This window comes from Streptomyces sp. NPDC048604, from assembly GCF_043199435.1.
Lineage (GTDB): Bacteria > Actinomycetota > Actinomycetes > Streptomycetales > Streptomycetaceae > Streptomyces.
Genome location: NZ_JBICVX010000008.1, coordinates 224,857 through 334,748, shown reverse-complemented (window position 1 = coordinate 334,748; position 109,892 = coordinate 224,857). Strand labels below are relative to the sequence as shown.

110 protein-coding genes, 1 tRNA gene and 7 pseudogenes (2 of these 118 only partly in view) are annotated in these 109,892 nt (G+C 70.8%); 69 read left to right on the top strand and 49 right to left on the bottom strand.

Translation table 11 applies throughout. The annotated features are described in order from the left end of the window. On the top strand, positions 1-579 hold the 3' portion of the coding sequence (locus ACGFMM_RS19360; RefSeq protein ID WP_393647569.1) for a nuclease. It extends 291 nt beyond the left edge of the window; the window shows 579 of its 870 coding nt (coding positions 292-870); its start codon lies off the left edge, out of view; the stop codon is at positions 577-579. Between the two features lie 69 nt (positions 580-648). On the opposite strand, the gene ACGFMM_RS19355 is transcribed toward ACGFMM_RS19360, so the two are convergent. Beyond that, entirely contained in the window at positions 649-1,128 is a 480-nt protein-coding gene (locus ACGFMM_RS19355) for an HIT family protein (protein ID WP_393647568.1), read from the bottom strand. 94 nt (positions 1,129-1,222) lie between these two features. On the opposite strand from ACGFMM_RS19355, the gene ACGFMM_RS19350 reads away from it, so the two are divergent. Both ACGFMM_RS19350 and ACGFMM_RS19345 read left to right on the top strand, forming a co-directional pair. Beyond that, positions 1,223-1,888 (top strand): class I SAM-dependent methyltransferase, encoded by a 666-nt coding sequence (locus ACGFMM_RS19350; protein WP_393647567.1) that lies wholly within the window; start codon positions 1,223-1,225, stop codon positions 1,886-1,888. A 93-nt stretch (positions 1,889-1,981) separates the two neighbouring features. Then, complete coding sequence (locus ACGFMM_RS19345; protein ID WP_393647566.1) at positions 1,982-2,446, top strand: MarR family transcriptional regulator; 465 nt, start codon at positions 1,982-1,984, stop codon at positions 2,444-2,446. Positions 2,447-2,564: 118 nt separating this feature from the next. Here the strand turns inward: ACGFMM_RS19345 and ACGFMM_RS19340 are convergent. Both ACGFMM_RS19340 and ACGFMM_RS19335 read right to left on the bottom strand, forming a co-directional pair. Next, positions 2,565-2,683, bottom strand: a tRNA-Val gene (locus tag ACGFMM_RS19340). A 106-nt stretch (positions 2,684-2,789) separates the two neighbouring features. Then, complete coding sequence (locus tag ACGFMM_RS19335; protein WP_393647565.1) at positions 2,790-3,671, bottom strand: crotonase/enoyl-CoA hydratase family protein; 882 nt, start codon at positions 3,669-3,671, stop codon at positions 2,790-2,792. A 605-nt stretch (positions 3,672-4,276) separates the two neighbouring features. On the opposite strand from ACGFMM_RS19335, the gene ACGFMM_RS19330 reads away from it, so the two are divergent. The 7 genes from ACGFMM_RS19330 to ACGFMM_RS19300 all read left to right on the top strand — a co-directional run bounded on the left by ACGFMM_RS19330 (position 4,277) and on the right by ACGFMM_RS19300 (position 12,296). Then, positions 4,277-5,839 (top strand): SDR family oxidoreductase, encoded by a 1,563-nt coding sequence (locus ACGFMM_RS19330; RefSeq protein WP_393647564.1) that lies wholly within the window; start codon positions 4,277-4,279, stop codon positions 5,837-5,839. 111 nt (positions 5,840-5,950) lie between these two features. Next, positions 5,951-7,324 carry a cryptochrome/photolyase family protein gene (locus ACGFMM_RS19325; RefSeq protein ID WP_393647563.1) on the top strand — a complete coding sequence of 458 codons (1,374 nt, stop codon included), beginning with the start codon at positions 5,951-5,953 and terminating at the stop codon, positions 7,322-7,324. A 164-nt stretch (positions 7,325-7,488) separates the two neighbouring features. Further along, positions 7,489-8,169, top strand: a complete 681-nt coding sequence (locus ACGFMM_RS19320) for a sigma-70 family RNA polymerase sigma factor (protein ID WP_393647562.1) — start codon at positions 7,489-7,491, stop codon at positions 8,167-8,169. Next, positions 8,166-9,422 carry an NAD(P)/FAD-dependent oxidoreductase gene (locus ACGFMM_RS19315; RefSeq protein ID WP_393647561.1) on the top strand — a complete coding sequence of 419 codons (1,257 nt, stop codon included), beginning with the start codon at positions 8,166-8,168 and terminating at the stop codon, positions 9,420-9,422. Before ACGFMM_RS19320 ends, ACGFMM_RS19315 begins: the two co-directional genes overlap by 4 nt. Next, positions 9,419-10,168: a DUF1365 domain-containing protein gene (locus ACGFMM_RS19310; RefSeq protein ID WP_393647560.1), complete on the top strand. Its 750-nt coding sequence runs from the start codon at positions 9,419-9,421 to the stop codon at positions 10,166-10,168. The genes ACGFMM_RS19315 and ACGFMM_RS19310 overlap by 4 nt, the downstream gene beginning before the upstream one ends. Beyond that, positions 10,165-11,484, top strand: coding sequence for a class I SAM-dependent methyltransferase (locus ACGFMM_RS19305; protein WP_393647559.1), 1,320 nt, complete (start codon positions 10,165-10,167; stop codon positions 11,482-11,484). Before ACGFMM_RS19310 ends, ACGFMM_RS19305 begins: the two co-directional genes overlap by 4 nt. Then, positions 11,481-12,296, top strand: a complete 816-nt coding sequence (locus ACGFMM_RS19300) for a DUF1295 domain-containing protein (protein WP_393647558.1) — start codon at positions 11,481-11,483, stop codon at positions 12,294-12,296. The genes ACGFMM_RS19305 and ACGFMM_RS19300 overlap by 4 nt, the downstream gene beginning before the upstream one ends. A gap of 14 nt (positions 12,297-12,310) precedes the next feature. On the opposite strand, the gene ACGFMM_RS19295 is transcribed toward ACGFMM_RS19300, so the two are convergent. Beyond that, a complete protein-coding gene (locus tag ACGFMM_RS19295; protein WP_393647557.1) occupies positions 12,311-13,321 on the bottom strand; it encodes a MerR family transcriptional regulator in 1,011 nt (336 codons plus the stop codon). 433 nt (positions 13,322-13,754) lie between these two features. On the opposite strand from ACGFMM_RS19295, the gene ACGFMM_RS19290 reads away from it, so the two are divergent. Beyond that, positions 13,755-13,958: a cold-shock protein gene (locus ACGFMM_RS19290; protein WP_132915253.1), complete on the top strand. Its 204-nt coding sequence runs from the start codon at positions 13,755-13,757 to the stop codon at positions 13,956-13,958. Positions 13,959-14,099: 141 nt separating this feature from the next. On the opposite strand, the gene ACGFMM_RS19285 is transcribed toward ACGFMM_RS19290, so the two are convergent. Both ACGFMM_RS19285 and ACGFMM_RS19280 read right to left on the bottom strand, forming a co-directional pair. Beyond that, positions 14,100-15,335 carry a PP2C family protein-serine/threonine phosphatase gene (locus tag ACGFMM_RS19285; RefSeq protein WP_393647582.1) on the bottom strand — a complete coding sequence of 412 codons (1,236 nt, stop codon included), beginning with the start codon at positions 15,333-15,335 and terminating at the stop codon, positions 14,100-14,102. Positions 15,336-16,190: 855 nt separating this feature from the next. Next, positions 16,191-16,532 (bottom strand): DUF5713 family protein, encoded by a 342-nt coding sequence (locus ACGFMM_RS19280; RefSeq protein WP_393647556.1) that lies wholly within the window; start codon positions 16,530-16,532, stop codon positions 16,191-16,193. 426 nt (positions 16,533-16,958) lie between these two features. Here ACGFMM_RS19280 and ACGFMM_RS19275 point away from each other — a divergent pair, with 426 nt between their 5' ends. Both ACGFMM_RS19275 and ACGFMM_RS19270 read left to right on the top strand, forming a co-directional pair. After that, positions 16,959-17,504 (top strand): flavodoxin family protein, encoded by a 546-nt coding sequence (locus ACGFMM_RS19275; RefSeq protein WP_393647555.1) that lies wholly within the window; start codon positions 16,959-16,961, stop codon positions 17,502-17,504. Between the two features lie 224 nt (positions 17,505-17,728). Next, positions 17,729-18,415: a response regulator gene (locus tag ACGFMM_RS19270; protein WP_393647554.1), complete on the top strand. Its 687-nt coding sequence runs from the start codon at positions 17,729-17,731 to the stop codon at positions 18,413-18,415. Positions 18,416-18,443: 28 nt separating this feature from the next. Here ACGFMM_RS19270 and ACGFMM_RS19265 read toward each other — a convergent pair whose 3' ends face one another. The 3 genes from ACGFMM_RS19265 to ACGFMM_RS19255 form a co-directional block, all read right to left on the bottom strand. Next, positions 18,444-20,177, bottom strand: coding sequence for a GAF domain-containing protein (locus ACGFMM_RS19265; RefSeq protein ID WP_393647553.1), 1,734 nt, complete (start codon positions 20,175-20,177; stop codon positions 18,444-18,446). A gap of 226 nt (positions 20,178-20,403) precedes the next feature. Further along, positions 20,404-21,264, bottom strand: coding sequence for a universal stress protein (locus ACGFMM_RS19260; RefSeq protein WP_393647552.1), 861 nt, complete (start codon positions 21,262-21,264; stop codon positions 20,404-20,406). Further along, complete coding sequence (locus tag ACGFMM_RS19255; protein ID WP_393647551.1) at positions 21,261-22,163, bottom strand: universal stress protein; 903 nt, start codon at positions 22,161-22,163, stop codon at positions 21,261-21,263. Before ACGFMM_RS19255 ends, ACGFMM_RS19260 begins: the two co-directional genes overlap by 4 nt. A 248-nt stretch (positions 22,164-22,411) precedes the next feature. Here ACGFMM_RS19255 and ACGFMM_RS19250 point away from each other — a divergent pair, with 248 nt between their 5' ends. Beyond that, positions 22,412-23,035: a CBS domain-containing protein gene (locus ACGFMM_RS19250; protein WP_393647550.1), complete on the top strand. Its 624-nt coding sequence runs from the start codon at positions 22,412-22,414 to the stop codon at positions 23,033-23,035. An 18-nt stretch (positions 23,036-23,053) separates the two neighbouring features. Here the strand turns inward: ACGFMM_RS19250 and ACGFMM_RS19245 are convergent, their stop codons facing one another. The 3 genes from ACGFMM_RS19245 to ACGFMM_RS19235 are packed head-to-tail and all read right to left on the bottom strand — an operon-like array spanning position 23,054 to position 27,293. Continuing rightward, on the bottom strand, positions 23,054-25,444 hold the full coding sequence (locus ACGFMM_RS19245; RefSeq protein ID WP_393647549.1) for a glycoside hydrolase family 65 protein: 2,391 nt from the start codon (positions 25,442-25,444) through the stop codon (positions 23,054-23,056). Then, the gene (locus ACGFMM_RS19240) at positions 25,441-26,214 is read right to left on the bottom strand and encodes an HAD family hydrolase (RefSeq protein ID WP_393647548.1); all 774 of its coding nucleotides are present in this window, start codon (positions 26,212-26,214) and stop codon (positions 25,441-25,443) included. The genes ACGFMM_RS19245 and ACGFMM_RS19240 overlap by 4 nt, the downstream gene beginning before the upstream one ends. Then, positions 26,214-27,293, bottom strand: a complete 1,080-nt coding sequence (locus ACGFMM_RS19235; protein WP_393647547.1) for a zinc-dependent alcohol dehydrogenase family protein — start codon at positions 27,291-27,293, stop codon at positions 26,214-26,216. The genes ACGFMM_RS19240 and ACGFMM_RS19235 overlap by 1 nt, the downstream gene beginning before the upstream one ends. A gap of 567 nt (positions 27,294-27,860) precedes the next feature. Between ACGFMM_RS19235 and ACGFMM_RS19230 the strand changes: the two genes are divergently transcribed. Further along, a complete protein-coding gene (locus ACGFMM_RS19230) occupies positions 27,861-28,667 on the top strand; it encodes a potassium channel family protein (protein WP_393647546.1) in 807 nt (268 codons plus the stop codon). A 191-nt stretch (positions 28,668-28,858) separates the two neighbouring features. On the opposite strand, the gene ACGFMM_RS19225 is transcribed toward ACGFMM_RS19230, so the two are convergent. The 3 genes from ACGFMM_RS19225 to ACGFMM_RS19215 all read right to left on the bottom strand — a co-directional run bounded on the left by ACGFMM_RS19225 (position 28,859) and on the right by ACGFMM_RS19215 (position 32,379). Next, the gene (locus ACGFMM_RS19225; protein ID WP_393647545.1) at positions 28,859-29,314 is read right to left on the bottom strand and encodes an Hsp20/alpha crystallin family protein; all 456 of its coding nucleotides are present in this window, start codon (positions 29,312-29,314) and stop codon (positions 28,859-28,861) included. 286 nt (positions 29,315-29,600) lie between these two features. Continuing rightward, entirely contained in the window at positions 29,601-30,497 is an 897-nt protein-coding gene (locus tag ACGFMM_RS19220) for a universal stress protein (protein ID WP_393647544.1), read from the bottom strand. Between the two features lie 898 nt (positions 30,498-31,395). Next, complete coding sequence (locus ACGFMM_RS19215; protein ID WP_393647543.1) at positions 31,396-32,379, bottom strand: GlxA family transcriptional regulator; 984 nt, start codon at positions 32,377-32,379, stop codon at positions 31,396-31,398. Positions 32,380-32,492: 113 nt separating this feature from the next. On the opposite strand from ACGFMM_RS19215, the gene ACGFMM_RS19210 reads away from it, so the two are divergent. Next, positions 32,493-33,086: an MBL fold metallo-hydrolase gene (locus tag ACGFMM_RS19210; RefSeq protein ID WP_393647542.1), complete on the top strand. Its 594-nt coding sequence runs from the start codon at positions 32,493-32,495 to the stop codon at positions 33,084-33,086. Between the two features lie 321 nt (positions 33,087-33,407). Here ACGFMM_RS19210 and ACGFMM_RS19205 read toward each other — a convergent pair whose 3' ends face one another. Then, the gene (locus ACGFMM_RS19205; RefSeq protein WP_393647541.1) at positions 33,408-33,605 is read right to left on the bottom strand and encodes a hypothetical protein; all 198 of its coding nucleotides are present in this window, start codon (positions 33,603-33,605) and stop codon (positions 33,408-33,410) included. A gap of 569 nt (positions 33,606-34,174) precedes the next feature. On the opposite strand from ACGFMM_RS19205, the gene ACGFMM_RS19200 reads away from it, so the two are divergent. The 7 genes from ACGFMM_RS19200 (at position 34,175) to ACGFMM_RS19170 (ending at position 38,912) form a co-directional block, all read left to right on the top strand. After that, a complete protein-coding gene (locus tag ACGFMM_RS19200; RefSeq protein ID WP_393647540.1) occupies positions 34,175-34,501 on the top strand; it encodes a PadR family transcriptional regulator in 327 nt (108 codons plus the stop codon). Beyond that, on the top strand, positions 34,498-34,854 hold the full coding sequence (locus ACGFMM_RS19195; protein WP_393647539.1) for a DUF1048 domain-containing protein: 357 nt from the start codon (positions 34,498-34,500) through the stop codon (positions 34,852-34,854). The genes ACGFMM_RS19200 and ACGFMM_RS19195 overlap by 4 nt, the downstream gene beginning before the upstream one ends. Before the next feature lies 1 nt (position 34,855). Next, the gene (locus ACGFMM_RS19190) at positions 34,856-35,182 is read left to right on the top strand and encodes a DUF1048 domain-containing protein (protein ID WP_393647538.1); all 327 of its coding nucleotides are present in this window, start codon (positions 34,856-34,858) and stop codon (positions 35,180-35,182) included. 254 nt (positions 35,183-35,436) lie between these two features. After that, positions 35,437-36,432, top strand: a complete 996-nt coding sequence (locus ACGFMM_RS19185; RefSeq protein ID WP_393647537.1) for an ATP-binding cassette domain-containing protein — start codon at positions 35,437-35,439, stop codon at positions 36,430-36,432. Then, positions 36,429-37,217: an ABC transporter permease gene (locus ACGFMM_RS19180; protein WP_393647536.1), complete on the top strand. Its 789-nt coding sequence runs from the start codon at positions 36,429-36,431 to the stop codon at positions 37,215-37,217. The genes ACGFMM_RS19185 and ACGFMM_RS19180 overlap by 4 nt, the downstream gene beginning before the upstream one ends. 277 nt (positions 37,218-37,494) lie before the next feature. Continuing rightward, positions 37,495-38,694 (top strand): cytochrome P450, encoded by a 1,200-nt coding sequence (locus tag ACGFMM_RS19175; RefSeq protein WP_393647535.1) that lies wholly within the window; start codon positions 37,495-37,497, stop codon positions 38,692-38,694. Further along, positions 38,691-38,912, top strand: a complete 222-nt coding sequence (locus ACGFMM_RS19170) for a ferredoxin (RefSeq protein WP_393647581.1) — start codon at positions 38,691-38,693, stop codon at positions 38,910-38,912. The genes ACGFMM_RS19175 and ACGFMM_RS19170 overlap by 4 nt, the downstream gene beginning before the upstream one ends. Before the next feature lie 117 nt (positions 38,913-39,029). Here the strand turns inward: ACGFMM_RS19170 and ACGFMM_RS19165 are convergent. Next, positions 39,030-39,944 (bottom strand): annotated as a pseudogene (locus ACGFMM_RS19165) (AraC family transcriptional regulator); the annotation flags it as partial. Between the two features lie 89 nt (positions 39,945-40,033). Here ACGFMM_RS19165 and ACGFMM_RS19160 point away from each other — a divergent pair. Continuing rightward, entirely contained in the window at positions 40,034-40,966 is a 933-nt protein-coding gene (locus tag ACGFMM_RS19160; protein ID WP_393647534.1) for an NADP-dependent oxidoreductase, read from the top strand. Between the two features lie 158 nt (positions 40,967-41,124). Here ACGFMM_RS19160 and ACGFMM_RS19155 read toward each other — a convergent pair whose 3' ends face one another. Further along, a complete protein-coding gene (locus tag ACGFMM_RS19155; RefSeq protein WP_393647533.1) occupies positions 41,125-41,685 on the bottom strand; it encodes a DUF3291 domain-containing protein in 561 nt (186 codons plus the stop codon). Between the two features lie 275 nt (positions 41,686-41,960). After that, positions 41,961-42,335: pseudogene (locus ACGFMM_RS19150) on the bottom strand (methyltransferase); the annotation flags it as partial. Between ACGFMM_RS19150 and ACGFMM_RS19145 the strand changes: the two are divergent. Further along, complete coding sequence (locus ACGFMM_RS19145) at positions 42,308-42,826, top strand: proline dehydrogenase (RefSeq protein ID WP_393647532.1); 519 nt, start codon at positions 42,308-42,310, stop codon at positions 42,824-42,826. The pseudogene ACGFMM_RS19150 and the gene ACGFMM_RS19145 sit on opposite strands and share 28 nt — an antisense overlap. Before the next feature lie 17 nt (positions 42,827-42,843). Here ACGFMM_RS19145 and ACGFMM_RS19140 read toward each other — a convergent pair whose 3' ends face one another. From ACGFMM_RS19140 to ACGFMM_RS19125, 4 genes are all read right to left on the bottom strand, one after another. After that, complete coding sequence (locus ACGFMM_RS19140) at positions 42,844-43,569, bottom strand: dienelactone hydrolase family protein (RefSeq protein ID WP_393647531.1); 726 nt, start codon at positions 43,567-43,569, stop codon at positions 42,844-42,846. Positions 43,570-43,829: 260 nt separating this feature from the next. Continuing rightward, a complete protein-coding gene (locus ACGFMM_RS19135; RefSeq protein WP_393647530.1) occupies positions 43,830-44,333 on the bottom strand; it encodes a universal stress protein in 504 nt (167 codons plus the stop codon). Positions 44,334-44,382: 49 nt separating this feature from the next. Continuing rightward, positions 44,383-44,571, bottom strand: coding sequence for a hypothetical protein (locus ACGFMM_RS19130; protein WP_393647529.1), 189 nt, complete (start codon positions 44,569-44,571; stop codon positions 44,383-44,385). 299 nt (positions 44,572-44,870) lie between these two features. After that, positions 44,871-45,500, bottom strand: a complete 630-nt coding sequence (locus ACGFMM_RS19125; RefSeq protein ID WP_393647528.1) for a GNAT family N-acetyltransferase — start codon at positions 45,498-45,500, stop codon at positions 44,871-44,873. 614 nt (positions 45,501-46,114) lie between these two features. Here ACGFMM_RS19125 and ACGFMM_RS19120 point away from each other — a divergent pair. From ACGFMM_RS19120 to ACGFMM_RS19110, 3 genes are all read left to right on the top strand, one after another. Then, entirely contained in the window at positions 46,115-46,984 is an 870-nt protein-coding gene (locus tag ACGFMM_RS19120) for an ATP-binding cassette domain-containing protein (protein ID WP_393647527.1), read from the top strand. Next, positions 46,981-47,640 carry a hypothetical protein gene (locus ACGFMM_RS19115; protein ID WP_393647526.1) on the top strand — a complete coding sequence of 220 codons (660 nt, stop codon included), beginning with the start codon at positions 46,981-46,983 and terminating at the stop codon, positions 47,638-47,640. The genes ACGFMM_RS19120 and ACGFMM_RS19115 overlap by 4 nt, the downstream gene beginning before the upstream one ends. Positions 47,641-47,869: 229 nt before the next feature. Beyond that, positions 47,870-48,223, top strand: a complete 354-nt coding sequence (locus ACGFMM_RS19110; RefSeq protein ID WP_393647525.1) for a hypothetical protein — start codon at positions 47,870-47,872, stop codon at positions 48,221-48,223. A 149-nt stretch (positions 48,224-48,372) separates the two neighbouring features. On the opposite strand, the gene ACGFMM_RS19105 is transcribed toward ACGFMM_RS19110, so the two are convergent. Beyond that, positions 48,373-48,630 (bottom strand): hypothetical protein, encoded by a 258-nt coding sequence (locus ACGFMM_RS19105; RefSeq protein ID WP_393647524.1) that lies wholly within the window; start codon positions 48,628-48,630, stop codon positions 48,373-48,375. A gap of 38 nt (positions 48,631-48,668) precedes the next feature. Next, a complete protein-coding gene (locus ACGFMM_RS19100) occupies positions 48,669-49,622 on the bottom strand; it encodes an aldo/keto reductase family oxidoreductase (RefSeq protein WP_393647523.1) in 954 nt (317 codons plus the stop codon). Positions 49,623-49,665: 43 nt separating this feature from the next. Between ACGFMM_RS19100 and ACGFMM_RS19095 the strand changes: the two are divergent. Beyond that, a pseudogene (locus ACGFMM_RS19095) lies at positions 49,666-49,844 on the top strand (IS5/IS1182 family transposase); the annotation flags it as partial. Positions 49,845-49,871: 27 nt separating this feature from the next. Here the strand turns inward: ACGFMM_RS19095 and ACGFMM_RS19090 are convergent. Further along, the gene (locus tag ACGFMM_RS19090; RefSeq protein ID WP_393647522.1) at positions 49,872-50,555 is read right to left on the bottom strand and encodes an alpha/beta fold hydrolase; all 684 of its coding nucleotides are present in this window, start codon (positions 50,553-50,555) and stop codon (positions 49,872-49,874) included. Between the two features lie 314 nt (positions 50,556-50,869). Here ACGFMM_RS19090 and ACGFMM_RS19085 point away from each other — a divergent pair, with 314 nt between their 5' ends. The 5 genes from ACGFMM_RS19085 (at position 50,870) to ACGFMM_RS19065 (ending at position 53,861) form a co-directional block, all read left to right on the top strand. After that, on the top strand, positions 50,870-51,151 hold the full coding sequence (locus tag ACGFMM_RS19085) for a YciI family protein (RefSeq protein ID WP_393647521.1): 282 nt from the start codon (positions 50,870-50,872) through the stop codon (positions 51,149-51,151). Positions 51,152-51,475: 324 nt separating this feature from the next. Continuing rightward, positions 51,476-51,889, top strand: coding sequence for a hypothetical protein (locus ACGFMM_RS19080; RefSeq protein ID WP_393647520.1), 414 nt, complete (start codon positions 51,476-51,478; stop codon positions 51,887-51,889). 128 nt (positions 51,890-52,017) lie between these two features. After that, positions 52,018-52,206 (top strand): hypothetical protein, encoded by a 189-nt coding sequence (locus ACGFMM_RS19075; RefSeq protein ID WP_393647519.1) that lies wholly within the window; start codon positions 52,018-52,020, stop codon positions 52,204-52,206. Between the two features lie 24 nt (positions 52,207-52,230). Further along, positions 52,231-53,280, top strand: coding sequence for a threonine/serine dehydratase (locus ACGFMM_RS19070; protein ID WP_393647518.1), 1,050 nt, complete (start codon positions 52,231-52,233; stop codon positions 53,278-53,280). A gap of 233 nt (positions 53,281-53,513) precedes the next feature. Beyond that, on the top strand, positions 53,514-53,861 hold the full coding sequence (locus tag ACGFMM_RS19065) for a hypothetical protein (protein WP_393647517.1): 348 nt from the start codon (positions 53,514-53,516) through the stop codon (positions 53,859-53,861). A gap of 58 nt (positions 53,862-53,919) precedes the next feature. On the opposite strand, the pseudogene ACGFMM_RS19060 reads toward ACGFMM_RS19065, so the two are convergent. Then, a pseudogene (locus tag ACGFMM_RS19060) lies at positions 53,920-54,188 on the bottom strand (VOC family protein); the annotation flags it as partial. Continuing rightward, entirely contained in the window at positions 54,172-55,884 is a 1,713-nt protein-coding gene (locus ACGFMM_RS19055; RefSeq protein WP_393647516.1) for a sel1 repeat family protein, read from the bottom strand. The gene ACGFMM_RS19055 and the pseudogene ACGFMM_RS19060, both read right to left, overlap by 17 nt. A 301-nt stretch (positions 55,885-56,185) precedes the next feature. Here ACGFMM_RS19055 and ACGFMM_RS19050 point away from each other — a divergent pair, with 301 nt between their 5' ends. The 5 genes from ACGFMM_RS19050 to ACGFMM_RS19030 all read left to right on the top strand — a co-directional run bounded on the left by ACGFMM_RS19050 (position 56,186) and on the right by ACGFMM_RS19030 (position 61,717). Further along, positions 56,186-58,180, top strand: a complete 1,995-nt coding sequence (locus ACGFMM_RS19050; RefSeq protein ID WP_393647515.1) for an ABC transporter ATP-binding protein — start codon at positions 56,186-56,188, stop codon at positions 58,178-58,180. Between the two features lie 90 nt (positions 58,181-58,270). After that, positions 58,271-59,740, top strand: a complete 1,470-nt coding sequence (locus tag ACGFMM_RS19045) for an NUDIX domain-containing protein (RefSeq protein ID WP_393647514.1) — start codon at positions 58,271-58,273, stop codon at positions 59,738-59,740. Positions 59,741-59,842: 102 nt separating this feature from the next. Further along, positions 59,843-60,658 carry an MFS transporter gene (locus ACGFMM_RS19040; RefSeq protein WP_393647513.1) on the top strand — a complete coding sequence of 272 codons (816 nt, stop codon included), beginning with the start codon at positions 59,843-59,845 and terminating at the stop codon, positions 60,656-60,658. Beyond that, positions 60,591-61,028: a GFA family protein gene (locus ACGFMM_RS19035; protein WP_393647512.1), complete on the top strand. Its 438-nt coding sequence runs from the start codon at positions 60,591-60,593 to the stop codon at positions 61,026-61,028. Before ACGFMM_RS19040 ends, ACGFMM_RS19035 begins: the two co-directional genes overlap by 68 nt. A gap of 17 nt (positions 61,029-61,045) precedes the next feature. Then, positions 61,046-61,717: a M15 family metallopeptidase gene (locus ACGFMM_RS19030; RefSeq protein WP_393647511.1), complete on the top strand. Its 672-nt coding sequence runs from the start codon at positions 61,046-61,048 to the stop codon at positions 61,715-61,717. Between the two features lie 1,804 nt (positions 61,718-63,521). Here ACGFMM_RS19030 and ACGFMM_RS19025 read toward each other — a convergent pair. Further along, a complete protein-coding gene (locus ACGFMM_RS19025; RefSeq protein ID WP_393647510.1) occupies positions 63,522-63,917 on the bottom strand; it encodes a hypothetical protein in 396 nt (131 codons plus the stop codon). A gap of 397 nt (positions 63,918-64,314) precedes the next feature. Between ACGFMM_RS19025 and ACGFMM_RS19020 the strand changes: the two genes are divergently transcribed. Together ACGFMM_RS19020 and ACGFMM_RS19015 are read left to right on the top strand one after the other, a co-directional pair. Further along, positions 64,315-64,839 carry a DUF1877 domain-containing protein gene (locus tag ACGFMM_RS19020; protein ID WP_393647509.1) on the top strand — a complete coding sequence of 175 codons (525 nt, stop codon included), beginning with the start codon at positions 64,315-64,317 and terminating at the stop codon, positions 64,837-64,839. Positions 64,840-64,980: 141 nt separating this feature from the next. Beyond that, positions 64,981-65,571 (top strand): DUF2716 domain-containing protein, encoded by a 591-nt coding sequence (locus ACGFMM_RS19015; RefSeq protein ID WP_393647508.1) that lies wholly within the window; start codon positions 64,981-64,983, stop codon positions 65,569-65,571. On the opposite strand, the pseudogene ACGFMM_RS19010 reads toward ACGFMM_RS19015, so the two are convergent. Both ACGFMM_RS19010 and ACGFMM_RS19005 read right to left on the bottom strand, forming a co-directional pair. Further along, positions 65,501-65,865, bottom strand: a pseudogene (locus ACGFMM_RS19010) (DUF6420 family protein). The gene ACGFMM_RS19015 and the pseudogene ACGFMM_RS19010 overlap by 71 nt on opposite strands. Before the next feature lie 198 nt (positions 65,866-66,063). Continuing rightward, entirely contained in the window at positions 66,064-67,029 is a 966-nt protein-coding gene (locus tag ACGFMM_RS19005; RefSeq protein WP_393647507.1) for a LysR family transcriptional regulator, read from the bottom strand. A gap of 71 nt (positions 67,030-67,100) precedes the next feature. Between ACGFMM_RS19005 and dapA the strand changes: the two genes are divergently transcribed. The 5 genes from dapA (at position 67,101) to ACGFMM_RS18980 (ending at position 70,164) form a co-directional block, all read left to right on the top strand. Continuing rightward, positions 67,101-68,033 carry a 4-hydroxy-tetrahydrodipicolinate synthase gene (gene dapA, locus ACGFMM_RS19000; RefSeq protein ID WP_393647506.1) on the top strand — a complete coding sequence of 311 codons (933 nt, stop codon included), beginning with the start codon at positions 67,101-67,103 and terminating at the stop codon, positions 68,031-68,033. Between the two features lie 182 nt (positions 68,034-68,215). Continuing rightward, positions 68,216-68,857: a maleylpyruvate isomerase N-terminal domain-containing protein gene (locus ACGFMM_RS18995; protein WP_393647505.1), complete on the top strand. Its 642-nt coding sequence runs from the start codon at positions 68,216-68,218 to the stop codon at positions 68,855-68,857. A gap of 388 nt (positions 68,858-69,245) precedes the next feature. Then, positions 69,246-69,737 carry a DUF2975 domain-containing protein gene (locus ACGFMM_RS18990; protein ID WP_393647504.1) on the top strand — a complete coding sequence of 164 codons (492 nt, stop codon included), beginning with the start codon at positions 69,246-69,248 and terminating at the stop codon, positions 69,735-69,737. Beyond that, a complete protein-coding gene (locus ACGFMM_RS18985; RefSeq protein ID WP_393647503.1) occupies positions 69,737-69,958 on the top strand; it encodes a helix-turn-helix domain-containing protein in 222 nt (73 codons plus the stop codon). The genes ACGFMM_RS18990 and ACGFMM_RS18985 overlap by 1 nt, the downstream gene beginning before the upstream one ends. Further along, positions 69,955-70,164, top strand: coding sequence for a hypothetical protein (locus tag ACGFMM_RS18980; RefSeq protein WP_393647502.1), 210 nt, complete (start codon positions 69,955-69,957; stop codon positions 70,162-70,164). Before ACGFMM_RS18985 ends, ACGFMM_RS18980 begins: the two co-directional genes overlap by 4 nt. A gap of 371 nt (positions 70,165-70,535) precedes the next feature. On the opposite strand, the gene ACGFMM_RS18975 is transcribed toward ACGFMM_RS18980, so the two are convergent. Both ACGFMM_RS18975 and ACGFMM_RS18970 read right to left on the bottom strand, forming a co-directional pair. Then, positions 70,536-70,721, bottom strand: coding sequence for a hypothetical protein (locus tag ACGFMM_RS18975; protein ID WP_393647501.1), 186 nt, complete (start codon positions 70,719-70,721; stop codon positions 70,536-70,538). Between the two features lie 195 nt (positions 70,722-70,916). Continuing rightward, positions 70,917-71,429 (bottom strand): hypothetical protein, encoded by a 513-nt coding sequence (locus tag ACGFMM_RS18970; RefSeq protein ID WP_393647500.1) that lies wholly within the window; start codon positions 71,427-71,429, stop codon positions 70,917-70,919. 657 nt (positions 71,430-72,086) lie between these two features. Between ACGFMM_RS18970 and ACGFMM_RS18965 the strand changes: the two genes are divergently transcribed. From ACGFMM_RS18965 to ACGFMM_RS18955, 3 genes are all read left to right on the top strand, one after another. Further along, positions 72,087-72,914: a sigma-70 family RNA polymerase sigma factor gene (locus ACGFMM_RS18965; protein WP_393647499.1), complete on the top strand. Its 828-nt coding sequence runs from the start codon at positions 72,087-72,089 to the stop codon at positions 72,912-72,914. Positions 72,915-73,571: 657 nt separating this feature from the next. Then, the gene (locus ACGFMM_RS18960) at positions 73,572-74,042 is read left to right on the top strand and encodes a hypothetical protein (protein WP_393647498.1); all 471 of its coding nucleotides are present in this window, start codon (positions 73,572-73,574) and stop codon (positions 74,040-74,042) included. Positions 74,043-74,651: 609 nt separating this feature from the next. After that, positions 74,652-75,269 (top strand): hypothetical protein, encoded by a 618-nt coding sequence (locus ACGFMM_RS18955; protein WP_393647497.1) that lies wholly within the window; start codon positions 74,652-74,654, stop codon positions 75,267-75,269. A 170-nt stretch (positions 75,270-75,439) separates the two neighbouring features. Here ACGFMM_RS18955 and ACGFMM_RS18950 read toward each other — a convergent pair whose 3' ends face one another. The 5 genes and pseudogenes from ACGFMM_RS18950 to ACGFMM_RS18930 all read right to left on the bottom strand — a co-directional run bounded on the left by ACGFMM_RS18950 (position 75,440) and on the right by ACGFMM_RS18930 (position 78,963). Then, positions 75,440-75,751 carry a hypothetical protein gene (locus tag ACGFMM_RS18950; protein WP_393647496.1) on the bottom strand — a complete coding sequence of 104 codons (312 nt, stop codon included), beginning with the start codon at positions 75,749-75,751 and terminating at the stop codon, positions 75,440-75,442. A 92-nt stretch (positions 75,752-75,843) separates the two neighbouring features. Further along, positions 75,844-75,999, bottom strand: a pseudogene (locus ACGFMM_RS18945) (ATP-binding protein); the annotation flags it as partial. Between the two features lie 13 nt (positions 76,000-76,012). Beyond that, the gene (locus ACGFMM_RS18940; protein WP_393647495.1) at positions 76,013-77,020 is read right to left on the bottom strand and encodes a hypothetical protein; all 1,008 of its coding nucleotides are present in this window, start codon (positions 77,018-77,020) and stop codon (positions 76,013-76,015) included. Positions 77,021-77,588: 568 nt separating this feature from the next. Then, positions 77,589-78,338, bottom strand: a complete 750-nt coding sequence (locus ACGFMM_RS18935) for a class I SAM-dependent methyltransferase (RefSeq protein WP_393647494.1) — start codon at positions 78,336-78,338, stop codon at positions 77,589-77,591. Positions 78,339-78,492: 154 nt separating this feature from the next. Further along, positions 78,493-78,963 (bottom strand): flavodoxin family protein, encoded by a 471-nt coding sequence (locus tag ACGFMM_RS18930; protein WP_393647580.1) that lies wholly within the window; start codon positions 78,961-78,963, stop codon positions 78,493-78,495. A 155-nt stretch (positions 78,964-79,118) separates the two neighbouring features. Here ACGFMM_RS18930 and ACGFMM_RS18925 point away from each other — a divergent pair. Both ACGFMM_RS18925 and ACGFMM_RS18920 read left to right on the top strand, forming a co-directional pair. Continuing rightward, positions 79,119-79,312, top strand: a pseudogene (locus ACGFMM_RS18925) (IS701 family transposase); the annotation flags it as partial. 226 nt (positions 79,313-79,538) lie between these two features. Continuing rightward, positions 79,539-79,766, top strand: a complete 228-nt coding sequence (locus ACGFMM_RS18920; RefSeq protein ID WP_393647583.1) for a hypothetical protein — start codon at positions 79,539-79,541, stop codon at positions 79,764-79,766. Between the two features lie 187 nt (positions 79,767-79,953). Here ACGFMM_RS18920 and ACGFMM_RS18915 read toward each other — a convergent pair whose 3' ends face one another. Further along, the gene (locus ACGFMM_RS18915; RefSeq protein ID WP_393647493.1) at positions 79,954-80,466 is read right to left on the bottom strand and encodes an SRPBCC family protein; all 513 of its coding nucleotides are present in this window, start codon (positions 80,464-80,466) and stop codon (positions 79,954-79,956) included. A 63-nt stretch (positions 80,467-80,529) separates the two neighbouring features. Here ACGFMM_RS18915 and ACGFMM_RS18910 point away from each other — a divergent pair, with 63 nt between their 5' ends. After that, positions 80,530-81,111, top strand: coding sequence for a TetR/AcrR family transcriptional regulator (locus ACGFMM_RS18910; RefSeq protein WP_393647492.1), 582 nt, complete (start codon positions 80,530-80,532; stop codon positions 81,109-81,111). Positions 81,112-81,140: 29 nt separating this feature from the next. On the opposite strand, the gene ACGFMM_RS18905 is transcribed toward ACGFMM_RS18910, so the two are convergent. Continuing rightward, positions 81,141-81,803, bottom strand: a complete 663-nt coding sequence (locus ACGFMM_RS18905; RefSeq protein WP_393647491.1) for a hypothetical protein — start codon at positions 81,801-81,803, stop codon at positions 81,141-81,143. 108 nt (positions 81,804-81,911) lie between these two features. On the opposite strand from ACGFMM_RS18905, the gene ACGFMM_RS18900 reads away from it, so the two are divergent. The 3 genes from ACGFMM_RS18900 (at position 81,912) to ACGFMM_RS18890 (ending at position 84,251) form a co-directional block, all read left to right on the top strand. Then, the gene (locus ACGFMM_RS18900) at positions 81,912-82,433 is read left to right on the top strand and encodes a hypothetical protein (protein ID WP_393647490.1); all 522 of its coding nucleotides are present in this window, start codon (positions 81,912-81,914) and stop codon (positions 82,431-82,433) included. Between the two features lie 274 nt (positions 82,434-82,707). After that, positions 82,708-84,096 (top strand): tetratricopeptide repeat protein, encoded by a 1,389-nt coding sequence (locus tag ACGFMM_RS18895; RefSeq protein ID WP_393647489.1) that lies wholly within the window; start codon positions 82,708-82,710, stop codon positions 84,094-84,096. After that, a complete protein-coding gene (locus ACGFMM_RS18890; protein WP_393647579.1) occupies positions 84,060-84,251 on the top strand; it encodes an SHOCT domain-containing protein in 192 nt (63 codons plus the stop codon). Before ACGFMM_RS18895 ends, ACGFMM_RS18890 begins: the two co-directional genes overlap by 37 nt. Before the next feature lie 555 nt (positions 84,252-84,806). Here the strand turns inward: ACGFMM_RS18890 and ACGFMM_RS18885 are convergent. From ACGFMM_RS18885 to ACGFMM_RS18875, 3 genes are all read right to left on the bottom strand, one after another. Beyond that, positions 84,807-85,385: a hypothetical protein gene (locus ACGFMM_RS18885; protein ID WP_393647488.1), complete on the bottom strand. Its 579-nt coding sequence runs from the start codon at positions 85,383-85,385 to the stop codon at positions 84,807-84,809. Positions 85,386-85,602: 217 nt separating this feature from the next. Then, a complete protein-coding gene (locus tag ACGFMM_RS18880; RefSeq protein WP_393647487.1) occupies positions 85,603-86,256 on the bottom strand; it encodes a hypothetical protein in 654 nt (217 codons plus the stop codon). A gap of 17 nt (positions 86,257-86,273) precedes the next feature. Beyond that, on the bottom strand, positions 86,274-87,305 hold the full coding sequence (locus ACGFMM_RS18875; RefSeq protein WP_393647486.1) for a serine/threonine-protein kinase: 1,032 nt from the start codon (positions 87,303-87,305) through the stop codon (positions 86,274-86,276). Between the two features lie 518 nt (positions 87,306-87,823). Between ACGFMM_RS18875 and dhaK the strand changes: the two genes are divergently transcribed. The 3 genes from dhaK to ACGFMM_RS18860 are packed head-to-tail and all read left to right on the top strand — an operon-like array spanning position 87,824 to position 89,916. Then, entirely contained in the window at positions 87,824-88,816 is a 993-nt protein-coding gene (gene dhaK / locus ACGFMM_RS18870; protein WP_393647485.1) for a dihydroxyacetone kinase subunit DhaK, read from the top strand. A gap of 33 nt (positions 88,817-88,849) precedes the next feature. Further along, positions 88,850-89,464 carry a dihydroxyacetone kinase subunit DhaL gene (dhaL, locus tag ACGFMM_RS18865; RefSeq protein WP_393647484.1) on the top strand — a complete coding sequence of 205 codons (615 nt, stop codon included), beginning with the start codon at positions 88,850-88,852 and terminating at the stop codon, positions 89,462-89,464. After that, positions 89,464-89,916, top strand: a complete 453-nt coding sequence (locus tag ACGFMM_RS18860) for a PTS-dependent dihydroxyacetone kinase phosphotransferase subunit DhaM (RefSeq protein WP_393647578.1) — start codon at positions 89,464-89,466, stop codon at positions 89,914-89,916. The genes dhaL and ACGFMM_RS18860 overlap by 1 nt, the downstream gene beginning before the upstream one ends. 36 nt (positions 89,917-89,952) lie before the next feature. On the opposite strand, the gene ACGFMM_RS18855 is transcribed toward ACGFMM_RS18860, so the two are convergent. Beyond that, complete coding sequence (locus ACGFMM_RS18855; RefSeq protein WP_393647483.1) at positions 89,953-90,474, bottom strand: hypothetical protein; 522 nt, start codon at positions 90,472-90,474, stop codon at positions 89,953-89,955. A 147-nt stretch (positions 90,475-90,621) separates the two neighbouring features. Between ACGFMM_RS18855 and ACGFMM_RS18850 the strand changes: the two genes are divergently transcribed. Both ACGFMM_RS18850 and ACGFMM_RS18845 read left to right on the top strand, forming a co-directional pair. Continuing rightward, on the top strand, positions 90,622-92,667 hold the full coding sequence (locus tag ACGFMM_RS18850) for an FAD-dependent oxidoreductase (protein WP_393647482.1): 2,046 nt from the start codon (positions 90,622-90,624) through the stop codon (positions 92,665-92,667). A gap of 44 nt (positions 92,668-92,711) precedes the next feature. Next, entirely contained in the window at positions 92,712-93,245 is a 534-nt protein-coding gene (locus tag ACGFMM_RS18845) for a PadR family transcriptional regulator (protein ID WP_393647481.1), read from the top strand. An 11-nt stretch (positions 93,246-93,256) separates the two neighbouring features. Here the strand turns inward: ACGFMM_RS18845 and ACGFMM_RS18840 are convergent, their stop codons facing one another. After that, positions 93,257-93,763 (bottom strand): excalibur calcium-binding protein, encoded by a 507-nt coding sequence (locus tag ACGFMM_RS18840; RefSeq protein ID WP_393647480.1) that lies wholly within the window; start codon positions 93,761-93,763, stop codon positions 93,257-93,259. A gap of 260 nt (positions 93,764-94,023) precedes the next feature. Here ACGFMM_RS18840 and ACGFMM_RS18835 point away from each other — a divergent pair, with 260 nt between their 5' ends. Continuing rightward, a complete protein-coding gene (locus tag ACGFMM_RS18835) occupies positions 94,024-95,424 on the top strand; it encodes an NAD(P)/FAD-dependent oxidoreductase (protein ID WP_393647479.1) in 1,401 nt (466 codons plus the stop codon). Between the two features lie 28 nt (positions 95,425-95,452). Here the strand turns inward: ACGFMM_RS18835 and ACGFMM_RS18830 are convergent, their stop codons facing one another. Next, complete coding sequence (locus tag ACGFMM_RS18830) at positions 95,453-96,793, bottom strand: DUF2252 domain-containing protein (protein ID WP_393647478.1); 1,341 nt, start codon at positions 96,791-96,793, stop codon at positions 95,453-95,455. 255 nt (positions 96,794-97,048) lie between these two features. Here ACGFMM_RS18830 and ACGFMM_RS18825 point away from each other — a divergent pair, with 255 nt between their 5' ends. Further along, positions 97,049-97,921, top strand: coding sequence for a GntR family transcriptional regulator (locus tag ACGFMM_RS18825; RefSeq protein ID WP_393647477.1), 873 nt, complete (start codon positions 97,049-97,051; stop codon positions 97,919-97,921). An 82-nt stretch (positions 97,922-98,003) separates the two neighbouring features. On the opposite strand, the gene ACGFMM_RS18820 is transcribed toward ACGFMM_RS18825, so the two are convergent. Both ACGFMM_RS18820 and ACGFMM_RS18815 read right to left on the bottom strand, forming a co-directional pair. After that, positions 98,004-99,533: an amino acid permease gene (locus ACGFMM_RS18820; protein WP_393647476.1), complete on the bottom strand. Its 1,530-nt coding sequence runs from the start codon at positions 99,531-99,533 to the stop codon at positions 98,004-98,006. 65 nt (positions 99,534-99,598) lie between these two features. Next, entirely contained in the window at positions 99,599-100,579 is a 981-nt protein-coding gene (locus ACGFMM_RS18815) for a hypothetical protein (protein ID WP_393647475.1), read from the bottom strand. A 336-nt stretch (positions 100,580-100,915) separates the two neighbouring features. On the opposite strand from ACGFMM_RS18815, the gene ACGFMM_RS18810 reads away from it, so the two are divergent. The 7 genes from ACGFMM_RS18810 (at position 100,916) to ACGFMM_RS18780 (ending at position 107,946) form a co-directional block, all read left to right on the top strand. Then, a complete protein-coding gene (locus ACGFMM_RS18810) occupies positions 100,916-102,391 on the top strand; it encodes an FGGY family carbohydrate kinase (protein WP_393647474.1) in 1,476 nt (491 codons plus the stop codon). Beyond that, entirely contained in the window at positions 102,388-103,806 is a 1,419-nt protein-coding gene (locus ACGFMM_RS18805; RefSeq protein ID WP_393647473.1) for an FAD-dependent oxidoreductase, read from the top strand. Before ACGFMM_RS18810 ends, ACGFMM_RS18805 begins: the two co-directional genes overlap by 4 nt. After that, positions 103,803-105,092, top strand: a complete 1,290-nt coding sequence (locus tag ACGFMM_RS18800; protein ID WP_393647472.1) for an NAD(P)/FAD-dependent oxidoreductase — start codon at positions 103,803-103,805, stop codon at positions 105,090-105,092. Before ACGFMM_RS18805 ends, ACGFMM_RS18800 begins: the two co-directional genes overlap by 4 nt. Positions 105,093-105,265: 173 nt before the next feature. Next, positions 105,266-106,000 carry a D-Ala-D-Ala carboxypeptidase family metallohydrolase gene (locus ACGFMM_RS18795; protein WP_393647471.1) on the top strand — a complete coding sequence of 245 codons (735 nt, stop codon included), beginning with the start codon at positions 105,266-105,268 and terminating at the stop codon, positions 105,998-106,000. 51 nt (positions 106,001-106,051) lie between these two features. Then, the gene (locus ACGFMM_RS18790) at positions 106,052-106,537 is read left to right on the top strand and encodes an NUDIX domain-containing protein (protein ID WP_393647470.1); all 486 of its coding nucleotides are present in this window, start codon (positions 106,052-106,054) and stop codon (positions 106,535-106,537) included. Between the two features lie 56 nt (positions 106,538-106,593). Beyond that, positions 106,594-106,827: a hypothetical protein gene (locus ACGFMM_RS18785; protein ID WP_393647469.1), complete on the top strand. Its 234-nt coding sequence runs from the start codon at positions 106,594-106,596 to the stop codon at positions 106,825-106,827. A gap of 177 nt (positions 106,828-107,004) precedes the next feature. Further along, positions 107,005-107,946 carry an alpha/beta fold hydrolase gene (locus ACGFMM_RS18780; RefSeq protein WP_393647468.1) on the top strand — a complete coding sequence of 314 codons (942 nt, stop codon included), beginning with the start codon at positions 107,005-107,007 and terminating at the stop codon, positions 107,944-107,946. 58 nt (positions 107,947-108,004) lie between these two features. Here the strand turns inward: ACGFMM_RS18780 and fxsT are convergent, their stop codons facing one another. Continuing rightward, positions 108,005-109,892, bottom strand: the final stretch of a protein-coding gene (gene fxsT, locus ACGFMM_RS18775; protein WP_393647467.1) for an FxSxx-COOH system tetratricopeptide repeat protein. The gene runs 2,075 nt beyond the window's last position; only the last 1,888 of its 3,963 coding nucleotides appear in the window; its start codon lies beyond the right edge, outside the window — the gene reads right to left on this strand; its stop codon occupies positions 108,005-108,007.

Below are 109,892 nucleotides of genomic sequence, written 5' to 3'. Positions count from 1 at the left end.
AAGGAGAAGGTCACCGCCGCCACGCCCGCCACCGTTCCCGGATGGATCCTCACCCGCGGCGCGGCCCAGGATCACCGCTGCATCGCCCTGGCCGGCCGGGGCACACCCCAGGGCCCGAGCGGGACGGAGGTCTTCGTCGACGAGCCGCTGCTGAGGACCACCGTCAACCACCACCTCCTCGCTGTCGGCCTGGCGTATCCCACCTACTACCGCAGCCTCTTCGCCGAGCTGCGCACCGAACTGACGGCCGCGGTCCATCAGGCGCAGGCGGCCACGCCCGCGAAGGGGCTGTGGCCCGACGACGTCACCCTCAGCGGGGCGACCGTCACCGGGATGTCCGATCTCGCCGAGGACACCGGCGCGGTGATCCTGCCGAAGCTGTTCCGGCGCTTGGTCGACTACATCAACCTCGGCGACCCGGACCTGAGCGGGTTCCCCGCGTTCCTGGACCAGGCCCAGGACAAGTTCTGGATCCTGTCCACCGGCCAGTTCACCACCGGCCTCGACGCGGTCGTCGAGGTCATCGACAGCAAGGTGCGGATGACCCACCCCTCCGAAGACCTCGTCTTCGAGGACTGACCGGAAGGAAACCAGTCACCCCCTGGACGAGGCGACGGCCGGCACACACCGCACGACCGGCCCACATCCTCACGCCGTCGGGCGCAACCGGTCCAGTTCGCTGCTGATCGCAACTCGCAGTTCGTCATGGCGCGGGCCGAGCCGGAACCGCTCGTCACTCCACCGATCAGGCGGATACAGCCACACAGGCTTGCCCACAAGCTCGGCCGGCTCCCAGTCGAACCGCGGCCAGACGTGGGCGTGCAGGAACGGGTCGGTGTTGCCGAGGATCTCCAGATTGACCCGGCGGAAGCCGGCGTCCAGGCGTCGACAGGCCCGCTCGACCGCTTCGCCGAGCCGGTCCATGTCGGACAGGAAGGCCAGCCGCTCGGCATTCCGCAGATCGGACAGCCGTTGAACACCGGGTTCGTCCACGAGGAGCACCGAATAGCCCGGAAGGAACTGGACGTCGCCGATCACCGCGAAGCCGGACTCGAGCCGTCGTAGCACCGTGGGGTTCTCACCCCGCAGAGCGGCCCCGATTCGATCCGTTCGCCAATCGCCGGCCATGGCGCAGCCTCCTCGTAGTGTTCGGACGCAGGACGTCGTCAAGGATGACCCGGCGGCACCTCTAGGCAGCGAAGACCGCCAGAAGGGAACCAACATGGCTGAAGACCACGACGAGTTGGCGGACGCGCAATGGGCGCACTGGCAGAGCACCTACAGCGCCCACCCCGGCATGTACGGCGAGGCTCCCTCCGCGCCGGCCGTGTACGCCGCCTCGGTGTTCCGCGCGGCCGGCGCGAGGGACGTACTGGAGCTGGGGGCCGGTCACGGCCGCGACGCCCTGTACTTCGCTCGTGAAGGCTTCACCGTCCGGGCCACCGACTTCAGCCCCGTCGGCCTGGAACAGCTCCGGGCTGCGGCCCGCGAACAGGGTGTCGAAGAGCGGATGACGGCCGTCGTGCACGACGTTCGTGAGCCGCTGCCGCTCCCGGACGGCTCCGTGGACGCCGTGTTCGCACACATGCTGCTGTGCATGGCCCTGTCCACCAAGGAGATCCACTCACTCGTGAGCGAGATCAGCCGGGTGCTGCGGTCGGGCGGCACCTTCGTCTACACCGTCCGCCACACCGGCGACGCCCACTACGGCGCAGGCGTCTCCCACGGCGACGACGTCTACGAGCACGGCGGCTTCGCGGTCCACTTCTTCCCCCGCGGCCTCGTGGACACCCTCGCCGACGGCTGGAACCTGAACGATGTCCACGCCTTCGAAGAGGGCGACCTGCCCCGCCGTCTGTGGCGTGTCACCCAGACCTTGGCCCGGTGAAGGTGTGTGCGCCGCTCTTCGGAAGCTCCTTGACCTCAAGGCAACTTGAGGTTCTACGGTGATCGTGTTCTGGAGATCGCTTACGGGAGGTGCGTGAACGTGACGCTCAAGGAGTACTCGCAGGAGCAGCTGGCGGCCCAGCCCATCGGCGCGTGGAGCGGCGAGGCGTACCGGCAGGTGGTCGGCGCCCTCCGTGCGCAGCTGGGGGTGGAGGGCCTCACGCAGCCGCACTGGTGGACGCTCAACCACGTTGCCGGCGAGCCGGGCAGATGGACCCGCGCCGCATTGATCGAGCGACTGGCCAAGTATGAGGACCTCGGGATCGACTTCGCCGGCGTCTTCGACGACCTCGTCGCCCGAGGATGGCTGACGGAGGACTCAGGGGCCATGACGTTGACCGAGGCCGGAGAGGCCGGTCGCATCCGGGCCAGGGAACGCAACCTGCGCGTGCATCACCAGACGCACGAGGGCATCTCCTCGGCCGACTTCGTCACCACGATCAACGTCCTTCGGCGCATGGTCGCCAACCTCGGCGGCAACGGCGACCTGCCCGACTGAGAAGAGGCACCAGGTCACTGCGTGGTCCGAGCAGGCCGAGATCCACGGCTCTGGCCCCACTTCAATGGACCTGGCACGACGCGGTGGTTCGTGCCTTGGGCCGGGCTCAGGTCGGCTGCGGTGCCGGCGGGATTCGAACCCGCGGACAGATGGGAGCAGGTCCGCCCCGTCTCCGTCAGTCGGCGTGAGCGGAACCTCGCCCACGTCGATCGCAATGGGCCGCTCTGCCACGGCACCACAACCTGCGGGAACGCGCGCACCCCCGCTCCGACTCAGGGTAGAGACGTCGTTGCCCGAGGACGAACCCTTATCCGTGACCTCGGCAACCGCTGCTACCCGCTCGTCAGGAGGAGGCGGTCCATTCGTCGTAGAACGGCGGCATGGCGGAGGCTCGCCGGGTGAAGTCCGGGGACCGCTTCTCGCGGAAGGCCGCCACTCCCTCGGAGCCGTCGCCGACGCTCGTGTAGAACATGGCGAGGGATTCCACCCGGTGTGCGTCCTCGGGTGCGTCCAGGGACGCATGACGGTACGTCATCTGCCGGATGAGCGCCGTCGACACGGGCGACCCGCCCAGTGTCCAGCGGTCCGCCAGCTCGCGGGCTCGCTTCAAGAGCTCGTCGGGGGCGTGGAGTTCGGTCGCGAGGCCCACGGCCTGCGCGGCCTCCGCGTCGAGGATCTCGGCGGAGTACAGCAGGTCCAGCGACCGGGGCATGCCGACCAGGCGGGGCAGGAACCAGGTCGAGGCGGCTTCGGGGGTGATGCCGAGGCGCCCGAAGACGAGGCCGAACCGCGCGTTCGTGGACATCAGGCGGGCCTCCATGGCCAGGGTCATGGTCGCGCCGATCCCGACCGCGACGCCGTTGATCGCGGCGATCACGGGCTTGCGGCAGGCGTGGATCGCCAAGGTGACCCGGCCTCCGGTGTCCCGGACCCGGCTGACTTCGGGGCTGTGCAGATCGGTCATGTCGGCGAGCGTCGGCGTGCGCGACTCGTCGAGTCCGAACACGTTGCCGTCCGCGCTGAGGTCCATGCCCCCGCAGAAGGCCCTGTGGCCCGCGCCGGTGACGATGACGGCCCGCACGTCGTCGTTGTCGTTGACCTCGGTGAACGTCCGCTCCAGTTCCCCGGCCATCGTCGGGGTGAAGGCGTTGAGGTGCTCCGGCCGGTCGAGGGTGACGGTGAGAACGCCGTCGTCGATGTGGTGGCTGAGGGTGGTCCAGGTCATGGGTCGCGTACTTCCGTTCGTCGGTCGCTTCAGCCGCGGAGGTCGGCGAGCCGACCGATGATCTTCTCGGCGTCGGCGACGATGCCGCTGACGATCTCGTCACAGGTGGCCACGGACTCGATGAGCAACGTCCGACCGCACGAGACTCGCGCCAGGGGCGCTGCTCGTCGGCGGCGCCATGGCCGCCGTCTCCCAGGCCGGATGGTGGACCGCCCTGGTCGTCGGCTTCCTCAACAGCAGGACCTGACCGCGCTGCCGTCGCCGTCGGCCGGCGGGGCAAATGGTTCGCCCCATCCGCCACTGACGCGTGGCGGGCGCGGGCGTTCTCGTTGTCCTCTCCAGAAGGACCGTCCCGACGGTCGGTGACGTGCCGGGCCGGGTCGCCTTCAGTGAAGACCCTGACGTCGCGGCAAGGTCAAGGCGCCTTCGCCGCTGGCCTGCGGTAGAACATCTCGGGTGGATGACCCGCGTGCCGACCGTCCGCACCCACGCTTCCCGACCCGCATCCGTCACCGGCCCGCGGACAGAAGAGTGAACGTATCGGTGCGCACCTGAGGGCCGCCTGTCCCGCCTGACGGCCTTCCTGACACGTTCGGAGCACTCCCATGCCTCCTGGCAGACTCACCCCGCCCACCGGCGAACGGTGCCTGGTCACCGGCGCGGGCGGCTACATCGGCGGCAGGCTCGTACCCGAACTGCTCGACGCCGGGTTCACCGTCCGCTGCCTGGCCCGCACCCCCGCCCATCTGCGCGATCACCCCTGGGCGGACCGTGTCGAAGTGGTCCGCGGGGACGTCACCGACGCCGGCAGTCTGCGCCCTGCCCTGCGCGATGTGCACGTGGCCTACTACCTGGTGCACTCGATGAGTTCGGGACGGGACTTCGAGAAGGCGGACCGGCTCGCCGCCCTCACCTTCGCGGCGGAGGCCCGCGCCGCCGGGGTGCGCCGGATCGTCTACCTCGGCGGCCTCACCCCGGCCGGCGTCCCGGACGAGGAACTCTCCCCCCACCTGCGCTCCCGCGCCGAGGTGGGCCGCATCCTGCTCGACTCGGGCGTGCCCACCACCGTGCTGCGCGCGGCCGTGGTGATCGGCTCCGGCTCGGCGTCCTTCGAGATGCTCCGCTACCTCACCGAACGCCTGCCCGTCATGGTGACCCCCAGCTGGGTCGGGACCCGGGTCCAGCCGATCGCCGTCCGCGACGTCCTGCGCTACCTCGTCGGCAGCGCCCGCATGCCCGCGGACGTCAACCGGACGTTCGACATCGGCGGACCCGACGTACTCACCTACCGCGAGATGATGGAGCGGTACGCGGCCGTCGCCCGCCTGCCCCGCCGCCTGATCCTGCCCGTGCCCATGCTCACCCCGCGCCTGTCCAGCCACTGGATCGGCCTCGTCACCCCTGTGCCCGCCTCGCTGGCCCGCCCGCTGGCCGAGTCCCTGCGCTACGAGGTCGTGTGCGCGGAGCACGACATCGCCGCGCACGTGCCCGACCCGCCGGGAACGCCCATCCCCTTCGACCGGGCCCTCTCGCTGGCCCTTCAGCGCGTGCGGGACGCCCGGGTGACCACCCGCTGGTCCTCGGCGTCGCTGCCCGGCGCACCCAGCGACCCGCTGCCCACCGACCCCGACTGGGCCGGCGGCAGCCTCTACACCGACGAACGCGAGCAGGACGTGCCGGCCGGTCCCGACATCCTGTGGCGGGTGATCGAGGGCGTCGGCGGGGAGAACGGCTGGTACTCCTTCCCCCTCGCCTGGTCCGTGCGCGGCTGGTTCGACCGGCTGGTGGGCGGGGTGGGGCTGCGCCGCGGCCGCCGCGACGCGGCCCGGCTGCGCGTCGGGGACGCCCTGGACTTCTGGCGGGTGGAGGAGATCGAGCGGGGAACCCTGCTCCGGCTGCGCGCCGAGATGCGGCTGCCCGGACTGGCCTGGCTGGAGATGCGCGCGGAGCCGGACGGGCACGGCCGGGCACGCTACCGGCAGCGGGCCGTGTTCCACCCCCACGGCCTGGCCGGACACCTGTACTGGTGGAGCGTCGCACCGTTCCACGCCGTCGTGTTCGGCGGCATGGCCCGCAGGATCGCGGGAACCGCGGCACAGCTGACCGCCCCTGACGAGCGGCCGGCGCACCCCCGCACGGTCCCCCCGGAAGGTCGCCGGAACGGCTGACGCCGGGCGGGGAACGCATCCGTGACGGTCCGTGTCGCCGAAGGGGAGGTACCGGAGCGTCGGGCTCCGGCCCCTCGGCTTCCCAGCCGCCGATTCCCCGGGAGTGGTTCCATGACTGTCTCCGTCGTCCTGTTCACCTCCGACCTACGCGTCCACGACCATCCGCCGCTGCGGGCGGCGCTCCGGTCGGCGCCGGAGGTGGTCCCGCTGTTCGTACGGGACCCCGCCGTCGACCGGGCCGGCTTCGCCGCCCCGAACCGGCTCGCGTTCCTCGCCGACTGCCTGACCGACCTCGACGCCGCCCTGCGCGAACGGGGTGGCCGTCTCGTCGTACGGCACGGCGACACCGTGGCGGAGGTGTGCTCCGTGGTCCGGGAGACCGACGCGGACGAGGTACACCTGGCGGCGGGACACAGCGCCTTCGCGCACGACCGGGAGCGCAGGCTGCGCAACGCCCTGGAGGCCGACGGACGCCGCCTGTACGTCCACGACGGGGTGGGCACCGTGGTGCCGCCCGGCGAGATCACGCCCGCCGGCTCCGACCACTTCGCCGTGTTCACCCCGTACCACCGGCGGTGGGCGCAGAGGCCGCTGCGTGCTCCGCTGACCGCCCCACGTGGCGTGTCCGTTCCCGACTCTGTGGGGTCCGAGGACATCCCCGCGCGTACGGCCGTCCGCTCCGTCGCCGAGGGGTTGGCGGTCGGCGGTGAACGGGAGGGACGACGCCGGCTCGGCTCCTGGCTGTCCCGCCGCGCCGACGCCTACGAGGCTGCGCACGACGACCTCGCCCAGGACGCCACTTCCCGCCTCTCCCCGTACCTGCACTTCGGCGCCGTGTCCCCCGGCGAGGCCGTGTACCGCGCCTCGGCGCGGGGCGGCACGGGCGCCGAGGCGTTCGTTCGGCAGCTGTGCTGGCGGGACTTCCACCATCAGGTACTCGACGCCCGCCCGGCCGCGTCATGGGCGGACTATCGCCCGCGGCACGACCGTTGGAGGCAGGGCGAGAGGGCCGACGCGGACCTGCGGGCCTGGAAGGAGGGCCGCACCGGCTACCCCGTGGTCGATGCGGCCATGCGCCAGCTCACCCACGAAGGCTGGATGCACAACCGCGGCCGGCTGATCGCCGCCTCATTCCTGACCAAGACGCTGTACATCGACTGGCGGGAGGGGGCCCGCCACTTTCTCGACCTGCTCGTCGACGCGGACGTCGCCAACAACCAGCTCAATTGGCAGTGGGTCGCCGGCACGGGCACCGACACGCGGCCCAACCGTGTCCTCAACCCCGTACTGCAAGCCCGCAGATACGACCCCGACGGCGATTACATCCGCCGCTGGGTCCCCGAACTCGCCGACCTGAAAACGCCGTTCGTACACGAGCCGTGGAGGCTCACCGGTCTGGAACGGGCGGCCGGCGACTACCCCGACCCCATCGTGACCCTCGCCGAAGGCCTGGAGCGGTTCCGGCATGCCCGGGGTCGCGAGTGACATGTGATTCGATGCAGAAACGGTGCGACTTGAATCGCCGACACCGCGGAACGCACGCTGAGGGGGCCGGACGCAGGAAGTCCGGTGGCGATCCGTCCGACTGAAGGCGGCGCGCCCGCTCCCGGCCCGGCATGCAGTGCCCGGGCCCCGAGGGAGGGTTGGTCATGACCGACACGCGTCCGGTTCGACTCCGAGAACCGTCTCCCCGAGGCGCGCCCGAAGACGATTCCGGCGCGGGTCGCGGCATCGCGGAGCCGACGGATGCCGAGATCGGCGTCGGGCTGGCCGACGGGGACGAGCGCTGTCTGGAGCTGGCCTACCGGCGCTGGGGCAGGCTCGTGTACTGCCTGGCCAGCCGGACGATCGGGGATCCGTCGGAGGCCGAGGACGTCACTCAGCAGGTGTTCCTCGCGGCCTGGCGGGGGCGCGGCGGATACCGTCCGGACCGGGGTTCCGTCGGGGCATGGCTGGTCGGCATCGCCCGCTACAAGATCGCTGATGCGCTGTCCGACCGTACCCGCAGGCTCGAGCTGGCTGCGGCCGCGGCGGCCGGCCTGCGGCCGCTCCCGGCCGCAGGCGGCGATCCCGACCGTCTTCTCGACCGGGTCGTGGTCACGAGCGAGTTGGGGCGTCTGCCCCGCGTGCAGCGTGAGGTCCTGGCGCTCGCGTACTTCGGCGACCTGACGCAGATGCAGATCGCCCAGCGGACCGGCCTGCCGCTGGGCACGGTCAAAACCCACTGCCGGCGAGGACTGCGGAGTATGCGCCTGCACCTGGCTCCCGCGACTCCGGCCACCGGCTCCCTCGAAGTTCTTCGCACGGCTGCCTGCAGGGGGAACTCATGAATCGGCGCAGCATCGGTGTCGTGGGAGCGGGAGTGGCGGGCCTGACCGCCGCCTACGTCCTGTCACACAGGTACGACGTGGTGCTGTACGAGGCGGACGACCGGCTCGGCGGCCACGCCCACACCCATGAGCTCCCGGCGCGCGGGGGCGGGACCCTCGCCGTGGACACCGGTTTCATCGTCCACAACGAGCGCACGTACCCGCAACTGCTGCGGCTGTTCCGGGAACTGGGCGTCACCGGTCAGGACGCCGAGATGAGCATGTCCGTCCGCTGCGACGGCTGCGGCCTGGAGTACGCGGGCGCCCGCGGCCCGCGTGGTCTGTTCGGCGGAGGCAACCTCCGCCGCGGCCGCCACCTGCGCATGCTCGCCGCCGTCCCGCGCTTCCACCGAACGGCCCGCCGGCTGCTCGCCTCCGGCGACGACACCCTCACCTTCGGCGCCTTCCTGGAACGCGAGGGCTTCACCCCGTACTTCGTGGGGCACTTCGCCGTTCCGCTGGTCTCCGCGGTGTGGTCCTGCGCCCCGGACACAGCGCTGGAACACCCCGCGGCCTATCTCTTCCGGTTTCTCGACCACCACGGGCTGCTGTCCGTGACCGGTTCCCCCCGGTGGAAGACGGTCACCGGCGGTTCCTCCGCCTATGTGGACAGGGTCGCCAAGCGGCTCTCCGAGGTCCGCACGGCCACCCCCGTGCGCGCGGTCACGCGGGGCGCTGACCACGCCTGCGTGACCACCGACGACGGCGAGACCACCGAGCACGCGGCCGTCGTGATCGCCGTCCACGCCGACCAGGCCCTGCGCGTCCTCGCCGACCCGACCCCGGACGAACGCAGGGTCCTGGGAGCGTTCACGTACTCCCGCAACCCCACGGTCCTGCACCGGGACACGTCCGTGCTCCCCGCCTCGCCGCACGCCCGCGCCAGCTGGAACTACCGGCTCCCGGACTGCACGGCACGGCCCCGAGCGGTACAGGTCAGCTACGACATGAACCGCCTCCAACAGCTCGCCTCGGACCGGTCGCACATCGTCACGCTCAACCCCGACGCACGCGTCGACGACAGCACGGTCCTCGCGCGCATGGTGTACGAGCATCCGGTCCACACCCTCCGCTCCGTGGCCGCGCAGCGCGAACTCCCCCGACTCTCCTCCTCCGTGACCGCGTTCGCCGGGGCGTACCACGGCTGGGGGTTCCACGAGGACGGCTGCCGCTCCGGGGTCGAGGCGGCCCGGTCCCTGGGGGTGAACTGGTGAGCGTCGTTCCGCCACCCGCCGCGCCTTCGCTCTACACCTGCGAGGTCGTCCACGTACGCGTCCGGCCGGTGCACCACGCGCTGCGCCACCGGACCTACCTCTGGCTGCTCGACCTCGACGACCTGCCGCGGCTGCCGCCCGTCCTGCGCCCGCTCGCCCGCTTCGACGCCCGCGACCACTTCGGCGGCGGCGCCCCCACCATCCGGGCCGGACTGGACGCCTTCCTCGCCGCCCGCGGCGTGACGGACGCCGGCGGGCGGGTTCTGATGCTCGCCCACGCCCGAGTGTTCGGCCATGTGTTCAACCCGCTGACCCTGTACTGGTGCCACGATCCGGCCGGCCGCCCGGTCTGTGTGGTGGCCGAGGTCCACAACACCTATGGGGGCCGCCACTGCTACCTGCTCCGCCCGGACGGGCACGGGAGGGCCGACGTCGCCAAGGAGTTCTACGTCTCACCGTTCTTCGGCGTCGAAGGCTCCTACCGGATGCGTCTGCCCGTGCCCGGCGACGTGCTCGACCTCACGGTGCAGCTGCGGCGGGACGACGGCAGCCGCCCGCTGACCGCCACCGTCCGCGGCAGGCGCCGCCCGGCCCGGGCGGGCACACTGCTCCGGGTCGCACTGGGGCACCCGTGGTCCACCCTCGCCGTCAGCCTCGGCATCCGGTGGCACGGAATCCGCCTGTACTTCAAGGGACTTCCCGTCCACCCACGCCCTGCACCTCCGACCCGAGAGGGCATGCTGTGACCGTCTCCCCGCCATCGGCCGGCCCGGCGGCCGCCGGCCCTCACGGCGCCCCGTGGTCCGTCGATCCGGTGCGGTGGCCCGACGTCGCCCGCCTCCCGCGCGCCTCGGCCCTGCGTACCGCCGTCGCCCGGCGGATCGTCGAACATGCCCTCGCCAGAACCCCGTTGCGGATACGAAGCACCGGCGCTCACACCGGGCTCTTCCCCGCGCCGGCCGAAGGTCACGGCCGGGCCCCGACGTTGCACCTTCACGATCCGGCCGCGTTCCACCGCCGGATCGGCGCGGACGGACTGATCGGCTTCGGCGAGTCGTACATGGCCGGCGAGTGGGACGCCGACGACCTCGTCGCGGTCCTCACCGCCCTCGCCCGCCACGCCGACGATCTCGTTCCCGCGCCCCTGCGCCGCCTCCGCGGTGCCTGGTCGCACCGGCGCCCCGCGCTCGACCGCAACACCCTCGGCGGGGCACGGGTCAACATCCGGCGCCACTACGACCTGTCGAACGACCTGTTCGCTCTCTTCCTCGACCCCGGCCTGACCTACTCGTCGGCCGTCTTCACCACGCTGCCCGCCCGGGCGGACGACCTCACCGCCGCCCAGCACCGCAAGATCGACCGGCTTCTCGACCTGGCCGCCGTCGGCCCCGGAACCCGCCTGCTGGAAATCGGCACCGGCTGGGGCGAACTCGCGATCCGCGCCGCGAACCGGGGCGCGCACGTCCTGACGGTCACCCTCTCCGAGGAGCAGCGCGACCTGGCCGTACGGCGGATCGCCGCCGCCGGGGTGTCCGACCGCGTGACCGTCGAGCTGCGCGACTACCGACGGGTGGAGGGCCGGTTCGACGCGATCGTGAGCGTGGAGATGATCGAGGCGGTCGGCGCCGAGTACTGGTCGGCCTACTTCACCGCGCTGCGCCGGCTGCTGGCGCCCGGCGGCATCGTGGCCCTCCAGGCCATCACCATGTCGCATGCGCGGATGCTGGCCACGGCCCGCACGCACACCTGGATCAGCAAGTACGTCTTCCCCGGCGGGCTCATCCCCTCACGGGAGGCCCTCGCTCGGGAGAGCACGGCGGCCGGGCTGCGCATCACCGACGACACCGGCTACGGCGGCCACTACGCCGAGACCCTCCGGCTCTGGCGCGAGAACTTCCTCGGGCAGTCCGACGCCGTCGCGGCCCTCGGCTTCGACCGGGTGTTCCGGCGCATGTGGGAGCTGTACCTGGCCTACTCCGAGGCGGGGTTCCGTTCCGGGTACCTCGACGTGCGCCAGCTCCGCCTGGTCGCCGACGCCGCCGCACCCGAGGGTCCTCGATGACGTGGGACGCGTTCGCGGTCAACCTGGCCGCCTCGGCCGGAGCGGCCCTCGCGGTGATGCTGGGCGCCTTCGCGATCGCCCTCCGTATGCGCGTCCACCGGATCGTCGACGTCGCCTGGGGCCTCGCGTTCGTCGCCGTCGCCCTCGCCACCTGGTTCCTCTCCGCGGGTCACGGGGACGAGGTCCGCAGGCTCGCGGTCACGCTGGCCACGTGCGTGTGGGGCCTGCGGCTTGCGGTCCACATCGCCCGACGCGCCCGCGGCCACGGCGAGGACCCCCGCTACGCCCGGATGCTCGCTCGCGCCCCTGGCAGCCCGGCCTGGTACGCGCTGCGCAAGGTCTACCTGCTCCAGGGCGCACTGGTGTGGCTCGTCTCGCTGCCCGTGCAGGCCGCGGCGTACCTGCCCCGCGGCGTCGACGTCGCGCTGGTGCTGGGGCTCGCCGTGTGGGCCGTGGGCGTGGGCTTCGAGGCGGCGGGCGACCACCAGCTGGCGCGCTTCAAGTCCGACCCCGCCAACCGGGGGCGCATCATGGACCGGGGCCTGTGGGCGTGGACCCGGCACCCCAACTACTTCGGCGACTTCCTCGTCTGGTGGGGCCTCTACCTGACGGCCTGCGCGACCTGGCAGACCGCTGCCCTCACCCTCGTGTCCCCCTTGGTGATGACCGGACTGCTCGTGTGGGGAAGCGGCAAGCGGCTCCTGGAGGCCCATATGGCCGACCGCCCCGGCTACGCCGCGTACAGAGCCCGTACCAGCGGCTTCCTGCCCCGGCCACCACGCGGGGACCCCGACCGGGCGGCGACCCGATGACGCACGGTCGCCGGTCAGCCACCGGTCGCGTGGGCCGGTGTGGTCAACGGAGCGGACACGGCAGCGCAGTGCCGAGCCAGTGCCTCCAGCGCCTCGCGCAGACCTCCGGGGCGGGTCACGCCCGCCGCCAGGGCGCGGTTACCCCAGCCCGGGCCGGCCAGCACCACCAGGGGATGAGTCCGCGCGCCCTTGATGCCGAAGCCGGTGTCCACGACGTGGCGGGCCAGGGTGCGGCTGGCGGTGGAGCGGGACTGCGACCACAGCACCACGGCGGACGGGCCCACCCGCCGCACGGCCGCTGCAAGTGCCTCGGCCGGGACCGCGGCCCCCAGCATGCGGGTCGGCAGTCCGCGCTCGGCCAAGCCCGCGGCAAGTGCCTCCAGGGGCAGGGTGTGCTGCTCGTCGGGCACACAGGCCATCAGCACGGGCGGCGCCTGCCGTGGCGGCGCAGGGGCGTCGCCGGTGAACCGGCGCAAGGCGGTGGAGATGTGCCAGGAGAGCAGGTGCTCCACCTCGACGTAGCGGTCGTCGGAGGACTCCCACTTGCGGCCCACGGCGTGCAGGGTCGGCGCCATGACCTCTTCCCATGCGGTCACGAGCCCGTGGGCGGCCATCAGGTCGGCCAGCAACTCGTCCATGGTCGGGCTGTCCAGCCGGACCGCGGCCCGGGCCAGCCCCCGGAACTCGTGCCGGACGTCGCCGAGCGGCAGTCCGTTGCCCGAGCCCGGACCGTGAACGGACCGCGACCCGACAGAGGACGGCCCTTCGGCACCGGCTGCCGAAGACCGTCCCGCCCGTGACAACGCCACACTCGCAGCCTCCGAAGGCGGCACTCCGGAGGTCGTCAGCCGGCACATGTCCTCCAGCATCGCGATGTCCGCCGCAGTCCACCGCCGATGACGCCCAGCGTCCCGGGCCGCCGGCCCCATCCCGTACCGCCGGTCCCAGGACCTGAGCGTCGTGGGCGAGACCCCAAGACGTCTGGCCACGGCTCCGGTCGTGACGCGGGGAGACGTGTCAGGCATGGCACCACCTTAGGACGCGGAATCGGCGCTCGTGAGGTGAGCGGCTCCAGGGCGCGTATCAAGCCGTGATCAACGAGTCGCCGCGTGATGTCGCGGATTGAACCAAAGGCCGCGGCACCCGGGGAGCGCCACGGACGCCGGTTGATGCTCCGGCCCCTGTGCGGGACCAACCCGACGATCAAGCCACACCGCCCCTGGGCAGCCCACTTACACACCGTCACATCGCACTGCGGCCCACCAGCCGGCCGACGGACCCGCCACATGGTGACTGGGCGTGCGGGCATGTAACGTCTACGCAAGCTGTCGTGGTTCGGAGTTCCCATTACCCACGCCTTAGGTGTGGGTGTTTTGCTGTGCTGTGCCGCAGGAACCAGGGCGATCACCTCCGCCTCCCACGTGCGTGGGAGGCGTTCTTCGACTGGAAGGCATGGTTATGGCTACGGGCACTGTGAAGTGGTTCAACGCGGAGAAGGGCTTCGGGTTCATCGCCCAGGACGGTGGCGGTCCGGACGTCTTCGCCCACTACTCCGCGATCAACGCCTCGGGCTTCCGCGAGCTCCAGGAGGGGCAGACCGTCACGTTCGACATCACCCAGGGCCAGAAGGGCCCGCAGGCGGAGAACATCACCCCTGCCTGACCTTCGCATGCCTGCCTGTGTCGACGCACGTCGCAGGCACGGCAAGCGGACACCCTGAAATGCACGTCGAGGGCCGCCCGGCACACGCTGGGCGGCCCTCACGTGTGCTCGGTGACGTGGTCGGTCAGCCTGAGCGGGTCTTCACAGGCGCACGACGATCAGGGCGATGTCGTCCCGGGCGCCGCCGGCCACGCCGAGGTGGGCCAACAGGGCGTCGGCGAGTCGGTCGGGGCCCATCCGGGCATAGCGGGCGAGGGCGTCGGTGAGCCGGCGCAGGCTGACGTCGATGTCCTCGCCGCGGCGTTCGATGAGCCCGTCCGTGTACAGGACGAGGATGTCACCAGGGGTGTAGGGCTGGGTGGACTGAGGGCGGGGGACGTGTTCGGGGCGGACGCCCAGCGGGGGGTCTGTGGCCTGGTCCAGTAGGTCGTGGGTGCCGTCGGGATGCACCAGGACGGGCGGGTGGTGGCCGGCGCTGCTGTAGGCGATCCGCTGGTGGCGTGTGTCGATCACGGCTTGGACCGCGCTGGTGGCAAGTGCGCCTTCGACTGACCGGGCGTAGAGGCCGAGGACCTCCAGCGATCTGGCGGGCTCATGAAGGGCCCGGACGGCGGCGCTCAGCGCGCTGCGGAGCATGCCCATGACGGCGGCGGCCTCCAGGCCGTGGCCGACGACGTCACCGACCGCGACGCCGAACGAGTCGTCGGGCAGATCCACGACGTCGTACCAGTCGCCGCACACGTTCAGCGACCCGACCGCGGGAAGGTAGCGCACCGCGACGTTCCGATGCCCCTCCAGGTCGGGAGAGTGGAGCATGGCCTCCTGCAAGGCCACGGCGACCTGGCGCTCCCGGGCATGCGCGTGGCGCAGTTCCTCGTTCAGCCGCTGCAGCTCCCGCGCCCGCGCGTACAGCTCGGCCTCCATCACCTCCCGTCTTCCCAGAAGTCCGCCTGCCGGGGGGGCCGGCCGGGAGCGGACGAACTCGGTCACGTCCTCCACCCGGTGGATGATCCACGCCACCTGTCCGTCCGGCCCGAGGACGGGGGTGTTGATCGGCGACCACCACCGTTCCTCGAACACCCCCGGCCGGGAGGCGACAGGGATGTCGTACTTCTGCACCGCCATCGTGTCCGGCTGCTTCGACCGCAGGGCCCGGTGCAGCGAAGCGCCCAGATTCCGCACCCCGTCCGCGGTCGCATCCGCCGGATTGTCCGGGAAGGCGTCAAAAATGTACTGGCCGACCAGGTCCTCCCTGGTCCGGCCGGTGGCGCGCAGGTACGCGTCGTTGACGTCGACGATCACCAGGTCCGGCTCCAGTACCAGATACGGACTGGGCGTGGCCGCGAACAACGCCTTGAAATCAATGCTCGGCCCCACGGGCTTCACACCAGTCCCTTCCGCCGTTCAAAGGGGCTCTTGCCGACACGTTCCGTGACAGTTGCACCTCCCGCTGCCAGGCAGCCCGAACGTGGACCTTCTGTGTGAGAGGTCACCCATCTTCTGAGTCTTCGCGAAGAACCGACGGAATGCAGCTCGGACGGCCGTGCGGGGGCGTGAGCGTTTCGGTCAATGATCCCGAGATCGAGTCCCGACCGGCCGGTGTGGTCGCACGGCCGGACCCTGGATGATCTTGTGGTGCCCTCCGTCATCGAACCGGAGTGGGTAGCCCGAAGCCGGGCATGGGGGCTCGGTGGGCGCAGCGGTGGACGGGAAGCGGACTACTCGCTGCCGGATCTGTCCGGTCTCCCACCGGTCGCAACGGTGCGGCTACCCGGAGTCACTGTTTCCGACGGCCGGCTCAGCGGGCCCTGGCCCGGTCCAGGGTCACCCCAGCGGGAAGCGAGCATGCCGGACCTGCGTCCGGATTCGAGCGCGAGCACGCAGAGTCGCCCGAACGACGAAGACCACCACCCAGTACGGGTGGTGGCCTTCAAATTCACAGTCATCGCGCGAGCGGGACGTAGCGACATCGACGGTCACCCCACCACCGCACAGCGGGAATCCACGTCATCGGGGCGACCACAGCCGAGTTGAGCGGCCCCCGCGCACGTGCGAAGGAACACGAGGGCCACCCACCAGACCACCAACGTCCTGTCGTGGTGTCACCGCTGACCGTACGACCCGTCCGCACTCCCGGCATCCCGAGGAAGACTGCACCCTCCGCGCCGGCAACGGCGCCCACCCGTACCGGCCGGCAGATGCCCTTACCCGGAGGTGGCCCACCCTCCCCGTTCACCAGTCCCGGCCGGCGGCCAACTCCTCCGCATCCGCCTCCGTGAACCCGTATGCCGACGCGACGAAGCAGAACTCTTCACAGATCCACTCCCGCGCGACCGTCTCGATCTCACTCCCGGCCGCTACGAACTCCCCGTCCAGCAGGTTGAACTCCTCCGTCGCAGCCTGGGTGAGCGCATACAAGCTCTCCAGGTCCGACGGCTGTTCGGCCTCGATGCGCTCGCACAGCCGCAACAGGATCGCCTCACCCTGGCCGACCACGTGATCAGGGAAGTACGAGTCGGCGTACATCTGCTGCAGGAACGCGTGTCCCGCTACCTGCTGGTTTGTGATCGGCATGGCACTTCCCCACCTCCGCGAAAGGCTGACGCGCCGATCATGCCTGCTCGTTCGAGATGGCGACCCGCCGGGAGACGAACGCCTTTGGCCGTCCGCCCTGCGCCGCCTCACCCAGGACGCCGAGGTCGTTGCGACCATGGTCTCCCTCGAGGGGACGCCCCGCCGGCCATGCTGCAGCCCGATCCCCTCCCACATGGTCCGAGTTGGCGCTCGCCGCACCATGTATGGCTGAGCCAGGCAGGGGGAGGCCGTCGCCGCCGTGAGCGGGCTGAGACGTCGGCGATGCGACTGGGGACCGTTCGACCCCAGCGAGATGCCTGTCCTGTAGACCAGACTGGTGGCGTCGGCATCGTGCTGCTGAGCGCTGCGGGCGATCGAAGCGGCGGCGGAGACCGGAGAAGGAAGCACCTGAGGAGATGAGTCGTCATGCGTGCTGTGATCGTGTACGAGAGCCTGTTCGGCAACACGCGCGAGATCGCTGACGCGATCGGAGAGGGTGTGAAGGAGACGCACCCGGACGCAGAGGTCGAGTGCGTTGCAGTGGTCGACGCGCTGCCGGAGCGCATCGGCCCCACCGACCTGCTGGTCGTCGGTGGGCCGACCCACCTGCGGGGCATGACCACCAGGATGAGCCGGAAGATGGGGCTGAAGACCGAGAAGCAAGAGGCCGAGAAGGAAGAGCGTCCCTTCACCCCCGAGGAGGGCGCCGAGGGCCCCGGCGTCCGGGACTGGTTCCACGACACGCTCCCGAAGGCCCACACCGGCACCCGTGCCGCCGCTGCCTTCGACACCAGGGCGGACATGCGCCTGGCGGGCGCCGCCGCCGGCGGCATCGCACGTCGGCTGCGCGGCCATGGCTATGAGCTCGTTGCGGAACCGGAGGGATTCATCATCGAAGAGACCGATGGCCCCCTGCGCGCCGGCGAACGGGATCGCGCGAGGGCGTGGGGTGCGGCCCTCCAGGTCGCTTGACCGACCCGCAGGGGAATGCCGCCTGCCCGTGAGTGCCGACAGGGTGGATCCGGGGTGCGCTATCCGGCCGGTCGCCGGTGCCGCTCCTCGCCGGGGCGGTGCGGGCGGTGGAGGGGGTCGTCGGCGTCCGGATGGATCTCGGTTCTGCCCCGTGAGGCGTTCGATGACGGACAATCCTCTAGAGGGGCGGGGCCGTCAGTACCCGAGCAGCCACAGGGGTCGTCATGACCGATCTGCCGACAGCCGCCGCACCGACGCGAGTCTTCCTCGTCGACGACCACGAGGTCGTCCGCCGGGGCCTTCGTGACCTGATCGACAACGAGCCCGACATGGACGTGGTCGGGGAGGCGGCGACGGTCGAGCAGGCGCTGGTCCGAGGCCCTGCGCTGCGGCCGGACGTGGCGGTTCTCGACGTGAGGCTGCCCGACGGCGACGGAATCTCCGTCTGCCGGGAACTCCGCTCCCGGATGCCCGAGCTGGCCTGTCTGATGCTGACGTCGTTCGACGACGAGGACGCCCTGCTCGACGCGATCATGGCGGGCGCGGCCGGGTACGTCCTGAAGCAGATCAAGGGGTCGGATCTGGTGTCGGCGGTGCGGACCGTGGCCACCGGCCAGTCGATGCTCGATCCGGCCACCACCGCCCGGCTGATGCACTCGCTGCGCGACCCCGAGGAGACGAAGCCGCCGGAGGACAAGCGGCTCGCGGTGCTGTCGGAGCGGGAGCGGTCGGTGCTCGATCTCATCGGCGAGGGGCTGACCAACCGGCAGATCGCCAAACGGCTCTATCTGTCGGAGAAGACCGTCAAGAACCACATCTCACGGCTGCTCGGCAAGCTCGGCGTCGAACGGCGTGTGCAGGCGGCCGTCATCGCCGCTCAGGTCCACGAGCACGACGCCGAGGAGACGTAGCGGCTCTCACGCGGCTCCCACGCGGCCCTCACTCCCGCTCGGCCGGGAGCGGGATCCGCCACTCGAGGACGGTGCCGCTGCCCGGCTCCGCCCGCGCGTGGACCGACAGGGTGCCGCCCAGCCGCTCGGCCCGTTCGGACAGGTTCCGCAGTCCGCTGCGGCTGCCGCCGTGCGGCATGCCGACACCGTCGTCGCTCACCGTCACCGCCAGCACGCCCTCGTCGGCCACCACCGACACGTCCGCCCTTCGGGCTCGGGCGTGCCGTGCCACGTTGGTGAGCGCTTCCCCGAGGACGGCGAGCACCTCTTCGGCGGCTTCCGGTGGCACGTCGGTGTCGATCAGGCCTTCCATGCGCAGCGCCGGGGCGAATCCGAGTGTCGACGTGGCCGAGTCGAGCGCTTTGACGACACGACTTCGCAGTTTCAGTGTGGCTCCGGGGGCGTCGTGTTCCCGGAGGCCGAAGATGGTCGATCGGATGATCTTGATGGTGGCGTCGAGGTCGTCGATGGCCCGGTTCAGTCGGTCCACGGCCTCCGGGTGCTCGACGAAGCGCCGGGCGCTCTGCAGCGTCATACCGGTGGCGAACAGGCGCTGGATCGCCAGATCGTGCAGGTCCCGGGCGATCCGGTCACGGTCCTCCAGAAGGCTCACCTGCTCGGCGTCACGACGGCGGTCGGCCAGTTCGAGCGCCAGTGCCGCCTGCCCCACGAATCCGGGGAGGGCCGTGACCTCGGCGGCCGTGAAGGGAGGCCGCCCGTGGCGCCGCGAGAGGATCAGCACCCCGCTGAGTCGCTCCTTGGTGCCGACCGTGACGGCCACCGCCGGTCCGAACCCGTTCCACCGTTCGGGCTGCACCGTGATGCGCGGCTCGTTCTCGACATCGACGACCGTGACCAGGCCCTCCTGTGCGAGGGCGGCGGCAGCCAGGGTGCCCTCGCTGCTCGGAAGGACGACGCCCCGGTGCGCTTCGGCCCCGTCGCCGCAGGCCAGCGAGCCCGTAAGTTCACCGCCCGTACCCACCAGGTAGAAGACCCCCATGTCGGCGCCCGCGATGTCCACCGCCTGCTCCAGCATCCCGTCGAGGACCTGGGACTCCTCCGCGCCGGACAGGAGGGCGCTGGTCAGGTCGGAGTTCGCGGCCAGCCAGCGCTGCCTGAGCCTGCCCTCCTCGTAGAGGCGGGCGTTCTCGATGGCGATGCCGGCCGCGACGGCCAGGGTCGTCACGACGGCCTCGTCCTCGGCGTCGAAGTCCGCCGCTCCCCGCTTCTCGGTGAGGTAGAGGTTGCCGAAGACCTCGTCGCGGACCCGGATGGGGACGCCGAGGAAAGAGTGCATCGGCGGGTGGTGGGGCGGGAATCCGTAGGAGGCGGGGTGCTGGGACAGCTCGGAGAGGCGGAGTGGCTGGGGGTTGCGGATCAGTTCGCCGAGGAGGCCGTGTCCGGACGGCAGGTCGCCGATCTGTTCTCGTAGGTCGTCGCCGATGCCGATGGGGAGGAACTCGGAGAGTCTGTTGTCGTCGCCGATGACGCCCAGGGCTCCGTACTCGGCGTCCACGAGGGTCACCGCCGCCTCCACGATGCCGCGCAGCACCTGCGGCAGGTCGAGTTCGCGGCCCACGGACATGACGGCTTCGAGCAGCCCGTTGAGCCGGTCCCTGGTGCCACGCACCTCGTCGATGCGCACCTGGACTTCGTCGAGGAGCTCGTCGAGTCGCAGCCGCGGACGTCTGTTCTCCGCGGGCTCCGAGCCCTCACGACTCATCCGAACCTCCGGCTGCATCGAGCGCACGAGCCGCACCTGGAGCGCGCACTGTCACCGTAGCCGCGATGAGCCACCCGTTCCTGTCGGGTCCCCCGGGTGGAAGGCGGCGCAGGACGCGGGCCGGCCGCCAGGACGCCCCCGAGTGCCCCCTCACCGACCAGAAGGACGTCACCTGGGACGATCGCGGCCGCCGGGAGGTAAGACGGCGCCGTCGCGCCGCACGCGCTCACCCGGCAGGGACGGTGATCACCGGGCAGTGGGCACGGTGCAGCAGCCCGCGGACGACGGAGCCGACCCGCATCCCGGAGTATCCACCCCGGCCCCTGCGGCCGACGACGACGGCAAGGGCGTGCTCGGCTGCGTCCGCGAGCGTCTCTACGGGGGAACCCGTGGGCACCTCGTGGGTGAGCCGGACGTCGGGATACTTCTCCGCCCAGCCCGCGGTGCTCTCCGAGAGCAGCCGGCGCTCGGCGTGGAACAGCGTGTCGTCGCTGCGCAGGGAGAAGACGGGTGGCTGCCACACGGCGATGGCGCGCACTGCGCAGCGGCGGAGGTCCGCTTCCTCGACGGCCCAGGCCAGGGCTGCTCGTGAGGACTCGCTGCCGTCGACGCCGACCACGAGGTACGGCGTCTCCTGCGTGACGTGTTCCGCGTCGCCCACGACCACCACCGGGCATTGCGCCGTCGCTGTGACCGGGACGACGAGGGAGCCGGCGCTCAGGAACTCCTCGGTACGGCTGAGGTGCCGGGAGCCCAGCACGACCATGCCCGCCTCCTGTGAAAGGCCGGTGAGAACCGCTGCCGGGAATCCGTCGAGGAGGGAGGCGTCGGCCTTGACGGCCGGCTGCCGGGCGTGCGCCCAGGCGAGCGCGGTACCCAGTGCTTCCGTGCCGGCCTGCCGCTGTGCCGGCTGACGGGGGGTGCCGTCGACGTGCTGAGGGTCGTGCCGCGGTGGTACGGCGACCACCAGGCCCAGTCCCACGCCCCGCAGGTGAGCCTCGTCCACCGCCCAGGCAAGGGCCAGGTGCCAGTTCCTGACCGGGTCGATACCGACCGCGATGTCGAATCGGGCCGTGGTGCGTGTCATGACGTGCTCCCGTGTCCGGGCCCTTGCCGAGGGATGAGCTCCACGGGGCAGAGGGCATGCTGCAGCAGGCCGAGCGTGGTCCGTCCGATGGTGGGCCCGAGATAGCCGGGCGACCGTCGGCCTCCGGCCACGAGCAGGTCGGCGTGGCGCGATGCCTCGACGAGAGCTCCGGGCACACTGTGGCTCTTCTGGCCGTCGGCGTGCACGGTCAGTTCCGGGAACTCCTCCCGGACCCTGTCCGACACCGAGGACAGCGCGCGCACGTGATCGCGAGCGATGTCCTCGCCACCGTTGCGCAGCACAGCCCGTGATCCGCCGGAAAGCCCCACACCCCAGATGTGCAGGAGTCGTAGAGGCGCCTTGCGCAACAGGGCCTCACGAGCCGCCGCACGGGCACAGCCCATGTCGGCCTCGTCCCGGACCGCCGCCAGGACGACGCCCCCCTCGGCGGGCTTTGCGGCCCCGCGCACGACGAACACGGGCGTGGTCGCGGCGGCCGCGACCTCGAGGCCGACCGACCCGAGCAGCAGCGAGGAGAATCCGCCGAGGCCGCGGTGTCCGACGACGATCGTGCCGGTGAGAGCGGCGGCTCGTCGCAGACTGCCGGGGGCAGCGCCCTCGGCGAGTTCGGTGACGACGGTCAGCTCGGGGTGGCGCGCCGTGACCGCCTCGGCGGTCCCGTCGAGCAGTTCCCGCCCCGCCTGCAGGCTACTGACGATCTCCGCCCGGGGCAGAAACGGGGCCGGCGCGGTCGTGTCCGCCGCATGGACGAGGCAGAGCGTGCTGCCCCGCAGGGCTGCCTCCGCCGCTGCCCACATCGCCGCTGTGCGTGCGGGCGGTGATCCGTCGACGCCGACGACGACCCTGCCGAGGCCGGGACGGGGTGTGGTTCCGTCCATGGTTCCTCCTCCCACGGTCCGAGGGGCTTGATTCCACCCTGGCAGCCGGCGCCGGGCAGCCGGAGGGCCGCTGGGGCCAATGGCGGGACCAAAGGGTCCCCACCCTGGCCGGTCTGAGCACCGAGGGGCAGTGACGTGCCCGTTCGGTCCCGCCCCGGGACCGTTCGGCCCTCGCCGACGCTCGGCGTGCGTCGGAGGCTGGTTGCACGGGGCAGGACACCTTTCGGACGCCGACAGGAGGCGCCGCGATGAAGCACATGAAGATCGGCGGTCTCATGACCAGCAACGTGATCTCCGCCGTCCCCGCGATGTCGTTCAGGGAGATCGCGAAACTGCTCGCCGAGCACGACATCAGCGGGGTCCCCGTGCTGGACGAGGACGACCATGTCGTCGGGGTCGTCTCCGAGAGCGACCTACTGGCCCGCCACGAGCTGACCGCACGGGAACTGATGACCGGGCCGGCCGTCACGGTCCACGCCGAGGAGTCGGTGGCTGACGCGGCGCGGCTGATGGTGCGTCGCGGAGTCGAGCGCCTGCCCGTGGTCGACGTGGAGGAGCGACTGGTGGGCATCGTGACCCGCCGTGACCTGCTCTGCGTCTACCTCCGCCCGGACGCGGAGATCCGGCGCCGCATCCGCGAGGACGTCCTCACGGACGGCATGGACCTGCCCGGGGACGCGGTGGACGTGCACGTACTCGACGGTGTGGTGACGCTCGCCGGTCGGGTCCGGCGGCGCAGCCAGGCCCTGACGCTCATGGGACTCGCCGAGCGGGTGGACGGCGTGGTCGCGGTCGTGGACCAGCTGACCTTCCACGAGGACGACACACGCCTCACGTCCCCCACCCGGACTCCGCACGATCTCGCCCGGTGATTCACCGCAGAACCCTCCTCACAGACGGAACCAACGCTCCTGTCCGGGTGCGACGGTGACCGTCCGTTCACCGGGGAGGACGACGGCGAGCGGACCCGCGGGCGACGCGGGGACCCGGATGGCCAGCCGCCCGGGAAGTACCCGCAGGCGCACCCCTCGATGCGGGCCGACGCACAGGGTGAAGGCGAACCGTGGGATCTCCGCCAGGGACACCGGAGCCACCCGAAGCCCTTCCGGGCCCGTTTCCAGGCCGGTGATCCCGCGTTCGACGAGGTCGATCGTGCCGGCCATCGCACCGAGATGGATGCCCTCCCCGGTCGTGCCGCCCTGAACGTCGGCCACGTCGGCGAGCAGGGCTTCCTCGCAGTACCGCCACGCCTCGGGGCCCTTCTGCCGGGCCAGGACCCAGCCGTGTACGAGACTGCTGAGAGTCGAGCCGTGGCTGGTGCGCTGCAGGTAGTACGAGACCGTCGCACGCCACACCTCGTCGTCCAGCGCATAGCCGAGCCGGCCGAAAAGGTCGGACAACTCCTCGGTGCGGAAGAGGTAGCCGAGCATGAGGGTGTCGGCCTGTTTCGACGCCTGGTAGCGGTTGACCGTGTCGCCCTCGGCCTCCAGGATCCGGTCGAGTCTGCGGATGTCGCCGTATCGAGCCCGGTAGGCCTCCCAGTCGAGCTCGGCGAGGTCGCCATATCCCTCGAACTGGCTGACCACGCCCTGGTGGAACGGCACGTACAAGCGGCGGGAGACGTCTTCCCAACGGCCGAGTTCGCCGTCGTCCAGCGACAGTTGCTCCGAGAGTTCCGAGCGGCGGGCGTCGGGCAGTTCGCCGAGCAGGTCGAGGCCGCGGGCGAGCACCCATGCGGCGGTCGCATTGGTGTAGGCGTTGTCGTCGATGCCCGGGATCGTCGCATCGGGATAGGCGTCGTGGTACTCGTCCGGTCCCACGACCCCGCGGATCCTGTAGCGGCCCAGGGCCGGGTCGAAGTCGGCGGCACCGGCCCAGTAGCGGGCGACCTCGAGGAGGATCTCCGCCCCGGCGGAGTGGAGGAATCCGCGGTCGCCGGTGGCCTGCGCGTGACGCCAGACGTTGTACGCGACCGCGGAGCCCACATGGCGCTGGAGTCGCGAGTGGTCGGCCAACCAGCGCCCTGATCGCGGGTTGAGGTGCAGGGCCTGGGTCTCCTCCCGACCCGAACTCGCGCTCTGCCACGGATACATGGCCCCCTGACGACCGGCGAGGCGGGCGGCCTCGCGCGCTGCCGGCAGCCGGCGGTGCCGGTACATGAGCAGCCCGCGGGCCACCTCGGGGAAGTGAAGGTCGAGGTAGGGCAGGACGAAGAGCTCGTCCCAGAAGACGTGCCCCCGGTACGCCTCACCGTGCAGTCCCCGCGCGGGCACGCCCACGTCGAGGTCCGCCGTGTGCGGGGACAGTGTCTGCAGCACGTGGAACACGTGCAGCCGCAGGATGCGGCCCGCCTCCCCTGGCACGCGCAACTCGCCCTGCTCCCAGACGCGCTGCCAGGCCGCCCTGTGGGCGGAGAGCAGGCCGGGGAAGGCCGGGGCACGAGCGATCACGTCGGTGGCAGCCGAGAGCGGGTCGGCGGCGGGCCTGTCCATCGAGGTGTGCAGCGCCAGAGTCTTCGCGACCATGGCAGAGCGGCGGGGAACGATCGGCAGGTGGAAGGTCTGCACGGTGCCGGTCCCGGTGGCCTCCTCCCGCGCGGACCGCGCAGGGCGGGTGATCGTGCGCACGGCCATGGCGATCCTGATACCCGGGGCGACGGTACGGCAGGAGACCCAGGCGACACCGTCGGGCTCGAATCCGGTCCGGTGGTCCGTGAGATGACGCCCGTCCAGGCGCCTGTAGCGCTCCACGCCGGCGTTGGTGACGGCAACGTCGAGGACGGACTGCACCTCGACGGAACCGCTCCAACCGTAGGCGCGAAACAAGGTGCACTGGGCCGCAAGCCGGGAGTCTCCCATGTGCACGACGCGGATGTGGCTGACATGCAGCCCCCGCCCGCGGGCGTCCTCGAAGAACAGGCGCCGGGTGAGGATGCCCGCACGCAGATCCAGACGGACGTCGTAGTGACGCAGCTCCCCGGAGTCGGGTGTCAGCCAGTCACCGGCCGGGCCTCCGTCCGGCAGGCAGCGGTAGCGCAGCAGCGTCCAGTTCGGAAGGTTGACGAGGTCCTCGTTCTCGATCCGCTCGCCCGCGACGACCGAGGTCAGCCGGTCGTAGCAGCCGGCCAGATAGGTCCCCGGGTAGTGCCCGGTCCCGGCAGTGCACTCGGGAGCGGACCCCCGGGTGGCGAACCGGCCGTTGCCGAGCGTGCAGAGCGCTTCGACCAGCGGCTCGCGTTCCGGGTCGTACCGGTCGTACCCCCACGTCCAGGCAGTGGTCATCCGACCTCGCCCCACACGCTCCGGACCAGCGTCGTGAGATCGGGAACCACGAGGTGGGCGCCCTGCTCTCGCAGGAGGGCGGCGGTGGGCCTCAGCGGGGTGCGGTCGACACCCACGACGAGCCCGAAGCCGCCGCGACGCGCTGCCTCGATGCCGGCGAGGGCGTCCTCGGCGACCGCGGTGTCCTGCGGGCGGCTGCCGAGGAGGGCCGCCGCCCGCAGGAAGAGCGCGGGATCCGGCTTGCCGGCGAGGCCGAGCCGGGCGACGTCCTCACCGTCCACGATCACCGCGAGGAGACCGGCGAGGCCCGCAGCCCGGATCAGTGCCCGGGCATGCCGTGAGGCAGACGCCGCGGCACAGGGCACTCCCGCCGTGCGCAGGGCCGCGAGCGCGGGCCGTGCGTCGGCGAAGGCGGCAACGCCTTCCGTACGAAGCAGCTCGACGAACGCCTTTTCCTTGTGTGCTGCGACGCCCCAGACCGTGCCACAACCGGGCGCGTCGTGCGGCTCTCCCGCCGGGAGGTGGAGATCGCGGGCGGTGAGGAAGGCCGCAGCTCCGTCGTACCGGGACCTGCCGTCGACGAACCGACGGTACTCGGCGTCCGCGTCGAAGGGCGCCTGTGTCCCCCTGTCGGGCGCGAGCCGGTCGAGGCAGGCGTCGAACGCGATCTTCCACGCCGCCGCGTGCACGACGGCTGAGTCGAGCAGTACGCCGTCGGTGTCGAGGACGACACCGACCGGCTGCCGAGAACCCAAGCCTCGGCTGTTCATCAGGCCACCGACGGGTCGGGAGGACTCACGACCGTGTGCTGCGGGCCGCCCAGTGCGACTTTGATGGCACCGGTCTCGGCCGCGCCGCCGAAGACCTCGTACGCCTCCTCCATCGCCCCCAGCTCGAACCGGTGGGTGACGAGTTCTGCCGACGGCAGCCGCCCGCCGGCCATCATGCGCAGCAACATGGGCGTGGACGAGGTGTCCACCAGCCCGGTGGTGATGGTGACGTCCTTGATCCACAGGTCTTCCAGATGGAGGGACGCCGGCTTGCCGTGGACTCCGATGTTGGCGACCCTGCCCCCGGGCCGGACCATCCGCGTACACGTCTCGAACGCCTCGGGAACTCCGACGGCTTCCATGACGACGTCGGCGCCGAGGCCGTCGGTCAGATCCGCGACCAGTTGTTCCGGGTCCTCCCCGGCGTTCACGGTGGCGTCCGCGCCGAGGGTACGGGCGGCCTCCAGCCGCGATTCGGCCAGGTCGACGGCGACGATCCGGCCCGGACTGTAGAAACGGGCGGTGGCGACGGCGGCGAGACCGATGGGGCCCGCGCCGACGACGACCACCGTGTCGGCGGGGCGCACGGCGCCGTTCAGGACCCCGACCTCGTAGGCGGTGGGGAAGATGTCGGCGAGCAGGACGGCGTCGAAGCTGTCGATCGAGTCCGGCAGCGGGTGGACGGACAGGTCGGCGAAGGGCACGCGGACGTATTCGGCCTGTGTGCCGTCGACGGTGTGGCCGAGGATCCAGCCGCCTCCGCCCCGGCACTGCCCGTAGCGACCTTCACGGCAGAAGCGGCACCTGCCGCAGGCGGAGATGCAGGAGATCAGGACGCGGTCGCCCGGTCGCACCGTGCGGACGTCGCTTCCGGTCCCCACCACCGTGCCGACCGCCTCGTGTCCGAGGACCCGGCCGGGCGTCACCTCGGGCACGTCCCCCTCCAGGATGTGCAGGTCCGTGCCGCAGATGGTGACCACGTCGACCCGCACGATCGCGTCGCCAGGGTCCTCGATGACCGGGTCGGGCACATCCTGCCAGTCCATACGGCCCGGCTCCTGGAAGACGAGTGCCTTCATGGCGTCCACCCACTTCCTGTCGCGTGTCGCTTCGGTCCTCCGCCCCAGCCTCCGTGGAGCGTCCCCGCGGCGCATGAGCCGGTCGGCCCCGAGTGGGACCCGATCGGACCTCCGGACCAGCCGGGCCGGATGTCAGGGTGGAGCCACCGAAGGAGGGCCGGGGATGTCCGGAGCAGCCCCGAAGCCCGCTCCCGCCACCGCGCGCCCGGCACTGCTCAGCTTCCTGGGCGACGTGGGAACGGTGGCCGGAGGCACACGTTCCCGGTCGAGAGCGACCATGCCCGGGTCCTCCTCGACCGGTCTCTTCCAGGGTTTCGCAGACCTCCGGCGGCGCAACCGGGAGCGGTTCGCCCGCGACCGCTGCCGACGTCGACGCCGTGGTGGCCATCTGCGGCGTACCATCCGGTCGCGTACGACGGCACGCCCGAAGGGGCGAGCGTGCGGGGCCAGTGGGCTGAGACAGGAGCCCGGACGCGGGACGTGGTCGCCGCCCTCGGGAACAGTGCCGGGATGACGTGGCTTGCGACGCCGGCGGGCGCTGTCCTGGTGCTGTTCATCCTCCGAGACGTGTTCCATACGCTCTGGCACCCGACCCGGCACGGAGGTCTGAGCAGGCTGGTCATGGTGTCCCTCTGGTGGCTGTCCGCCCGCCTCGGCGCGCGGTGGCGGCCGGCCGGCCTCGCAGGCCCACTCGGCATGGTGACGGTCGTGGCCGTGTGGGCCCTGACCGTGGCCGTCGGCTGGGGGCTCGTCTACTGGCCCCACATGCCGGAGGACTTCTCGTACGCGGCGGGGCTCGTCCCGTCCGAACACGCGGGCCCGGTCGACGCCTTGTACATCTCGCTGGTCACCCTCGCCACACTCGGGATCGGCGACATCGCCCCGACCTCGGGCTGGCTGCGCGTGCTCGCACCCTTGGAGGCCCTGGTGGGATTCGTGCTGCTGTCGGCGACTGTCGCCTGGATCCTCGGCATCTACCCGGCGCTCGCCCGCCGCCGGGCCCTGGCCCTGCGGCTGTCCCACGTCCGCCGCAGCCGGGCCACCGCCGGGGCGCTCGAATCCGAGGGGGGCGCGGCGATCCTCGACGGGCTCGCCTCGGCCCTCTCCACGATCACGGTCGACTTCATGCAGTACGCCGAGTCGTACTACTTCCACGACGGCGACGACCACACGTCCCTGCCCCGGCAGCTCGGCTACGCCCTGGGCCTCACGGACCAGGCCGCCGGGGCACACCACCCCGACGTCCGGCTCTCCGCATCGGTGCTGCGCAGGGCACTCGAAGACCTGGCGGTGGTGCTCGACGAACGCTTCCTGCGCACGGGAGACGGACCCGAACGGGTCTTCGCGGCCTATGCCGCCGACCACGGACACTGAACCGCGGCCGCGGTGCGATCAGCTGCCCGACCGGTTCCCGCGCGACGTTCTCCCCGCAGCCCGGTTCCGCGACACCGCTCAGGGGGTGGTGCCGGGGATGTCGTGCTGGTCCGCAGAGTTGCCGATCTTCTCGGCGATCCCGGCGGTCGCGCCGGCCTTGCTGCCGTAGGCGACCAGAACTCGCTCGGGTTTCACGACGTGGCTCCTTCGGGCGGGGTGCCGCCTCGCTTCACCCGGATGGTGCGTGCGGCGCCGGTCTCCTCCTCGGGCATCGGAACGCGGATGGTGAGAATGCCGTCCGCGTACGACGCCTCGACGTCGTCGGCCGGGATCGTGGCCGGGAGACGCACGGTCCGGCGGAACGATCCGTAGCGGAACTCCGAGTGCTCCTTGTCCTCCTCGCTCTCGCTGTGTTCCGCACTCACCGTGATCAATTTGTCGTCGGCGGTGATGGCGAAATCGTCGGGGTCCATCCCGGGCAGTTCGGCCCGCAGTACGTACACGCCGTCTCCGCTGGTCACCTCCACAGGAATGGAGTGAGCAGCCGTCGCGGGCCGCCACCCGGGCAGCCCCGGAAACTCCCGGTCGAACCAGTCGTTGAAGTCGGGGAAGAGGCTGTGCCTGCGTTCCACCTTGCCTCCGGCCATTGTTCTGCTCCTCGTTCCCGGGGCCCAGGGCGGTCGCCGTGGACCCGAGTCGGTACGGACGGGCGGTGGACCGGATTACGGGGCCGGTCCGACTCCGTAACCCAATCGTCCGCCCGCGAGCGCGCGTGGCGCAGCATCCAAGAGGGCTGTCCGACGGGGCCGAACGGGCCGCACCGGGACCGACCGGCCCATGGTGCGACGGCTCAAATGCTGTCGGCGGCAGATCTCTTCGACGACGTGGCCCACCCCCTGCCGAACGGGTCAGCAGGTCGAGGTCGGTCGGTCGTCACGGGAACAAGGGCGGACGACCCATGCCGTGTCGCCGGTTCGCCCGCTCGCGCCGGGGAAGTGGGACGACGATCAGCGGACACATGGCGCGGTGCAGCAGGCCGTGGACCGTCGACCCCAGCCGCATGCCGGAGTACCCTCCGCAACCTCTTCGGCCGACGATGACTGCGAGGGACTCCTCGGACGTCAGGGCGAGTTGCTCAACCGGGTGTCCCCGAAGGACCTCTTGCGAGATGGCGACGTCCGGATACCTTTGCGCCCACCCGGCCACCGACCCGGCCAGCCGGCGACGACACTCGGCCAGCCCCTCGGCCACGTCGTCGTGGGCGAAGCCGGAAGGGGGCCAGACCCAGACGGCGCGCAGCCGTGCCTCGCGCAGGCTCGCCTCCTCCACGGCGAAGGCCACCGCGGCCCGTGAGGATTCGCTGCCGTCCACGCCGACAACAAGGGTCGGTGGGTGTACGGCGCTGGGCTCAGGTACGCGGACCACGACGACGGGGCATTCGGCCCGCGCGGCGAGCGGGACGACGACGGAGCTCTCGCCGAACACCTCGGCCGCCCGGCCGAGACGGCGCGAGCCCACGACGACGAGGGCGGCGTGCGCCGCCATGTCGCTCAGCACAGTCCCCGGCACACCGTTCACGAGTTCCGTCGCGATCCTCAGACCGCCGTACAGCTCCCGTACGAGGTCCTCCGCGTTGGCGATCGCCGACTCCGCACGGAGGCGGAGGGCGCTCCGGTGGGCGAGCGCGTCGTACCTGAGCCCGTCGTGGACGGGCGGTACCGCGACGACCAGGCAGAGCGCCGGTCCTCTTCGTACGGCCTCGTCGGCGGCCCAGACGAGAGCGGGGATCGACTGCTCCCGGGGGTCGATTCCGACCAGAATCTCGTTCACAACTCCTCGACCCGTGCAGCGAATGCGGGTGGGGCGATCTCCATCGGGGAATGGCCATGGGGAACCCTGTGGACTCCCACGACAACGACAACAACAACGACGCCGAGGTCCGGCCTAACGGGGATCTCGCTGGTCCTGGCTTCCGCCTCCGGGATACCCCGGCGCCCGGGAACACGTCCCGAAGGGCGACACCTCCCACGCTGACACCCTGGCGGGCCTCCCGGGGAGGGGCCGTTCGGCCCCGATCGAGACCTGCCCGGCCCTGCTGCCGAGTGGGCCTGGGCGGCAGGCTGAACCGCGACGTGTTCCTGCCGCCCGAGGCCCTGGACTCCGCCGCCCGGGCCGCCGGAGCCGAGCCGCGCTCGGTCACCTTCGTCTCCGATCGAGGCGGCGCCGAAAGCGGCGAAGCCCCGACCGACCACGTGACCGCCGACATCCGGCAACCTTGGGACCGCTCGCCGGCCAGACAGCGATCGAGACGCCGAAGCACACGGTCCTGCGGGACGCGAAACAAGCCGGGGACTCCCTGGGAGCCCTGTTCCTCATGATCGGCAGTTCAGCATCATCGCGAGTGCCCTGCTGCTGGTGAACATCTTCGTGATGCTCGGCGAGGTAGGGCGCGACCGGTCGCCTCGCACGGCATGATCACACCGGATCGCTGCACCGGCTCGCCCTTCACTGCTCGATGCACGAACGGGGCCGAGGCCGAGAGCGGGGTTGTCGCCGGTGTGCAGCAGGTGAACGGCCTTCCGGGCAGCGTGCCCGTGGGGGAAGTTCCCCCACGGGACGGCGTCGAGGAGCAACCCGCGTTCGGCCGAGCACTTTCTCGGCCTGCATCAGGAGGCACGCTCGGTGAAACGCTCTAGGGCCTATCCGACCCTGATCCGCCGGACAGGCCCTAGCCCCGTCGGGCCTCAGCCGCGACCGCCTCCGTCGTCGTGAACGTCCGGCGGTAGGTGCGCGGCGGCACCCCGCGCCGGCGGACGAACTGTTCGCGCAGGACCGCCGCGCTGCCGTATCCGACGAGACGGGCGATCTCCTCGACCCGGAGATCTGTCGTCTCCAGAAGCTCCTCCGCCCGGCCGAGCCGCTGGCCGAGCACCCAGGCGTGCGGAGTGGTCCCGGTCGCTGCGGTGAACCGGCGTGCGAAGGAGCGGCGGCTCATCAGGGCCCGGCGGGCCAGTTCGGCCACCGGCAGCGGTTCGTGGAGGTTCTCGCGGGCCCAGGCGAGGACGCCGCCCAGCCGCTCGTCCTCGCAGTCCTCGGGCACCGGGGCGGTGACGAACTGCGCCTGTCCGCCGTCGCGGTGCGGCGGCAGGACGAGGTCACGGGCGACCGCGTTCGCGGCCGCCGCCCCGTACTCTCGGCGCAGAAGATGCAGACAGAGGTCGAATCCCGCGGCGGCGCCCGCGCCCGTGAGGATCCGGCCCTCGTCGACGTACAGGGCGTCCCGCTCGACGGTGACCGACGGGTGGCGCTGCGCGAGCAGATCGGCGAACCGCCAGTGCGTGGTGGCCCGCAGCCCGTCCAGTAGACCGGCCGCGGCGAGCGCGAACGAGCCGACGCAGTGCGACCCGACGAGCGCGCCGCGCGCGTGGGCGGCGCGGAGCGCGTCGAGCACCGGGGCGGGCGGCGGGGTGCGGAAGTCGGCCCAGGGGAGGACGAGTACGAGATCGGCGGAGGCGATCCGGTCGAGCCCGTGGGTGACGGCGAGCGGGACGCCGACGTCGGTGGGGACCTGCCCCGGCCGGTCCGCGCAGAGCGCGAAGTCGAAGCGCGGGAGCCCCGCCGGCGGGGCGGCGAAGACCTCCGAGACGAGCCCGACGGCGAGCATGCCGACGCGGGGCGGGGTGTAGGCGGCGACGTCGAGGAACGGCGGCATGCGGGGAGTGTGGCACGCGCCGGGCCCGGCGCGCGAAGGGTCTGGCACAAAACCCGCGATGGGTGGCAGTACGGCCACTCGTCGGCACTCTTCCGCCGGGCGAAGCTGAGGACATGACAGACCAGCCGCGCGGAAACACCGCCACCTTCACCGTCCTGACCACCGGTTACACCCTCTCCACGGGCCCGGGCGTCGCCGCCACCGTCTCGTACGTGACCGACGGCGACCGCCATGTGATCGTCGACCCCGGCATGGTGGCGAGCCGCGACCGGATCCTCGGCCCGCTGGCGGAACTGGGCCTGGGGCCGGACGACATCACCGACGTCGTGCTCAGCCACCACCACCCCGACAACACCATGAACGTCGGCCTGTTCGGCCGGGCGCGCGTCCACGACCACAAGGCCGAGTACGTGAACGACCAGTGGACCGACCGGGACGCCGAGGGCCATGAACTGACCCCGTCCCTGCGGCTGATCCGCACCCCGGGCCACAGCCCCGAGGACATCACGCTCCTCGCCGGCACGGCCGAGGGCGTCGTCGCCTTCGTCGGCGATCTCTGGTGGCGCCCGGACGGCCCGGCCGAGGACCCGGTGGCCCCCGACCGCGACCAGCTCCGCACCTCGCGCCTGCGGGTCCTGAAGTCGTCCGACGTGATCGTCCCGGGCCACGGGGGACCGTTTCCGGCCGGCGACGAGGCGGTGCTATAGGGGCGCCCTTCACGCCCACGCGATGTGAGTGCTCCTGGGCTACGGGGTGCCGGGGTGTGGGGGACGATGGTGGTCTCGCAGGCCCGCATCGACGAGGGCGCCGCCATCCTCGGCATCGAACCGGACACCGTCGGGGCCTGCGCCACACTGGCTGCCTCGACCCCGGCGTCGCCCGCACTCGCCGCCGCTGGGGGACCCGCCACGGCGCCGAGGCCTGCACCGACGCCGGAGACCCTGTGCTCTGCGCAAGCGAGACGGGCTCTCCGCGCGGAAGACCTCAGACCTCACGGCCGGCGGTCCACCCCGGTCCACTCGGTCCCGCTACAAGTCCGCCTCCCGGCGCATCACAGCGCCGGCCAAAGCACGGAGCAGGCGCACGTACGACGACCAGCGCGCCGGGCGCCGCAACGTGCCCGTGCAGGCGAGTTCGGCGCGGTCGAGGCCGTCCTCCAGGCAGGCATCGTGCGGCGGGAGCCAGGCCAGGGGCCAGGTCAGTCGAGCCAGCCCCCTGGGCGCCATGGGCGGGTCATTGCCGAGAGCCCACGCGCAGGGCTGGGCCACGCTGCTTGCCGCCGGCTTCCTGCGCCGTGGGACGGCGCGAGATCGGTTGTCATGATGCCCTCTCGTCGGCTCTGACCTGCCAGTCGGCAGCCCTCTTCGGGTGGCGAGAGTGTCGGGATCGTCCGAGCCCAGGACGCGGAGGTAGTCCTGCAGCAGCTGCGTGAAGGCGATGGCCGCGCCGGCTGCATCGCCTGACATGCCGCGCCAGTAGGCCAGGTGGCCTCGGACCGAGAGGGTGCGAGGGTGATCGGGCCCACGTCGCGGAGGCGCCCGTCCAGGAGCCCCTCAAGGGCGGCGGCCGCGCCAGGCGGGTCTCCGGCCCTGCCCCGAGAGGAGGCCAGAAGGCCCCAGGTGGCGAGGGTGAACCCCAGGCCCATGTCACGCGGGAAGCCTCCCTCGGCTTCAGGGGTCGCGCAGTCCGGTCCGTGAAGCCGAGTGCACCGTTCGCCGACAGCTCCACTACTCAGTGGTACCGTATAGTGGTACTCGGTACTACGCAGTACCTGGAGGGCCAAGGAGGACTCGCGATGGACGACCTGACGGAGATGTTGAAGGGCACGCTCGAAGGGTGCGTGCTCGAGATCATCGGCAGCGAGGAAACCTACGGCTACGCCATCACCCGTCGCCTGAACGAGCTCGGCTTCGCCGATGTCGTCGAGGGGACGGTGTACACCATCTTGCTGCGACTGGAGCGGAACAAGCTCGTCCAGGTGACGAAGCGACCCTCCGGGGTCGGACCGCCGCGCAAGTTCTACGCGCTCAACGACGCCGGACGCGAGGAACTCGCGAAGTTCTGGGCGAAGTGGCAGTACGTCTCATCACGCATCGACAGGCTCAAGGAGGGCGGGAGATGAACTTCTGGGAGACCATCACAGGCAGCGATCTCACCAAGGAGTGGAAGGCGTTCGAAGCCCGGGCCGAGGCCCTGCCGGACGACTACCGGGCGGCGTGGGAACAGATCAAGGGTCACCTCTTTCCGCATGGCGACTTCACCGGCCGCAACCTGATGCCGATCCTCGACTCCGCCCTGGGGCTGCTCGAAGAGACGGCTGCCGAGGGGCAGAGCGTCCACGAGGTCTTCGGCGACGACATCCGGGGCTTCTGCGCGGCGCTGGCCGGTGGAGAAGGTGCCCGAACCTATCGAGACCGGTGGCGCGAGCAGTTGAACAGGAACGTCGCAAGGAAACTGAGCCGGCTGGGAGGCTGACATGGGCATCCAGGACATCATCGAGGGCAAGAAGCAGTGGCGGGCGCACAAGGCTCGGGTCAAGGCCCTCCCGCCGGACTACCAGATCGTCTACACGGAGATGCAGAAGTACCTTTTCAAGGTCGGACCGGTCGACCTGCCCGACGGACCCCTGCTCCCCGGGATCGTCGACTTCTTCGAGGAAGGCGTCGCCTCGGGCAAGGGGGTCCTGCAACTCATCGGCAACGACGTCGCCGCGTTCTGCGACGAGCTGATCAAGGACTCCCGCACCTACGCGGACATCTACCAGGAGTCCATCAGCGAGGAACCCGGGACGGCCGGGAAGTAGCCCACCCTCACCTCACGCCGGATACCAGGGGCGCAGCGGCCCGCGGTCGAGCCGGCCCGCGAGACCTACCCGGCTCAGCCACGCCCATGCGCCCGGCGAGTGGGTCCCCGGCTCGCGGGCCGCTCCACACCATTCCCCAAGACGACACGACTGACTTGTCGTCACGGACACTCCACTCCATCCGAGTTCTGGAACAGCTTTCCCTCCCCTGTGTCTGCAGCTTTCGGAAGGAAGCCACCAGGCCGTCATCTGTCATGCCCACGCCCAGTCGAACGGACGGTCACCCGTCGCCGACTGCCGCCGTCTCCGCCGTGGGGCTGCGCAAGTCGTACGGCGACAAGCTCGTTCTCGACGGCATCGATCTGCACATCCCGGCCGGGTCCGTCTTCGCGCTGCTCGGCCCGAACGGCGCCGGCAAGACCACCGCCGTGAAGATCCTGTCCACGCTGATCACCGCCGACGCCGGTGACCTGCACGTCGGCGGGTACGACCTGGCCGCCGACCCGCAGGCGGTCCGTGCCGCGATCGGTGTCACCGGGCAGTTCTCCGCCGTCGACGGCCTGATCACCGGCGAGGAGAACATGCTCCTCATGGCCGACCTGCACCACCTGCCCAAGAGCGTGGGACGGAGGGTCGCCGCCGAGCTGCTGGAGCGATTCGACCTGGTGGAGGCCGCGAAGAAGCCCGCCTCGACCTACTCCGGCGGCATGAAGCGCCGCCTCGATCTCACGATGACGCTGGTCGGCAGCCCACGGATCATCTTCCTCGACGAGCCGACGACAGGGCTCGACCCGCGCTCCCGCCACAGCATGTGGGGCATCATCCGCGGCCTCGTCTCCGACGGCGTGACCGTCTTCCTCACCACGCAGTACCTGGAGGAGGCCGACGAACTCGCCGACCGGATCGCCGTGTTGAACGACGGAAGGATCGCCGCCGAAGGTACCGCCGAGGAGCTGAAGCGGCTCGTCCCGGGCGGCCACATCCGGCTCCGCTTCACCGACCCGGTCACGTACCGGTCCGCCGCCGACGCCTTGCGCGAGGTCACCCGGGACGACGAGGCGCTGTCGCTGTCCCTCCCCAGCGGCTGCAGCCAGCGCGAACTGCGAGGCCTTCTCGACCCGCTCGACTCCGCCGGCGTCGAGGCGGACGAACTGACCGTCCACACCCCCGACCTCGACGACGTGTTCTTCGCCCTGACCCGCCCCGGCTCCCACCACGCCCCCGGCCCGCGCGAGGAGAACGCCCGATGAACTCACTCTCTCTCGCCGTACGCGACTCGAACACGATGCTGCGCCGCAACCTGCTGCACGCGCGGCGCTACCCGTCGGGGACCCTCAACCTGCTGCTCACGCCGATCATGATGCTGCTGCTCTTCGTCTACATCTTCGGCGACGTGATGAGCGCGGGCATCGGCGGCGAGGGCGCCGACCGCTCCGACTACATCGCCTACATCGTCCCGGGATTGTTGCTGATGACCATCGGCAGCACCGTGATCGGGGCAGCGGTGTACGTCTCCATGGATATGACCGAGGGCCTCGTCGCGCGCTTCCGCACGATGGCGGTCTACCGCCCTTCGATACTCATCGGGCATGTCGTCGGCAGCGTGTTGCAGTCCGTCATGAGCGTGGTCGTCGTCGGCGCCGTCGGCGTGGCCATCGGCTTCCGCTCCACGGATGCGACCCCCCTGGAGTGGCTGGCGGCATTCGGTCTCATCGTGCTCTTCGTGGCGCTGACCTGGATCGCAGTCGGCATGGGCCTGGCCGGTCCGAACCCCGAGGCGGCCGGCAACATGGCCATGCCGCTGATCCTCCTCCCCCTCATCTCCAGCGCCTTCATCCCGGCCGACACCATGCCCGGCTGGTTCCAGCCGATCGCCGAGTACCAGCCCTTCACCCCCGCCATCGAAACCCTCCGCGGCCTGCTCCTCGGCACCGAGATCGGCAACAACGGCTGGATCGCGATCGCCTGGTGCGTCGCCCTCATCGCGCTCGGCTACCGCTGGTCGACAGCACAGTTCAACCGCGACCCGAAGTAGCGCGCGCGGGCGGTGTCCGCGCAGGAGGCCTCCGCGCCCGGCCCGGCAACCGCCCTCCCGTCATGCCGTCATGCCGTCATGCCGTCATGCCGTCATGCCGTCAGCATTGCCTTCGGCGTCATCCATTGCAACGCGTCGTTGCATTCAACCTCACCCCATTGCATCAAATTGCCAACGCTGAACTGGGGTTACTGGTTCACCCGATTGACGACATCATGAATGCAACGTAGCGTTCATGCATCTGCAAACGTGCCGTATCACGAGATGGGGAATGGCTATGAGCGAGTCTGTCCACACCGTCACCACGCTGCCGGCGTCCCGACCGACCGGCTGCCCCTTCGACCCGCCGGCCCAACTGAGCGAGGCCCGCGAGCACGGCCCGATCAGCCGCTATACCCATCCCGGCGGCAAACCGGGCTGGATGATCACCGGTTACGACCTGGTCAGGTCGGTCCTGGCCGACCCGCGCTTCAGCTCCCGCAAGGACCTCATGAACGTGGTCGACTTCGAGCTCCCTCCGGCGCCGCCCGGCGAGTTCCTCCTCATGGACGAGCCGCAGCACAGCCGCTACCGCAAGCCGCTCGTGGGCAAGTTCACCGTGCGGCGCATGCGCATGCTGACCGAGCGCATCGAGCAGATCACCACCGAGCGCCTGGACGCGATGGCGGAGGCCGGAGGGCCGGTGGACCTGGTGACCGTGTTCGCCAAGCCCATCCCGACCATCGTGATCTGCGAGATCCTGGGCGTGCCGTACGAGGACCGGGCCTACTTCCAGGAGCAGATCGACACGTTCATGGGCGGCGAGGTGAGCGACGAGGAGCTGATCGCCGCCTACACCGCGACCCAGGAGTACCTGGCGCGACTGGTGGCCGCCAAGCGCGCGAACCCCACCGACGACGTGCTCAGCGAACTCACCGACAGCGACCTCACCGACGAGGAGCTGAAGGGCATCAGCCTGATCCTGCTGGCGGCCGGGTTCGACACCACCGCGAACATGCTGTCCCTCGGCACCTTCGCGCTGCTCCAGAACCCGGAGCAACTGGCCGCGCTGCGCGCCGATCCCACGCTCACCGACGGGGCGGTGGAGGAGCTGCTGCGGTATCTGAGCGTCGCCAAGACCTTCCACCGCACGGCACTTGAGGACGTCGAGCTGGCCGGCCAGACCATCGAGGCCGGCACGACGGTGGTCCTGTCGTTCAACACCGCCAACCGCGACCCCGAGCGCTTCGCCGATCCCGACGCCCTCGACATCCGGCGGAAGTACGACGGGCACCTGGCCTTCAGCCACGGCATCCACCAGTGTCTGGGCCAGCAGCTGGCCCGTGTCGAGATGCGCGTCGCGTTCCGCGCGCTGATCGACCGCTTCCCCACGCTGCGCCTGGCCGTACCGGCCGAGGAGGTCGGCCTGCGCCCGGAGACCGCGGACATCTACGGAGTGAAGAGCCTCCCGGTCACCTGGGACGAGGAGACGTCATGACCTCGCCCCGTCTGAGCGTCGACCGCGAGCGCTGCATCGGCGCCGGGATGTGCGCCATGACCGCGCCCGACGTCTTCGACCAGGACCCGGACGACGGCCGCGTACTCCTCCTGCACGCCACCCCGCCCGCTTCCCAGCAAGCGGCCGCACGGATGGCCGCCGGCGTCTGCCCCTCCGGGGCGATCGCCCTCCACCGACCGCAACCCGGCGACGCCTAGCCGCTGAGGAGCCGACGGCACCTGAACCGAGCCCCCGCCGCACGTCAGCGGGGGCTCACGCCCGCCCGGCAGGCAGGCAGGCAGCCCGGCCGGAACCGCGGATTCTCGCCGGTACGCTCCGGGTGCGGTCCCGTGCGTGCGTTTGAACGCGTTGGCGAAGGCGAACTCGGATGTGTAGCCCACCTGGGCTGCGATGGATCTCAACGGTGCGTCCGATGTACGGAGCAGGCGCGCTGCCGTGGTCATCCGCCACCAGGTCAGGTAGCCGACGGGCGGTTGGCCGATCAGCATGGCGAAGCGTCTTGCGAACGGCGCCCGGGAGAGCCCGGCTTCCGCAGCGAGTTTCGCCACCGTCCAGGGTGCTGCCGGATCTCGGTGGATGGCGTGGAGGGCGGCGGTGACCGGTGGGTCGTTCAGTGCGGCGGCCCATCCGGTGGTGTCTCCTCGGGCGGGCTGTTCGTCGAACCAGATGCGCAGGATGTACAGCAGCAGTGTGTCCAGGAGAGCGGGGACGATTGCGTCCGTGCCCAGACGAGGCTTCTCCAGCTCGGCGGCCAAGAGCAACACGGCTGAGCGCAGTTCAGGATGGCGGACCGAGTGTGCCGGCAAGTGGATCAGATCCGGGAGGGTCAGCAGCAGCGGGTGAGCGCGGGCCGGGTCGAGCTGGTAGGCCCCGCAGAGCACCACGGTGACCGGACCGCCGTCTCCGCTCCGGTCGACGCTGTCCGAGGCATACGCGTCGTACAGCTCGTGGTCGTCGGGGCCGCATGCAGGGGCTGTGACGAGGGATTCGGGGCTGTCGGCCAGGGTGTGCCCACTCCCGTGAGGGAGGAACACCACGTCACCCGTGCCCAGTTGGACGGCTTCCGCGTTCGGGGGAAGCAGCCAGCAGGACCCCTGCAGGATCACCTGGAAGCCCGCCGATCCGGGGACGGAGGCGAACTCCTGCCCCCACGGGGCATGCCAGCGCACATACGCCGACCGGGGCCGGCCCGTCCGTGTCACCGCCACTACGTCGCTGAGTACATCCATGCGCCGAGAGTACGGGGGCGAGACGCACGCGCATGAACCAGGCAGCCTGGCGCATGGATCGTCTTCGAGTGCGGTCGTAGATTCGCGGCATGACGATGATGAAGACCGCGCGCATCCACGAGTACGGCGATACCTCCGTGATCCGCTACGACGCCGTCCCCCGTCCACGGCCCGCCTCCGGTGAAGTGCTTGTCCATGTCGCCGCGACCTCGTTCAATCCCACCGAGGCCGCTCTGAGAGCGGGGCTGCTGCAGTCCTTCCTCCCCGTGGAACTCCCCTACACGCTCGGCTGGGACGTCGCCGGCACCGTGGCCGAGATCGGCGCGGGGACGGAGGGCTTCGCTGTCGGCGACCGGGTCATCGGGCGGCTCGACAGCGGGGGTGCGGCTGCCGAGTACGTCCGCGCGCCCGCCGCCGTACTGGTCGCCGCGCCGGCGTCCATCCCTCTCGCGAACGCTGCGGCCCTTCCCGTGGCCGGTCTGACGGCCTGGCAGGCGGTGTTCGAGCACGGGAAGGTGGCCGCTGGTCAGCGGGTGCTGGTCATCGGTGCGGGTGGCGGCGTCGGAGGCTTCGTGACGCAGCTTGCCAAGTACGCGGGGGCGGAGGTGATCGCAACGGCCAGTCCCCGGAGCACCGAGGTGGTCCTGCGGCAGGGGGCGGACCAAGTGATCGACTACACCGTCGGGCCGGTGAGCGCAGCGCTCGACGGGCCGGTGGACACTCTGCTCAACCTGGTCCCGCTGAGCCCGGCGGGCGCCGCAGCTCTGGCGCCGCTGGTGCGGCCCGGCGGGACGATCGTCTCGATCGCAACCCCGATCGAGCCGGCTGCCGACAGCGGCGTGAGCACGATGCACATGGTCGCCCGCAACGATGTCGCACATCTTGCGGCGCTCGTGGAACTCGTCGACTCGGCCGCGCTCAGCATCGACATCAGCGAGTCACGGTCACTGGCCGACCTCGCAGACGTCCACCACCTCAGCGAAGCCGGACGGACCCGAGGCAAGGTCATCGTCATCCCTTGAGCACCTGCCGAACGCGCGAGCGCGATCCGGCACTGCACCGAAGCTATGCCCTGGTCCCCACGCATACGGCCGGCCCCTGACGGGACCTTGACGTCCACCGGTCGTCTTCGTGCGGATCCCTGACACGCCCAGGGCCGTACGGTGCCAAGGACTGCCTGTCAGCGGACCTGGTCGCTCTTCGGCCCGATGCCTTTCATCCTCGTCGGAGTTCCCTCCGGGGCGAACGAATGGTGGAAGGTGAAGGCGTGTGGCGACGCGGAGCCGTGGTCGTGGAGGTGTTCCAGCCTGGAGACCCCGTCCTGCCAGGTGGGTATCACGCCGTCGGAGACCCACCAGCACACGTAGTTCGGGTGCCCTGTCCTCTCGAACCAGTCGTAACGCCTGTTCAGCGCCTCACGGTGCAGACCGGTGTAGACGGCGTCGAAGGCGGGGCGCAGGTCGGTCCAGAGTGAGAGTGTCGTGGCCAGGGCGGTGGTTTCCGCCGTACGGCCCTTGCCGTACCAGGTCGGTACGGCGAACTCTCCCCATGCGCCCCAGTCCGCCTCGAAGAGCACGCCTCGGTCACCGTCTGCCGCTTCGGCACGCGCGAGGTATCCGGGGTGCTGGCTGATCTTCCGGTAGACGGCCTCACCGATGTCGTAGAACTCGCCCGTGAGAGGTGTGGGATCGGCGAGAGGTAGCTTCAGGACGCCGAATGTGTACAGCGCAAGATGGGGCATGCGTCTCTCCCTGGTGGGGGCCTGGTCCGGACCCGGTTCGGTGGCTTGGTCACGGGGGCGAGGATGCGTGGGGCGTGACCAGCTCATCCCGTCGCGGTGACTCAGCCTGAAGGAACTCCTGTGCGATCGACCGGGGTTGATCGCCGAGGACCAGGTGAAGGTAGCTGCCTCCGCGGGCCATGTCGAAGTTGCGTTTTCCCTGTCCACGTGGCCTCTTGCACTGGTCGTCGCCCGGGCTGGGGCACCCTCGCCCCAGCCCTCGGTGACGGTTCGGATCAGGCGACCCCGAGGCGCCACAGGGACGTCGTCTCGCCTGCGCGGGCTCGGTGCAGGGGATCGGACGGGTCCGAGGCACGCGGGTGGCGCGGCTTCGTGACCGTGCGGGAGAGCACGCGCAGGCCGGCGGCCGCGATCGCGTCGTCGAGTTCGGTGCGGGCACGCAGTCCGAGCCGTTCGGCCAGGTCGGACAGAGTCAGCCAGCCTTCGCCGCCCGGTTCCAGGTGGTTCGGGAGCCCGGACAGGAAGCGGTGCAGCATGCGGCTTCCCGGGTCGTAGACGGCCCGGTCGAGCGGTGTGCGCCCCGGCGAACTGGACGAACAGCAAGAACGGCAGACTGGGGCCCATGGACTCAGGACTCGCCGCGCTGCTGGGCGCCGCCGTGGGATCGGCCGCCACCCTCGGGGCCGCAATCGTCAACGGCCGTGCTCAGGCACGGTCCCAGCACGCGCAATGGAGCCGCCAGCATCGCCGCGACGCATACGCCCGCTACCTGAGCGCTCTCCATGACCGCGACATCGCCATGGACGCCGTCCTCGACGCGCTGCGTTCAGACCAACCCGACCTGCCCGACATCGACGAGAAGACAGGCCGCTTCGTCACTCTGGCCCGCGAGGTCCACCGCGCCTGCGAAATCGTCATCCTCGAAGGGCCGGCGCCCCTCGCGGAATCCGCGGAACGCGTCACCGTCGCCTCCAGCGACCTCTCACACGTCATGCGACGGATGGCCGAGAACGCCCACGCGGGAGACACCACCCACAAGGCCGAAGACATCGCCCTTGCCGCCGAACGAGAGCGGACCCTCTACGAAGCCGTCAAGGACTTCCGCCTCGCGGCCCGCAGCACCATCAGCAAAACCAACTGATACAGGGACTGCCCTGATCACTCCGTTATGGGCAGGCACTCGGCGAGCAGGTTGACGACGTCCCACCAGGCTCGCCGCGCGTGCTGAGGGTGATAGCCGACCCCGGGACGCACGATGTGGTCGACCGGTGGGTGATGGAAGGCGTGCAAGGCGCCGCCGTAGACCACGAGGCGCCAGTCGACGCCCGCAGCCTGCATCTCGGCAGTGAATGCGTCCCGTTGCGCGGGCGGCATGATCGGGTCTTCCGACCCGACCCCGGCCCACACGGGGCAGTGAATGCGCGCCGTCTCGCCCTGTCGGCCCGTGGCCAGTCCGTTGACTGTCGCGATCGCGCGCAGATCGACGCCGTCGCGCCCGAGTTCAAGCGCGATTACGCCCCCGGTGCCGTAGCCGACGGCGCCGATCCGGTCCTGGTCGGTCCGCGGCTCGGCGCGGAGCACGTCGAGCGCCGCGTGGCCGATGCCTCGCATCCGGTCGGGGTCGGCGAGCAGCGGCATGCAACGGGCCAACATCTCCTCAGGGTCGCCCAAGTAGCGCCCGCCGTGGAGGTCGAAGGCCAGCGCCACGTATCCCAGCTCGGCGAGCGCATCGGCCCGGCGGCGCTCGACGTCGCTGAGCCCCACCCCCTCGGGCCCGACCAGGACCGCGGGCCGGCAGTCGACACCGGCCGGGAGCGCGAGGTGCCCGATCATCGTCAGGCCGTCGGCCGCGTATTCGATCGTGCGCGTTGTAACCGTCGTCATGAGCCTGGACTGTAGTGAGCGTCGAGCCCGGTCGGGCCGGTGTTCTGCCGCTGGCAGAAGCAGGTCTCATGCCGGCGCCGACCCGGCGCGGACGCCCGGGTCCCGGCGGCTGATGGTCGACCACGAGGGCGGACAGTTCCCGCACGGGGGCGGACATCAGAATCGCTCCGGCTTGATCAGGGCCACCACGAGGTGTCGGGAACCGCCCACACGTAACGCGCTCCTGACGGAAGGCGGGCGCCCGGGGTAGCGGGTCCCGGTCAGGGCGCGCCCTCCGTCAGCCGACGGGCGTCGAAGCGCAGCCACCGACCGAGGCGGTGCGCGGAGTCCAGTTCGCCCAGCAGCGGCGAGGGCGGTACGGCGAGGACCGGGCAGGCGGCGTGCGCGACGCAGTGACGGACGACCGACGGGAACAACAACCGCCGCAGACCGCCGCGCCGCCCCGCGCCGATCACCAGGAGGTCACCGGGGCGGTCGGCCGATTCCACCAGTACGGGGCCCGGGAGACCTCGCGCGACCACGCCCTGCCAGGGCACCCCGGGGCCGGCGCCGCCGAACGCGGCGTCGATGGTTTCGAGCAGTTGGTCCGCCGACGCCTGGCGGAAGTCGATCGTCGAAGGAAGCACCTGGCGCCGCTGGGCCAGTTCTCCGTTCGGCGGCAGCCATGCCAGGACGACCTCCAGCTCGGCCCGGGTACGACGCGCCTCGTCCACGGCCCGGTGCAGCGCTGCCAGGCTGCCCGGGCGTCCGCGTGCACCTGACACTTCTCTGACGCGCGCCCCACGCCCCGCATCGGGCACGCACTGCGCCCCGCTACGGCGTCCGAGGGGCCGCCGCGGGAAGCGTGAGCAGCATCGCGAATCCGGGCGCGGTCGCGACGGGTTCCAGGGTGCCGCCCATGGCCTCGGCCAGATCGCGGGAGAGCCGCAGGATCACGCTGTCCCTCGCTCGGGCCGGCGTCCCGGCCACCGCGCCGCCGGCCCTGTCGGTGCCGTCGGCCACAGCTCCACCCGCGGCCGCGCGGAAGCTGGTCCTGCTCCCGCGACAACCACCCCAGCCGCCGCCTGGCCTGGCACGCGGGCTTCCGCCTGACACGCGAGTACGTCCACTACATCACCGGCAACGCGAGAACCCTGAGCCCGTCAGCAGCAAGAATTCCCGCTTGAACCGCTGCCGTCACAATCACCCCGAGGAGACACGATGAGGATGCTCATCGAACGAGCTGTCCATTGGGGTGGCTGCTGTTGCGCGTCGCCGGCCGGACTGCGAAAGGTCGGCCGGCGCTGCTACGGGTGACTGCGTCAGGTCGAGGGCCCTGCCGGATCCGTTGCTGGGTTCAGGTCCAGCATCATGTTGAGCGACCGGGAACCGTCCGCCTCGGTGAAGAAGCCGACCGGTTGGAAGCCGTTCTTCTCGTAGTAGCGGATGGCGCGAGGGTTGTCGGCGCGGACGCCGCCCCACAGGATGATCCTCGTCCTGCCGAGCAGTCGTGCAACCTCCGTGACAAGGGGGAAGGCGAGCGTCCCGACGCCTCGGCCCTGGTAGTCGTCAGCCAGAGTGGGGCCGAAGCGGCAGTCTGTCGTCCCGGTGAGGCGGATGCCCGCGTCCTGGTAGCGCGCGATGTCCGCAGGAGTCAGGTCGAGGCTGAATTCGAGAAGGCCGACGATCCTGCCGGACGGCTCTTCCTCGAGCACCAGCCTGAGCTTGTCGTAGCGCGCGATCGCGTCACACAACTCCCGGGCGGTCGCGAGGTCGTACCCGTCGAATGTACTGAAGTGCCTCGACTCGGAGGACAGGGCACCGAGGAACTCGGCCAATTGCCCCGCGTCGGCGTGCGTCAGGGGGCGGAGGAGGACATCCGAACCACCATGAGGTTTCAGACGGCTCGTCAGGCGGAGGGGATTCTCAGCAATCTCCGACAGCGTAAGCACCCCAGCAGCCTCTCTCCGAATCGGATTCGAGGAGACAACCTACCGGCTCCCGAGATTCCGTAAGAACGATTAATCCTTAGCCGGGACGGCACCGCGATCCACAACTCATGACAATTGCGCTAGCAGCCTGGAAATCGTGACACACCGACCAGTACGGTTCCAGCGAGAAAGAGTCCACCGCCCACTGCCATGAGTGAAACGAGTACGTCCCCTGACGGGGTGAAGGCGAATCCACCGAGAAAACAGCAGAGACCGCTCCCCGTCAGCACCTGACCCAGCCCGTGAGGCACAGGATGCAGGACCCGGGCTCGCTCCCAGGGATGGATCCACCCGGTGAGAAGCTCGACCACACCACTTATCGCTACAGCCAGAGCAAACGCGATGAGCGCCCCCAGCCCCACATACTGCATCCCGCCTCCCGGCGGCCATCGTGGCACCCCAGCACGCCAGGGAGGGAGTCCTGCCGCCGACGAAGCGGCGAACCGGTCAGCTGCCGAGCCCCTCGAACGCCCGACCTCCCACGGCTCATGCCAGGCGAGAGCCGGTCGCCGTAATCTGCGTGCAGTTGGGGGCGCTCTACTGGACAGGGGGTTCACTTGTTACGTCTTCAAGGAGTGGGCAAGCGCTATGGCCGTGGTGACTGGATTCTGAGGGACGTAGAGGTGGAGGCCCCCGCCGGAGAGGTAGTGGCGTTCGCGGGTGGGAACGGCTCTGGAAAGTCGACACTGTTGCGGATCGCGGTGGGGCTGTCCCGGCCGACTCTCGGCAGGGTGGCCGAGCGGCCTCCGGTGGTGGGCTACGTCCCCGACCGCTTCTCCCCCAATGAACGCATGTCGGCCTTGGCGTACCTGACGCACATGGGTCGCGTTCGCGGGCTGACCACCTCGGCCGCCTCCTCCCGGGCGCATCGGCTGCTGGACAGGCTGGCGCTGGTGGGCGGCAAGCAGGCCCCCCTGCGGAGTCTGTCGAAGGGCAACGCGCAGAAAGTCGCGCTGGCCCAGGCTCTGTTGGTCGAGCCCGGGCTGCTCGTCCTGGACGAACCGTGGTCGGGTCTGGACGCGGACGCCCATGACGTTCTGGCCGAGATCATGACCGAGGTCGCCGGCGCCGGGGGCACGGTCGTCTTCACCGACCACCGGGAGTCGGTCACCCGGGCCCGCGCCACGCGGACCTACACGGTCAGCAGGGGGCGTGTCGCCTTGGGCGGGCCGGAGCGCCGGACGACGGAATTCCGGTACTCCTCCGACGTCGTCCTGACCGTGCCCTCGAGCGGCCGCGTGCCTCTGGACCTCGTCTGGGAGCAACAGGACGGCGTGCTGGAGGTGAGCCGTGAGGTCTCGGGGGTCAGGGTGAGAGTCTCACGCGAGGCCGTCGACGCCCTGCTGTCAACCGCGCTGCAGCACGGCTGGTCCGTCGAGCAAGTGACAGGAACCCGGCTGAACCACCGGACGGCGGACGCCGCGACGAACGGAGACATGCGGTGATCCCGCTCATCGGCTACACGTTCGCCACCGTGTTGCACACGCAGCGCTACCTCGCCCCGCTGCTCCTTTTCATGGGATTGACGGGCGTGCTGACCATCAACGGCGCCGGCCCGCTCCCCGCTGCCTACGCCTCCTCCGCCGGGGCACTGTTCGTCTGCTCGACGTGGCTGACCATCGCGCTGATGAGCCTGGACGACCCGACGCAGCGGGCGATCGTCGTCGTCACCTCCGGCGGCCGGTCACTCAAGGTCCTGCTCGCGGCGATCGGCACGGCGCTGCTGAGCTGTCTGGTCCTGCTGGCTTTCGGCTTGGTCTTCCCGTTGTGGATGGGAAGCCACGACGTCACCCCGGCCGATCTTCTGCTGGGAGTCGGGGCCCAGCTCACGTGTGCGCTCGTCGGCATCGCCATCGGCGTGCTGTGCTCACGGCTGGTGTTCAGACGACGGGGTTACGCATTGGTGGCCGCCCTCGCGCTGGTGATGGGCGCCCTCTTCATCAAGGGAATGCCTCCTGTCAATCGACTGTTCACCCTGATGGCGACGACACCCGACGCGGCGAAGCTGCTTGCCCCCACGGGCGGCATGCTCGTGATCGCGGTCTTGATCCTCGCCGTGTTCACGGCCGTCACGCAGTTCGTCGCCGCCCGTAGAGAGTAGGCCGCCGCGCGTCCAGCAGTAGAAACACATGAAGCCGACCCCGCGACGACGAGGCCTCACCCTACTGAGGAAACGGAAGGCCCTCTGCGTCCGGATGGTGAACGTCACCACCATGCTCTCCTCGAGTGTCCGGCAACAGTCTGCCCCGGTCACAGCAGTAGGCTGCCGGACGCCGAGACAGCGGAGTCGACGGGAGACCCCGCACCGGCCGGCATGAGTCGAGGAGCCGATGCAGCGACGGCGGGCAGTCTCCCCCGATAAGCGGTACGAGCAGCTGGTCGCGCAGTTCGCGGAGCTGGACGGGGTAACCGTCCCTGGCGACGAGCCGGGACGGGAGGGAAGTTTCGGCGCTGCTGCGCTCAAGGTCGGCGGGAAGATTTTCGCGATGCTCGCGCAGGGCCGTCTGGTCGTGAAGCTCCCACGGGCCCGGGTCGACGAGCTGGTGGCTGCCGGTCAGGGCGAGCGTTTCGACCCGGGGCACGGGCGGCTCATGCGCGAGTGGCTCAGCCTGGACCCCGGCTCGGAGCTGGGCTGGGAGGGACTGGCCCGTGAGGCCCTGGACTTCGTCAATCCTGCCCACTGACTCGCAGAGAGACGGCTCCCCAGCCCCACGACGCCCGGCAGGCCGATCCCCGCAGCCGTGCATCGCGATCGTGGGCGTCTCAGCTGGTCCTCATGGTCTGACCTCGAGCGATGCCCCGAACGTGATCCCGTACGTGGATGCCGGGGACGTTAACACGGCCTTCGCCTGATCTTGTGCTCCGACCAAAGAGGCACCTGGCTCACCAGTTCGCTGACCACCAGGCGCGCGAGATCGACGCTCTCCTGGGGCACTGGACCGTCATCGGCGGCCGGCGCGGCGGTGAGGAAGTCGGCTGCGAAGTCGCGGGCCGACGCGATCATCCTGTCACCCATGTCGGCGTCTTCGTAGGACACGCTCGCCGACAGCGACGGCCGACGCACCGCGCTTCCCCTGGTGACCTCACCCACTGCCCGACCTCCCTCGCGTGTCGACAGGCTCGTCGCGGCTACGGCAGCGCGGCGCCCCGGGCAGAGACCCACAGGGCGTACCACTCGTCGTGGCTCAGGTCGGGCTCCCTCATCGCTGCGTCCCGGCAGGCGCGGATGCGCTCCGGGTTCGACGTACCGATGACGGGGACGGTACGGGCCGGGTGTCGCCGCAGCCACCAGAGCACGACGGTCTCCGGCGTGGTGCCCTTGGCCTCGGCGAGCGAAGTCACCAGCGCGGCTGTGGCCGACTCCTGCGGGGTCGCCTGTGCGCCGGTGTAGCGCCCCTGGGCCAACGCCCCCCACGCCTGGAGGCCGATGCCATGGGTCAGGCAGTACTCGACGGTTCCGGCCGGGAACCCGTTGGCCGCGGACTCCGGTGTGTTGACGAGGACGCCGTCCTCCAGCCATGCGCGCCGGTGCAGGCTCATCTCCAGCTGGTTGGCCACGAGCGGCAGGTCCATATGGGCCTGGAGCCGGGCGATCTGCGCGGAGTTCATGTTCGAGACACCGAAGCGGCGGACGAGCCCCTGCCGGTGGAGCGAGGTCAGGGCGTCGCCGATGTCGGCGGGGTCGGCCAACGGGTCGGGGCGGTGCAGTAGCAGGACGTCGAGGACATCGGTGCGCAGCCGCTCCAGACTCTCCTCGACCCTGCGGACGATGGAGGAGCCCCGCAGGTCGTACAGGCCGGGCCGGTCCCCTTCGGCCAAGCGGATGCCGCACTTGGTCTGCAGGGTGATCCGCTCACGCAGTCCGGCCGACCGGGCCAGGACCTCGCCGAAGACCGCTTCCGACTTTCCGTGCCGGTAGATGTCGGCATGGTCGAACGCGGTGATGCCGCTGTCCAGCGCCGCCTCGACAGCGGCCTCCGCCGCGTCGATGTCGGCGGCCGTGTGGGGCTCCGCGTCCCAGCCTCCCCCCAGGCCCATGCAGCCGAAGACGAGGCGGTGGTCGGTCTTCTCGGGAGTGGTCACCGGGTCACTTTCGCACACGTACGACACCGTTCGACGTCTGTGCAACCGGCTCCGGCGGGGCAGCCGCGGAGGCCGCCCGCCGGCCTTCGACCGTGAGGCGTACAGGCACCGCAACGTCGTGGAACGGTGCTTCAACCGCCTGGAGCAGTGGCGCGGCATCGCCACCGGTAAGACAAGAACGCCGAGTCCTACAAAGCAGCCGTCACCCCGTATCACTCCTGATGTGGGCGTGACATTCGGCGACGGACCCTAGCGGCAGATCAGGTCGGCAAGCTCCGCCGGGTGGCTCAGCGCGAGCAGGTGCCCACCAGGCATTTCCTCGACGGTGACGCCCAGCCTTTCCTGGGCGTTGCGGCGTTGGAAGTCGAGCGGGAAGAACCGGTCATCGCGCCCTTGCACGAAGCGGGTCGGGACGTCCGGCCATGCGCGCAGCGGCCACCGTTGGGTGAACAAGGCCTCCGAAGGCCCGGACTCGCCCTGTGCCAGCGCCTCTTCGGTCAGCTCCCTCGGTACGTCGTGGAAGAAGTCGGTCAGCAGGTCGAAATCCGCTCCCGGGTCCCGGCCCTGTTGCGCCGCGAAGGCAGCGCGGGCTTCGGCCTGACCGGTATCGGCCCACCACTCCCCTGCGGTCTCGCCAGGCACCGGCACCATGGCATTCACCAGGATCATCTGGCCGACGGGGATACGGTCGCAGACGAGCGGAGCGATGAATCCGGCCAGCGACTGGGCTACGAGGACGATCTCGTGGGACGTATCAGAACGGTCGCCGATCGCCCGAAGAACGGCGTCGGTGTACTCGGCCAGGCCCGCGGAGTCGTCCTGGGGCAGATCCACGGTCACCACCCGGTGCCCCCGTCCGCGCAGCTCGGGCACGACCAGATGCCAGTACCATGCACGGCCGTCGGCACCGGGGATGAGTACGTACATCGCCATGCGGCTCTCCTCGCGAGTGAGGAAGCCATCATCCGCCGAAGCCGATCAAGCCGCACGCCCGGCACAACCCACAAGGCCCCGTTCGAGGTACCGGGGCCTCCTGGTCAGGACTGTACGGCTGACCAGCAGCTGAACGACACCGGACAGCGGAGCGTGCGTCCGTTTTGCCGCCTGCGACACCGAGTCGCCATCACGCTGACAGGGCTTGCTCCGGACTCGTGTGTGGCACCGGGGCCGGGCAGCGTTGCGTCCGTAAAGTGGCAGACGTCCAAAGTAGGCGTCTGCGACGAGCCGCCGTACCGAAAGGGTTGCGCGTGAAGTATGTCGTCTTCTATGAATCGGCCGACGACGTCGCGGGAAAGGCACCGGCCTTCTTCGCCGAGCACGTCGCGCGCTACGACAAGTACGTGGCGGACGGCAGCCTGCTGATGATCGGCCCATTCGCCGATCCGCAACAGGACGGCTCGATGGCGATCTTCGCAACCCGACAGGCCGCGGAGGACTTCGTCAGTGGCGACCCCTTCGTACTCCACGGCGTCGTGCGCGGCTGGACCATCAAGGCGTGGGACGAGGCCTTGGCCGAGGAGCAGGAATAGATGCCGGAGCGCAGCGCCGCTTCGCACCTGGGCGGAAGACCACCAAGACATCGTGGGTCGGCTCCGGCGGAGATCCCGGTCCTCGATCGGTAGCCTGCCGTGGTCAGCAGCAGTGCACCGAAGCCAACGCACAGCATCGCCGCTGGGCGCCCTTGATCGGTCGGCACGGCCCGCCCACTCCCTGCGGCGTGACGGATGTGCCGGGGTGCGGGCAGACTGAGGTCAACACAAGGAGGACGCATAGATTCCGAAGAGCCGATGTACCGGTTCCGGCGAGATGTCACGCGGCCGGCAGAACGCCCGACCCTTCTGGACACGTCAGGGGTGAACCTCCTGGCCCAAGCCGCCGGCATTGCGAGTTGGTGGATCCGCAAGGGCATCGCCGACCACGTCGAGGTACTCCACGGGCAACGTCTGGTCCTGGCCATCTCACGGTTCGACGTTCAGGTACTCGATGATCCGCAGGGGCCGAACACCTACCAGGTCCGAACGGTTGACCATCAGGACACATTGCTATGCCTCGACCATGCAGCCCAGCTGCGAGACGCGTTGATCGTCGCCGACGAACGGTTGCTGTCCCGGAGTAGGTCAGACGCGGTGGAGATCCGCAGAGGCCGCTCCACCGTTGCGCTGGTAACCCAGACGGACCAGGGCCGGATCTTCGTCAAGCCTTCGACCAAACCCCGCGCCCACGAGTGCACGGGAGACGCCGCCGCCGGACCGGCAGCTCCTCCATGACCCTCCCTACGTCCACGCCCCACCCGGGCCAACTGGCGTTCCAAGTGTGGGTGGCCACGCCGCCCACCGGCGAGGCGACCGCGGTCCGGCGCCACCACTGAGAGTCGGCCGACGAACAGTACTGCCAGATGTACGGCTACCACCCCGCGTCCGTCGAGCACTGCCGGCACGTCTGCCTGCAGCCCCGACTCGGCGACGGACTGCTGTTCAACCCGGCGAACTTCGACGTGGTGGCACTGAACCCGGGCGGGCGGCGGATGGCCTTCGCCTTGTTCCTCGCCCTCACCACCACCGGCCGGCTCATCGCCCGGTGGTGACCCACTCACAGCAGGAGCATCAACGTGCACACCCTTGCCTACAACGACATCAAGGCCGCAACCGACCGTATCGCGGGCCGAATCCGCCCGGTCACCCTCTACCCCGTCGACCCGGGCGCGATCCACACGGCCCGGCGCGACCTGCTCGACGACCGGCCGGACGAACCGTGCGAGGTGTGGCTGGCGCTGGAGTACATGCAGCACACCGGCTCCTTCAAGGCCCGTGGCGCGCAGAACTTCATTCAGGCTCACCGCGAGGCCGGGAGCCTGCCCGACGCCGGGGTGACCATCGCGTCCGGTGGCAACGCCGGACTGGCCTGCGCGTGGGCAGCTCAGCAGCAGGACGTACGCGCCACCGTGTTCCTGCCCATCACCGCCCCAGCGGTGAAGGTCGCCAAGCTCCGCGGCTACGGTGCCGATGTCCGTCTGGTCGGCGCGGAGTACGCCGAGGCGCTGGCCGCCTGCGAACAGTTCGCGGCCGCCACCGGCGCGCTGGCCTCACACGCCTACGACCACCCCCTGATCGCAGCCGGGGCCGGCACCCTGCTGGAGGAGATCCACCAGCAGATCCCCGACCTGGACACGGTCGTGGTCGCGGTCGGCGGTGGCGGCCTGTTCTCCGGGGTGGCAACGGCAGCCCAGCACCACGGCATCCGTACCATCGCGGTGGAGCCGGAGAACTGCCGCGCGCTGAACGCCGCGATCGAGGCCGGCCGCCCGGTCGACGTCACCATCGACTCGGTCGCAGCCGACTCCCTCGGCGCCCGCCGCACCTCCGCAATGGCCCTACACGCCGCACAACAGGACAAGGTCCACTCCATCCTGGTACCGGACGCCGAGATCACCCGCGCCCGCCAGGCACTGTGGGACCGCTACCGCATCGCCGTCGAACACGGCGCCGCGACCGCTCTGGCCGCACTCACCTCTCCCGACCACCGCGTGCCCGACCGAGACCTGCCGGCCCCGCCGACGACACCGAGCCGCAGCTACCGGCCGGGCAGCGGCGAGAAGGTCGCCATCGTGCTGTGCGGCGCCAACACCGATCCCAGCAACCTGCTACACCCCGCCACCTGATCGACAACCGCTGCTCCCCAGAACGCCAACCGAGCTCGTCGCTCGCTCGCTCGAAGGACGGCTCGTCGCCGCCCCCGACGGCCGCACGGTGTACTTGCAGCCGTGGTCTTCGTCCGGACGTGTCTGCCGTCACCACAAGGAGGCGAGCACCCAATGACCACCCCACCTCGCGCCGCGGCCAGCGCCGGCGCAGTAGACTCCACGCTCTTGATTCAGTGCGCTTGGGGGACGACGTGGCAGGTGACGGCAACAGCTCACGCCGAGTGCGGCAGGTCGACGCCGGCGTAACGGTGCTGTTCGGCGCGGTGTATGCCAGCGCGTTGGTCCTCATCGTCACGGGCTTCGCCGTGGAACCCAGTGGTTGCGGGGGTCGCTTCCAGGCTTCGTGCGCGAGCGAGATCTACTGGCGCCTCGGCGTCGGCTTCGGTCTCATCGCTGTGGTGGCGCCTGTGCTGCACAAGGTTGTGCCGAGTGTCCCGTTCGAGCAGGGTGTCGGAGGGAGAGCGGGTATCGCCGCTCTGGTGTCGGGTGCAACGGCCGGTATAGCCCTGACCTTGGCGGTTGTTCGCGCGGTGGGCTGAAATCCGCTGCCGACCGCCGCGCGGTCGCGTGCGGGATCAACCGGCTCGAAGGCTCCCCCGTAGCCTTGACCCGCTGTGCGCGGACGTCCAGTGGGACTTCACGGCCCCCAACGACCCTTCAGGTCGAAGTGCCAGCGGTTCTTGGCGACCTTCGGCTCCGGAACCTGCTGGAACCACACCCTCGGTCCACGTCCCGCGGGATCGATGATCGACTCCGGAATGTCCCCGGCGCCGGCCGGGAACTCCTCCTCGGGCACCCCAACCGCCGCCCAGTAGGCACGCCATGTGGCGTGCCCGCCCCGGCGGAGGCTCAGGCACGTAGCCCAGAGGTGCCGCTCGAGCCCGCTGCCCACCCGATCAGGACCGCCTCCACCTCTGCGAGTTCCTTCCCCGGGTCGGCCATCCGGGCCAGTACGGTCAGGTCGTCCCGGCTGTAGCGGGCGCGCACGTCGTCGTCCCACTTCGCGGCGGCCGCGCGCAGCGGTTCGACGGCTTCCGCGAGCCGGCCGAGCCGGTGCAGGGCGACTCCGTAGTACCCGGCGGCCTCCGTCCGGTACGCGGCGTCGCCGCTCTCTTCCCAGACCCTGCGCAGCAGGGGTTCCGCCTCGCCGTACGCGCCGCGCTGGGCCTTCAGTTTGCCCGCGAGCATGGCGTTCAGCGAGGACCCGTCGGCGGCAGCGCGCACGTACCAGCGCTCTGCCTCCTGGTAGTCCCGGTGGAACTCGGACAGCCAGCCCATCTCGTTGCACGCGTCATGGTTCCCCGCCTCGGCGGACCTCCGGTACCAGTGGTCCCGCAACGCGGGCCTGCGCAGCGAGTTGTACAGCTCCGCGAGGTCGTACGCGGCCTCCGGGTCGCCGGCCAGCGCGGCTGGTTCGATCCACCGCACCACGTGGCGGTCCGCCGTGCCGGCCCAGTCGCGAAGGATATTCCCGTACGCGTACGAGGCGTCGACGTCGCCGGTCTCCGCGCGCTCGCGGAGCGCGGGCAGACGGCGGAGGTCCTTGCCGGGGGCGAAGGCTCCCTCCTCGCGCAGCGCGGCGATCCGTTCGAGCTGCGCGACGACGTCCTCGTCGTCCTCCCCGACCTGACGGAACCAGTGTTCGGCCTCCTCGTACCGTCGCTGCCGCTTGCAGAGAATGCCGAGGTTCCACTGGGCCGCCGGGTGTCCGGCACCGGCCGCGAGGCCGTACCAGTGCTCGGCGTCGGCGAGGTCGCCGCGCTGCTCGTGCAGGACGCCGAGCACGTACGGGGCGCCGTCGTAGCCTTCCTCGTGGGCATGGATCAACAGTCCGCGCGCCTCGGGCCAGGACGCGTCGTCGGCGGTCTCCGTCAGGAACACCGCATGGTCCACGCGGGCGGACGCGCTGAGCGCGGAGGCCCTGCGGTAGTAGCCCGCGGCCTCGACGGTCAGGCCCGGGTAGTCGCGGAAGTGCTTCTCCAGGTCGAAGAGCGGGCGCAGGGCAGTGGCCGCGGCGTCCCCGTCCCCTGCGGCCTCGGCGGCGTCGAGGTCCGCGCCGACGCGGTCGAACTCCTCGCGAATCGACTCGAAGAGCTGCACCCAGCGGAAGACCGCGATGTCGCCGATCTCGACGTCGCTCATCAGGAACTTCGGCGCCTCGTCGAGTCGCCCCTCGGCTGCGAGATGCTTTCCGAACTCGATCTTGCAGTCCAGGTTGCGACCGTCTTCCCAGCCGCGCCGGAACCACTCCGCGGCCTCCGGGTCGCCGTTCTCCTTGAGCAGTACCCCGAGTCCGTAGGCGCATCCGGAGTGCCGGTCGGCGACGGCCCGGTAGAGCGCCTCCGCCGCCGGCCGGTCGCCCCGGATCTTCCGGTACCGGGCAAGGGTGTAATGCGAGAAGGCATCGCCCGCCGCCACCGCCTGCTCCCAGTACGGGATGCCTTCGTCCACGCGGTGGCCGAGCACGAAGAAGTCGGTGTGCCGCCGGGCGGTCTTCGCGTCCCCCGCACGTGCGGCGGCGACGAGCGCCTCTCCCCGGCTCTGCATGTCCTCCTGCATCATGATCCACATCGTGCCAGGCACCGCCGAGAACCGGCCAGTCGACCACCGGTGCCGTCCAGTTTCGAAGCTCGGCGTTTCGGCCAACTCCGCTTCAACGATGTGCTCTTGCGCGCCAAGGGTCGGTGCACCGCACACCTTCGCCGAACCGCTCAACCTCGGGGTCCGCAGCCCGTCCACGATCCGTCCGAAAGACAGGTGTTCGAAATTCCGGCTGTGTCGTTGGACCTGACGACACAGCGACGACTTCCAGGAAGGGGCCACGTTGACATCGGCCGGACCACGAAGCGCTGAGACCCGGAACGTGAAGAAGACAGAGGCCACAGACCCGATCTCCCGCGCGGAGCGCGAGCTGTACGGCGGACGGCTCCGCTACGACCAGTCCTACGTCCGTCATGAAGGCCCGCTCACCCGGCTCGGCTTCGGACGGATGGCGGCCGCGCTGCCGCGCATGGTGGGCATGGTGCTGCGTACCGGCTGGAAGGCGGACCGGCGGGCACTGGCCGGGGTTGTGGCGGCCCAGCTCGGGCAGGGCGTGACGGCCGGATGGGGGCTGGTGGCGGTCAACAGCGTCCTCACGCAGTTGTTCGACGACGGCCCGACCGCGGACAAGCTTCGCGACGCGCTGCCGTCGCTGCTGGTGCTCGCGTTCGCGGCGGTGGCGACGGCGGTGCTGTCGGCGTGGTCGACGGCCATGGCCGGCCGGCTGGAGCCGCAGGTGGAGCGTGCGGTTGCCGCCCGATACTACAGGGCCGTCACCCACGTCGAGGTGGAGGCGACCGAACGGCCGGAGGTCCAGCGGGTCCTGGAGGCGGGGAAGTTCGGCACCGACTCCGCCCGCAACATGCTCCGGCTGTCGGTCGGCGTCGGCAACGTGGTGATCGGCATGGCGGCGGCCGCGGTCGTGCTCGCGGCGCTGCACTGGGCGCTGCTGCCGATGCTGCTCGCGATCGCCCTGCCCAAGGGGTGGGGCGCGGTCCGCTCGGCTCGCCGCGACTACCTCTCACGCCTGAACTGGGTCGACCACCGGCGGGCGATCGCCTCCCTGCTGGCCTACCTGACCCGCCCGCACGCCGCCGGGGAGATCCGCGTACACGCGGCCGGGACGAAGCTCTTGTCCAGCTACGAGGAGATGTCGCGGCAGACGGAGGCGGAGCAGCGGCGCCTCGCCCGCGCACAGGCCACCACGGACCTGGTCGCAGGCGGGTTCGCCGGTCTGGCGTCGCTGGCCTGCTACGGGGTGCTGTGGTGGCTGCTGGCCGGCGGCGGGCTACCGCTCGCTGTCGGCGGCACCGCGGTGATCGCCATCCGCACCTCGACCGCCCGGCTCACCTCCCTGGTGCAGCAGGTCAACCGGTTGTACGAGGAGTTACTGTTCCTCACCGACACCGAGGACGCCATCGAGATCGCCGGCGAGAACGCCATCCCGCGCACCGGCACGCCGCTGCCCACGCCGGTGCGGGAGGTGCGGACGGAGGAGGTGTCGTTCACCTACCCGGGAGCCGAATCCCCTTCTCTGAAGGGAGTGAGCGTGCGGGTCCCCCGGGGCAAGGTGACGGCCCTGGTGGGTGCGAACGGCTCGGGGAAGACCACCTTGACCAAGGTGCTCGCCGGACTGTTGCTGCCCACCGAAGGGAACGTGTGGTGGGAGGGCGACGCGGGCGAGCGGGTCGAACTCCGCGAGGCGAACCGCGCGCAGGTGTTCGCCTCGGTCGGGGTGCTCGCGCAGGACTTCCCGCGCTGGGAGATGACCGCCGCCGCGAACGTCGCCATCGGCGCCGGCGACCGCCCCCGGGACATGGACCGTGTGCGCAAGGCGGCCCGGGACGCTGACGTGCTCGACCTGATCGAGGGCCTGCCGCACGGCTGGGACTCGATCGTCTTCAAGGGCTTCGAACGGGGCGTGCAGCTCTCGGGCGGGCAGTGGCAGAAGCTCGGCACGGCTCGAACTCGGTACAGGCAGGCGCCGTTCCTGCTGGTCGACGAGCCGACCAGCGCCCTGGATCCCCATGCGGAAATCGCTGCGTTCCGGGGGCTGTGGTCCCTGGCCGAGGAGGGACACGCAGTCGTGCTCGTCACCCACCGGCTCGCCGCGACCATGCACGCCGACCACATCTACGTCCTCGATGAGGGGTGCGTCGTCGAGGACGGCACCCACGAGGACCTGATGGCCCGCGCGGGCGGTCTGTACCAGGGGATGTTCAACGCCCAGGCCGCCCAGTACGGGCTCGTGCCCGCAGCCGACGCGCTTCCTCGTCCTCGCGGCACCCAGCGGTCCGGTCACGAGACGGCGAGCTGACCTGACCAGCGCGACTTCCATAGCCCGGTCTCCGCAGCACTGGCCCACCACGTCGAAGGCGAGACGACGCTCATGTCCCCCAGTTCCTCCATGTCCCCCAGTTCCTCCGCGATTTGTCAGACCGCCGAGGCGTATCTCGGCCGCCACCCCGATGAGCGTGGCGCCCTGGCCGAGCTTCTCACCGCCCTGAACCGGCCTATCGATGCGACCGCCCGTACGACGCTGCCCGGGCATATCACCTGCAGCGCCGTCGTCCTCGACCGCCAGGGTCGGGTCCTGCACATCCGGCATCGGGCCTCCGGCGGCCTCATGCTCGCCCCAGGCGGCCACATCGAGCCCGGGGACCGCACGCTGCTCGCCGCGGCGCTGCGCGAGGTGTCGGAGGAGGCCGGGATCGCGCCGGACGCCTTGTGCCTGACACGGCAGCTGCTGGGCTCCCCGATCGACATCGACGTCCACGACATCGCCGCCAACCCGTCCAAGGGCGAACCAGCCCACCGGCACTACGACTTCCGCTACGTCTTCCACCTCGCCGGCGAGGAGCCGCCGGCGATCACGCTGCAGGACGAGGAGGTGTCCGGCGCCCAGTGGCTTCCGATCTCGGAGGTCACCTCGCCGACGCTGCGCGCGAAGCTCCTCCAGGCGCAGCTGGACGGGCGGCCGGAGCCGGTGAACGCGTCCGCTCTGATCCACGATGGTGCGGGCCGCTATCTGCTCCATCTGCGCGACCACAAGCCAGGCGTCATCTGGCAGTCGGGGGCGTTCGCGCTTCTCGGCGGCGGCCGCACGGACAACGATCAGAGCCTTGAAGGCACCTTGCTGCGTGAGCTGTCCGAGGAGGTCCCCGACCTCCGTCTGGAGGACCTGGAGCCGTACGCCGTGGAGGAGTCCACCAGCGTCGACGGGCTCAGCGTCCCGATCCAGGTCTTCACCGGCCGCTGGCGCGGCAACCCCGACCGGCTCCGGCTGCACGAGGGCGTACTGCTGCGCTGGTTCACCCCCGACGAGCTGGACCGGCTGCGTCTGAGCCCCGCGACCCGAGACCTCATTCGCCGGCACGCGGCCGAGAACCCGCCGGACGGCACGCCGACCGCGGCTCTGCACTCGTGGGACGGGGGCAGCCGGACCGTGCTGGTCGGCATCGGCGTCCACCTCCACCTTCAGGACGAGGAGGGCCGGGTGCTCCTCGGACTGCGCCACCCCGAGTCCCGCTATGCGGGCGATACGTGGCACTACCTGGCCGGACGGTGCGAGCAGGAGTCCGCCGTCGCGTGCCTGATCCGCGAGGCATGGGAAGAAGCGGGTCTGGTCATCGACCCCGCAGACGTGGATCTTGCGCACGTCGCACACGTCGTGGACACCCCGGGCGGACTGCCCTTGATGCAACTCGTGTTCCGGGCTCGCCGCTGGAAGGGCACCCCCGAGGTCCGCGAGCCCGACAAGTGCCTGACCTGGCGGTGGTGGCCGCCGCACGAGCTCCCGGACCGACTCGTCCCCTATACCCGGACGGCCATCACCGCCATCGCCGAAGGCCGTCCCTACTCCCAGCTGGGCTGGTGATCTGCGTGAGCACACCTACCGGTAGCGGGCCCGGGCGGCGGGCTCGGACCGAGGCCGTAGGCGGGCTGTGGGAGCGCCTGGAGGAAGCCGAGGAGGTGCTCCGTGACGCCCTGCGCTGAGACACCCTTCGCCTCCAGCACCTCGCTGTGGCGGCACCGGGACTTCCGCCGGTACCTGACCGGTCAGGCCGCGAGCGTGACCGGCAGCTCGATCACGCAGATGGCGCTGCCGGTGCTGGCCGTGCTCCACCTGGACGCCACAACCGCCCAGGTGGCCTGTCTGGCGTTCCTCGGACAGCTGCCTCCCCCGCTGCTCGCCCTGCACGCCGGCGCGCTCGCCGACCGGCACTCCAAACGCCGGCAGATGATCACCGGCGACCTGGTCAGCGCCGCGGTGCTCGCCACCGTGCCGGTCTCGGCCGCCCTGGGCACCCTGACCCTGGCACAGCTCATGACCGTCGCCGTGGTGCAGGGAGCGGCGAGCGTGCTCCACGACGCGGCGGCCATCAGCCTCCTGCCCAGCCTCGTCGACCGGTCCTTGATCCAGCGGAGCAACAGCCGCGTGGGCGATCCTGGCCACACCCGAACAGGCCCTGGAGCTCTTCGACTGGGGACACCCCGCGGCCGACCAGCTCGCCGCCGTCCACCAGGCCCGAGCGCAGCTCGGGATCCCGCGCGCCGCGCGGCAGCCCCTCACCGAACTGCCGGACGCCACGGCCCTCACCACCTTGTAGCCCGCCCCGGCCCATCTCGAAGCGAGGTCTCGCATGAGCAACACATCCCCCGCCCTCGGCACGCCACCCATGCCCGCTCGGCCTCTGCCAGCCGCAGGAGCAACATCGGATGTTCCGGTGCCGGTTCGAACGGGGCACTGCCAGTGCGGCCGGATCTCCTACGAGGTCAGCGGCGTCCCGGATGATCCGCACCTGTGTTCCTGCGACCATGAGACGCGGATCTCCGGCGGGCCCGCAGTGCTGTGGGTGGGATTCCCGCTCGACTCCCTGATCTGGACCGGGCCCGGGGGCGAGCCGAAGTGGTACGCGACCTACCCGACCCTCCACCGCGGCTTCTGCCCCGACTGCGGCACGCATCTGGTGTCCGTGGTCGACGGCTCGAGCACGATCATGGTGACCGGCTTCAGCCTCACCGACCAGAGCTGCATCGAACCCCTCGGCCACTCCTACCGCGAGAACGCCGCCCCCTGGATGCACATCACCCTCGCACCCGCCCCGGCACCCGACGGAGACGAGACCTCGGCGCCGGACACGCACCGAAACGAACCCTGCTGACACCCCAAGGAGTCCCGATGAAGACGAACCCCTCGGACACCACCGGTCGGATCGTCCTGATGTCCGACCCGCGCGTGGCGGCCATCCCCGTCGCCGACTGCGGCGAGCCGCTCATCGACGTGCGCGGAACCCTGCTGGTCGACGACCGCAGAGCCGACACGACCGGCTCGTACGCCCATCTGCGCAGCGGCGTCCTCGACCGGCTTGTCCACGCCCAGTCACTCCTGCCCGACGGGCTGCGCCTGCTCTACGTCGAGGGCTACCGCCCGCCCGAACTGCAGCGGCACTACTTCGAGGAGTACGAGGCTGAGCTCCGCGCGGCCAACCCGGCCTGGCCCGACGACCAGGTTCACCAGTCCGCCAGCCGGTACGTGTCCCCACCGGAGATCGCCCCGCACAGTGCCGGCGCCGCCGTCGACCTCACCCTCGTGGACGCCGACGGCACCGAACTCGACATGGGCACGCGCGTGAACGCCAGCCCCGAAGAGAGCGACGGCGCCTGCTACACGGATGCCGCCTCGATCAGCCCCCAGGCCCGCACGAACCGGACCCTGCTGGCCGCCGCCCTGTCCACCGCCGGGTTGATCAACTACGGCACGGAGTGGTGGCACTGGAGCTACGGCGACCGCTACTGGGCCCTGATGACCAACCAGCCGACGGCCCTGTACGGTCCCCGCGCCCTCCGCTGACCGGGCCGCGTTTCCCCCGCGACCACACGCCCCGTGAGCAGAAGTAGTCAAAGTGGGTGGACGCGGCGGTCTGGTCGGCGAACCGGACAGGACCCGCGCGGATCCGGCCGGGCCTGCCGAAGCGTCGGGCCGGGGCAGCAGCGGGTCGCGTAGCGTCAGCGCCATGGCGAGGACATTGCGGCTGGCCGTGGCGCAGAGCACCGTGCCGGAGGACCCCACGGCCTCCGCCTCGCCCGTCGCGTCCGTCGCGAACAGGTTCGAGACGCCGACATCCGCATGGTCTTCTGAGGCCGGCCCGCTTCACCCTCACCGAGTCCCGGAAGAACATTCAGGAGCGTCCACGCAGATCAGTGAATGCCGCTGGTGCTTCCGCTGGTACGCATCACGCGCCACGGCCCCATCGCGAGTAGCCCTGTTCGATCGCAGTTAGGTACTGGGTCAGGTCAAATCGAACTTCCTCGATCACCCGGTCGTCAGCACCTGGGTACATCAGATCGCCCCAGACCACCGTCTGACCTCGCAGCCGGATCCGGATACAAACCGCCGAGGCGGCGTTGGCGCCCTGCTCTTGGGTCGCAACACCCACAATCCGGGCTTGATCAGTCGGATAGAGGGGGCCTCCGGGCCTGAGTAGCCGATTCGGATGATCACCGCTTGCGCCGTTGTAACTGCGCGTGATCAAGTCGAGGCCATCGACATAGAGGTACGTGTGTACGGCGCTGCAAGTGGGTGGCCCAGGGCAGGTAGTAGTCAGCAGCGTGCTGACCGAGTCAGGCCCTTGGCGATCGGTGAGGCTGGCGCGCACCAGGCGCGGGGGCTTACGCGGCATCTGACCTTCGCGACATCACGGAGCCGATAGTAGGTGCCCAGGAGACCGCCACGCCTTCCCTTTCCCAGCCACAGATCACGCTCCCCGGTCATCCCGTCCAACCAGGCGGCTCTGGCCGACCACGGGATCGGGGGGACCGGAAGATCATTCACACAATCGCGGCCAGAGCCTTGAACTCCCCACTTCGTTGAGCTCCGAAGCGAGAAGGGCTCGAGCTCGGTGCGGAGCACCTTGGAGAACGTGCGGCAGGGCCCGACTGTTCGGGCTGGCGCGGGCAGCCCCAAGACATCGTGGGGAGGCTCCACCGCGTGTGACGTGCACCCCGCCGCTCCGGTGTCCCCGGGGCGGTTCACCCTTCGAGGTGGTGGCTTTCGTCGGCCCACCCCTCGCACCCCCGATCTGCGCTCTGGACGGGGCGCTGGCATGCGCGCAGAGTGGAGTTCGGGCCCAAAGCCTTGGTAGCTGCCGGCTTGTTCTCAACCTCTGGCGCTTACGGCCTTGTCAGTACGGGGCCCTATCCTCCCTGGACATCACGGACGGCATGGGAGTCACACGATGCAGATCGCGGGGATCGACCTGTATCTGAATCACCCGGTGATGGCCGTTGGTTCGACCGAATGGATTCCCACGACGCTGGATCTCGACAACGAGGCCGCTGCTGCCTGCGACACACACCTCATCGTCCGGGTGCAGGCCCAGACAGTGCTGGTCAAGGTACGGATCTTCATCGATCACGATGACTCGGATCGCCAGGGACGGGGCTCGGAAGGTCTGACCACCGTGTTCGACGGACATCTCCTGCTGAGCGATGGCCGACTCGTCGTGGGAGACGTCGTCGGTGAGAGCCGTCGAGCCATGTCATCGGCTCCGTCTGTGCCCCACGGGAACCATTCCCGCGGATGCGGGGAGCAGGTGACTGTCAGGGAGCAGTTGTCGACAGTCACGCATTTCGGCTCTGTCGCAGATCTTGTGATGTCAGGTCTGATAGGGGTGGAGGGCGACGCTGCCTGCTTCGATGCTGATCTCCACCCAGGCGCCATCGGAGTTGTCGGGGATCGGCGACGCGACATCGAACAGGACCGGCCAGTAGCCCATCTGTAGATAGGCTGCGCCATCTTCCGTGAGCTGGAGACGACCGCGCAGGAGCAGCCTGTCCCCGTCCTGTCGGATGCCTGGTTCGGCACGAGAGGCTGGATGCGTGTTCTGCCCCCAGTGGATGTCGTCGTCGATGGTCCATTCGACGAGGTGGTGACCGTCTGCCTCCTGCGGATCACCACGCCAGATGACCACGGCAGATCCAATGGGAGTGTGAACCCGAACTGCCATGGGCCGCTGCGCGATCTGCGGCATCTTCTCCGTGTGGACCAGCATTGCTCCATCATCCTTGCCTCGTCCACGCAGCTGAGAGTGGCCTCGGGAAGATGTCGGACTATGGAGTAGCCGTTGGCGGAGGAGGCAGAGGTTGGCTCGGCCGAAGCCCATGCGTTTGAGGAGCTTGACGCGTGTGACGTGGCCTTCGACCTGGGCCAAGCTCCATGACGTGGTCAGTGCGGTGGTGACGGTGTCGTGGTCGCGGCGCAGGCCGTTGACCACGCTATGAAGGGCGGGCAAGTCATCCGCGAGGAGACGCTTCGACAGACCCCGTAAATCCCTACCCTGACGATCACGAATCCCCATCGGGGCGTCGGCTCCGTGCGGGCCGACCGATCGCGCGCGACCCCAAGCAAGCAGCCGGAAACCAGTTGGACACGGCCGGGATACTGCCGTCATGGCCGTCACCCAACAACTCGCCCGCATCCCGGCCGAGTACCTCGCCTCCTGCCGCCAGTCCGCCGTCACGTCACAGGACAGCGATCCCCATTGGGATCCGCCGGCGTGCGACGTGCTGGACCTGGACTGGGCGCCGACACTGCTGGCGCGCGTCGGCGAGGTGGCCGGGCTCGACGAGGTCCATCTCAACGCTCTCCGCCGGGCCACAACCGGCGACACTGATCTCGACCTGGGCTTCCTCGACATGCAGCCGCATGACATCGCCCCCTTCGGACCTGCCCCCACCGCCCTGTCCGCTTCTGAAGTGGTGCGTGTCTCCGAACTGCTGGGTCGGATCGACATGCCCGCCCTCCTTTCCGCCCTTCCGTCCGGCGACCTCGAAGCCGGATCCCTGATCGGCCACGGGGCCGACCAGCTCACCGGTGGTCCGAGGGAGTACCTGCTCAAGCACTTCAACGCCCTGCGCGACTTCTACTTCGACGCCGCAACGTGCCACCTGCTCGTCGTGCTCTGGTGGGACTGACCCGAGCCCCGCCCAGGCGCCCCAGCCACGAACACCTGGAGAATTGCGCGACTGTGGGGTGGGGAAACTGCGGGCTCTGTCCGCACTTCCGTGAACGATCCATCTCCGATCGCCACTCAGGCGACTCGATAGGATCGCGGCATGATGCTGGATCCCGTGGCCGCGCTGTCAGAGGCTGAGTACCGCCGCGTCTGGGACCGCTTCTACGAGGCCTTCACCTTCCGGCCGAGTATGAGTTCGTTCAAGTGGCCAGCCATCAAGGAGCCCGTCGCATCGGTCACCTGGAGCCTTACTGCACTTGACGACGATCCGGGTCACGAGCGTCTGGACCGCCTGGTCGAGGTGGTCGAGCAGGGGCTGGCTTCCTGCGCCGGCCCGCAGGGCACGCTGCTCGCGCTCGACTGGCAGCACACGTCGTATCGCTTCACACCGCAGGACGTCGGTGGTCCCGAGCAGCCGGCCTGGCCTCTGAGCCCGTACCCCGACGGGGATTACTACATCTACCTCTCGGAAGACTTCCGTTACGGCAGTTTTGGCCACCCTTGGGAAGAGTCCCTCTGCCTGTTCGGTGAGGAACTCCTCGACGCCGTATCCGTGGAGCCGACAAGGTCCTTGGCTCACCTATCCGCAGATCCGGCAAGGCAGTGGACCTCGCGTGAGGTCAATTCGGCTCAGGGCCTCGTGAGAATGCGTGCCCGCAGCAGAGCTGCCTCCGCGTCAGCGGCGCGGTGAAGGCTTCCGGCGTGCGCAGGCAGTACCCCTCGGCGGCCAGGCCGAGTTGCTTGAAACTGGCGCTCCTCTCCTCGGTCAGCTGGGCCGGGTATCCGAGGCGGTCCAGAGTGATCTCGTAGTTCGCGCCCACTTCCCGGACTGTGAGCCGCCCGCCGCCGGGCTGATGCAGCGGCCGACGGCCACGGCGCCGTACGGATGGAGCAGCATCAGGCTGGCCTCGGTACGGTGCAGTACGGCCAGACGGTCGTACTCGGTGTAAGGGCCGGCGATGCCTCCGTGCTCGTCGCTCGTCATACGGTCCTCGTCTCCGCCACCTCGGCGTGCTCGTGGTCCCGGTGCGTGCCGACCACGACTCGTTGATGCGGGCGTGCGACTCGCCCCGGAACCTGGTACCGCCCGGGGGCGTGAAGCGGACGATCGGGTAGAAGTGCACGTCGCCGTCACCGTCCTCGTGCTCCCGCACTCCGATGACCTCCGCGTCGATACACAAGGTCACTGAGCACAAGGCCCGCGACTCAACTCACTGAATCGATCAGTAAGGAGGCACGGCCCGGTGGCTCCCACCGCTGTTCGCGCCGCCGCCACGAATGCTGCGATCGCCGGGTGGGTGCCGCCGCCCGCGCGGAAGGCGACCTTCGAGCGGCGGAAGAGGGGCAGCCGGGTCAGGACCACGTCCTCGGGAGCGTGTGCGGTGGCCATCTCCGGTACGAATCCGGAACCTTGCCCGATGGCCGCCAGTGCCAGGACCGTACGAAAGTCGTTGACCTGATGGCGGATGCGCGGCTGGAATCCGGCTGCCTGACAGGCGCGCACGGCCATCGCGTGACCGGTCGTGCCGTCCCGGGCCGTGATCCATGGGGACATGGCCCACGGTCCGAGCAGCTCGGCCAGCGTTTCGCCGCGGGCGACGAGACCGGTGGCGGGCGCGCTGCCGGTGGCCAGGTACATCGGCTCCTCCAACAGGGGCACCTGGTCGACCGTGGTGTCCGGTGACGCGGGCACGAAGTCGTAGTCGTGGACGAGGGCCACGTCGAGTTCGCCGGCGCGTAGGCCGTCGGAGACTCGCGCCGAGTCGATCTCCTGCACCATCGGTTCCAGCGCGGGATGCCGCTGTGCCAGTTCGGCCAGCGTGGCGGGCACGATCGCGGGGCCGCCAGAGGGAAACGTCCCGATCCGCAGCGGCCCGCCGATGCCCTCGCGTGCCCCGGCCAACTCGGAGACGGCCAGTTCGAGGCGTTCGAGGACGGCATCGGCGTGGGTGACGAGGGTGCGGCCCGCGGGGGTGAGCACCACCCGTCTGCCACTTCGTTCCAGCAGGGGTACGCCCGCCTCGCGCTCAAGCACGCTCAGTTGCTGGGAGACGGCCGAGGCGGTGAAGGTCAGCGCCTCGGCGACGGCCGCGATGGTGCCGCGTCGGTCCAGTTCGCGCAGCAGGTGGAGTCGTCGGACATCGAGCATAAGGTGAGCTTACGCATAAGCGAAGAAACATGAACTGGATCTTCCGGGTTGATGTCGGTCAGGCTGAGCGCATGAAGCCCGAAGCGAATCTCACCGGCCTGTTTGTCCCCTTGGTGACTCCTTTCACCGACGACCTGCGCCTCGCCCCGGACGCGCTCGCCTGCCTCGCCGGCGAGGCGCTGGCGGCCGGAGCTCGGGGACTCGTCGCCCTGGGCACCACTGCGGAGGCGGCCACGCTGACCACCGAGGAGAAGCGGGCGGTGGTCCGCATCTGCTCGGCCGCCTGCCGGGCACACGGAGCTCCGCTGATCGTCGGCGTCGGCACCAACGACACCGCCGCCGCCATCACGACACTGCGGGAGCTCGCTCAGAGCGGTGACGTCGCCGCGGCGCTGGTTCCCGCGCCGCCCTACACCCGGCCCGGTGAGGCGGGAACGCTGGCGCACTTCACGGCACTCGCCGAACACGGGGGCCTGCCGCTGGTCGTCTACGACATCCCGTACCGCACCGGTCAGTCGCTCAGCACCGGCACTCTGAACGCGCTCGGGCACCTGCCGGAGGTCGTCGGGGTCAAGTACGCGACCGGTGCGATCGACGCGGCCGCGATGGAACTGCTCGGCTCGTCGACACCGGGCTTCGCGGTGCTCGGCGGCGATGACGCCGTCATCTCGCCGCTGCTCGCGTCGGGCGCCCGCGGCGGCATCCTGGCGTCGGCCAATGTCCGCACTGCTGACTTCGCCGAGCTGATCTCGCTGTGGCAGCGAGACGCCACCGGACCGGCCCGCAGGCTGGGAATGGAGCTGGCCCGGCTGTCCGCCGCGCTCTTCGCCGAGCCGAACCCGACCGTGATCAAGGGGGTGTTGCACGCCCAGGGCCGTATTCCCAGCCCGGCCGTCCGGCTGCCGCTGCTGGCCGCCTCCGCCGATTCGGTCCGGCTGGCGGCGGCCCTGTCCGCCACCAGAACCCACCAAGCCCACCAAGCCCACCAAGGGACCGCGGCCTGAGACAGACCCGTGGTCCCCGGGGGAACCCCCGTAGACCTCCGATGCAAGCCGATTGGGCCCGGCCCGCTCCCCTGCCACCACACTCCCCACAGGGGCGAGCTGCCCAGGCGGCCAAGGCGGCGGGTCGATCCACAACGTGGACCTGTCAGCGGCTGTGATGATGAGATTGCGACGATGCCCGAATGACTGATGAGATCCGGAAGACCTACCTGCAGGCTGCCGAGAAGGCGGTGCACCTACTGGCCACAGAGCAGGTAGCCCGACGCTGGGAGACCGAATCCGTGCTCCCCGGGATGTCAGTGGGTGGGCTGGCCGGCCACCTTGCGCGTAGCGTCCTCCAGGTCGAGTGGTTCCTCGACGGTCAGGTGGTCGGCGCAGAACCGGTGTCACCGGTTCGGTACTACGCGCGGCTCGCCGATACGTCGTTGCCGGACTCTGCGCTGAACGTCGGAGTGCGTGCCCGCAGCGAGGAAACTGCCGCAGCCGGGTCCGCTGTCGTGGCTGAGCAGGCCCGGGCAGCGTGGATGCGGCTGACGCAGCGGCTGGGCATGGAGTCGGCCGATCGGCGGGTGGCTGTCCTTCACCGGCCGGGAGAGGAGATGTTGCTCGACGGATACCTGCAGACCCGTTGCGTCGAGCTGGCGGTTCACCTCGATGACCTCGCGCTCAGTGTCGACGCGCCATGCCGAGTGCCCGATGCTGCGCTCGCCATCGCGGTGGACGTGCTCGTTGCCGCCGCCCGGGACCGGCACGGCGACCAAGCCGTGCTGCATGCGCTCGCCAGGCGTGAGCGCGACGTCGACCAGGCCCTACGTGTGTTGTAGGTATACGAACGACGCGCCGATCTCCACCAGGGGTTGCTCGAACTGGCCTGCAGCCCCATACGCTTCCGCCGCCTGCGGACCTCATTCTGAAACGATCGGTAAAGCCGATCCCGGACCGTATCCACAGCACGCCCACCACGCACCTGGTGACGCCGACGACGGTGACCAGCCACACCGCTATCAGATCCCCCACAGGGCCAGCGTAGAGACGATGCCTCCACACCGAGGAGCTGACCTCCCACCTTCAGGCGGGAGGGCGCGGTTTCGTGCGTTCGGCCTCACATGGCAATGCCCCTGCCCGAAACCGCCACCCGTCCTCCGACCCAGCCCTTGCTTCACCTATCGAGATTCGATAGATTCCCATCGTAGCTCGATGGAAGGATGGGTCATGGGAAAGCTGACAGTGGGCGCGCTGCGCGCCGTGCTCGTGGTGGTGCTCACCGGCTCCGTGTTCGTACAGGCATTGATGGTGTGGGTGTTGGTCAGTGGGAGCGACCCAGAGGACGGGTCGCTCCCACTGACCCCGCTGCGCGTGATCACGATCCTGGGCATCGGGACGGCCCAGGTCGCCCTGGTCTGTGTATGGCGACTGGTAACGATGGTGCGCCGCGGAACCGTGTTCTCCCACGCCGCCTTCCGGTACGTGGACGTCATCATCGGCGCGATCGTCGCGGCTGCTCTCGTGTGGTTCGCGGTCACGGCCCTGAATGCGCCCGGCCAGCGGGACGACCCGGGCGTCACCCTCATCATGGGCGGGATTGGCCTGGCCATCCTGGGGGTCGCGCTCATCGTGCTCGTGCTGCGGATGCTGCTCGCCCAGGCCGTCGCCCGCGACGTCGAAGCGGCGCAGATGCAGGCCGAGTTGGACGAGGTGATCTGATGCCGATCGCCGTCGACATCGACGTGATGCTGGCCAGGCGGAAGATGTCCGTGGGCGAACTCGCAGACCGCGTAGGGATCACGCCCGCCAACCTGGCGGTACTCAAGAACGGCCGCGCCAAGGCGGTGCGCTTCGCGACGCTCGCCGCGCTCTGTGATGTGCTCGAGTGCCAGCCCGGCGACCTGCTTCGCTGGGAGGCCGAGGACACGGCCGGCGAGTGAACCTTCATCCCCCCGCCTGCGACCACCTCACCGGCCTGGTCCTGACCCAACTCGACGTTGACGAGAAGACCAACGAGATCACGTGCTTCCAGCCCCTGCCGGAGACCCTCGCCGATCTGGCGGGCGTGGTCATGACCAGCGACGCCATGCACACCAGCGCGAGCACGCCGGCTACCTGCTCGGCCGAGGTGCGCAGTACATCGTGATCGCCCTGGAAGCAGATCCCGCTGCAGGGCCTCACCTACGGCACCGGGCGCGGCCGCAGTGAGATCCGCAGCATCAAGGTGTGCACGGCGAACAGCCTGCTCTTTCCCGGCGCCCGCCACGCCATCCAGCTCTCAAACGCCGCGTCGCCCGCGGGCACGTCACGGCCGTCATCCTCGTCGGGCACCCAACCAGCGCCCTGACCGCCCTGGCCATCGCCTACGCGGGAATCTGACGCCGACCAACCGCATCACGGTGCGCGGCAAGGAAGGTCCCGGGACCGTACCTCCCCAGCGGCAAGTTCCGCTGAGGACGGCACGGCTCGGTCATCGACGGCGCCGACTCCCCCGGTTGCCGATCGCCCGCCCGCGTTTCAGCAGGGGCCCTTGTCCTGGCCTGTGCCGCATACCGGGCCGGGGTCCTCGTAGATGGAGATCAGGAAGATGACGAAGGCCACCAAAGCGACCGACAGACCGATACGCCACAGCAATTCGCTGCGCTCCCGCGCGTCCTCGTCGTGCTCGTGCTCCGCCTGATCGTCGCCGTTGTCGCTGCTCATGGTCCCCCCTCGGATGAGTGCGGCGAAGGAATACCCCAAATGCGTGAGCAGCAACCGCGTCAGCGTGCGGACGGTGGCCGGGGGCGGGCGGGGCCAGACCAGTCGTATCGAACCCCGTCCACGCCCTCAAGCTCGACGCCCGGGCGCTGTCCGACGAGCACGGCATCGGCTATCAGGAAGCAGCACTTGCCGGTGTCAGTGCTTCAGCAGCAGTTTGAAGGCGACGATCAGCAGGCCGAGCAACAGGTTGACCGTCGCGGTAACGGCGACCTGGCGCCACGACGCTCCGGCCCGGCGGGCGGCGGCCATGGACCAGCCGATCTGACCGGAGATCGCGACCCCAAGCGCCAGCCAGAGGGTGCCGGGCGTGTCCAGGCCGAAAAGCGGGCTGACCGCCACCGCCACGGCGGGCGGTATCGCAGCCTTGAGGATCGGCCACTCGTCGCGGCAGGCACGCAGCACGATCCGGCGGGTCAGGGACCGCTGCGCCAAACGCTCGCCGAACAAGGTCGCGTGCACGTGGGCAATCCAGAACACCGCGCCGCTGAGCAGGAGCAGGGTGATGAGCTCCAAGCGAGGAAAGTCGCCCAGGCTGCCCGCACCGATGATGACGGAAGCCGCGAGCATCGATCCGTAGACCGCGCCGGTGTAGTCGGCACGCTCGCGGCGTTCCGCCCTCCGGCCCGCGACTTCCCCGGTCCGCGGCATCTTGGCCTCCAGCCGGTCTCGGACAGCCGCCTCCGCGGGCCGTCGACGACAGAGCCTCCTCCCAGGATGGAAGCCCACCGGCAATCCCGCGCGTCGTCCCGCTCAGTAGCGCTTCGTCACGATGAGTGTTCTCCCCTACCCGGTGGTCAGAGCCTGGCCACATCGCCGCCGGCATGCACTTCGCCGCCCTGACCGCGCGCACCAGGGGCTAGGGCCGATCGCATACAAGGACTGACTGGCAAAGGCTGACCTGCCTGAGCCGCTGCGCTCGCCTCGGGCTGTTCCCGACCGCGGGAGGCACCAATGGCGATCCTGGCCTTCGACGAGGCCGAGCAGCGCGAACTGCGCGAGGCCGCCCATGCCGAGTTCCCGGGAACCCCGCGCTCGCCCAACTCCTCGAGAACGGCCTGCCCCCGCGCGACGACGAGGCCGAGGGGTCGCCTAAGCACCGCGGCCGACGGCCACGCATCGCCTACTCTAACGGGGTCGACCCGGAGGACTGGAAGCAGTGGCGGACCATGCTCGCGCGCCTTCGCGCAGTGCTTGTTCCGCCGCCACCTTCCATCGCCCTCTTCGGCGTCCAGCCGTAACGGTGCCACTCGGCACGGAAGTTGAGCCGGCTCCCGATCTGGTGAACAAGGGCGACCGTGTCCTCGATTGTTCGGCGACGCTCTCGCCAGCCCCGACACCCGCCGCTACGCCTGGGAAATCCTGCGGGCCACCGTCCATGCCAAGGCCGACCACCGCGACCACCGGCCCCAGCTGACCGGGGCCGCCTTCGACACCGTAGCACTGCGCGAACAGCCCTCCCCCGAGGGCGAGATGGCGCAGCTGGCCGAGACCCTGGAGCTGTTCGCTGCGATCAGCCGCCTGCCCGACGCTCAGCTCGACGTCATGGTGTTGCGGCGCCTGTGCGGTTTCACCGCCGAGAAGGTCTCCGACCTCCTCGGCATCCCCCTCGCCGCCGTCCGGTCCAACGAACGCCACGCCGAACGATTCCTGGAAGACACCATCGCCAGCCAGGCGCCGCGTACTGCCTCTATCTGCACCACCTCGCGCTCGGAGAGACACACACCGCCCGCTGGTGGCACACAGACCAATGAGGACAAGCCACCGACCCGTCACATGTGGTGGACCACGGTCCACTCGAACGACGCCCCGGTCGTCTTGTGTTACGAGGACAAGGCCCCCACCGCCACGATCGTGCGCGTCCTGCGCAACCTGGCACAGGGTGACGGCCGACCGCGTTCCGCTGTGGTCACCGAGCTGATGGAGTACATGCCCACAGCCGTCGCCGTCGGCTACCTCCGTCAACCCGACAGCGAGCTGCCCCTGCCGGGCCCAGCCTTCTCCCGTAAAATTCAGGGACTGCTGGAGACGACAGCCGACCGGCCAGACCGCCCCAGTGATCGCACGGTCCCGCGGCGAGACACCGGCCACCGCGCGTTGAAGTCACGCGAGATCAACGAGGCCGCAGCCCACTGACCGACCAGGCAGACCTGCCGTCGCCCTTCGAGCCTCGTCCCGAGAGGCGACGGCTGGTTTGCCGGCCCAGGGCTGCTTCCCGTCCCGGCGACGAGTCGGCCGAGCGACCGCACGTCGGTGTCCTGGGTGGTGGCCGCCTCGTGGCCGAACCGCATGTGTGCGGCTGGCCGCCCAGGAGGGCGGCGGCCTGTACAGGGCCTCGCTCACGGTCAGGATCAACAGCCGGTCGGCGGCGGACTCCAACCAGCGGTCGGACCCTCCTGCTGTAGCCGCGCCATCTCGCATGCAACTCGCGATCGACACCCGAGGCGGCTTGCAGGGTTCACACCGTTCGAATCCATTCACTCCCCTGAACCGCGGCCGCGACGGAATGCGCACAATCGGGGTGACGCGGCGAAGGGGGAGGTTGGAGTGCAGGACGACTTACTGGTGGTGGACTTCGACCTGGAGACGCATCGTGAGGTATACGTCTCGGATCGGCCGTCGGCCGAACGGGAGCGGCGTCGCGGTCTCACGCCGGACCACAACCCAAGCTCGAAGGCGAAGAGCGTCGCAGGGCCGGTCGGCCGGCATTGAAGGGAACACAAGCCCTGGCAACACCCCGACCTCTTCTTATATCCCCAAGACCGGGCAGCGACCGTCTCCTATGCTCTGGCCGTGGACGGATATGAGGTCCTGACGGCATTGATCGAATCGGCCTGGAAGGAGCTGAACAGCTCCGATGCGGGCCGTCGGGACCTCTGCCTCGATGTGGTCAGCGACGTCCTGGAGACCGGCCGTCTGACGCAGAACGACGTCGAGCGGGCCGTCGAGCGGGCCGTCACCGTCACACTCTCCGGCGAGAGCTACGCAGTGCGGGAGTCCGCGCTGCATGCAGTCTGCACGGCCTCCACTCTTTACGAACTTCCCTACCGAGTGGTGGAGCCGCTCGCTGCCGGGGTGGACGGCTTCGAACCCTTGCTCCTCGCCTACGTCCTGGCCGTCCTCGGCTGCACTCACGACCAGGCGGCGCTGCCGATCGTCGAGCGGTTCCTCCACCACCCCCACTCCGAGGTCCGCCGTGAGGCCTCGGAGGCGGTGACGGAACTGCACTGGCACCGAGAGTCAGCCCAGGGTGAGACGGCGTAGTTCCCTCGCCAGGACCATCCTCGAGCCGGCGGGGATGGTCCCCGGCCGGCCGTCCAGCTCAGCCCGGTGGAAATCCACTCCCCGCACCCGCGGGGATGGCCCCGTTGGCAGCATCAAACAGTCGCGGCTGGACGTAGCGACATCGTCGAGCGGCTACGTCGTCGCGGCGGGCTCGGTGGTACAGCCGACCGGGTCGCTGTGGGCCGGCGGCACGGCGGGCGCTGCGCCTCCACTGAGCCCAATCGGTCTCGTCCCTCACCCCGACCACCATTTCCTCCCGTTCGGTCAAACCTGGAACCTGATCGACGTCGAGCCGGTCGTATTGAACTACCCGGCCTCGGTGGCGAGCCTGGGCGCAGCGGAGTGCAGCACACCCTGTTCGTCGACTTCCCCGCAGGCGGATACAACCGCCCCAAGAGCCTCCGATGGCTTCCGGGGCGCGCTCTCATGGCCGAGGCGAACGTACTTCGGCACTCGGGCTGTCGACGAGAATGGACGGCACCAGTCTCGGAACACACGGGCTGTCCGTTCACAGTCGCCGACATTGCATCCGCGGCCGGGCTCGGTTCCTGGCGGCCCGCAGTACGGGTGATCGGTACTCTCACGTGCATGGGGCTGGACATCACTGTGATAATCGCCGACTGGTCGTGGCTGGGGGAAGTTCCGCCCAGGGACAGGCTGTCGCGGTTGAGGGATGCCTGGTACGCCGACGAGACCGGGCTGTGGGATCACGATGCGCCAGTGGTCGAAGGCGACTGGGCGTGGCCACGAGGGACCGGCAGCGCCCCCTTCGCCGTATACGAATTCCGGGGCACCCTCGGTTCGTACAAGCCCCACTTCTGGGCTGGGGAGCGTTGGGAGTCCGTACGCGACCATGCCGACCCGCTGGTACGGGCCCGTTTGGACACCTTGCTGCTCGGGCTGATCTGGGGAGGACTGGACGGTGAGGCAGAGCACGTGGATCAGGGCTTCTTCTGCGATGACCCCGCCGCCACCTACGGCCTGCTGCTCGCGAGGTCGCCGGCCGGCGTTCGGGAACTGGCCGCGACGTCGGAGGAGATGCGGCTCCGACTCGACGGGTTGCGCGGGCCGTTTGACGAGCATGCCGCCGTGCCTGAGGGCTGGGTCCGCGACTTCGACGAGTTCACCCAGCTGCTGGACGACTGGGGCCGCGTCCTTTCCGAAGCCGCCCGGCAGGGCTGGGGACTCGTAGGGCTGAGCGAGTAGTGCCCTACCCGGTCGCCTATGACTTCACAACTGGTTCTGGTCCAACTTCTGTGGTGTGCCTACTTCCTGTGACTGTTGGTATTGCTGGTAGATCTTGCGACATGTGACCGCGCACCGTATCCAGCGCTGGTGGACACCTTCGTTGCACCAACGGGGCCGAGGCCGGACGCTCAGAGCGAAGAGGCCCAGGGGTCGTCCCAGAGCCGGCCGACCACCGCGGCCAGACTGTCTTCGACGCGACTGCCGAGGCACTTCCCTTCCTGTGGGATCTCGCGGTGACCGACTCCGTCGCCAGCCGCGCCGATGTGATCCAGCTGCTGCGGACGATCCTCGAACAGGCACATCCTCCCCGGCTCGACGTTCCATACGCCGCTCACCGAGCTGTGCTCGATGGCAGGAACCTGGCGGACAGGCTGGCCGGTGACGGGGATGTCGCCGTGCAGGCAGCGGCTCAGAGCTTGGTGGCCGCGATCGACAACCACGACTGCGAGGCCTGCCGTCCCGCCTGACAACAGGACCGTGCTCCTTTGCCGGCGACCGTCCACCGCGCCGAGGGTGGGACCGGAACGTGTCGTCAGCTGATGCTCCGCTTTTCAGCGCGTGCTCGGGTGGTGTCGAGTCGGTAGGAGTCGGTCCCGGTTTCGATGATGTTGCCGCCGCAGGTGAGCCGGTCGACGATGGCCGCGCAGAGGCGGGGGTCGGTGAAGGACTCGGTCCAGCCGGAGAAGGTTGACACTCATCCGTCAGGCGGGGCGCGTCCGAAGCCAGTACGAGCGGGCCGCAACGGTCAGGGCGATGCCGTAGGCAGCGAAGGCGACCATCCCGATCCAGCCGACCAGCAGCGCGTCGCCCGAGGAGTGGAAGTCGCCGCGCCGCATCGTCACTGCGCCGGCCGTGGCCAGGGCCAAGTATCCGACTCCCACAACGCCGTACGGTGCGAGCGTGGCAGCGCCGAGCAGAGCCGGGGCGAGCGGGAGCCAGCGCGGCACCCGTCGGCCGCGCAGGAACAGCGTCCAGCGCGGGAAGACCCGCCCCCACGGGCGGACCAGGCCCCAGAGCAGGAACACGCCGAGCACGGCCAGCAGCGCGGTGGGGTCCAGGCCCCAGGACTCCAGGGTGAGAAAGATCCCGGAGGCGCCGTTCCGCTCCGAGACCGCGAGCATCTCCTCACCGGTGATCCCCGCGAACGTGCCGCCGGACGCCCAGACCAGTTTCATCGCTGCGTAGGGTACAAAGGCCAGTGTTCCTGCCCAGGCGGCGAGTTGGGCGAGCTGCGGTTCAGCGGACGGCGCTCGTACGGCAGTACCGGCGGACCGCCGGCCGGACCGGGCCGTGGCCGCGAGCAGGACCGCCCCGACCGCCGCCAGGGCCTTGTTCGCAGACGCAGCCCGGCTGTCCACTCCCTGGCCGACCATCAGCGTGATCACATCCATCAGCAGGCTGAACGCGGTGATCCCGGCGAGCCCGCAAGCCACCCAGAGCAGCACCCGTAACGCTGGCCGCAGCCCGTACCGCACCACCGCCCCGCTGACCAACGTCGCCAGCACGCCCACCGCCATGACCGCCCAACCCAGCCCCGAGACCCCTGCGTCACCGCCGTAGTAGAACAAGGATGTCCCGCTCAGCGCGCACGCCAGGCCGAAGCCGGCATACAGCACGGCCCACAGCATCGATGCCCAGGCCACCCAGTGCGGCCATCGCTGCCACAAGGCGCTCCAGAGCGCCTTCATCGTCCGTTCAACACTGGTCATGTTCCGAACGTCGCATCGACCGCGGCGGGGTGGCGTCGGCCGCCGGAACGATCTCCCTCCCCCTGCCGGGTGAGTGACTCTGAGGCAAAAGTACGAGTTACGGAGCGGGACGTCTCAACTGCCGTACGGGGGGGGGAATTGCGCGGGGAATCTGGACTGGCCGCCGTCAACCATGGTTCCGAAGTCCCGAAACAAACACCGAGGTGTTGTCGAAACTCGGCGGCATCATTCTCCCGTGGAACCGAGTGTTCCTGCCGCTGAGCAACAGACGTTCCTGAAACTCACCAACACAGCCTGTCGTCGACGCCCAGGCCCCAGCACGTCCGTCGCACGGCGAGGGGGGTGTCGCCGGTGTGTACCTGACTCCGACCTCTGTGCCGGCGCCTGGGCGTCACGCTGCTCGGCTCGGAGCTGGCCCGCCCCAGGCGCCGGATGCTACGTCGTAGTAGCCGGCTTGGCCGACGTCCTTGTATGGCTGAGCCTGTTGTGAAAGTGCTGGTCACAGCCACTCGTTGAGGACTGCGACGAGCACGGTCGCCTCGCAGCGGACGGCAGCGAGCTTCAGACCCTAGGCGGGGCGCACGGCTACCGCCGCAGTCGTCACGTACGGCTCGTCCAGCTCACCACCGGGGAAGTGCCGGGCGAGGTGCTTCCGCTCCGCCGCAAAGAAAGCCGAGGCCCCAGGCTCGCCGAGCACGATGAAGGCTGAATGAGTGGCCAGCTTCGCCAGGTGGAAGTCGACGGAGACCCGGCGCGACCAGCGCAGCGTGCGGGTCCTCCAGCAAAGCCCCGCCGGGGTTTCCACGTTGGAGATGTAGAAGCCGGGCCCCAGCCACTCCTCGATCCTGGCACCCTGCTCCGCCACCCATGGCACGGACGGGTCCGGGTCGTTCCACCACAACGCGAGAGCACCCCCGGGACGCAGGGCCCGCAGGGCGGACGGGACGGCGCGTGCGGGGTCCATCCAGTGCCAGGACTGGGCGTACGAGACGAGGTCGAACGAGCCGTCGGCCAGCGGCAGCCGGTTGCCGTCCCCCCGCACGAGCGGGACCCCCGGCAGCTCGCGCCGGAACTGCGCCGCCATCCCGGCGCCCGGCTCCACCCCCACCACCCGGGCCCCACGCTCATGCAGCTCCCGGGCGGCGATCCCGGTCCCGGTGCCCACATCGGCCACCCGGGCCCCGGCAAGCCGCTGCCCGCTGAACTCCTCCACGGTCTCGAAAACAGCCGCGGGGTAATGCGGCCGGTGCGCGGCGTACGCGCCCGCGGCCCGGTCGAAGGCCAGAGCCCGTTCGTGGGCAGGGAAGTCGTACGTCATGCCCCGACTATTCCGCAGGCCGCCACTGTGGAACAGGGCGCGTCCTCGAGCCGGGGCGCGGTGCGTGCGGCCGGGCGCACGTCCTAAATACTGCAGCTGTACATCGTGATCTTGCTGGTCGAGGATGCGGCACAGGCCCTCGGAGTGGTACTTGTCAGGACGCCGGCCCTCGCCTGTCCCGGAGTCGCCCGGCGAACGCCCGCGCGGCAGCCAGGTCCCCGGCGTTCGGCCGCTGCTTGTTGATACCGCCGATGAGCTTGAAGGGCGTCCAGGTGTCGAACGCCCGGCACAAGAAGCTCTCGTCCACCTCGAAGCCCTTGCCTTCGAGGAGCTGGACCAGAGGGCGGGTGAAAGACATCAGCGGGTACTCGGGGAGCCCGCTGGTGGCGAACACGAACGCCCGGCCCCGCCCGGTGGGAAGTGCCTTGACGAAGTCGGTCAGGCGCGGGTGCAGTCTGCTGTGGAAGACGCCCGAGCCGAATCCCACGAGATCGGCTTCGGCCAACTCCGTCAGGTCGGCCTGCTCGGGGGAGACGACCTTCGCGTCCAGCACCTGGGCCATGGTGTCGGCGATGCGACGCGTATTGCCGTGCGACACGGAGGCGCACACGATGACGGTCTTCATCTTCACGATCCCTTCTCTCGCTTCCGTAGCAAGGGACAGCGCAGCGGCGTCAGTTGTGACACCCCTCGAGCGTGACGGCGGCCACATCGCGATGCGGTGGCCACCAGTCACAGCATGGATCCCGCGCCCGTTGGCGGGAGGCTTTCGAGGTGGCCATGGGCCGTTTCGCGGGCCGATTCGCCCTTGTCGAACCCCGCCTGCGGGCCGGGCGGTTGGTGCTGGGCCTGCCGTCGGACCTGCCGCGCACCGCTGCTGGACGATCGCGGAGTGGGCCGGCGAGGCAACCCCGCACGGCATGCAGCACCTGCAGTGGACGACGATGGTCTCGCAGGCCCGCACCGAGGAGGGCGCCGCCATCTTCGGCATCGAACCGGACACCGTCGGGCTTGCGCCACACCGGCTGCCTCGACCCCGGCGTCGCCCGCACTCGCCGCCGCTGGGGCCCGCCGCGGCATCGAGGCCTGCACCGACGCCGGAGACCCGGTGCTCTGCGCAAGCGACTCCATCCTTTGGCCTACCGTGTTCTCGGCCCTGTGGAGGACGGTCCTGCGGCACCGCCGCGAGAGGGTTGATCCGTGCGAACAACCATCGGATACACCGTCGAAAGCATCGGCTACGTCGTAGGAGCCCAGGGGCTTGTCAGCTTCGCCTCGCAGACCCTCTTCGGCACGGAGTGGGGCTGGATGCACAAGGTCGTCGACCTTCCGTCCACCGCTTACCTCGGCATCGTCGCCGTGGGGCTGGCGCTCATCGTCGGCGGGGTGAGGACGCGGAAGGCCCCCGAGCGCCAGGAGGTCGCCTGACCGGCGGGCCCTTCAGCCCGCCACTCGCGGCCGGCCACTCCCCCACGTAACGGCAGTGCACCTCGGGCAACGGCGTGACCCACTCCCCCGCCGGATCCCCGTCGCCAAAGCCGGCTTGACGGGCACTCCACGCAGAAGACCTCAGACCTCACGGCCGGCGGTCCACCCCGGTCCACTCGGTCCGGGACTACGAGTCCGCCTCCCGGCGCATCACAGCGCCGGCCAAAGCACGGAGCAGGCGCACGTACGGCGACCAGCGCGCCGGGCGTCGCAGCGTGCCGGTGCAGGCGAGTTCGGCGCGGTCGAGGCCGTCCTCCAGGCAGGCGTCGTGCAGCGGGCGCCAGGCCAGGGGCCAGGTCAGTCGAGCCAGGCCCCTGGGTGCCATGGTGAGGGTGTGGTGCAGTCGCGTGCGGTCCGGGCCGACAGGGAGTACGGCCAGTTCATGGAAGCCTTGGAAGCCGCGGGGCCCGGTGAACTCGAAGCGGATCCAGCGCCCGGGCGCGTACCCGGCCACGGTGTAGCGCACCGGGCCGTGGCCGCCCACCGCGCCCGGCCCCAGCGGACGGTCGAACTCCATCGGCGACCAGGCCGCGCCGGGCCAGAGCCGGTCGCCCTCCCCGCTCGCCAGGGCGTCGATGAGCGCGCCCACCTCGCTCTCCTTCGCGGGCAGCAGGCGCTCGTGCACATTGTGGACGCCCATGCGTCCTCCCCTCCAGAGTATTGGAGACCTCTCTCCAATTAATTGGAGGGTACTCTCTGATTCATGGCGAGACCACCCCGCTTCGACACGGACCAGCTTCTCGACGCCGCTGTCCGCCTCGCGTCCTCCGGCGGACCCGCCGCCGTGACCATGACGGCCGTCGCCCAGGCCGTCGGCGCGCCCAGCGGCTCCGTGTATCACCGCTTCGCCGGGCGCACGGCACTGCTCGCCGAGGTGTGGCTGCGCACGGTGGAACGTTTCCAGGAGGGCTACTTCGCCGTCCTGACCGGCGAGCCCGACCCCCGACGGGCGGCCCGCGCGGCCTCCCGGCACGTGGTGGCCTGGTGCCGCGAGAACCCGGACGAGGCGGCCCTCCTCCTCTACGGCGCAGCCGACTTCGGCCGCGCCGACTGGTCCGAGGAGCACACCCGTCGCGCGGACTCCGGCAACAACCGAGTGTTCGCCGCCCTGGCCGACCTCGCGGAAGCCCTGGGCGCCCGGGACGAACAGGCCCGGGATCGCATCGCCCTGGCGCTCGTCGACCTCCCTCTGACCGTGGTCCGCCGCCACCTCCGCGCGGGCACCCCCCTGCCGCCGCACGCCGAAGACCTCACCGAACACTGCACGGCGGCACTCCTGAGCTAGGCCGCTTCAGGGCTTGTTGCGCCAGTGGATCAGGAGTCGTGGTCGGCTCGGGCGGCCGTCCGGTCCGCCCAGCCCCGCGACAGGGTGAGACGGCCGGATCGGAGCGCGTCGCGCTGTTCGGTCACCCATTGCTCAACCTGATCCACGGATTCCGCGACGGGTCGGTCCGTGGTGTCGAGCAGGTGGGTGGACCATCGCCGGTCGTCGGCAGTCCACCCGGTCCAGCGGTGCCAGGCCATCTCGGGCCAGCTGTTGTCGATGATGACGTCGGGTCGGTGTCGGGGGTCCTCGGCGTGCTTGCGGTGCCAGGCGGCCCAGCCGAGGAACGCGTCAACCGCCGGAGCGTCCCATCGGCCCGAATCGCGCATGGTGAGCCTGTCGCGCCGGAGTTCGTCGGACACGTCGACCAGACACACCGCGATGCCGTCCAGCAACACGGCGGAGGGGCTGGCCAGAACCTCTCCCAGCGGGGACTGCCCGGTCAGCAGGAGGTCGATTCCACGGTCCTGGTACTCCAGCGCACGACGCACCCACATCTCGGTCATGCGGTTGCGCCACCAGCGATCGGCTCCTTCCGGTACGCCGAGCTCGTCGAAGTCGTGCACGGCGAGCCGCCGCCCCAGCCGCTCCCCCACGGAGTAGGCGAGCGTGGTCTTGCCCGAACAGCTGGAGCCGGTCAGTTTGAGCAGCATCTCACCACAGTGGCAGGTCAGTGATGGTGCCCTCAAAGGGATTTCCCGGGATTTCCCCCAACCCCGCTCCGCTGGGACGTGCGTCGGGAGTGCTCTAGGTTGGCTGACGTGAGTGTGCGGGGGCGGAGCTATCGATATGCCGGACCGGTCGAGCTGAGGAGGTCGGTCCGGCCGGGTGGCAGCGGGTTCCGGATCAGGTCGGCGGCTGACTTCGACGGCTGGATCGCTGAGCGATCGGGAGCGGAACTGGCCGAACCGTTCACCTTCGTGGTCGACATCGACGGGGTGCTTCGGCTGGCGCCACGGCGTAGCGAGCACGTGGCCTGCGCCGGCGGAGACATGGTGCTGAGTGCCGGCGAGATCAGTTTCATGCGCGAGGCACACCGGTGGGCTGTGGACGAAGTCAGCAACCAGTCCACCGGGTACTGCCCCGACGTCACCTCTTGGGCGACAGTCGCCCATGCCCTGGACCACATAGGACTCGGGCGGCCCTCCGGCTTCACCCACGAGGTGGTATTTCGGCGGTGCCCCCACTGCCAGGAGCACAACATCGTGCGCGAGGAAGACTTCGCCTGCGTCTTCTGCGGCAGCGATCTGCCCGCGGCATGGAACGTGGATCCCACCGCGTAACGGCCGAGGGTCACAGCCACGCATTGATGGCAGAGACGAGCACGGTCGCCCCGTAGCCAGCTTTGTCCACAACTCGTGAGGTCAGTTCTTCACGGAGGCCGTACGTACCGGCAGGCGCCTCCGGAAGCGCCGGCATCCACTCGGCCAGGTCCTGGCGTACGCCTCACGCCGGGTCGGGGTCCAGGCGGAGGTGCCGACTGGAGGGGGCGTCATTCCACGTACGAGATGTTCGAGCTGGAGGTGGTGTCAGAGGGAGGGGCTACGGTACGTCGCTGTGGACGCTGCTGATCTTGACTATCGGGCCCGGACGCAGTCCGGCTGCATCCCGCCGGATCTCGTCTCCCGGCTTCTCGAACTCGGCCATGCCGAGATGGTGGAGTTCTGGGCCGGCCATGGGGAGTGGTTCTGCGCGCGGGCGTGGGCTCGGCTCCTCGGTGAACAGGGCCGACGGGCCGAAGCGCTGGAGTTGCTCGCCCCGTACCTTGCTACGGGCTGGTGGACGGCTACCAGGACCACGGCGGAACTGCTGGAGAGCTGGGGTCGGGCCGAGGAGGCGATCGCGCTGTCCCGATCACGTATGGAGGACGGGCACCCGCTGGCACTGCAGTTCCACTCACGGCTGCTCGCCCGGCACGGCCGGGGCGAGGAGGCATTCAGCCTGCTGCGGCCGCATGTTCAGGACTGGTTCCTCGCCACGGCCCTGGTCGACATCTCGGACGGCGTGGGTCGGGACGACGAGGCGGCGGAATTGCTCGCGGCGCAGATTCCGGACGAGCACCGGTGCGACAGCCCGTGGTGCTGCCGTGGCCTCGACCCCGACATGGCGATCGGGCTGCTCGCCACGATCCGTGAACGCCAGGGCCGCGTCGACGACGCCATCGCCCTGCTGCGCACCCGGGACAAGACCTCGCTCAACAACCGGGACCAGCTGGCCGACTTGCTGGCTCGGCAGAACCGAGTCGAGGAACTGCATGCGTACGCGGCGACCGAGCCTTTCGGAATCGCTGCGCGACGCCTGGCGGAGCTGCTGGAGGAGCGCGACGACGTGGAGGGCGCCATCGCCGCGTACCGGCAGGTCGGTGATGCGTCCTCCTGCCCGGGAAACGTGGCAGTGGATCTCGCGCAACTCCTGGCGCGTCACGACCGGGGAGAGGAGGCGGTGGAGGTGATGCGGGCACTGGCGGATGCTCCGGGCGGCGCCGAGGACTGGATCCTCCACGTGCTCTGCACTCTCTATACCGACCAAGGCCGCCCCGAGGACGGACTGGCACACCTCGATGCCCTCGCCGCCGCCCGCGGGGGCGAGGAGGAGTGGGACCTGTTCTGGATACGACTTCCACTGATGGCCGCCTGCGACCGGATCAGTGAAGCGTTGGAAAGTGCTCGGGCCCATCCGGAGGGTGCTACGTGGTACGCGGCACCGCACATTGCCGAGTTGCTCGCCGGCGCCGGGCGCACCGAGGAGGCCGTCGCCGTCCTACGTCCCCACTCCCCCGCAAACAGCCACGACCTGGCCGGGTACCTCATGGACCTCGGGCGCATCGAAGAGGCCGTAGCCGTCCTTCAACAGGACAAGCCGCCTCGTCCGCCACAGCCCTCGAACACCGCTTGGAGTGAAGATCCCCCATTCTGGGGGTCTGCCTGGCGCAAACCGACGAGATAGCGGACCGCCTCAAGCGCCTTGACACACTGCGCGACGCCGGTGCGATCACCGACGCCGAGCACGCCGCGCAGCGCACCCGCATCCTCGACGCCCTCTGGCGCAGGCACCTGGGGCGGGCCTGCACTGAGCCGAGCGCCCTTGCTGAGGCTTCGTGAAAACGGCCAGGCCTGCGCTTCGTTCCCCGTTCGGTCGCCATCGGGGCTGCCCTGCGGCGTCGGGTATCCGGTGTGCCGCGATCTGTGCGGAGTGCCTGAGCGCGCTGCACGGCGAAGCCCCAGGCCGCGCCTGGGGCTTGGGTCAGGAGTGATGACAGGAACCGTACCCGGCGCATGCCGAGGGCGTGGGTACGGTTCCCGGCACGGCGAGGTGGGCGCCTCGCCTACTTGTTGAGGACCTGCTCGACCGTGTCGGCCACCTGCTTGGCCGGGATGTCGCGGCCCTTGTCGTTGGGGTGCGCGTACCAGGGGAGCTTGGAGCCGAGATCGAGCTGGGAGTCCTCCAGCAGTCCGCCGATGCCCCGGTCGGCGCCGTCACACGCCGTGTTGCCGCCGGTGGGGCGGTTGCCTCTGCCCGATCGGCCGGAACCTGCCTGCTACCGGCCACAGGCCGGCGACGCGCGTGCGGGGCTGGCAAGTTCGCCACACCCCCGATCAGGGATGGCAGATTCGACGCGTGATGGTGGAGTCGGGTATGGGAAGCGCCTGAATCCCTCAGCCCGTGCGGACCCACCCCGTGAAGTTGTCGGCGAGCCCCTGCGGGTTGGCGGCCTCGGTCCGGCGAGCGATCCCCTCGTAGTACTCCAACTCGTGGAGGATCACGGGCACCGACTTGCCGATCGTGCTCTTGATCACGCCATCCTCGTGGAGGTCGCGAGCGAGCTGGACGCATGCCTGGTTGAACTTGACCTCGATCAGCGCGGCGGTCGGCCCGACGGTCGTCATCCAGTCTTCGGGGCGAGTGGGCTCGTCGTACCAAAGTCCGAGTTCGCTGATCCACTGGTGGCGTGCTGCGGCTCCGTCGGGGTCCCGGGTGAGATCGCCGATGACGGTGAGCTCGTTCTGGAGCCAGAAGGCATAGTTCCAGCGGGCTTCCGCCTCGTCGGAGGCGTCCACGACGGTGCGTCGGGACTGGGTTTCGGTGTTGTACCCGACGGTCAGGGTGGGCTGTCGTGGGTCGTCGCTCTCGTTGTCGATGAAGAACGAGATGGCATAAATGTCCTCCGCCTCGGCAGCCGGGATCGAGTTCAGAGCTCGTGTGGCAAGGGTGCGGAGATGGTTCAGGAAGGTCACGACGCTGGAGCCTTTCGAGTGCGGTTGCACTCCCGAGCTGTCGCCACGCGTACGACACACAGAGTGCGGTCTCGCGAAGGTGCGCTGCGAACTGCTTCAGTCTCGCCGAGCGTGTGGCGCGCACTGCTGCCGTGCTCGAACACTGCAACGCACCCGCGAGCAGTCGATCAAACATATTGGAAGGACGGACGGACAAAGGGGGTGCCCTCGCGAAGAGTTAGTGGCGCGGCCGCAGGGCCGGGGTGCGCGGACAGCCGTGGCCCGGTCCGGGGAGTGGTGCCGGCCCGCTGGCGGTCACGGCTTGTTGCGTTCCAGGTAGAGGCCCTCGCCGCCTACTCGGGGGTAGACCGAGGACGTCGCCGTGCAGGACGTCCCGCTCCGGGATCGTGTACCGGTACCCCACGGTGACCTTCGAGCAGAACCGCAGATCCGTCGATTCGGCCGCGTCCACCGGACCGGGCGTGGTGAGGAGCTGTTTTCCCCTTGTGGACCAGATCTTCGCCGTGTACTGGCAGGTGTCCCTGTCGTACGTTTGCCTGTACGTCAGCTCACCTGCCCCCGATTCGTCGGTGGTGACCGAGACCCTCTGCTTCATCTGACCGCCCCACTCCCAGATGCCCCGGAAGACGCCGGCCTCCGGGTCCCGCGCCGTCGGGTCGTACCGCTCCAGTTTCGCCGTGTACCCCGCACCCGCCCAGTTCAGCTCCTTGCTGCCGCCACCGCTGATGGTGAGGACCGACTCGGGACCCGTGCCACAGGGCTTGCCGATGTCGCTGATGATGGAGCTCTTGAGCCGAACCTCCCTCAGATGCAGCGTGCGCACGCGGCCCTGGGAGTCGTTCTCCGTGGACGCCGGCGTGCTCCGGAACACGCACAGAGACCTCGAGTTCAGCAAGGAATCTTCGGAACGGGAGGGACGTGGCGCGGGGCCGTCCGAGGCTGCGGCAGTGGAGCCGTGACCGTCCGGAGCTCCGGTGCCGGCAGGGTGGGCAGCGGGTCCGGGACGGTCGACGTCGGCTGCCGTAAGGGGTCGAAATCCAGCAACTTCGCCGCATCCCGCCCCAGCTGTTCGAGGAGCTCACCCGGCAGCCAAGGTCTGGCCATGTATGCGGCCGTCCGTTCGGCGACCTCCTGCGGAGTGGGGCGCCGGGCCGGGTCCCGGTGCAGACAGCCGCGTACGAGATCGAGGAGCGGCTGCGGTACGCCGTCCAGGTCCGGCTCCTCCTCGGCCACCCGGAACATCAGGGCGTGCACCCCGAGGTCCGCCGAGCCGAAGGGAGCGCGCCCCGTGGCGGCGTACGCGAGGACCGAGCCGAGGCAGAACAGGTCGGAGGCGGGAGTGAGTTCCCGTCCCCGTACCTGTTCCGGCGACATGAAACCGGGCGAGCCGATGACCGCGCCCGTCCGGGTCCGTACGCCGTCTGCGAGGGTCGCCAGGGCTCGGGCGATGCCGAAGTCGATGACGCGAGGGCCGTCGACTGCGATCAGCACGTTGGACGGTTTGAGGTCACGGTGGATCAGCCTCGCCTGGTGAATGGCCTCCAGGGCAAGCGCGAGACGGTTGGCCAGGGCGAGCACAGACGGCTGGGGCAGCGGCCCATAACGCTCGGCGACGACCGTGTGCAGATCAGGTCCGGGCACGTAGCCAGTGGCGACCCAGGGGGTCGTGGCCTCGGTGTCGGCGCCCAGGACCGGCGCGGTCCATCTCCCGCCCACCTTCCGCGCGGCCGCGACTTCCCGGGCGAATCGACGCCGGAATTCTGGCTGCTGGGCAAGGTCGGCCTGTACGACCTTGACGGCAACCGTGCGTCCGCCCTCCGAACGGGCCAGGTAGACGCGGCCCATACCGCCGGCGCCGAGACGCGCGATGAGGCGGTACGGGCCTATGTGCGCAGGGTCTTCGGCGATCAACTGGTCCACAAGGGGACCGTAGCCCCAACGCCCGGCCCGGACACCGGAATTCGCCAGGACGGGCTGCCGGTGACGCGGCCCCGGTCAGGTCCCCGTCCAGCACATGGCCCGTGCAACGCATGGTGAGCAGAAGGCCCGCTTCGGCAATGGACAGCAGCATCAAGGCGGTTTCGGCGTTTCCCGCCTCGTGCGCGTTCGAGTTCCGCGGCGACGACCTCGTCGGGCTGGAAGCGCCATGCGCCGCATGCCAGGCAGGCTGATCGGGGTCCACCCTCGTGTCCGTCACTCCCGCGAGCCGGCTCACGAGGCCCGGTCCGCCTCGGCGACGGCGGCCGGGGCCTGGCACGGTCTGGTCCGGCCAGGAGACTCGCGCCCGACATCCGCCTGCCCGCGTGACCTTCGCATCGGCACCGTCGATACTGCCGAAAGTGGAAACCCCGAACGCCGCCGCCCGAGCCATGGCACTCGGCTGACGCACCGTCGCCGAAGTCGAGATGCCCCTCCGCCGAGATCCCTAGGAGACACCCATGAGGATGCTCATCAACGTCCCCGAGACCGTGGTCGCCGACGCGTTGCGGGGGATGGCCGCCGCGCATCCGGAGTTGGCGGTGGACGTCGAGAATCGGGTGGTGATGCGGCGGGACGCGCCGGTGGAGGGGAAGGTCGCGCTGGTGTCGGGGGGCGGGTCCGGGCACGAGCCGTTGCACGGGGGGTTCGTGGGGCCGGGGATGCTGGCGGCCGCGTGCCCCGGTGAGGTGTTCACCTCGCCCGTGCCCGATCAGATGGTGCGCGCGGCGGCCGCGGTGGACAGCGGGTCCGGGGTGCTGTTCGTGGTGAAGAACTACACCGGGGACGTGCTCAACTTCGAGATGGCCGCGGAGCTGGCCGAGGACGAGGGCATCCAGGTCGCCAAGGTGCTCGTGGACGACGACGTGGCCGTGACGGACAGTCTGTACACGGCGGGCCGGCGCGGTACGGGCGCGACGCTGTTCGTGGAGAAGATCGCGGGCGCGGCCGCCGAGGAGGGGCAGCCGCTGGAGCGGGTGGAGGCGATCGCCCGTCAGGTCAACGAGAGCTCGCGCAGCTTCGGGGTGGCGCTGAGCGCCTGCACGACGCCGGCGAAGGGCAGTCCCACCTTTGATCTTCCGCCGGGTGAGCTGGAGTTGGGGATCGGCATCCACGGCGAGCCGGGCCGGGAGCGGCGGCCGATGATGACGTCCGGGGAGATCGCGGACTTCGCCGTGGAGGCCGTCCTCGACGACCTGCGGCCCGACGGGCCCGTACTCGCGCTCGTCAACGGCATGGGCGCGACTCCCCTTCTGGAGCTGTACGGGTTCAACGCCGAGGTCCAGCGGGTGCTGGCCGAGCGCGGGGTGCCGGTCGCCCGGACGCTGGTCGGGAGCTACGTGACCTCGCTCGACATGGCAGGCTGCTCGGTGACGTTGTGCCGCCTGGACGAGGAGCTGCTCCGGCTGTGGGACGCGCCGGTGGAGACGCCCGCGCTGCGCTGGGGTCGCTGAGCAGCTGAGCAGTCGAGAAGGGGAGTGTCTTTCGTGACCGACGACGACGCGAAGCTGGATACGGAGTTCTTCCGGCGCTGGCTGGCCGCCACGGCGGCCGCCGTGGACCGGGAGGCGGGCCGGCTCACCGAGCTGGACTCGGCGATCGGCGACGCGGACCACGGTGTGAACCTGCAGCGGGGGTTCGCCGCCGTGACGGCCGTACTGGAGGAGCAGGCGCCGACCACGCCGGGCGCGGTCCTGACGCTCGCCGGACGGCAGCTGATCGCCAGGGTGGGCGGCGCGTCCGGCCCGCTGTACGGGACGCTGCTGCGCCGCACCGGGAAGGACCTCGGCGACGAGGCGACCGTCACCCGGCAGCGGCTCGCCACGGCCCTCGGGGCCGGGGTCGCGGCGGTCGCGCAGCTCGGCGGGGCGCAGGCCGGGGACAAGACGATGCTGGACGCGCTGCTGCCGGCCGTCGAGGGGCTCGCCGAGTCGTTCGCGGCGGCCCGCGACGCGGCCGCGCAGGGTGCGCTGGCGACCGTGCCACTCCGTGCCCGCAAGGGCCGGGCCAGCTATCTCGGCGAGCGCAGCGTCGGACACGAGGACCCGGGGGCGGCCTCCTCCGCCCTGCTCGTCGCCGCGCTGGCCGAGGCCGCGGCGTGATCCCGGAGGGGACGAGCGCGAGCGTCCCGGACCGGCGGGCCGGCGGCGACCGCCCCTCCGTCGGTCTCGTGCTCGTCTCGCACAGCGCCGCCGTCGCCTCCGCCGTCGCCGAGCTCGCCCGCGGGCTCGCCGGCGGCGGTCCGACCGCGCCGGTCGCCGCGGCCGGCGGCGACCCGGGCGGCGGGCTCGGCACCAGCGCCGAGCTGATCGCCGACGCCGCGCGGGCGGTGGACCGGGGCGCGGGTGTGGCGCTGCTCGTCGACCTCGGCAGCGCCGTACTGACGGTGAAGGCGCTGCTCGCGGAGGACGGCGAGCTGCCCGAGGGGGCGCGCCTCGTGGACGCGCCCTTCCTGGAGGGCGCCGTCGCCGCGTTCGTCACGGCGAGCGCCGGCGGCGACCTGGACGCGGTCGCCGCGGCGGCCTCGGAGGCGTACGAGTACCGGAAGGAATGACCCCGCCACTGCCCAAAGCTCGCCCCCGGCCTCTCCTCAGTCGTCGGCCGCCACGAGCAGGGTGATCCGTCCCGCCCTCCGGTCGATGGCCACGAACTCGTGGAACTCTCCGTGCACCCCGCCCCAGTCGTGGTGGTCGTCCTCGCCGAGGCCGGTCAGCCGGTGGACGCGGTCGGTCGTGGTCCAGGCGTCGACCGCCTCGCGGCGCAGGTCCGTCGCGAGGCCGGCGGGCAGGGGCTCGTACTGGTCGGCCCAGGCCCACAGCGCCTGCGCCGCGAGCGACGCGTCCATCGGCTCGTACGCCTCGGGCGTGACGCGGTTCAGCCAGTACGGGCCGTGCCGCGTGCCCTCCGGGTCGACGCCGCCGCCCGCGTAGTCGTCGCGGAACTGCTCGTGGCCGATGAGTGCGGCCAGCAGCTCCGCGTCGGCGAGGGGCGCGCCCGGCAGCCGCAGGCGCTTGATGTCGACCCAGCGGAAGGCGGGCGCGCGCGTGTCGAGGAAGGGGTAGTCGCGGAAGTTGAGGAAGGTGCCGCCTTCGTGGGTGAGCCCCTGCTCCATAGGCCGAGCCTAAGCGCCGAGCCCAACGGTCGGCCCCCAGGGGTTCCGAGTAGCGCACGTCACGCCCCCACCCTTCTGCAACTAGTTGCAGAACCGCCTCGCGGTCCCTTAGAACTGGGGGACGACCCCGCGCGAGGAGGCGCCCCCATGTCCGCGACCCCGGCCCAGGCCACGGCCACCACCCCGTACCCGCACCTGCTGAGCCCGCTCGACCTCGGGTTCACGACCCTGCCCAACCGGGTGCTCATGGGCTCGATGCACGTCGGTCTCGAGGAGACCGAGCACGGCTTCGAGCGGATGGCCGCCTTCTACGCCGAGCGCGCCCGCGGCGGCGTCGGCCTGATCGTGACCGGCGGCATCGCGCCCAACGAGGCCGGCCGGCCGTGGGACGGCGGGGCCAAGCTCACCACCGACGAGGAGGCCGCCGAGCACCGGCTGATCACCGACGCGGTGCACGCCGAGGGCGGCCGGATCGCGATGCAGATCCTGCACTTCGGCCGGTACGCGTACCACGAGGGCCTGGTCGCGCCCAGCGCGATCAAGGCGCCGATCAGCCCGTTCGTGCCGAACGAGCTCAGCGACGCCGAGGTCGAGCAGACCGTCGAGGACTACGCCCGCTGCGCCGAGCTGGCGAAGGCCGCCGGGTACGACGGCGTCGAGGTGATGGGCTCCGAGGGCTACCTGATCAACGAGTTCATCGCCTCCGCCACCAATCAGCGCACCGACCGCTGGGGCGGCTCGTACGAGAACCGGGTCCGCTTCCCGCTGGAGATCGTCCGCCGGATCCGGGAGAGGGTCGGCGAGGACTTCATCGTGATCTACCGGCTCTCCATGCTGGACCTGGTGCCCGGCGGCTCCACGCTGGACGAGGTCGTCACGCTCGCCAAGGAGATCGAGGCGGCCGGCGCGACGATCATCAACACCGGCATCGGCTGGCACGAGGCCCGGATCCCGACCATCGCGACGTCCGTGCCGCGCGGCGCGTACACCTGGGTCACCAAGCGGCTGATGGGCGCGGTGTCGGTGCCGCTGGTCACCAGCAACCGGATCAACACGCCCGAGGTCGCCGAGGAGATCCTCGTGGAGGGCCGCGCCGACATCGTCTCCATGGCGCGCCCCTTCCTCGCCGACCCGGACTTCGTCGCCAAGGCGGCCGCGGACCGCGCCGAGACGATCAACACCTGCATCGGCTGCAACCAGGCGTGCCTGGACCACACCTTCAGCCTGAAGATCACCTCCTGCCTGGTGAACCCGCGCGCCTGCCACGAGACCGAGCTGGTCCTCTCCCCCACCCGCCTGGCCAAGCGGATCGCCGTCGTCGGCGCCGGCCCGGCCGGCCTCTCCTGCGCGGTCTCCGCGGCCGAACGCGGCCACGCGGTCACCCTGTTCGACGCGGCCGACCGGATCGGCGGCCAGCTGAACGTCGCCAAGCAGGTGCCGGGCAAGGAGGAGTTCAACGAGACGCTGCGCTACTACCGCGTCCAGCTGGAGGCGAAGGGCGTCGAGGTCCGGCTCAACACGACGGCCACGACCGAACTCCTCGCCGAGTACGACGAGGTCGTCGTCGCCACCGGTGTCACCCCGCGCGTCCCGGAGATCGAGGGCGTCGACCACCCGAGCGTGGTCGGCTACCTGGACGTGCTGCGCGACGGCGCGCCCGTCGGCGAGCGGGTCGCGATCCTCGGCGCGGGCGGCATCGGCTTCGACGTCGCCGAGTTCCTGACGGACGGCGGCGAGGGCGCGAGCCAGGACGCGGAGACGTACTTCCGCCAGTGGGGTGTGGACACCTCGTACGAGCAGCGGGGCGGTCTGCGCACGCCGGAGCGGCCGAAGCCGCCGCGCCAGGTGCACCTGCTCCAGCGCAAGACCAGCAAGGTCGGCGCGGGCCTCGGCAAGACGACCGGCTGGATCCACCGGACCGAGCTGAAGCACCGCGGGGTCACCATGGTCGCCGGCGCGACGTACGAGCGCATCGACGACGAGGGCCTGCACCTGACGGTGGACGGCGAGACGAGCGTGCTGCCCGTCGACACGGTCGTCCTGTGCACCGGCCAGGAGCCGCGCCGCGGCCTGTACGAGGAGCTGGTGGCCGCGGGCCGGACCGCGCACCTGATCGGCGGCGCGGACGTGGCCGCCGAGCTGGACGCCAAGCGGGCCATCGACCAGGGCACCCGGCTCGCGGCCGCCCTGTGACCCTGGGCGCGGGCACACCGGCCGGCCGAACCTAGGATGCGTGCATGTCCCTCCCGCACGCGATCCTGACCGCGCTGCTCGAGAAGCCGTCCTCGGGTCTCGAGCTGACGCGCCGCTTCGACAAGTCGATCGGCTACTTCTGGTCGGCCACGCACCAGCAGATCTATCGCGAGCTGGGGAAACTGGAGCAGGCGGGGCACATCCGCGCCCTGCCCTCCGAAACGCCGACCCGCGGGCAGAAGAAGGAGTACGAGGTCCTGCCCGCAGGCCGCGCGGAACTGTCCGAGTGGGTCGCCCGCACCGAGGACCCCAAGCCCCTGCGCTCCGCCCTGCTGCTCCGCATGCGGGCGGCGGCGGTGGTCGGCGGGGCCGGGATGCGCGACGAGCTGAACCGCCACCTGGCCCTGCACCAGGCGCAGTTGGACGAGTACCGGGAGATCGAGCACCGCGACTTCCCGCCGGAGCGCCGCGACACCGAGCCGGACCGCCTGCGCCACCTGGTGCTCCGGGGCGGGATCGAACTGGAGCGGTTCTGGGTGTCCTGGCTGACGGACGCCCTGGCGGAACTGGAGCGTTAGCAGCCGGGGCCTCAGGAGCGGGACCGCCGCCTGTGCAGGACGTAGGCGCCGGCCAGGACGGCGGTACCGGTCAGGCCCAGGCCGAGGGCGGTCTCGAAGCCAGAGGGGCCGTACGAGCCGCCGAGGCCGCCCTGGGTGCCGCGGGTCGGCATGACCGTGGGAGTCACTGGCACGGGGGTCACCGGCGCGGGGGTCACGGGCGCGGGGGCGGGGACGAGCGGGGCGGTCGTGGGATCCACCGGCAGCGGGATCGGGTCGAATGGGACCGGCGCGGGATCCACCGGCACGGGGGTGGGCGCGCTGTGGGACGGAAGCCATTCGCAGGCGATGTTGTCGTCGGGGCCGTCGTCCTCGTCGAGACGGTGCGGGTCGTTCCGGTTCCGGTCGAACTCCGCCTGGGCGTCCTCGCGGCTGGCGAAGTCCCGGCAGTCCAGGTCCTGGGCCTGCGCGATTCCGGCCGTCGGAACGACGGCCGCGCAGGCCAGGAGTATGCCGGCCACTGCGGTGCGGCGGTGCATGGTGTCTCCCGATGCTCGATGGCCCTTCATGGGCCCTTCATGGGCTTTCGCCTCCGACGCTACGGGCGGTGGGCTGGGGTGACCGTACGTAGTTAGCCCGAACGGTGCACGGCCGTCTTCCGCCGGGCCCGTCGCACGAAGGACGGAAGGCCGTCCACCACATCGGGCGCCCCGGCCCGGCGCGCGGGACCCGCCCCAACCGACCGTGGATACTGGACAGTCGTAGCAGGACCAGGGGGAACTACGACGAAAGGGCGGGCATGACCGACCAGTTGGGGAACGATCGTCGGACACGTCATGCGGTGGTGATCGGGGGCGGCCTGGCCGGGCTGCTGGCCGCGCGGGTGCTCGCCGAGCACGCCGAGCGGGTGACGGTGCTCGAGCGGGACCGGTACCCGGAGGGCCCCGAGGCCCGTCCGGGAGTACCGCAGGCCCGGCATCTGCACGTGCTCCTGGAGGGCGGGCAGCAGGCGCTGGAGTCGCTGCTGCCGGGCTTCCTCGACGAGCTGGGCGAACTGGGCGCGCCCAGGGTGGGCATGCCGCAGGATCTCGTGCAGTGGGCCAACGGCAGCTGGATCCGGCGCAGTCGAGCCACCACGCACCTGTACACGGGAGCCCGCCCTCAGCTGGACTGGCTGGCCCGCCGCCGGGTCCTGGCCGACCCGCGGATCGAGGCCGTCGAGGGCGTCGAGGTCGTGGGGCTGCTCGGCGACTCCACCCGGGTGCGGGGCGTACGACTGCGCGAGCGCGGCGCGGGAGCGGAGAAGGAGCCACGCACGCTCGCCGCCGACCTCGTCGTCGACGCCTCCGGCCGGGGCTCGAAGGCCCCCGACTGGCTGGCCGCGATCGGCGCGGAGGCCCCGCACGAGGAGGTGCTCGACTCCGGGCTCGCGTACGCCACACGCATCTACCGGTCCGAGCAGGACCCGAAGCACACGGACGCGCTCGGCTACTACGTCGTCCCGAACCCCCGGCAGGTGTACGGCGCCGTCGTCCTGCCGATCGGCGAGGGTCGCCACCTGGTCACGTTCTCGGGGCTCCGCGCCGACCCGCCGCCGACCGACGAGGCCGGGTTCGAGGAGTACGCGAAGCGGCTGCCGCACCCGCTCGTGTCCGAGTGGCTGGCGCGCGCCGAGCCGGACTCCCCGGTCTTCGGCTTCCGCAAGACGGCCAACATCCGCCGCCGGTACGACCGTCCGGGCCGCCGCCCGGCCGGGTTCCTGGCCATGGGCGACGCGCTCGCCACGTTCAACCCGATCTACGGGCAGGGCATGGCCGTCGCGGCGCTGAGCGCGGTCGCGCTGCGCGACGTGCTCGCCGACCGCCGGCAGACACCTTCGACGCGGCGCGTGCAGCGCGCCCTGTTCGACGCCTCCGCGTTCGCGTGGGACATCTCGACCGGCGCCGACAAGAAGATGCCGGGGGCCACCGGCAACCTCCTCGGCACCCGCGTCACCGACAAGCCGGCGTCCTGGTACTTCGACCGCATCCAGGAGCGCTACATGAGCGATCCGGTGGTCGGCGCGCCCTTCCGCGCGGTGCTGACGCTGACCGAACCGGCCTCGGCGCTGTTCGCGCCGGAGGTGGTCCGCGCGGTGCTGGCCCCGGTCCGCGAGGGACTGCACGAACCTGCGATGTGGCGCGAGACCCCGGAGGACTGAGCCGGCCTCCAGGTGCCGGGGGCAGTTCTCACACCCCCGGCGCCGCCGCGACCACGCCCGCGGCTATCGCGGCGGTGAGCGCCGCGTAGTCGTCGGCGTTCTGGGCGGCGTACCGCATCGAGAAGTCGGCGATCGCCCGGTCGAAGACGTCGGAGGTGCCCAGGTATCCGGCGATCGCGATGCGGTCGCCGGACCGGGCGTGGGCCCGGGCCAGCGTGCGGCCGCACAGCGCCGCGTAGTCGCGCAGCCCGGACGGCGACATGGTCTCGACCTCCGCCGAGCCCTTCATGTCGCGCAACTGCCGCCAGTAGAAGTGCCGGCGCTCCGGTCCGGTCATCCAGCCGAGGAAGATGTCGCTGGCGGCCTGCGTGAGCCGCTGTCCGACGACCACCCGGTGGCCCTGGTGGGGGTACGCGCTGGGCGTGAGGTACTCCTCCAGGACGGACCGGCCGGCCTCCTTGATCTGCAGCATCAGCGGGTCGCCGGCGTCGCGGCCCTCCAGGAGCAGGATGAAGCAGCGGGTGCCGACGCTGCCGACGCCGACGACCTTGCGGGCGGCGTCCACGTACCGGTACCGGTCGAGGAGCAGCCGGCGCTCCTCCGAGAGGGAGCTGCGGTAGTCGCTGAAGATCTTGCCGAGCGAGGTCCGGTCGAGGTCGCCGACCCGTTCGAGCAGCGGCGGGTCCTCGACGATGCGGCGGCTGCCGTTCCCGGTCTCCTCGGTCAGCTTGCGCAGGGCCTGGAGGCTGGTGCGCCGGCGGGCGTGGGCCAGCCGGGCCTCCAGACCGGCACGGCGGCTGCCGCGGACGGAGTCGAGGAGGTGCTGGGCGTCGATCTTCTCGTACCAGACGGCGAGTTCGCCGAGTTCGGCGAGCCGGTTCATCGCCTCGCGGTACGCGGCGGCGGAGACGAGCGCGGCGCGGTGGGCCTTGGCCTTGGTGCCGCCGTTCTGCAGGGCGGCGACGGCGACGCTGGCGGCGAGCCGCTTGACGTCCCATTCGAAGGGTCCGGGGAGGGTCTCGTCGAAGTCGTTGACGTCGAAGAGCAGCGTTCGTTCGGGTGAGGCGTAGACGCCGAAGTTCAGCAGATGGGCGTCGCCGCAGAGCTGCACGGTGAGGCCGGTGTGGCGCTGGACGGCGAGGTCGGCGGCCATGACGGCGGCGGCGCCGCGCAGGAAGGCGAAGGGCGAGACGGCCATCCGCCCGTACCGCAGCGGGAGGAGCTCGGACACCCGGTCGGCGCCCTGCCTCTCCAGGACGGCGATCGGGTCCTGGCGATTGGACCCGGGGATCCAGTTGCCCTGGGAGGAACGGGGGACGCGCTTGCGGATCGCCTTGCCGCGCTCGGCCCGCTCGGACGGCGTCGTCATCCGACCTCACCCGCCTCTCCCGCCGCGTCCGGCAGTCCGTGGGTCCGGGCCGCTGCGCCGGACCGCATGGAGACAGTTAAGGGCCGCGCGCCGGGGCTCGCATCCGGAGCCTGCTTCCCTCCCCGGTGTGGCGGGTTCGGGTCGGCACGCTTTCGGCCAGAGTCCGGGCAGAGCTTCCTAAGTGGTTTAGACCAATGATAGACATTGATCACCCACGCGGACCGCGCGATCACACTGAGCGAAGAGAGGCCCGTCATGGCCGACGCCGACCCCGCCCACGCATCGACCACCCCGCCAGCCGCCACGACGACGTCCACAGCCACACCCACACGAACAGCCACAGCCACACGAACAGCCGCGCCCGACGGGCCCGACGGGCCCGACGGGCCCGCGTCGACGCCGCTGTACCTCCGCGTCGCCGAAGCCCTGCGGCAGGATCTCGCCCGGGGCCGCATCGTGCCCGGCAGCCGGCTGCCCTCGGAGCGCGAACTCTCCCGGCGGCACACGGTGAACCGCCAGACCGTGCGCAGCGCCCTGCAAGTGCTGCGCGACGAGGGGCGGGTGGTCACCGACCGGCGCGGCACCTTCGCCGCCCGCACCGCCGGACACCCGGACCGCGTCACGGTGCTGCTCGCCCGCCGGCAGGTCTTCCCGGGCGGCGCGGAGACGCACGGCGCGGTGGTGCGCGCCGCGCTCTCCTGGGAGCCGCCGCCGGCCGCGCTGGCCGCGCCGCTCGCGCTGCTGCCGGGCGAGCCCACGCTCGTCCACCGGCAGGTGGTGCTGACCCCGGACGGCGCGCCGGTGCAGCGCGCCGAGTCCCGGTTCTCCCGCCACGCGCTGGCGCAGATACCGGAGTTGGCCCGGTACCGCCGGGGCGACGCGGCCCGCCACCAGCCGGACCTGCGGCTGCTCTACCACTGGATGCACCGGGCCGGCCTGCGGGTGACACACCGCGAGTCGGTCGGCGTGACCCGGCGCGGCCCGGGTGGTGGCGAGGGGACGGCCGCCGGGCCGGCGCGGCTGGTCGTCCACCGGGTGGTGAACGACCAGCACGGCAACGCGCTGGAGATCACGGACATCGACTTCGTCGCCCAGGAGGCCGCGCTCACCTACGAGTTCGACAGCTGAGACGCGTCTCGAACCCGGACCCACGCCGGCCGCCACCGGCGCAGGTTGGGCCGGTGCACTGCTTCCGGTCCCCCTGCGGGCGTCAGACGATGCCCTCCTCGAGCTCCGCCTGCTCGCGGGCGCTCCCGTACGCCTGCGGCGTCCCGTACGAGCGCCGGGCGACGTACCACCACACCGTGGCCAGGGCGAGGACCACCGCGAGCGCGACGACCGCGTAGTTCATCGATTCGACCGTCACCGGAGACCGCTGCGGCAGGCAGAACAGCACGGTCACGCAGGCCACCCAGACCACCGCGATCCAGCCGATCGGCCTGCTCCACCGGCCCAGGTTCCACGGCCCCGGCACGAACCGGTCCTTGGCGCGCAGCCGCAGGTAGACCGGAATCGCGTACGCGGGCGTGATGCCGATGACGTTGATGGCGGTCACCGCGGCGTACGCCGTGGGCGAGTACAGCGAGGGCAGCGCAAGCACCGCCGCCACCGCCACGGACAGCCACACCGCCGGTACCGGCGTCTGCGTCCGGGCACTGACCCTCCGCCAGATCGCCGAACCGGGCAGCGCGTTGTCGCGGCTGAACGCGAACACCATGCGGCTGGCGGCGGCCACCTCCGCGTTGCCGCAGAACAGCTGGGCGACGATCACCACGAGCAGCAGGGCCGTCGCGCCGTCGGCGCCGAGTGCGTCGAGGAAGATCTGCGCGGGCGGCGCGCCGGTGGCGGTGCCCACGGTGCCCTCGTAGTCCTGGATGGCGAAAGTCAGCCCGGCGAGCAGCAGGAAGCCGGCGATCCAGGAGGCCCACACGGAGCGGACGATGCCCTTGGCGGCGCTGACCGAGGCGTTGGCGGTCTCCTCGGACAGGTGCGCGGAGGCGTCGTAGCCGGAGAACGTGTACTGGGCGAGCAGCAGACCGATCGCGGCGACGTAGAACGGGTTGGCCCAGCCGGTCTCGTTGACGAACTCGGTGAACACGAAGCCGGGCGACTGGTGCCGGTCGGGCACGATCGCGAGCGCGCCGACGATGACGGCGACGCCGGCCAGGTGCCACCACACGCTGATCGAGTTGAGCAGGCTGACCAGGCGCACGCCGAAGAGGTTGAGCAGCGCGTGCAGGAGCAGGATGCAGAGGAAGATCAGGAAGATCAGGACGGGCGTCGGCGTGATGTTCCACTGGAGCTTCAGGAACGCGCCGGTGAAGAAAGCCGCGCCGTAGTCGATACCGGCGATCGCGCCGAGCAGACCCAGCAGGTTGAGCCAGCCGGTGTACCAGCCCCAGCGCCGGCCGCCGAGCCGGTCGGCCATGTAGAACAGGGCGCCGGAGGTCGGGTACGCGCTGGTGACCTCGGCCAGTGCCAGGGCGACGCACAGGACGAACGCGCCGACGCCGATCCAGCCCCACATCATGACCGCCGGACCGCCGGTCACGAGGCCGAAGCTGTACAGGGTCATACAGCCGGAGAGGACGGAGATGACGGAGAAGCTGATGGCGAAGTTGCCGAAGCCGCCCATGCGGCGGGCGAGCACCGGCTGGTAGCCGAGTTCTCTCAGCCGGGCAGCCTCGTCCTGGGGTGGTCGGGACTCGTGCGGCAGGGAGACGGGGACGGTGCGGGACATGCCGGTACCTCCAGGGGGACGGAGAGCGGGGAATCCGGGTGCACGGGCCGCGATGTGACGCTGCGTCAAGGTCCGAGGCAGCGGGCGCGGGCGGACTGGAAGACCTGCTCGGCCAGGGCGGGGGCGTCGGGGTCCTCGGTGCGGTACGCCCAGGGCAGCGTCGTCCAGTACGGGCCCAGGGCCTCGAAGACGCGGCCGGCGGCCTCGAAGCGGTGCGCGCCCCACAGGGCGTGCGCCAGGTGGTTCAGGTCGGGGAGCGAGGCCTCGTCGACCGCGCTGAACAGGAACCAGGAGTCGAGTGCGCGGCCCGCGTCGCGGAGGGCGTCCTCGGCGACCCAGTACAGGTCGAGGGCCTGCTCGTGGCCGCGCTCGCGCCGGTACCGCTCCACCCGCGGGTACAGCGGCAGCGCGTGCACCGCCGAGCCGATGGGCGCGGCGTCGGCCGCCCAGTGCGCGTACGTGAGGGCTTCGGTGACGGGCCCCTCGGCACGCCGGGCGTACAGGAACTGGAGCATCCGGTGGTGCGCCTCGCGGTTCTGCGGATCACGCCGGGCGGCCTCGGCCAGCAGGCCCCAGGGGCCGGGCGGGAGCATCGGGGCCGGCGGTCCCTGCCGGTGCTCGGCCCGTGTCTGGCGGGGGTCGAGGGCGGCGAGGGCGAGCAGGCAGATCCAGGGCACGGGGTCGGACGGGGCCGCGGCGGCGGCCGTGCGGCAGGCGGTGTCCGCCTCGTCGCGGAGGTCGGGGGCGCGGAGGTGGCCGGAGCGGTGGGCGCGGATGGCCCGCTCGACGGCGACCCGGGTGTGCATGACCAGTGCGGCGCCGCTGCGCGGTTCCTCGGCGCGCCAGGCCCGTACGACGTCGGAGCCCGCGGCGACCGCGGCGAGCACCTGGGTGCGGCGGGTCCACGTGGCCCAGCCGGAGGTGCCGTCGAGTAATCGGGCCATGGACACCCAGCGGCCGGTCCGCAGGTCCTGCAGTGCGATGCGTAACTCGTTGTCGTGGCCCGCCGGGTGGTACACGGGTCTGAATCCGTGGCCGCCGCTCATTCGACGGGGCGCGGTAAGTGATGCGGTGAGTGCGGTGTCGCGGTCATGGTTCCTCGGGGCACGGATGGGGAGGGTGGTCGGTCCTCCGGTGGGCAGTCCTGCCGTCGATCGGCGATCACTATAGAGGCCGCTGGACGCCCCACGTCCACTTGTTCGGTTGACTCGTAAGTCGACGCAACTATTCGGCCAGCAACGTTTTTTGACCTCACGTCAGCGTCGGCCGGAGTCGGTTCCTCCGAACCGTGGGGAACGCTTGACGCCGTCCGCGGACTGGACCAGGCTTCGACCCTGCGATCAAGACCGAGGACGGAGCGGCGCGGTGGGCGGAGTGGCGCGATGAGCGGTGCGGTACTCGCCGTCGACCAGGGCACCTCGGGCACGAAGGCTCTCGTGGTCTGCCCCGAGCGGGGCGTCGTCGGCACCGGTTCCGCGCCCGTGCGTCCGCGGTACCTGCCGGGCGGCGGGGTCGAGGTCGACCCGGCTGAGCTGTACGGATCCGTGGTCGCGGCCGGGCGGGCGGCGCTCGCCGACGCGGGCCCGGCGGCCGGGCCCGTCGCCGCGGTGGGGCTCGCCAACCAGGGCGAGACGGTGCTCGCCTGGGACCCGGCCACCGGCGAGCCGCTGACCGACGCGCTCGTCTGGCAGGACCGCCGGGCCGAGCCGCTGTGCGCCGAACTCGCCGAGCACGGCGAGGCGTTGCGGGCGCTCACGGGACTGCCGTTGGATCCGTACTTCGCCGCGCCCAAGATGGCCTGGATCCGACGCCACCTCACCCGCGAGGGCGTGGTGACGACCAGCGACGCATGGCTGGTGCACCGGCTCACCGGTGAGTTCGTCACCGACGCGGCGACCGCCGGGCGCACCCAGCTGCTGGGACTGGACACGGTGGCGTGGTCCGAGGCGGCCCTGGACGTCTACGGCCTGGCCGGCGAGCGACTCCCCCAGGTCGTCGACGCGGACGCCTCGGTCGGCGTCACGCGCGCCTTCGGTCCCGAACTCCCGCTCACCGGGCTGCTCGTGGACCAGCAGGCCGCGCTGCTCGCGCAGCGGGTGACCGAGCCCGGCGCGGCCAAGTGCACGTACGGGACAGGGGCGTTCCTGCTCGCGCAGACCGGTCCGGCGCCGCGCATGGGATCGTCGGGCCTGGTGAGCTGTGTGGCCTGGCGGCTCGCCGGCCGGACCAGTTACTGCCTGGACGGACAGGTGTACACGGCGGCCTCTGCGGTGCGCTGGCTGACCGATCTGGGCGTGCTGCCCGGCGGGGCGGCGGACCTGGACGCGGTGGGCGGCTCGGTCCCGGACGCGGGAGGCGTGACCTTCGTACCGGCGCTGGCCGGGCTGGCCGCCCCGTGGTGGCGCGGGGACCTGCGCGGCTCGCTCACCGGGCTCGGCCTGGACACGGGTCCGGGGCATCTGGTGCGGGCGCTGTGCGAGGGGCTGGCCGCGCAGGTGGCCGAGCTGGCCGACGCGGCGGCGCGGGACCTCGGCGGTCCGCTGGAGGTGCTGCGGGTGGACGGCGGCCTGACCCGGTCGGCGCTGCTGATGCAGGCACAGGCCGACCTGCTGCAACTCCCCGTCGAGGTCTCGGCGTTGCCGGATGCCACGGCGCTCGGCGTCGGCGCGGTGGCCCGCCTCGGCCTCGACCCCGCGCTGACGGTGGACGACGCCGTACCGCGACGGAAGCCGTCGGCGGTGTACGAGCCGCGAATCGCGGCGGCGGAGGCCGGGGAGCGGCGCGAGCGGTTCCGCACGGCGGTGGGGGCGCTGCCCGCGGCAGGCGAGGGCGCGAGCCGTGGAGGCGCTTCGGCATGACGGTGACGCGGTCCGGGCCCCTGCCGGGGGCCGGGGCGGATCCGGGGAGACCGCCGTACGACGTGACGGTCGTCGGGGCGGGGGTGGTCGGCTGCGCCGTCGCCCGCGAGCTGGGCCGCTACCGGCTCAAGGTCGCGCTCGTGGACGCGTCGGGCGATGTCGGCGACGGTACCTCGAAGGCCAACACGGCCATCCTGCACACCGGTTTCGACGCCGTACCCGGTTCGCTGGAGGCCCGGCTGGTGCGCGACGGGCAGCGCCGGCTGCTCGCGTACGCCGCCGAGACGGGGATCCCCGTCGAGCCGGTCGGCGCGCTGCTGGTCGCCTGGGACGACGAGCAGCTCGCCGCGCTGCCGAAGCTGGCGGTGAAGGCCGAGCGCAATGAGTACCACGACGCGCGCTTCGTCGGAGCGGCCGAACTGAGGTCGCTGGAACCGAGGTTGGGGCCCGGAGCGCGGGGCGCGCTGGCCGTGCCCGGCGAGGCGATCGTCTGTCCGTGGACGACGACTCTCGCCTACGCCACCCAGGCCGTGCGCTCCGGCGTGGACCTGCACCTCGACTGCCGGGTGGAGAAGGTCCGCCAGGGCGACCCGCACCGGCTCGTCACCCCGCGCGGCGTGCTGCGCACCCGGCACCTTGTCAACGCGGCCGGGCTGCACGCGGACGCGCTCGACGCGCTGCTCGGCCACCACGACTTCACCGTGACCCCGCGCCGCGGCCAGCTCATCGTCTACGACAAGTTCGCCCGGTCCCTCGTCCGGCACATCCTGCTGCCGGTACCGGGCCGGCTCGGCAAGGGCGTCCTCGTCGCGCCGACGGTGTACGGCAACGTGCTCCTCGGCCCGACCGCCGAGGACCTGGACGACAAGACGGCCACCGGCTCGACCGCCGAGGGCCTCGCCGCGCTGCTCGCGCAGGGCCGGCGGATCCTGCCGGAGCTGGTCGAGGAGGAGGTCACGGCGGTCTACGCGGGCCTGCGGGCCGCGACCGGCCACGACGACTACCGCATCGCCGCGCACCCCGGGCAGCGGTACGTGACCGTCGGCGGCATCCGCTCCACCGGGCTCACCGCGAGCATGGCGATCGCCGCGCACGTGGTCGGGCTGCTCGCCGACGGCGGTCTCGAACTGGGCCCGGAACGCCCCCTCGCCCCGGTGCGGATGCCGAACCTCGGCGAGGCGTTCGCGCGCCCGTACGAGGACGCGGCGCTGATCGCCCGGGACCCGGACTACGGGCGCCTGGTCTGCCACTGCGAGCGGGTCTCGCGCGGCGAGATCCGCGACGCGCTGGCCTCCACGATCCCACCCGCCACGCTCGACGGCCTGCGCCGGCGCACCCGCGCCCGGGGCGGCCGCTGCCAGGGCTTCGCGTGCGGGGCGGCGGTGCGGGCCCAGTTCGAGGAGGCGCAGGGGTGAACGAGGCGGACGCGCACGGAAGACGGCGGCGCACGGTCGAGGTCCTGATCGTGGGCGCGGGCCCGGCGGGGCTGTCCGCGGCCGCGGAACTGGCCGCGGCGGGCGCGGGACGCGTGGAGGTCCTGGAACGGGACCCGCAGCCGGGCGGGGTCCCGCGGCACTGCGACCGGCCGGGTTTCGGCTCCGGCGTCGGCCCGTGGCGGTCCCTGCGCGGCCCGGAGTACGCCCGGCGGCTGACGGAGGCGGCGGTGCGGGCCGGGGCGACGGTCCGCACGGAGGTGTCGGCGACGGGCTGGACGCCGGGAGAGGGCCTGCTGACCGTCGACGCAGCGACGGGCCGGGTGCCGGGAGAGGGCCTGACCCTCGACGTGACGGGCCCGACCGGCCTCGAACGCATCGCGGCCCGGGCGGTCGTCCTGGCCACCGGCGCGCGGGAGCGTCCGCGCAGCGCCCGCCTGGTGCCGGGTTCCCGCCCGGCGGGCGTGCTGACGACCGGTGAGCTGCAGCAGTCCGTGTCGTTGTACGGCCTGCGGGGCGAGGCGGTGGGGCGGCGGGCCGTGGTGATCGGGGCGGCCGCCGAGCCGGTGACCCGGGGCGCGGTGCGGACGCTGCGGGACGCGGGGGTGGAGGTCGTCGCGGTCGTGACGGAGGGGCCGCGCCCCTCGGCGTACGCGGGCGCACCGGTGATGGCGTGGACGACGGTGACCGGGCTGGTCGGCACCGGACGTCCGACGGGTGTGACGGTCCGTCATCGCGGGGGCCGTACGGGCATGCTCGCCTGCGACACGGTGGTCTTCAGCGGCGACTGGATCCCGCAGCACGAACTGGCGCGGTCCGGCGGGGTGCCCCTGGATCCCGCGACCCGCGGCCCGGCGGTGGACGGCGCGTTCCGGACGTCCGTACCGGGTGTGTTCGCCGCGGGCAACGCCCTGCGCGGCGTCGAACCCGCGGCGGTCGCGGCGGCCGAGGGCCGGAAGGCGGCGCACGCGGTCCTGCGGCACCTGGCCGCAGCACGGTGGCCGGCCCGCACGGTCCCGCTGGTGGTGGAACGCCCGCTGCTCTGGGTGACCCCGAACAGGCTGGCGGCCGACGCCCGGCAGCCACTGCGCATACGCCCCGCGGAGCCGCTGGCGTTCCCGGTCCTGGCGGCGGTGCAGGACGGCCGGCTGCTGTGGCGGACGCGCCGGCTGCGCGCCCTGGACCCGTCGCGTTCGGTCCGCGTTCCGCCCGAGTGGGCGGACGCGGTGGACCCCGACGGCGGCCAGGTGGTGCTGCGGGCAAGGTGATACGGGGGTGACGTCAGGTGCCAGTGGTCGGGTCCACTGGCACCTGACGAACCCTGTTGACCGCCCGGGAACGACCCACCATGCTCATGCCGCACACGAACCGAGGCACGGCGCAAGGCACGACAAGGCAAACCCGGGAAAGGCCACTCCCCCTCTCTCCGCACGGAGGTGTCATGGTCCGCCGTACCGTCAGATTCATGCTCGGCCTGGTCCTGCTGGTGACCGCGGCCTTCGCGGGCACCCTCGCCACGTCCGGCACGGCCTACGCCGACGAGTGCTACACCTGGAACCGCACCCTGTCCTCCGGCATGTCCGGCGCGGACGTGACCCAGCTGCAGATCCGCGTCGCGGGCTACCCCGGCTACGGCGCGGTCCTGGCGATCGACGGCAGCTACGGCCCGGCCACCCAGGCCGCGGTGACCCGCTTCCAGCAGGCGTACGGCCTCGCGGCGGACGGCGTGGCCGGCCCCGCGACGTTCTCGAAGATCTACGCCCTCCAGGACGCCGACTGCACCCCGGCGCACTTCACGTACGCCGAGCTCAACCGCTGCAACGGCGACTGGTCGGGCGGCGCGGTGAGCGCGGCGACCGCGAAGCAGAACGCGCTGCGCGCCATGTGGAAGCTGGAGGCGATGCGGCACGCGCTCGGCGACGTGCCGATCTCGGTGAGCAGCGGCTTCCGCTCGTACGCCTGCAACTCGGCGGTCGGCGGGGCATCGAGCAGCCGGCACCTGTACGGCGACGGGGTGGACCTGACCGGTTCGCCTTCACTGTGCACGCTGGCGAAGCAGGCGCGGAACCACGGCTTCAACGGGATCCTGGGGCCGGGCTACCCGGGCCACGGGGACCACGCGCACATCGACCACCGCTCCAGCCGGTTCTGGTCGGCGAGCAGCTGCGGCATCTGACCGCACGTCGCACGGTGGCGGAGGGACCCGCGCTCGCCCACACTTGACGGCATGCCGGACAAGCGAAGCGCGGGTCTCCTTCTGTTCCGTACGGCCGCGGGCGGCGGCGTCGAGGTGCTGATCGGGCACATGGGCGGGCCGTTCTGGGCCGCGCGGGAGGAGGCGGCCTGGTCGATCCCGAAGGGCGAGTACGGCCCCGAGGAGACGCCGGAGGCCGCCGCGGCCCGGGAGTTCGAGGAGGAACTGGGCCTGCCGGCCCCGGCCGGCGAACGCGTCCCGCTGGGCGAGGCCCGGCAGAGCTCCGGAAAGACCGTCACGATCTGGGCGGTGGAGGCCGACCTGGACCCGGCCGGCGCGGTCCTGGGCACGTTCACCATGGAATGGCCGAGGGGCTCGGGCACCATGCGGCAGTTCCCGGAACTGGACCGAATCGGCTGGTTCACCCCCTCGCAGGCGGCTCCGCTGCTGGTCAAGGGCCAGCGGATCTTCCTCGAACGTCTGGCCGCGCACCTGGCCGAGCGGGGCGGCGGGGCCTGACTGTCAGACCCGTACGAGAGGGTGGAAGCACCCGAACCGTCGAGAGGGAGCCCGACATGACCGGCATCACCGCCCGCGAACGCGCAGCGGCCCAGGCGTACATCCGCCTCCTGGAGACCACCCAGGCGGTCTTCAGCGACCCGTCCCTCACCCCGCTCGCGGCCGCCATCCTCACCCCGCCCATGACCGACGCCGACACCGCCCTCCGAGCCGCCGGCCTCACGGGCAACGAAGCCCGCCTCCTGACCCTGGTCTCCACCTTGCGCGGGACCCCTGTGACCCAGGCGTAGGCGACGGTCCGGAGGGCAGAGGCCGGTAGGGCAGACGGGCCGCTCGGGCAGAGGGCCGGTCGGGCAGCGGCGCCAAAGGTTCCGGAAACGACAGAACGTTCGGCCGGAGGACGTATGTACCCCACACCCTTCGGCCTCCATACTTGCGAAGTGTCGTTCGTACGGGGGAGGCACCCATTGGCTCAGCTGATACGAACCCGAGACGGCCGCGCGCTCGCGGTGGAGACCTTCGGGAATCCGCGTGGCCGTCCGGTCTTCATGCTGCACGGCACGCCGGGGAGCCGGCTCGGGCCGGCCCCGCGGGCCGCCGTGCTCTACCGGCTCGGGGTCCGGCTGATCACCTTCGACCGCCCGGGCTACGGCGACTCGGACCGGCTGCCCGGCCGGCTCGTCGCGGCCGCCGCAGCGGACGTGGAGGCGGTGGCCGACGCCCTGGAGATCGACGAGTTCGCCGTGGTGGGCCGCTCCGGCGGCGCGCCGCACGCCCTCGCCTGCGCCGCCCTGCTCCCGGACCGGACGGTCCGCACCGCCGCCCTGGTCGGCCTGGCGCCCAGGAACGCACCGGGGCTCAACTGGTTCGACGGCATGACGGAGTCGAACGTACGGGAGTACATCAACGCGGCCGCGGGGCACCGGCAGCTCACCGCGGCCCTTGAGTTCCGCTCGCTCGCCATCCGCTCGGACCCGGACGCGTCGGTGGCCGACATGCACCGGGGGCTGCCGGACGCCGACCGGCAGATCGTCTCGGACGTGGGGATCCGCTCCATGCTGGTGCGGAACTTCGCGGAGGGGCTCAGCAGTTCCGCGGACGGCTGGGTCGACGATGTCATGGCCTTCAGCCTGGACTGGGGCTTCCGGCCCGAGGACATCGAGGGGCCGGTCCTGCTGTGGCACGGCGAGCAGGACATCTTCGCGCCGGTGCAGCACACCCGGTGGCTCGCCGAGCGGATTCCCCGCGCCGAACTCGTCGTCGAGCGCGGCGCGGCGCACTTCGCCGCGCTGCGTGTGCTGACCCGGGTCCTGAGCTGGGCGACCAGGTCACGCGCGACGGACGGGACGGACGGCGTGGACGGGACCGACGAGGTGGATGCGGCGGACCAGGTGAAGCGCACCGGATGAGGCGCGGGCCGCCCGGAGTCCCGGACGGCCCGCACCCCGCACCCCGTGCCCGGGCCCGTCACACGGGCTGCGGCTCCAGGTCGCGGTTGACCCGCCGCCAGACCCGGGCGCCCTCGGTGATCGTGTGATCGGCCCCGTACTGCTTCAGGGCCGGCTCGAGCACCTTGGCGCGCTGCTCCTGCGCCTCGTCCTCATGGCCCGCCGCACGCAGCGTGATCGCCAGGTTCGAGCGGCAGACCAGCGCGTCCGGGTGGTCGACGCCGTACCGCTCGACGAGCGCGTCCAGCGTGCTGCGCTCCCAGCGCTCGGCATCCTCGGTCCGTCCCAGGTCGCCGTACACGTTGGCGAGGTTGATCGTGGCGCTCAGCGTGTACGGGTGCTTGGCCCCGAGCTTCTCCTCCAGCGCCTCCCGCACCGCCTCCCCCTCCTCCTGGGCCTCCTCGGTGTTCCCGATGCCGCGCAGATAGATCACGATGTTGTTCCGGCAGGCGAGGGTGAAGGGGTGCTCGTCGCCCATGGCCTCCCGGTACCCGTCGAGCACCTGCCGGGCCAGCTCCAGGGCCGCCCGCTTGTCGCCGACCGCCGAGTAGTCCGCGGCCAGGTTCAGCCCGCAGGCCAGCGCGTCCGGCACCCGCGTCCCGTACCGCTCGCGGTAGCGGCTGTAGGTGACCTCCGAGAGCCGCTTCGCCTCGTGCGGGCTGCCCGCCTTGCGCAGCGAGACGGCGAGGCTCTTGTTGGTCCGCAGCACCTCGGGCACGTCCGGGTTGAGCACCTGCTCGAACGACTCCACGACCTCGCGCAGCAGGTCGACCGAGCCGCGGTAGTCGCCGGTCTCGCGCAGGTCCCTGGCGAGGTGGCCCTGTGTCGTCAGGGTGTAGGGGTGGTCGGCGCCGCCCTTCACGCTGGTGCGCAGGTCCACCGTCTGCTCGTCGAGCTGCCTGGCCTCCTCGCTGTCCCCGTTGAGCCGCAGGTCGATGGCGAGGTTGTTGGCGGCCTTGAGCGTGCTGGGGTGCTCCGGTCCGAAGGCCTCGCGCAGACCGGTGAGGACCTCGCGGTCGAGCTCGAGCGCCTCCGCGAACCGGCCGAGTCCGCGCAGGTCCGCGGCGAGGCTGCCCGAGGTGGTGAGGGTGTTCGGGTGGCCGGGCGACAGGATGCGCCGCTGGCGGGCGCGGGTGTCGTCGTCCATCGTGAACGCCTCCTGGTACCTGCCCTGCGAGCGCAGCGCGTTGGCCAGTTCGAAGCGCAGGTTCAGGGTGGTGCGGTCGTCGGCGCCCAGCTTCCTGGTCCAGGTCTCGTTGAGCTGGTCGCCGAGCACGCGCGCCATCTCCAGCTCGCCTCGCTTGAGGAGGTAGCGCACCCGGTCGACGAGCAGTTGCCGGCCCTTCTCCTCGTCGCAGTCGACGATGCCGGAGGGGCCGAGGTGCGGCCAGATGAGTTCGAAGTTCGGCCAGTACTTGGGGTCGTTGACCTTGTTGTCCTGGTCGCCGGGCAGGGAGGGGCTGACTTCGGCCAGGATGTTGTGCACCTCGTGCATGGTGCGCTCGTGCTCCTCCGGCGAGAGCTGCGAACGGATGGCGGCCTGCACGAGCCGGTGGATCTGGATGCTGTTGTCGGCGGGATCGACCTTGGCCAGCGCGAACCGGTTGAGCGCGCGGATCACCTTGCCCAGCATGTAGCCGTCGCGCAGATCGGGGTCGTACGGCAGCAGGAAGTCCAGCATGGCGCTGCTGCTGATGAGCTTCATCGAGATCGGTTCGGCGGAGAAGAAGGCACACAGTTCGAGGAGCCTGACGGCGGCCTTGGACTCGCCCCGGAGCCGGTCGATGGAGATGTTCCAGGTGGCGCCGATCCGCTCGGCGTAGTCCTCTGCCCGGCCCGCCGAGAGCACCTTGGTGGTCTGCGCCTTGAGCTGTTCGACGTAGTCGTCGACGGGTGTCGCCGTCTCG

What these genes read in the sequence shown, in the direction of transcription:
- ACGFMM_RS19195 (WP_393647539.1), top strand. Translation starts at nt 34,498, where the DNA reads ATGAACTTCTGGGAGACCATCACAGGCAGCGATCTCACCAAGGAGTGG.
- ACGFMM_RS19290 (WP_132915253.1), top strand. Translation starts at nt 13,755, where the DNA reads ATGGCTACGGGCACTGTGAAGTGGTTCAACGCGGAGAAGGGCTTCGGG.
- ACGFMM_RS18910 (WP_393647492.1), top strand. Translation starts at nt 80,530, where the DNA reads ATGGCGAGACCACCCCGCTTCGACACGGACCAGCTTCTCGACGCCGCT.
- ACGFMM_RS19190 (WP_393647538.1), top strand. Translation starts at nt 34,856, where the DNA reads ATGGGCATCCAGGACATCATCGAGGGCAAGAAGCAGTGGCGGGCGCAC.
- ACGFMM_RS19300 (WP_393647558.1), top strand. Translation starts at nt 11,481, where the DNA reads ATGACGTGGGACGCGTTCGCGGTCAACCTGGCCGCCTCGGCCGGAGCG.
- ACGFMM_RS19090 (WP_393647522.1), bottom strand. Translation starts at nt 50,555, where the DNA reads ATGGCGATGTACGTACTCATCCCCGGTGCCGACGGCCGTGCATGGTAC.
- ACGFMM_RS18985 (WP_393647503.1), top strand. Translation starts at nt 69,737, where the DNA reads ATGCCGATCGCCGTCGACATCGACGTGATGCTGGCCAGGCGGAAGATG.
- ACGFMM_RS19320 (WP_393647562.1), top strand. Translation starts at nt 7,489, where the DNA reads ATGACCGACACGCGTCCGGTTCGACTCCGAGAACCGTCTCCCCGAGGC.
- ACGFMM_RS19280 (WP_393647556.1), bottom strand. Translation starts at nt 16,532, where the DNA reads ATGCCGATCACAAACCAGCAGGTAGCGGGACACGCGTTCCTGCAGCAG.
- ACGFMM_RS18785 (WP_393647469.1), top strand. Translation starts at nt 106,594, where the DNA reads ATGACCGGCATCACCGCCCGCGAACGCGCAGCGGCCCAGGCGTACATC.
- ACGFMM_RS19180 (WP_393647536.1), top strand. Translation starts at nt 36,429, where the DNA reads ATGAACTCACTCTCTCTCGCCGTACGCGACTCGAACACGATGCTGCGC.
- ACGFMM_RS18905 (WP_393647491.1), bottom strand. Translation starts at nt 81,803, where the DNA reads ATGCTGCTCAAACTGACCGGCTCCAGCTGTTCGGGCAAGACCACGCTC.
- ACGFMM_RS19355 (WP_393647568.1), bottom strand. Translation starts at nt 1,128, where the DNA reads ATGGCCGGCGATTGGCGAACGGATCGAATCGGGGCCGCTCTGCGGGGT.
- ACGFMM_RS18975 (WP_393647501.1), bottom strand. Translation starts at nt 70,721, where the DNA reads ATGAGCAGCGACAACGGCGACGATCAGGCGGAGCACGAGCACGACGAG.
- ACGFMM_RS19055 (WP_393647516.1), bottom strand. Translation starts at nt 55,884, where the DNA reads ATGATGCAGGAGGACATGCAGAGCCGGGGAGAGGCGCTCGTCGCCGCC.
- ACGFMM_RS19250 (WP_393647550.1), top strand. Translation starts at nt 22,412, where the DNA reads ATGAAGCACATGAAGATCGGCGGTCTCATGACCAGCAACGTGATCTCC.
- ACGFMM_RS18995 (WP_393647505.1), top strand. Translation starts at nt 68,216, where the DNA reads ATGACTGATGAGATCCGGAAGACCTACCTGCAGGCTGCCGAGAAGGCG.
- ACGFMM_RS19265 (WP_393647553.1), bottom strand. Translation starts at nt 20,177, where the DNA reads ATGAGTCGTGAGGGCTCGGAGCCCGCGGAGAACAGACGTCCGCGGCTG.
- ACGFMM_RS18835 (WP_393647479.1), top strand. Translation starts at nt 94,024, where the DNA reads ATGACCGACCAGTTGGGGAACGATCGTCGGACACGTCATGCGGTGGTG.
- dhaK (WP_393647485.1), top strand. Translation starts at nt 87,824, where the DNA reads ATGAGGATGCTCATCAACGTCCCCGAGACCGTGGTCGCCGACGCGTTG.
- ACGFMM_RS18845 (WP_393647481.1), top strand. Translation starts at nt 92,712, where the DNA reads ATGTCCCTCCCGCACGCGATCCTGACCGCGCTGCTCGAGAAGCCGTCC.
- ACGFMM_RS19140 (WP_393647531.1), bottom strand. Translation starts at nt 43,569, where the DNA reads ATGACGACGGTTACAACGCGCACGATCGAATACGCGGCCGACGGCCTG.
- ACGFMM_RS18990 (WP_393647504.1), top strand. Translation starts at nt 69,246, where the DNA reads ATGGGAAAGCTGACAGTGGGCGCGCTGCGCGCCGTGCTCGTGGTGGTG.
- ACGFMM_RS19045 (WP_393647514.1), top strand. Translation starts at nt 58,271, where the DNA reads ATGTCCCCCAGTTCCTCCGCGATTTGTCAGACCGCCGAGGCGTATCTC.
- ACGFMM_RS19260 (WP_393647552.1), bottom strand. Translation starts at nt 21,264, where the DNA reads ATGACACGCACCACGGCCCGATTCGACATCGCGGTCGGTATCGACCCG.
- ACGFMM_RS19020 (WP_393647509.1), top strand. Translation starts at nt 64,315, where the DNA reads ATGGCCGTCACCCAACAACTCGCCCGCATCCCGGCCGAGTACCTCGCC.
- ACGFMM_RS19110 (WP_393647525.1), top strand. Translation starts at nt 47,870, where the DNA reads ATGCAGCGACGGCGGGCAGTCTCCCCCGATAAGCGGTACGAGCAGCTG.
- ACGFMM_RS19315 (WP_393647561.1), top strand. Translation starts at nt 8,166, where the DNA reads ATGAATCGGCGCAGCATCGGTGTCGTGGGAGCGGGAGTGGCGGGCCTG.
- ACGFMM_RS19175 (WP_393647535.1), top strand. Translation starts at nt 37,495, where the DNA reads ATGAGCGAGTCTGTCCACACCGTCACCACGCTGCCGGCGTCCCGACCG.
- ACGFMM_RS18940 (WP_393647495.1), bottom strand. Translation starts at nt 77,020, where the DNA reads ATGACCAGTGTTGAACGGACGATGAAGGCGCTCTGGAGCGCCTTGTGG.
- ACGFMM_RS18970 (WP_393647500.1), bottom strand. Translation starts at nt 71,429, where the DNA reads ATGCCGCGGACCGGGGAAGTCGCGGGCCGGAGGGCGGAACGCCGCGAG.
- ACGFMM_RS18955 (WP_393647497.1), top strand. Translation starts at nt 74,652, where the DNA reads ATGGGGCTGGACATCACTGTGATAATCGCCGACTGGTCGTGGCTGGGG.
- ACGFMM_RS19005 (WP_393647507.1), bottom strand. Translation starts at nt 67,029, where the DNA reads ATGCTCGATGTCCGACGACTCCACCTGCTGCGCGAACTGGACCGACGC.
- ACGFMM_RS18825 (WP_393647477.1), top strand. Translation starts at nt 97,049, where the DNA reads ATGGCCGACGCCGACCCCGCCCACGCATCGACCACCCCGCCAGCCGCC.
- ACGFMM_RS18795 (WP_393647471.1), top strand. Translation starts at nt 105,266, where the DNA reads ATGGTCCGCCGTACCGTCAGATTCATGCTCGGCCTGGTCCTGCTGGTG.
- ACGFMM_RS19235 (WP_393647547.1), bottom strand. Translation starts at nt 27,293, where the DNA reads ATGAAGGCACTCGTCTTCCAGGAGCCGGGCCGTATGGACTGGCAGGAT.
- ACGFMM_RS19075 (WP_393647519.1), top strand. Translation starts at nt 52,018, where the DNA reads ATGTACGGCTACCACCCCGCGTCCGTCGAGCACTGCCGGCACGTCTGC.
- ACGFMM_RS19215 (WP_393647543.1), bottom strand. Translation starts at nt 32,379, where the DNA reads ATGCCGCCGTTCCTCGACGTCGCCGCCTACACCCCGCCCCGCGTCGGC.
- ACGFMM_RS19145 (WP_393647532.1), top strand. Translation starts at nt 42,308, where the DNA reads ATGGACTCAGGACTCGCCGCGCTGCTGGGCGCCGCCGTGGGATCGGCC.
- ACGFMM_RS19185 (WP_393647537.1), top strand. Translation starts at nt 35,437, where the DNA reads ATGCCCACGCCCAGTCGAACGGACGGTCACCCGTCGCCGACTGCCGCC.
- ACGFMM_RS19325 (WP_393647563.1), top strand. Translation starts at nt 5,951, where the DNA reads ATGACTGTCTCCGTCGTCCTGTTCACCTCCGACCTACGCGTCCACGAC.
- ACGFMM_RS19205 (WP_393647541.1), bottom strand. Translation starts at nt 33,605, where the DNA reads ATGGCGCCCAGGGGGCTGGCTCGACTGACCTGGCCCCTGGCCTGGCTC.
- ACGFMM_RS19255 (WP_393647551.1), bottom strand. Translation starts at nt 22,163, where the DNA reads ATGGACGGAACCACACCCCGTCCCGGCCTCGGCAGGGTCGTCGTCGGC.
- ACGFMM_RS19200 (WP_393647540.1), top strand. Translation starts at nt 34,175, where the DNA reads ATGGACGACCTGACGGAGATGTTGAAGGGCACGCTCGAAGGGTGCGTG.
- ACGFMM_RS19350 (WP_393647567.1), top strand. Translation starts at nt 1,223, where the DNA reads ATGGCTGAAGACCACGACGAGTTGGCGGACGCGCAATGGGCGCACTGG.
- ACGFMM_RS19335 (WP_393647565.1), bottom strand. Translation starts at nt 3,671, where the DNA reads ATGACCTGGACCACCCTCAGCCACCACATCGACGACGGCGTTCTCACC.
- ACGFMM_RS18850 (WP_393647482.1), top strand. Translation starts at nt 90,622, where the DNA reads ATGTCCGCGACCCCGGCCCAGGCCACGGCCACCACCCCGTACCCGCAC.
- ACGFMM_RS19210 (WP_393647542.1), top strand. Translation starts at nt 32,493, where the DNA reads ATGACAGACCAGCCGCGCGGAAACACCGCCACCTTCACCGTCCTGACC.
- dapA (WP_393647506.1), top strand. Translation starts at nt 67,101, where the DNA reads ATGAAGCCCGAAGCGAATCTCACCGGCCTGTTTGTCCCCTTGGTGACT.
- ACGFMM_RS19015 (WP_393647508.1), top strand. Translation starts at nt 64,981, where the DNA reads ATGATGCTGGATCCCGTGGCCGCGCTGTCAGAGGCTGAGTACCGCCGC.
- ACGFMM_RS19025 (WP_393647510.1), bottom strand. Translation starts at nt 63,917, where the DNA reads ATGCTGGTCCACACGGAGAAGATGCCGCAGATCGCGCAGCGGCCCATG.
- ACGFMM_RS19225 (WP_393647545.1), bottom strand. Translation starts at nt 29,314, where the DNA reads ATGGCCGGAGGCAAGGTGGAACGCAGGCACAGCCTCTTCCCCGACTTC.
- ACGFMM_RS19155 (WP_393647533.1), bottom strand. Translation starts at nt 41,685, where the DNA reads ATGCCCCATCTTGCGCTGTACACATTCGGCGTCCTGAAGCTACCTCTC.
- ACGFMM_RS19160 (WP_393647534.1), top strand. Translation starts at nt 40,034, where the DNA reads ATGACGATGATGAAGACCGCGCGCATCCACGAGTACGGCGATACCTCC.
- ACGFMM_RS18855 (WP_393647483.1), bottom strand. Translation starts at nt 90,474, where the DNA reads ATGGAGCAGGGGCTCACCCACGAAGGCGGCACCTTCCTCAACTTCCGC.
- ACGFMM_RS18930 (WP_393647580.1), bottom strand. Translation starts at nt 78,963, where the DNA reads ATGAAGACCGTCATCGTGTGCGCCTCCGTGTCGCACGGCAATACGCGT.
- ACGFMM_RS19030 (WP_393647511.1), top strand. Translation starts at nt 61,046, where the DNA reads ATGAAGACGAACCCCTCGGACACCACCGGTCGGATCGTCCTGATGTCC.
- ACGFMM_RS18810 (WP_393647474.1), top strand. Translation starts at nt 100,916, where the DNA reads ATGAGCGGTGCGGTACTCGCCGTCGACCAGGGCACCTCGGGCACGAAG.
- ACGFMM_RS19245 (WP_393647549.1), bottom strand. Translation starts at nt 25,444, where the DNA reads ATGACCACTGCCTGGACGTGGGGGTACGACCGGTACGACCCGGAACGC.
- ACGFMM_RS18830 (WP_393647478.1), bottom strand. Translation starts at nt 96,793, where the DNA reads ATGACGACGCCGTCCGAGCGGGCCGAGCGCGGCAAGGCGATCCGCAAG.
- ACGFMM_RS18805 (WP_393647473.1), top strand. Translation starts at nt 102,388, where the DNA reads ATGACGGTGACGCGGTCCGGGCCCCTGCCGGGGGCCGGGGCGGATCCG.
- ACGFMM_RS19330 (WP_393647564.1), top strand. Translation starts at nt 4,277, where the DNA reads ATGCCTCCTGGCAGACTCACCCCGCCCACCGGCGAACGGTGCCTGGTC.
- ACGFMM_RS19240 (WP_393647548.1), bottom strand. Translation starts at nt 26,214, where the DNA reads ATGAACAGCCGAGGCTTGGGTTCTCGGCAGCCGGTCGGTGTCGTCCTC.
- ACGFMM_RS18790 (WP_393647470.1), top strand. Translation starts at nt 106,052, where the DNA reads ATGCCGGACAAGCGAAGCGCGGGTCTCCTTCTGTTCCGTACGGCCGCG.
- ACGFMM_RS18820 (WP_393647476.1), bottom strand. Translation starts at nt 99,533, where the DNA reads ATGTCCCGCACCGTCCCCGTCTCCCTGCCGCACGAGTCCCGACCACCC.
- ACGFMM_RS18935 (WP_393647494.1), bottom strand. Translation starts at nt 78,338, where the DNA reads ATGACGTACGACTTCCCTGCCCACGAACGGGCTCTGGCCTTCGACCGG.
- ACGFMM_RS19270 (WP_393647554.1), top strand. Translation starts at nt 17,729, where the DNA reads ATGACCGATCTGCCGACAGCCGCCGCACCGACGCGAGTCTTCCTCGTC.
- ACGFMM_RS19275 (WP_393647555.1), top strand. Translation starts at nt 16,959, where the DNA reads ATGCGTGCTGTGATCGTGTACGAGAGCCTGTTCGGCAACACGCGCGAG.
- ACGFMM_RS18840 (WP_393647480.1), bottom strand. Translation starts at nt 93,763, where the DNA reads ATGCACCGCCGCACCGCAGTGGCCGGCATACTCCTGGCCTGCGCGGCC.
- ACGFMM_RS18915 (WP_393647493.1), bottom strand. Translation starts at nt 80,466, where the DNA reads ATGGGCGTCCACAATGTGCACGAGCGCCTGCTGCCCGCGAAGGAGAGC.
- ACGFMM_RS18815 (WP_393647475.1), bottom strand. Translation starts at nt 100,579, where the DNA reads ATGAGCGGCGGCCACGGATTCAGACCCGTGTACCACCCGGCGGGCCAC.
- ACGFMM_RS19295 (WP_393647557.1), bottom strand. Translation starts at nt 13,321, where the DNA reads ATGCCTGACACGTCTCCCCGCGTCACGACCGGAGCCGTGGCCAGACGT.
- ACGFMM_RS19170 (WP_393647581.1), top strand. Translation starts at nt 38,691, where the DNA reads ATGACCTCGCCCCGTCTGAGCGTCGACCGCGAGCGCTGCATCGGCGCC.